Consider the following 106,072-nt stretch of genomic DNA (forward strand, 5'->3'; position numbering starts at 1 on the left):
ACCGGTGACGGCGGGGCGGGTGACGGTGGGACCAGCGACGGGACGGACGAGAGCGGAACCGCCGGCGGCGACACCGGGACGGGGGACGCCGACGGCGAGACCGGTGGCGACGACGCTGACGGGCCGGTCGGATCGGTCGACGGCGACTCCGACGCGGAATCCGGCGGCTCCGCCGACCAGGCCTCCGGCGCTGACGACGAGGGGCCGACGGCCGAGCCCGCCGGCATCCGGTTCAACGGGGTGCCCGTCGCGTGGTCGCTGTTCGCGGGCTTCCTCGCGGGGCTCACGAACTACCTCGTCCAGACCCGGATCAGGGACGTGCTCCCGGCGCTGAAGACGGAGCGGTCGAACCGCAGGGAGCGCGTGCGGAACGTCCTCGCCCGAGAGGCGGTGATCACGGTTGCCGTGATAGCGCTCACCGTGCTGGTGGCGGGCGTCCTGTCCAACGCCGGAATCACCGGGATCCCGCGGCTCGTCGCGACGCTGGCGTTCTCGGCGATCGTCGGCACCGTGTCCGGGGCACGCGGCCTTCCGGACCTCACAGAGCGCCGTTAATCGCCTCCGGCGACGGTTCTCACAGCGCTTCCAGCGTCGATCGCTCGACGTCCGTCGCCGGCATCGGCTCCCCGCCGTACTCATCGACGAACGCCGTCACGTCCGCCTCCTCGCTGAACGGGATCAGCTCCGGCCCCATCGCGCCGACGACCTCGCTACGCGCGACGACGGTGAGATCGGTCGTTCGCGAGAACGCCTCGCTCTCGACGTGCGAGGAGAACATGACGTCGGAGCCCTCCTCGAACACCTCTTGATCGACGAGCGAGTAGTCGGTGAGGAACGTCGCCAGCGGGGTCCGTCCGGCGTCCTCGGCGTCGAACCGGTAGGTGTACGTGCAGGTGCTGCTGCAGAACTGCCCCGGTCGCCCGCCCTCGGGCTCGTCGTCCTCGAAGTGGACCTGTCCGACCGGCCCGGGGTGGTCCTCGATTATCATTCCGCACTGGTCGCAGGCGCGCTCCCCGTCGAGCGAGATCGGCGTGATCGACGCGCTCTCTTCGCCGAGACAGCCGGCGGCCGCGAGCGCGATCCCCGCGCCGACTCCGGAGAGCAGTCGCCGACGCGACGTCGGCGGATGCTGGTGGTCTCCCATGCGTAACAGTTGCTGAACCATCGTCTTAGACCCTCTGGACCGATTCAATCCCCCGTTCGAGGAACGAACCAGATCGGATAAACCCCGGGAGAAATAAACGTCACCGTGACGAGATTCGACCCCTTCGGCGATCCGCCGCTCCCGGTCCGGCTGGCGCTCGCGGCGCTCGTCCTCGCCGCCGCGGCGGCGACGGCGGGGGCGTTCGTCGCCGATCCCGAGACAGCGGCGCCGTCGCCGGTCGCCTACGACGACGTCGTCGAGCTCGGCCTCTCCTCCGAGACGGACGCGCTGATGGCGGGATCGGCGACGATTCCGCGGACGCAGGTCTTCTACTCGCAGCTCCAGTACGTCGTCGGCTACAACGGCGTCGAGTCGTTCGCGGCGGCGCTCGAGGACGACCGGGCGGAGCGGCAGTTCGGCTACCCGGTCGTCGCCTACGTCGAGACGTTCGACGACGCGCGGCCGGGGACGACCGAGCGCGGCCTGTTCGACGCGGAGCTGGCCGGCGAGTGGACGCCGGCGCCGGAGGCGGTGTACGTGGTCGGGAGCGACGCCCGGAGCCCGGCGGGGGAGACGGTCGTCCCGTTCCGCGAGCGAGCCGCCGCCGAGGCGTTCACAGCCGACCACGGCGGGCGGGTGATCGACTGGGGCGCGGTCCGGGACCGGTCGTTCGACACGGACTCCGCGGCGGCGGTGCGCGGGATGGCCCCCGACCGCTGGACGGCGGCCGACCAGCGGATCGCGGCCGCCGACCGGCGCGCCGACCGACCCGTCTCCGTCGTCGTCGGCGAGGACGCGCCGACGATCGGGGCGGCGCTCGCGGCCGCGCCGGCGAACACGACCGTCGCCGTCCCGCCGGGCACCTACGAGGAGACCCTGACGGTGAACGAGTCGGTCACGATCGCCGGGGAGGACGCGCGCATACGCGGCGACGGGAACGGCTCGGTGATCACGGTGCGAGCGCCGGACGTGGCGATCACCGGGGTCGCGGTCGACGGCAGCGGGAACGAAACGCGCGACCCGGATGCGGCGCGATCGGGCCGCGACCCCGAGGGCGGGGCGTGGGACACCAACATCCAGCTCGGGTACGGCCACGGCGACGCGGGGATCCGCGCGATCGACGCGCCCGGGCTGTTCGTCGACGACGTGACGATCGAGGCGAGCGCCAGCGGCATCCTCCTCCGGGACGGCTCCGACGCCGCGGTCCGCGACCTCCGCGTCAACGGGACGGAGGAGTGGCAGGACGGGTTCATGGGAATTACTGGCATGCAGTCGCGGGTGACGGTGACGGACAGCGAGTTCGCGGGCGGCCGCGACGGGATCTACCTCCACCGCGCCGACGACTCCGTCGTCCGGAACTCCGAGTTCGCGGACAACCGCTACGGCGTCCACCTCATGTACACGAGCGACGCGCTGATCGCCGACAACGCCTTCCGAGACGAGCTCTTCGGCGGGGTCACGGTGATGACGCGTCCCTCGGGCAACGCGATCGTCGGCAACGACGTGCGGAACTCCAGCGCGGGGATCCAGGCCTCGGGGACCAGGGCGTACATCGGGTACAACACCCTCGTCGGCAACGAACTCGGCTTCTCGACCAGCTCGCGCGGGTCCCTGTACGAGCGCAACGTCGCCGCGAACAACGAGCTGGGGGCCCGCGCGACCACCGTCGTCCCGTCGAGTCGGGTCGTCGAGAACGACTTCGTCGCCAACGCGGACCACGCGGCCGCCGGGGCGGGCGCGCTCAGGGTCTGGGCCGACGGCGGCCGCGGGAACTACTGGGAGGGCGCGAACGTCGGGATCCACGACCCTGGCGAGCGCGCGTATCGACCCACCTCGCCCGTCGACGGCGCGCTCCACCGCGAGGTCTCCCTAGTCGCCGTGCGCGAGTCGCCCGCGGTCGCCCTCCTCGACCGCCTCCGCGGGACGGTCCCCGGCGCGCGTTCGGGGAGCATCATCGACCCCGCCCCGGCGACGGAGCCGTACGCGTCCGACCGGGTAGCGGCGGCGCTCGACCCGGACGCGGGACCGGTCCACGCCGACTGGCGCGCCCGGTCCGGCGGCGGAGAGGGAGATAGAAACGCGACCGGGTCGAACGCGATCGGGACGAACACGAACGCACCGAACGCGACGAGACGCGGGGCCGCGACGAGCGGGGTGGCGGATGTCTGACGGCCTCGTCGCGAGCCTCTCCGGGGCGGCGCGGACGTACGGCGGCGTCCGGGTGCTCGACGACGTTTCGCTCGACGTCGAGCCCGGCGTCACCGCCGTCGTCGGCCCGAACGGCTCCGGGAAGTCGACGCTGCTGCGAGTGCTCGTCGGCGCGACGGAGCCGACCGCGGGCGAGGTCCGGTACACCGGTGCGACCGGGCCGAAGCCGATCGGCTACCTCCCCCAGCGGGTCCCGTTCCGGGACGGGTTCACCGCCCGCGAGACGCTCGCGTTCTACGCGCGGCTCGTCGGCGACGACCCGGACGCGGCGCTGGAGCGCGTCGGCCTCGGCGACGCGGGTGACAGGCACGTCGAGGCGCTCTCGGGCGGCATGCGTCGGCTGTTGGGCATCGCGCAGGCGGTCCTCGGGGACCCCTCGCTCGTGGTCCTCGACGAGCCGGCGAGCGGGCTCGACCCCGGGATGCGCGAGCGCGCGTTCCGCGCGGCCGCGAACCGCGCCGACGGCGACACCGGGGTCGTCGTCTCGTCGCACGCCCTCGACCTCGTCGACGCCCACGCCGACCGGATCGTGATCCTGCGTCGGGGACGGGTCGCCGCCGCGGGCCCCCTCGATCCACTGCTCGACGAGCACGGCGCGGCCGACGCGAGCGAACTCTACCGCGCCGTGGTCGGCGAGTCCGGCGCGAGTCGGAGCGCCGCGGACGCCGGCGACGCGACGGAGGGAGACGGCGAGCGCGAGGGGAGCGACGGCGAGGGCGACGAGGACGCGGAGCCGGACGTTCACGTCACGGGGGTGTCGGACCGATGAGCGGCCGCCTCGCGGGAGTCTCGACCGTGTTCCGGCGCGAGATCGCGACGGTGGTCCGTACTCCCGGCTACGGCGTACTGGCGGTCGGCCTCCTCGCGGCCCTCGGCGGCCTCCTCGCGGCCGGTGGCGGCGGCGCGACCGGCTTCGTGCCGGCGGTCGTGGACCTGCTCCTCCCGACCGAGGCCCTGGTCCCGCTGGTCGCGGTGGTGTTGGGCTACCGGGCGCTGCTGACCGATGCCGCGAGCGGCGAGCTCGCGGTGATCCGGACGTACCCGGTCCGCGTCGGCGAGTACGTCGCGGGGGTGTTGCTCGCGCGGCTGGTCGCGCTCGTCGCCGTGGTCGGCGTCCCGTACGCAGCTATCGGCGCCGTCGTCTGGCTGACCGCCGCGCCGGACACGGGGATCTTCGCGACCCACACCGGCGTCGACTCGCCGCTGCTGTACCTGCGGTTCCTCGCGTTCGTCCTCCTCCTCGGCGCGGCGTACGTGTCGCTCGCGGCGGCCGTCTCCGCGCTCGCCGCGAGCCGCCGCAGCGCGATCGCGCTCGGGAGCCTCGCCTTGGTGGCGGGCGTGCTCGGCGGCGACCTCGTCCTGCTCCGATCGCTCGCCGCCGGGGCATCACCGACGACGGTCCCCGCGTCGATCGCGCTCGCTCCCAACGGGGCGTTCCGCGGGCTCGTCTTCGAGCACGTGATCGGCGTCGCCTTCGCGCCGGAGGGCGGGTTCGTCTCGACCGCCCGGGCGGTCGCGTCGCTGGTCGGATGGACGCTCCTCGGGGCCGTCGTCGCGGGCGTCACGCTCGCCTACGGGCGGCGCGTCGACGCGGCGGTCGAGCGCGTTCGCCGCGAGATCGGGGACTGAGCGGCCGCGTGAGGCGGCCCGCCGATCAGTCGGCGGTCGTGTCGTCCCCGACCGACCCCGGGGCGTACGCGTACACCGCGTAGAGGACGACCGCGGCGATGAGGAAGTCCAGGCTGTGTTCGACGTAGTGGTGCACCGGCATCGGGACGACGCCGAGGACGGTGCCCGCGCCCACGACCGAGCGGGCGAGGAGGGCGCCGACCGCGACGCTTATCAGGCCGTACTGGGCGCTCCGCCGGCGGCGGTAGGCGACGAGGCTCACGAGGAAGAGCAGCCCCGTTCCGAGGCCGGCGACGAACACGACGCCGAGCAGCGGCAGCGAACCCTCTACGCCCCATCCGCCGGCGGTCGCGCTCGCAGTCGCGGTCGCGCTCGCAATCTGGCTCGCGAGAATCGGACTCACGTTCTCGGTGTCTACTGCGGCGAGCGACAAGAATACTCCCCCGGCCGCTCCCACGCGGAGAGAACGCGCGGGCTCGTTTTAGGTGCCGATCCGGTAGCTCCAAGCGAGCACCAATGCCGGAGACCAGAGTCCGGGTTCGCCGACACGTCCGCGACACGCCGGGCGTCCACTTCAACCGGGTGAGCCGCGACCTCGACATCGCCACCGGGCAGGCGCAGTACCACCTGCGCCGGCTCGTCCGGGACGGCGAGGTCGCCGTGGAGCGGATCGGCGGCCGCGCCCACTACTTCGATCCGGCGTTCGACCCGTGGGAGCGACGGGCCGTCGCCTTCCTCCGCCGCGAGACCGCCCGCGAGATCCTCGTTCGGCTCCACGCCGAGGGGGCGACCCGCCCGGCGACGCTCGCGGCGGAGTTGGACCTCGCGCGGAGCACCGTCTCGTGGCACGTCTCGAACCTCACCGAGAGCGGGGTCGTCGAGAAGTCCGACGACCGGCCCGTGCGCGTCTCGCTCGCGCGTCCCGAGCGGACCGCGGCGCTCCTCGACGAGGTGTCGGCATCGCTCCCGGACCGGATCGTGGACCGGTTCGTCCGGACCGTCGACGACCTGTTCGAGTAGCCCGCCCTCGCGGTCGCGGTCCGACGCCGTGACCGCGCTCCCCGCCGCCGGTAGATCGCGGGCCCCCGTTCGCCGATCGCACCAGATCCGTTAGGGCCGCCGCGTGCGTGGGTTCGGACATGCGCGAACTCGGGGGCGGCGTCGGCTCGCTCGGGGCCTCGCTCGCCCCCGCGACGGCGACGTGCGAGCCCACCGGAACGATCCACTCGGCGGAGCCGCTGAGCCTCGGCGTCTTCCTGCTCGTCGGCCTCCTCGGCGGCGCGCACTGCCTCGGCATGTGCGGACCGCTCGTCTCCACGTACGCGGACCGGATGCGCGAGGGCGCCGCCGACGGGCGAGCCGGCGGCCGGGACGACCTCACCGTGCGACAGGTGCGCCAGCACGCGCTGTTCAACCTCGGACGGACCGCCAGCTACGCCGCGATCGGCGGGCTGTTCGGCCTCGCCAGGAGCCTCGCGTTCGTGACGGGCCGCACCGTGACGACGGTCGCCGGCGACGTCCACGCGCTCGCGGGGATCGCGGTCGGCGGGGTCGTCATCGCGATCGGGGCGCGGTACGCGCTCCGGCTGGAACTCCAGCGGATCCCGGTGCCCGGGCTCGACGCCGCCGCCGGAGCGGTGACCGGTCGGATCGTGCCCCGCGTGGACGCGTGGGTCGGCAGCTGGCGGATCGTCGGGCTCGGCGCCGCCCACGGCCTCCTGCCGTGCCCGCTGTTGTACCCCGCCTTCCTGTACGCGTTCGTCTAGGGGAGCGCGCTCGGCGGCGCGGCCGCGCTCGGCGCGCTCGGCCTCGGCACCGTCCCGGCGCTGTTCGTCTTCGGCACCGCGTTCGGCGCCGTGAGCGTCGAGACCCGCATGCGGATCCACCGGGCGCTGGGCGTCGCCTTCGTCGCGCTCGGGTACATCCCGCTCCAGCACGGGCTCGCGACGCTCGGCGTCCCGCTGCCGCACCCCCCGATCCCGTACTACTCGCCGTTATAAATCCCGCGAGCGACGAGCCGCGTTCGACGGGCGCACCAGACCGGTTATGCGAGCGCGGTCCGACGACTTCGGTATGCAACGGCGAGCGGTGCTCGGCGGGATCGCTGCGGCGACGACCGGCGCGGTCGCCGGCTGCGCCTCGGTGCTCGGCGACGAGCCGGAAGGGGTCGTGCTCGGCCCGCAGGAGGACCAACTCGCGGACAGCGAGGATCTCGCGTATCCCGCGTACGGCCAACCACTCCCCGCGTTCGAGCTTCGGGACCCGATCGCGGGGGTGACGATCGACAGCGAGGCGCTCGATCGGACCGCGATCGTGACCGGGGTGTTCACCACCTGTCCCGTCGAGTGCGGGATCCTCCTTCGACGGCTGGTGTCCGTCCAGCGGCGGGTCGCCGACGCGGGACTGACCGACGAGACGGCCTTCCTCCCGATCACCTTCGACCCCGAGCGCGACGACGCGGCGACGCTTCGGGAGAACGCCGAGACGATCGGCGTGAACCTCGACAGCGGCAACTGGCACTACCTCCGCCCGGAGACGCCGGAGCGGGCGAAGGCGGTCGTCGAGGACCGGCTCGGGATCGGCTTCGAGCGGACGACCGAGAGCGAGCGACTCCCCGGGTACGACTTCACCCACGTCGTCGTCACCATGCTCGTCAATCCCGACGGGATCGTCGAGCGCGCGTACCGCGGCGAGCGGATCGACCGCGACCGCGTCGCCGGCGACATCGAGGCGGTCGCCGACGCCTTCGCCGCGGAGTGACAGCGGGGGAACGCACAAGCCGTCCGCCCCCCTTCGAGTCGGTATGAACGTGGACGTGCTGTTGTACGACGGCTTCGACGAACTGGACGGGATCGGTCCGTACGAGGTGTTCGACTACGCGCTGGAGTACGCCGGAGAGGGGGACGACCCGGCCGGGCGCGTCCGGTACGTGACCCTCGGCGAGCGCGACTCGGTGACCGCGAGCCACGGGACGCGCGTCGGGGTCGACGGGACCCTTCCCGAGCCGGACGCGGACGACGTCCCCGACCTGTTGCTCGTTCCGGGCGGCGGCTGGAACGCGCGCGACGCGGAGGCGAGCGCGTGGGCGGAGGCGCGGAAGGGGGACGTTCCCCGCGCGCTCGCGGCCCACCACGCGGCCGGCACGCGGATCGCCTCGGTATGCACCGGGTCCATGCTGCTCGCGGAGGCCGGCGTCACCGACGGGCGGCGCGCGGTCACCCACGCCGGCGCGATCGACGAGCTGCGCGAGTCGGGCGCCGAGGTCGTGGACGCGCGCGTCGTCGACGACGGCGACCTGCTCTCCGCGGGCGGTGTGACCTCCGGGATCGACTTGGCCCTGTACCTCGTCGAGCGGGAGTTCGGCGGCGACGTCGCCGACCGGGTCGCGACGGTCATCGAGTACGAGCGCCGCTACGAGGTCGCGGGCGGGGGCGGGGGCGACTGAGTCTGTCAGTCGCCGCCGTCGTCCGGGATCGGGGCGTCCGCCTCGTTCTCCTCGCCCTCGTTGCTCGTGACCTCGCCGTCGGCCTCGACCGTGATCACGGTGCAGTCGAGTTCGCTCCGGAGGAACGAGTCGATGTCCGGGTCGGAGAGGAGCTTCTGGACCATCCGCCGCCAGCGACCCGCCTGCTTCGAGCCGATGACGACGACGTCGGCCTTCTCGGCGACGATCTCCTCTAAGATCGTCTCCTCGACGAGGAAGCCGCGTCGGACGACGTACCGCGCGCGGTCCACCGCCCCGATCCGCCGCTCGACGGCGCGCTTGAGGTCGCTGCGGGAGACGCCGCCCGAGTTCTGATACAGGTCAACGTGGAGGATCGTGAGGTCGGCGTCGCGCTCATCGGCGACGCGGACGGCCTCTCGCAGCGTCGCCGCCGAGTGCGACGACGGCGGGAACCGGACCGGGACCACGACGAGAGTCATGTCCGGAGAGTTGCAGTGGAGGGATAAATACGCTGTCGGTGCGAATACTCGCGCTGAGAATCGAATGGCCCCGCTCGCACGACGGGAGCGCCGGTCACACGGTGGGAGCGCAGGTCATACGACCGGAGCGCCGATCACGCGATAGGAGCGCCGGTCACGGCCGCGAACTGCTCCGGATCGAACCGAACGCCGCCGACGCTGTCGACCCACGGAAGCCGCCGCAGCCGCCGAGCGCGGTCGTGGGACACGCGGACGACCGCAAACCCCGATCGGTGATGGAGCACGAGCCGGCCGCCCGTCCCCACGAGCCCGAGCAGCCCGGTGACGAACGCGTCGTGGTCGACCGACTCCGGACGCTTCACGAAGAAGAACGCCTCCGCGTCGGGGTCGGGTCCCGCGACCTCGATCGACGCGCCGAACCGCTCCGCAAGGGTCACCGCTCCTCCGTCAGCCGGGTCGCCTGCTCGATCCAGTCGGCGGCTCGGCTCGTCGACGCCCGCGTGATCTCGGCGACCGTCTCCGGATCGAGCGTCGACAGCCGCGCGACGGATCCGATCCCCTTCTCGCGGAGTCGACTCGCGTACGTCGGACCGATACCGGAGACGGATTCGAGCTCGATCGGCTCCTCGCGGCCGCCGAGCTCCTCCTGTAACGCGCGGACCCGTTCGACCGGGATCGACAACAGCTCGGCGAGCTCCTCCGGGTCCCGCTCCACGAGCGCGTCGAGGTCGGTGACGCCGGCGCGGCGCAGTCGGTCCGCGACGGCCGAGCCGTTCTCCGGGTCGACCTCGACGATCGCGCGGCGGAACGCCTCCATGCGCGCCTTCTCCTCGTCGTCGGTCCGTTCTTCGGGCCTCTCCTCAGCGGTCTCGTCGGGGTTCTCCTCTCCGGTCTCGTCGGCGGGCGCGTCGTCCGCGGGTTCGTCCGCGTTCGAATCGCTCCCTCCCGTCGCGTCCGAGTCGGTCGAGGCGCCGGTATCCGCCTCCGCGCTCGACTCGTCGGCCGACTCCGAATCGTCGCCGGGCTCCTCGGCGAGGACGAGGTCGACGGGAGCACCGGGCTCGGCGACGGCGTAGGCGTCGGGGAACTGCTCGACGACGGCCCCGGGCGTCGTCGTCGGGTCGGGAGCGCGTTCGACCGTTCCGACCGCGAGGTCGGCGGCCGTCAGCCGGCTGACCGCGGCCTCGCGCGACAGCCCCCGTAGCTCCGGCACGTCGACGTACTCCGTCTCCGGTCGTTCCGGTTCGGTGCGGGGCGCCCGCAGCCGGAACGAGACCTCGCTGAGGTTCGCCGAGAGCGACGACTCGTCCAGCGAGGGGAGGTGCATCCGGACCCCCTCCTCGGTCTGGGTGACGTTCGCCTTGAGCGTGAAGTCGACGTCGTCGACGCGGTAGCGCTCGCTCGACAGGTCCTCGTCGGCCGCCTCCAGCGCCGCGCCGAGGTTCGAGAAGACGGTCTTCGGCTCCAGCGCCGGGCGCTCCATCTCCAGTTCCCGGACGCGCTCCTGAAGCCGCTCGCGGTCGTCCGTCAGCTTCGAGAGCTGGTGTTCGAGCGCGTCGCGTTCGGTCCGCACGTCGAGCACGTCGGTCTGGAGCCGGACGAGCGACTCCTGCTGCTCGGTGATCACCCGCTCGACCGCCGCCCGCTCGACGGTTTCGAACTTCTCGACGTCGACCTGGGGGATCTCCTCCAACTGAAACGTCTCAGCGATGCGATACGATTCGCTCTTGGCGTCGAACCGGTCGCTCATGGCCGACGCGACTCCGGCGGAACGGGCGCTATCTTGAGGCGTACCTCGCTCGCGATCTCGGCGTCCACCTCGTACTCGCCGACGACGCGGTGGTTGAGCGGCACCGCGCTCACGACGGGCTTGTACCCGCGGACCTCGTTGGTCTCCGGGTCTCGGATCTCCTTACCCTCGACGGAGAGCGTCAGCTCCAGGTCCGCCTCGACCTCGGAGAACCGGAGCCAGGAGGCGTCGAGGTCGTACGCGAGTTCGCCGCTCTCGATCTCCCGTTCGAGCGCGCGCTGGGCCGCCATCGATCGGCGGTCCAACTCCTCCTGGCCCTCCGCGACCGAGAACGCGACCGAGCGGACGAACTCCGAGAGCGGTCGCGCGAGCCACTCGTCAGTCGGCACGGTCGCCTCCGCGTTCCGCGTCCGCTTCCGCCGGGGGGCCGACCCGCCTCGGCAGCGGCGTCGGTTCGAGACGCGCGGCCAGTCGAGCGTTCGCGCCGCCCTCCCGGTCGAACCGCCGCCGGTCGATCACCGACTGCGTGCTCGCCGTGAGCCCGTCTACGGGTTCGTTTTCGTCGTCACTCAGTCGGTCGGTGTCGTCCGCTCCTTCATCGATCCCCCGAGCGTCGTCGCCCTCGCGCTCGGTCGCGCGCACGTCGACGGCGACCTCGATCGTCGCCTCGCTGAACCGGTACCAGGCGGGCGTGATCCCGAGTTCCAGCAGGGACCGACGCTCCGTCGCGGCCGGCGTCGCCGTGACCGAGCCGTCGGTGTCGATCGTCCGCGTGACCGACGGGACGACCTCGAGTTCGGTCTCCGCGAGCGACGCCCCCGTCGCCGCGCTGTGCGCGTCGAGCGCGGTCTGCGCGTCGGCGACGCCCGCGGCCAGCAGGGAGACGAGGTCGTCGAACGGGACGTCCGCGACCGGCTGAGTCGGTCGGCGGCGGGCTGTACTAGGCGGGGAAACGTGATGGGCTCGTAGTGGCATAGGTGTCGGTGTCGCGGGTGCGGATGCGGTCGCCGGCGAGAGCCGCGCTCTCGGGTGTCGGCGACCGGGACCCGATTCGATCACTCGTCGGTCGTGGTGCGGTTGTCGACCGTCTCGACCTCGGGGAAGAGGTACGGCGGCTCCGGCACCGGGACCATCGTGGTCTTCAGTTTGCTCGTCCCGTGCACCTCCTTCCCGAACTTGCGGTTGTGGCTCACGTCGGTCTGGATGCTGCCGCCCCACAGGCCGAACCCGGCGTGCGCCTCGGCGCTGACGTCGATGTTCGTCTCCCGTTCGGTGGTCGTCTTGATGTCCATCTCGACCTCGATGACGGCCTCCGAGAACCGGTAGAACGTCGGGAACAGCCCCGCCTGCAGCAGCGAGACGTCTATCGCGTCCGCCGAGGAGTAGGTGACGTCGCCGTTCGAGTCGATCGTCCGCGTGATCGCCGGGACGACCTCGATCTCGGTCTCCGCCAGCGTCTTGGCGACCTCGACCGAGTTCATGTCCAACTGGTTCTGTGCGTCCGCGATCCCCTGCCCCATGCTGGCCACCATCTCGGGGAACGGTACGTCGAGTAACTCCTGTCCTACGGACATTCTTAAGCAATAATCACAATAGATATTAAACTAGTATGTAATAAATTAGAGGAGTTGTCACCGGTTTTTGTCGGCGTAACCGCGCTCGCGCCGTCGGTCGACGGCCCTCGAGTGTCACGGATTCCGACTCGGCGGCGACCCGGGGGTCGCTCCCGTCGGCCCCACTCCTGCGGGAAGCAGGCCGATCATGTGGCCATCGCTAAGAACGTGATGAGAGTAAGACAGGCGTGCACTGCGACCCGGCCGGAAAGGGAGTCCGCCCTCCCCGAATTGAACTCGCCGAGACAGTCCGGGCGTGCGGCTCGCTCCGCTCGCCGTTCCGGGCTGTGACTCGTCTGCTCAATTCGGGTCGATCGTCCCTCACGTTCAGCAACCGATCGCTGTCGCTCACGGTTGCTGAGGTTCAGTCCGCCCTCCCCGAATTGAACGGGGGACAAGTCGATCTACAGTCGACTGCTCTACCAGGCTGAGCTAAGGGCGGTCACTGAAACATAGCCGCTGGATTCGACTTAAGGGTTCCCTTTCAGCGCAGGTGTGATCCGCCGTACCGCGGGCGCCTCGGGCACCGCCCGGCTCGCTCCGATCTCGCCCGCCGCGCGCGGTTTTTAAGTCGCTCGCGGCGGGAGCGGGCGTATGGCCGACGGCGACGACAGACAGGCGACGTTCGGGTCGGACGGGAGCTTGGAGACCGACACGACGCCGGACGCGACCGGCGACAACGACTTCGGCGAGCCGAAGGAGGCGAACGAGACCGACGGGGGGTACAACCGCTACGCCGTCTCCAGCCTGCTCCAGAAGGCCGTGCGGCGCTCCGACGAGGAGGTCGCCGCGTGGGCCGCCTGGGAGCTGGCGCGCTCCGGCTACTCGTGGAACCTCTGGGACCGCCTGAACCTCTACGTCGTCGAGGACCTCCGCGCCGGCAGCGACGTCGCGCTCGCGATCCAGCGCTACGAGGAGCTCGCTACCGAGCGCTGGGAGCCCGCCGAGTGGAAGGGCCGCCTCTGCGCGATCCACGCCGCGCTGGCGGCCGCCCGCGCGCGGTCGACCCGCGAGGGCCCCAACGCCGACGAGTACTTCCGCGCCGTCGCCGACCGCCGCGCCGAGGCCCGCGAGCGCGGCGAGGAGCCCGCCCACGACTTCCCGGTCGGCGACCTCGAACCCGGCGGCGAGTTCGACGCGATCTTCGACGGCCACACCGGCGAGGGGTCGAAGCTGGGGCGCGGCACGCGCTTCTTCAAGACGCGCGGCGCGCGGGTCGGACCGGAGGGGGAAGGCGAGCACAGCGCCCGCTGGCAGCGCCTCGCGATGCTGCTCGACGACGACCGCGACTACTCCGCCGCCGAGCTCGACCGCGCCGTCGAGCCCGTCGACCCGGACGACCCGTGGCGCGAGCCCGAGACGGTCGGCGGCGGGGACGACGAGAGCGCGGAGGGAGACCGGACCGGCGAGGGCGAGAGTCGGAACGGATCCGACGACGCCGACGGGTCACTCTCAGACTTCTCGTCGTAGTCGCCGGCTGACCCGCGGACCAGCGGACCGCCGACCGCCGTCCGTCGACCGCCGACCGCCAATCGCCAGTCGCCGACCGCCAATCGCCAATCGCCGACCGCCAATCGCCAATCGCCGACCGTCCGCTACCGCACCCGTGTCGCCGGTTCCGCCAACGCTTATCAGCCCGGCTTGGGAAGTGACGGCATGGCAGACGTAGCGATCGTCGGTGGCGGGCCGGCCGGACTCAGCGCGGGGCTGTTCGCGGGCAAGAACGGGCTCGACGCGGTCCTGTTCGACACCGACAAGACCTGGATGCACAAGGCGCACCTGTTCAACTACCCCGGGATCGGCTCGGTCGGTGGCGACGAGTTCCTCGCGACCCTCCGCCAGCAGGCGGACGACTTCGGCGTCGATCGGAAGCAGGGCGAGGAAGTCACCGACGTCGCCGAGTCGGACGCTGGGTTCGCGGTGACGACCGAGGCGGGCGAGTACGAGGCCGACTACCTCGTGCTCGCCACGGGCGCGAGCCGCGACCTCGCGGAGTCGCTCGGCTGCGCGCTCGGCGACGACGACACGGTCGACGTCGACGTCTCGATGGAGACCAGCGTCGACGGCGCCTACGCGACGGGCGGGATGGTCCGCGCCGAGGAGTGGCAGGCGGTCATCTCGGCCGGCGACGGCGCCGCCGCGGCCCTCAACATCCTCTCGAAGGAGAAGGGCGAGCACTACCACGACTTCGACGTCCCCGACACCGCGACCTCGGTGTTCGGCGACCTGATCGACGACGTCGAGTAGCCGGACTCGCCCCCGGCGCCCTCGCCGTCCGATCCCCGCCGTTTCAGTCGTCGTCAGCGGCGGCGCTCACGACGCCGGCGTCGGTCGGGTTCGCCCCGCCGTACCGTTCGACGAACTCGTCGAGCCGAGCGGGGTCGTCGGCGCCGGGGAGCGGCTCCGTCGCGGTGTCGCAGCCGGCGTCGACGCCGAGTCGCTCGCAGACGCGGTCGGCCGTCAGCTCGGCCATCTCCCGGTAGGTCGTCAGCTTCCCGCCGACGACCGTGTGGAGGTTCCCGACGCCCTCGTCGGCGTGGTCGATCACGGTGAATCCGCGCGAGATCCCGCGCCGGTTCGATCCCGTCTCGTCCGGCGCGTACAGGGGGCGGACGCCCCACCACCGTCTCACCTCCGGGGCCTCGGCGACCGCGGGGAGCATCGCCGCGCACTCCTCGATCGAGCGCTCGACCTCCCAGTCGGCCGTCTCGTACTCGTCCGGGTCGTCGACCGGGACGCTCGTCGTGCCGAGCACGGCCTCCCCCTCGTGGGGGACGACGATGTCGCCGTCGTCGGGGTCGCGACACCGGTTCAACACCGGATCGAGCCCGTCGTACTCGACGGATATCATCACGCCGCGGCTCGGCGCCATCCCCACATCGACGCCGGCCAGGTCGGCGATCCGGTCGGCCCACGCCCCCGTCGCGTTGACGACGTGGTCCGGTCGGAGCGCGGCGTCGACGTCGCCGCCGACGCGCACGGTCGAGACCGCGCCGTCGGCCGTCTCGACGGCCTCGACGGGCGCGTCGGTGTGGACGGTGGCGCCGTGTCGCTCGGCGTCGGCCGCGTTCGCGGCGACCAGCCGAGAGGGATAAATCACGCCGTCCGGCACGCGGAACGCCTCCGCGACGTCGTCGGAGAGCCCTGGAACGACCGCCTGCGCCTCGTCGGCGTCGAGCCGCTCGGTCTCGATCCCGATCTCCTCGCAGGCCGCCACCTTCTCTTCGAAGTAGTCCGGGTCGTCGCCGCCGAGGCGGACGAACAGCCCGTCGGTCTCGCGGAGGCACGCCCCGGCGATCTCGCGGAGCGTCCGGTTCTCGCGGAGGCACTCCTCGGCGCCTCGGGGGTCGTCCTCCGCGTAGCGGGCGCCGCTGTGAAGCAGGCCGTGCGAGCGCCCGGAGGTGCCGCCGGCGAGCCCGCCGCGGTCGACGAGCGTCACGTCGACGCCGCGGAGCGCCAGGTCGCGGGCGACTCCGGCCCCGGTCGCGCCGCCTCCGATCACGAGGACGGTCGGGGTGTCGCTCACGATCGGCCACCTCGGTCGGCGAAGCGGTTCGCGCGCACGTACACGACAGTCATCGGTCTGCGTCGCAGGCTCATGTCACACGTTACGACTAGCCACACTTGAGGCTACCGTCGCCGGTGGTTCGAAACCGTCGAGAAGAACCGTCTCAACCCTTCTGTACGTGAAAGCTCGGACCGGTCGAGGGTCTTACCGGGAGCCGCCGGCCGACGCCGGGCACGTGTCGACGCCGAGCAGGGAGTAGAGCGCGCACGTGCCGGTCGCGGCGGTCCCGAGCATGATCAGCGAGACGACGCCGAGGACGGGCGCGGCCAACGCCGGCACCGGAACCGCTCCCGCGAGCGTCGCGAGCGAGGCGATTCCGAACACCGCACCGAGGGCCGTTCTGACGCGCTTGTCCGTGGAACCGACATTCTGGTTCATGATTCACAATACGGTACACACATGTAAATACGTTCCCACGCCGGCTCGTCGGTCAGCCGTCGTCGTCGAAGGCGGACAGATCGGTCTGACGACCGCGCCGACGCCCGTCAGCGGTCGCCTCGCCGGCACCGCCGCTCGCTTCGGCCCCTCGTTCCGAGGCCTCGCTCCCGTGCTCCTCCGCGATCGCCCGTGCGGCGTCGAGTCCGCCCGAAAGGGAGGCGCGGCGGGCGATCCGCTCGTCCGCCAGCCTAGCGGCGGCCTCGGGATGCGCGTCGTAGTACCGCCGCTGGAACTCCTCGCGGGCCGCCTCGAAGTCGATGACGGGGTAGGGGTACTCCTCGCCGATCGAGACGCCGCACTCAGCCTGAACGGCGAGCGGGGCGTGCTCGGGGCGGTCGAGGTGCTCGACTGGGAGCGGCTCCAGTTCGGGAACCCACCGCGCGATGAACTCCCCGTCCGGGTCGTGGTCGCGGACCTGCTTGCGCGGGTTGTAGAGCCGGAGCCCGGGGCGACCCACGAGCCCGCACTGCGACTGCCACTGCGTGTAGTTGATCGCGGCGTCCGCGTCGATCAGGTGCTCGTGGAAGTGGTCCGCGCCGATCCGCCACGGCTGCTGGAGGACGTGGAAGTAGACGCTCGCGCAGAGCGCCCGCATCCGGAAGTTGAGCCAACCGGTCTCGCGGAGGCAACGCATGCTCGCGTCGACCATGGGAAACCCGGTCTCGCCGGCCTTCCACGCCGCGACGAGTTCCGGGTCGTGTCGGTCCCGGTTGAATCCGGCGTACACCGGGTTGACGGCCTCGTCGAGCCACCCCGGCCAGTCGACCAGCTTCTGCCGGTAGTGGCGGTTCCAGAACAGCCGGGAGACGAACATCGACTTCCCCCGGCCGTCCGGCGCGTGCTCGTCGACGTACCGGTGGACCTCCCGAAGCGAGAGACAGCCGAACCGCAGGTACGGCGAGAGGCCGCTCGTGCCCTCGCGGGCGTCGACCGGCGAGGAGATGTTCCCGGGGTAGTCGCCGAGCCGCCCGGCGAACGACGCCAACCGATCGCGGCCCACCGCCCGACCGCCGTCCGGCACCTTCGATTTCTCGGGGGTCACGTCGTAGGCGGCCGCGACGGCCTCGGGCGACGGAACGAACGAGTCGCCGGTGTCCGGGGACGAGTCGGAGCCCGATCCCGATCCCGGTCCGGTCGCTATCCGCTCCACGTCGACGCGTCGCGGGTCCCAGTCGTGCGCGTCGGCGGCCAGCCACGACTCGATCGCTCCCTTCCACTCCCGGCGCGAGCGATCGGCGTCGCGGACCAGTCCGTCGCCGTCGACGAACTCGACGCCGATCTCGTCGCGGGCGCGCTCGTCGCGCCGGAGTCCGTACCGACCGGTCACGCTCCGCGTCGCGACCACGTCCCAGCCGGCGTCGACGAAGCGACCGAGCACCTCGATCGGGTCGCCGTGGGCGTACGTCAGGCCCGGCGCGCCCACGTCGCGGTACTGTCGGTCGAGGTCGCGCAGGGAGTCGTGAAGGAACGCGATCCGGGCGTCGCACGCGAGGCCGCGGTCGCCGTAGAAGGCGGGATCGAAGACGAACAGCGGGAGAACGACGGGGTCGGCGTCCTCCGCGGCCGCCGTCCCATCAGCGTCCTCCGCGGTCGCCGCCTCGTCGGTATCGCGCTCCGTCGCCGCGGCCGCGGACGCGGACGCGGCCGTCGCGAGCGCGGGATTGTCCGCGATCCGGAGGTCCTCGCGGTGCCAGACCACGGTGCCGGCCTCGGTCGGCGACCCGGTGACCGACCGAATCGCCTCCGGATCCGGGACCGTCGGCGGCGTCGGGGCGTGGTCGTCCGCACCCATGTTCGATCCCGGATACGGGCTCTCGCCGCAAGGCCTTGTCGGCGGCGGCCCGGGTGGCCGGCAGACCCGGACGGCCGGCGGCCGACACCGCGGAGACCTTGCCGCCGAACGGGCGTGCGCGGCGTCCTCCTCGCTTAGTGACTTATTTAAATAGCGTCAGCGGGTCGACGGCGGCGACTGAGCGCCGCTTACTCGCCCGTCTCGATCGGCGCGCCGACGAGGTTGCCCCACTCGGTCCACGAGCCGTCGTAGTTACGGACGTCGTCGTAGCCGAGCAGTTCGTGCAGGAGGAACCACTCGATCGACGAGCGCTCGCCGACTCGGCAGTAGGTGATCGTCGACTCGTCGCCGTCGACGCCAGCCTCGCTGTACAGCTCGCGGAGCTCGTCGGCGCTCTTGAACGTGCCGTCCTCGTTCAGCGTGGTCCCGATCGGGACGCTGCTGGCGCCGGGGATGTGGCCGCCGCGCTGGGCGGTCTCGTTGAGCCCCTCGGGCGCGATGACCTCGCCGGAGAACTCTTCGGGCGAGCGGACGTCGACCATCGGGATCCCCTCCTCGATCGCCTTGTCGATGTCGTCCTTGTAGGCGCGGACGCTCTCGAAGGGGCCGCGGGCCTCGTAGTCGCGCGGCGTGAAGTCGGGCTCCTCGGTCGTGAGCGGGTAGTCGTTGGCGACCCAGTACCCCTTCCCGCCGTCGATAACGCGGACGTCATCGTGACCGTAGTACTTGTAGATCCAGTAGCCGAACAGCGCGAACCAGTTCGGGACGCGGCCGCCGCCGTAGACGACGACCGTCGTGTCGGCGTCGATGCCGGCCTCGCCGTTGCGGGCCGCGAAGTCCGCCTTCGAGACGATGTCGCGCTCCGTCTCGTCGGTGAACACCTCGTCCCACTCGAAGTTCAGCGCGCCGGGGATGTGCCCCTCTTCGTACGGCGTGTACTCCGACTCGTCTGTGACGGTCGGATTGTTGATCTCGACGAGCCGGTGATCGGAGTCGTCGTCCTGAAACGCGTCGAGGTTCGATTCCACCCAGTCCGCCGTGACGAGTACGTCCTCAGACATCACCTCATGTTACGCGGGCGACGGTTTTGAAGGCCCGGTACTGGTGGTCATTGCCGTCGTCTCTGACGCCGCGGCCGCCGCGGACGTCCTCGGTCGGCACTCCTCGCCCGTCGAGCGCGGCGATCGCGGCCGACGCTACCGGATCACAGTCACCGGCACGTCCGCCTTGTCGACGACGCTCTTCGCGACGCTGCCGACGACCTGCTCGCGCTCCTCGCTCAGCCCCCGGTGACCGACGTATATGGCGTTGACGTCCGCCTCGGCGGCGTAGTCGGCGATCGCGTCGGCCGGGCGACCGGTGAGCAGCTGCGTCTCCACGTCGATGGACTCGTCGCCGACCGCCTCCTCGGCGACCGTCTCGGCGTTGGCGAGGACGCTCTGGCCGGCCTCGACCGCGGCCTCCTCGCCCGGGAGGACGATCGTTCCGTCGACGAGCTCCGAGTCCGGCGTCAACACGTGGGCGATCTCGAGGGTCTCGTAGAACGCGACCGCCTGACGCGCGGCGTACCGGACCGCCTCATCGCTCTCAGTCGATCCGTCGGTGGCCACGAGATAGCTCATATCCGAAGGTCGCGGCGGCACGCATATAACTCCTGTCCGGCGTTCTCACGTCCTGCGGTTCCGGTCCGCCGTCAGCCGTCGAGGGCGACGCGGTCCCCGTCCGACGCGTGGATCGCTTCGAGCGCCGCCTGGACCCGGGTCGCCTCCCCGAAGGAGACGAGGTCGCCCCCGTCGCCGTCCATCGCCCGCGCGAACTCGGTCAGCAGCGCCGCGGTGGTGTCGCCGCGCTCGTCGACGAGGGTCCGCTCGCCCTCGCGGCCGCGGTCGCGAACGAGCCGGTGCCACTCAGTCAGCGAGAGCGACCCGTCGTCCCCGACGACTGTGACGACGTTCTCCTCCTCGCCCTCGTGGTCGCAGAGCAGGTCGATCGTCCCCCGAACGCCGTCGGCCCGGAACGTCCCGACGACGTCGTCCTCGTACGCGTCCGGCCCCGCGTAGCCGACGTCCGCGCTCACCGCGTCGACGGCGCCGAACAGCTCCCGGACGCCGAAGAGGAAGTGGGTCCCGACCTCCCGCAGCGGGCCGCCCTGTTCGCGCGACTCCAGCCACGCGACGTCCTGCCACTCGCGCGGCCACTGCGGGAAGCGGAACCGGAGTTCGACCCGGCGCGGGTCGCCGATCGCGCCCGCTTCGACCAGCTCTCGAAGCCGGACGAATCCGGGCGTGTACCGGAACGGGAGGTTCACCGCGGTCGCGAGGTCCCGGTCCGCGGCGAGGGAGCTCATCCGCCGGCCCGCCTCGGCGTCCGCCGCGATGGGCTTCTCGCAGATCACGTGGCGGCCGGCGTCGAGCGCGTCGGTGACCACCGCCTCGTGAGCGACCGGGGGGACGCCGACGTAGACGGCGTCGAGCCCCTCTCGCTCCGCGAGCGCCGCGTGATCGGTCATTGTCGCCGTCGACGCCGTGCCGTAGTCGGCCGCCAGGGAGGCGGCCCGGTCCGCGTCGAGGTCGCAGGCCGCGGCGAGCTCGTACCGATCGTGGGCGTCGACCGCGGCGGCGAGCCGGGTCCCGATCACGCCGCAGCCGACGATGCCGATGTCGTACATGGATCCGGGGAACGGGCAGGGAGGCTTGTACCTTCGGAAGGGGGTCGCGCGGCCGCGACTCAGTCGCGGTCGACCGGTCGCGCGACCATCTCGCCCCACGATTCGAAGCCGTGGCGGTCGTAGAACGCCCGGGCGCGCTCGTTCGCGGGGTCGACGTCGAGCACCACCCGGTCCAGCGGGAGCGACTGGTCGCCCGCGAGGTCGACGGCGGCGGCCATCAGGTCGTCGGCGACGCCCGTGCCGCGGTGTTCCGGGGCGACGTAGAGCTCGTTTATCACGGCCGCGTCCCAGATCATCGCCAGCCGCTCGGGAAGCACGAAGACGTAGCCGACGACCGACTCGCCCTCCCCCTCGTCGACCGCGACCGCCACGCACCGCTCGTCGTCGGCGACGCATCGCTCGACCCACGCCAGCCACTCCTTCCGGTACTCGTCGGTGAGCTTCCCCTCGTAGACGGCCGCCTTGTCGTCGCCACCGGTGTTCGCGCCGAGCCCGCGCTCGAAGGCGAGCTTACACTCGTACAGGTCGTCGGCGTCGCTCGCGGGATCGTACGGTCGAAGCGCGACATTCACGCCTCATCGCCCCCGTTCCCGGCCTCGATGTCGCCCCCGTTCCCGGCCTCGATGTCGCCCCCGTTCCCGGCATCGATGTCGTCCCCGTCCTCCAGCACGAACTCCGCGAGCGTCGGCACGAACGTCCCGATGTCGGTGACCATCCCCACTGCCTGCGCCGAGCCCCGGTCGAGCAGTTGGGTGACGGTCGCGGGGTTGATGTCGACGCAGACGGTCTTCGTCGTCGACGGGAGGCAGTTGCCGACGGCGACCGAGTGGAGCAGCGTCGCGAGCATGATCACGATGTCGGCCTCGTGGGCCTGCTCGCGGATCGCGTTCTGCGCCTCGACGGCGTCGGTGATCGTGTCCGGCAGGGGCCCGTCGTCGCGGATCGACCCCGCGAGGACGACGTCGACGTCGCGCTCGACGCACTCGTACATCACGCCCTCGGTGACGATCCCCTCCTCCACGGCGGGTTCGATCCCGCCCGCGCGGATGATCTCCGAGATGGTCCAGATGTGGTGTTTGTGCCCCTTCCGCGGGTGTTCGAGCGTCTCGACGTCCATCCCGAGCGACGTGCCGTACAGCGAGCGCTCCAGGTCGTGCGTCGCGAAGCCGTTCCCGGCCGAGAGCGCGTCGACGTACCCCGCGGCGACGAGGTCCGCGAGCGCGTCGCCCGCGCCCGAGTGGATCACGGCCGGCCCCGCGACGACCATCACGGTGCCGCCCGAGCGCTTCACCGCGCGGAGCTCCGCGGCGACCTCGCGGATGGTGGACTCGGAGGGCCGCTCCGCGGAGACCCCGCCCTGCATGAAGCCGAAGGCGCCGCCGCCGCTCCGCGGGCGCTCCGGCGGCCGCACTCGGATCCCCGACTGGTCGGTCGCGATCAGGTCACCCTCCTCGACCGCGTTGAGCACCTTCGTGTGCGCTCGCGGCTCGCCGTTCGGACCGCCGTCCGGCTCCACGACCAGCGCGCAGTCCATCTCGATCCGCTCGACCTCGGTCCACTCCCCGTCGTACAGCACCTCGGTCGGGTGGTTCGTGGTGGAGTAGAAGTCGGGCGGCACGACCCTGTCCGCGGGGGCCGCGACGAGGTCCACGTCGGTCGGACTCTCGAGCACCGCGCCGTTCTGGTGGAGCTCGTGGAGGATCGCCCGGAGCGTCTCCGCGTCGTCGGCCGAGACCGTCATCCGGCAGTAGGACTCCTCATCTTCGTGTTTTCCCACGTCGAACCGCTCGACGTCGAAGGAGCCGCCGAGGTCCATCACGGCGCCGAAGCAGCGCTGCATCGTCCCGCTGTCGATGATGTGCCCCTCTATCTCGACGGTGCGTTCGTGGCTCATACCGCACCGTTTCGGCCCGCGGAGAAACCCGTTTCCCCTTCGGCGGGGACACCGCGGGAACTCCGGCCCGGCCGGCGGTCCCGGAGCCTCAGATCAGCCCGAGCGCCGCGAGGATCTGGTTGCCGAACACCATCGCGATCAGCCCGGCGAGCATCACGAGCCCCGACGAGACGGTGATCGTCCGGACCGCGGCGTGCCGGTCGGAGAGCGGGATCCGACTGATCACCGCCTCGGCGACCATCCGGAGGATCCGCCCGCCGTCGAGCGGGAACGCCGGGAGGCAGTTGAACAGCGCGAGCTGGATGTTGATCCAGCCGGTCCAGAAGAGGAGGTTCGCGAGCAGGAAGACCCCGCCGGCGAGCGCGCCGGAGGCCCCGTCGACGACGAAGAAGTTCGTCACGTCGCCGGTGAACCCCGCGAAGTTGAACGGGAGCCCGAAGAGACTGCCGAGCGGGAGGATGAGCGAGACGAACACGAGCCCGAGCGGCGAGTCGGTCAGGCCGCCGAGCGCCATTCCGTCGCCCGCGGCCTCGCCGCCGTCGCCGCCGAGCAGTTCGAGGTACGCGCCGGCGGGGTACTCGGAGACGCCGAAGTCGTCGAGCGCGAGCCCGCTCGATCCGGGGAACACCGAGACGCCAACGAACCCGCCGTCGCGGTTCGGGTGCGGGGCCAGCTCGACGTCGTACGTCTGCCGCTCGTCCGCGGCGTCGTAGGCGATCACCTCGACCGTCGCGCCGGGGTCGCGCTCGCCGAGGACCGCCGAGAGGTCTCCGGCGTCGTGGATCCGCTCCCCGTCGATCGAGACGATCGTCAGCGGCTCGCCGGGCGCCGCCCCGGCGTCGTCGAGCGGGCCGTCCTCCTGCACGCCGAGCGCGTAGGCGCCGATCGGGATCTCCGCGGTCGTCGCGTTGCCCCCGTCGCCGCCGGCGCTCCTCACCGACACCGTGGCTCGCTCCGCGTCGCCGACGGCCTCGTAGAAGCCGCGCTCGGTCGCCACCGGGTCGCCGTTCACCGACTCGACGGTCAGCGGCGCCTCCGCGATCATCACGCCGAGGGGGTTCCCGCCGGCGGAGCCGACCGCCTGCAGCGAGCGCTCGACCTCGACGGTGCGCTCCCCGTCGCCGTCGTCGGCCGAGACCGTCACCGTGTCGCCCGCGTCCGCGAGCGCGGCCTCGAACTCGGCGGCCGTGTCGACCGGCGCGCCGCCGACCTCGACGATCCGGTCGCCCGCCGCGAGCCCAGCGGCCTCGGCCGGCGAACCGGGGTTCACCTCGCCGACGGCGTAGCCGGGCGCCGGCGAGATGGCGCCGGCGACGGGGCCGAACAGCAGCGCGAACACGAGCACCGTGAGCAGCGTGTTGGCGGTGACGCCGGCCGCGAACATCCGGGCGCGGGCGCCGCGGGAGGCCGCCTGCGTCGCCTCCTCGTCCGGTTCGACGAAGGCGCCGACGGGCAGGACCGCGAAGAAGACGAGTCCCATCGACTCGATGTCGATGTCCTCGACGCGGCACAGCAGGCCGTGCGCGCCCTCGTGGACGACCATCGCGACCGCGAGCCCGCCGACGATCTCGGGCGCGACCGACAGCGGCAGGAAATCGTTGACGCCGGGGATGATGAGGAAGTTCTGCGGCTGCCGGATCGCGGAGGGCTGAGCGGTGTTCAGCGCCGAGGCCGCCGACGAGAGGATCAGGAAGAACGACCCGATCATCGCGACGAGGGCCCCGCCGAGCCCGAGGTTCGCGAGCCCGCGCCAGAAGCGTCTCGGGGCCGCGAGCCGGTCGAGGAACTCCCGGCCCCGGAGCGTGCGGAGGGTCAGTATCGGACCGGAGACGCCGACCGACTCCGGCAGTATCCCGCGGTCCCGGAGCCACAGCGCGGCCGCGGAGTACGCGAGGACACCGGTGAGGACCCACAGGAGCGTGTTCTCGGCGAACAGGTCCGTCAACGCGTTCATTACCGTCACGTCCGTGTCCGTTCGGTGTAAGGCGTTCGGTTATCGGAACCGACTCGGCGGGGAGCAGCCGTCGCGTCGGCCCGCCTCCGAGCGGGGCGCCGTCCGTATTCCGAAGGGATAGCGGCCGAGAACTCAACACCCAAGTACCCCGCGGATCAACGCCCGTCCATGTTCGCGCTCATCGACTTCGTCGCGCGGGTCGTCGGCGACATCGGCCGCTTCCTCGACATCTTCCTGAACGACCTCATCCTCGGCGCCGGAGACCCGCTCTCGGCGCTGCTCGTCCTCGTCGGGCAGGTCCTGATCGTCGCCTCCGTGGCCGCGCTCGGCTACGCCGCGGTCGGCGCCCTGTTACAGGAGATCGGCGTGAAGATCCCCTCGCTCGGTGGTCGCGGTCGCTCCGAGCAGTAAGCGGGCGTCGACCTCACTCGCCGCGGCGACGTGGACCGCGGTCGCGACCGGATCCTCTGCGACGGCGTCGACCGCGGTCGCGACCGGGCTCAGTCGTCGGTCGAGGCCGGCCGCGTCCGGGCCGACGTCCCCGACTCCGACCCCGTCGGCCGCGGCGTCCCCGCGACCGGTTCCGCCGGCACCTCGAACTCGTCGAGCCTCGCGAGGAGTTCGTCGGACCGGTCGGAGAGCGCGTGCGCGCTGTCGGTCGCCTCGGAGACGCTCGCGGTCTGTTGCGCCGCCGCCGCGGCGACGGTCTCGGCCTCGCTCGCGGTCTGGCCGCTCACCGCCGCCACGTCCTCGACCATGTCGACGACCTCCTGGGTCGTCCGGGCCTGGTCGTCGGTCGCCTCGCTGATCTCCTGAACCGTCTCGTCGACCACGGTCACGTCCTCGACGACCTCCTCGAACTCTCGGAGGGTCGACTCGACCGCGCCGACGCTCTCGGACACCTGCGACTCCATCGCGTCGACGTCGGCCGCCGTGTCGGTCGACACCGACTGTATGCCGTCGATCCGGTCCGAGATCGCCGCCGCCTCGGCCCGGGTCTCCTCCGCGAGCGCCTTCACTTCGTCGGCGACGACCGCGAACCCGTCGCCGGAGCCGTCGGCCCGAGCGGCCTCGATCGAGGCGTTCAGCGCGAGCAGGTTCGTCTCCTCCGCGATCCCGTCGATCACGGCCGCGATCTCGTCGATCTCGTCGATCCGGTCGACGAGGCTTTCGACGGCGGTCGCCGTCTCCCCGATCCGCGCTTCGAGGGCCTCCAGTTCGGCGATCGCCTCGGCGGCCTCCTCCCGGCCGGCTCGACCGCGGTCCGCGGCGCTCCGGGCCGTCGTCGCCGCGTCGTCGGCGGAGGCGGCGATCTCCTCGACGGTCGCCGACAGCGTGCTCATCTCCGCCGAGACGGCGTCCAGGTCGTCCGTCTGCTCGCTCGCGCCGTCGGATATCTCCCGTACCGACCGCGCGACCTCCTCGGACGCGTCGTCGACCTCGTCCATGCTCGCCCGCACGTCGTCGCTCGACGCCGCGACGCCCTCGGTGAACGACCGGACCTCGCCGATCGTCTCGCCGACCGTCGCGACGAGTCGGTTGTAGTTCCCGACGAGCTCGGCGTACCGGTCGTCGTCGGTGCCGAGCGACTCGGCGTCGATCGTCGCGGTGAGGTCGCCCGCCTGCGCGCGCTCGGCGGCGTCTCCGAACGCGTCGACGACCGACTCCAGTTCTGTCGTGTACGCCGCCATGTTCGCGGCCATCTCGTCTAAGGCGTCGCCGAACTCCCCCGGGACCTCCTCGTCGAGGACCGGGTCGTCGAACTCCTGCGCGGCGAGCGCCTCGGCCTGCGCCGAGACGGTCCCCAAGTAGCGTTCGACCTCGACGAACGAGCGGACGAGGCCGCCGATCTCGTCGGGCTGGTCGCGGCCCACGGGTCCGTGAGAACGATCGCGGACAACCCGCTCGTCAGAACGATCGCGGCCCACCGGCTCGTCCGCCTGATCGCCGGACCCGTCACGACGGACGTCGCCCGCCGCGATCGAGTCGGCTCCGGCTTCGAGGCGTCGGAGCGGCGCGACGAAGTCCCGGCGCACGATGAGCAGCGTGTTGTAGATCGCCGCGATCGCCCCGAGGAACAGCGTGCCGGAGACCGCGGACGCGAGGGCCCCGGAGAGGACGAACGGGGTGAGGAAGATGCCGACGGTGACGAGGAACTGGATGCCGACGGCCGTCAGGATTTTGCGCTCTATCGACTCGGAGACGCCGAGGCGGTCCATCGTGGCCCAGAGGAGGGCCTCGTACCGCTCGCGAACTCCCCGGCGTCGCTCTCGGTCGCTCGACATGATCCGAACTGGGCCGAAGCGGCTTAAGAACCTCTGCCCCGAGTTCTCAGGAGCGATTCTCGATTCTCGGACCGCGGGAGCGCGGGGGTGGAGTTAAAAGAGGCCGTCGACGGTCTCGGCCGCGAGGTCGACCGCCGACTCCAGGTCCGGGCCGAGCGGCGAGCCGACGACGAGCCCGTCGGCGTGGTCGGCCACGGCCGCCGCGCGCTCGCGGACGGTCGCCGGCGAGCCGGCCATGCAGAACGCGTCGACCATCGCCGGCGTCACCAGGTCGAACGCCGCCGAGAACTCGCCCGCGGAGACGCGCTCGCCGATTTCGGACGCCGCGTCCGGGTCGATCCCGTGACGCTTCAACACCGGCGGCGCCGCGCCCGCAGTTATAAATGCGACCGGGGGTCGGGCGGCCTCGCGGGCCGCGTCCTCGTCCTCGTCGATCGAGACCGCGGCGTACGCGATCAGGTCGAAGTCGCCGCGGTGATCCGGCCGGTCGGCGAGCCCGTCGTCGACCTGCTCGCGGGCCCACTCGAGGTCCTTCGGGTGCGAGCCGTTGTACAGCAGGCCGTCCGCGTGCTTCGCCGCCATCCGGCACATGTGCGGGCCCTCGCCGCCGACGTGGATCGGGATGTCCGCGCCCTGCGGCGGCTCGTAGTTGAGCCCCGCCTCGCTGGCGTCGAAGGTGCCGTCGTGGTCGACGCGCTCGCCGGCCCACAGCTTCTGCGCGGTCTTGAACGCCTCCAGCACGGAGCGGAGCCCGCGCTCGTCGGCGAGCCCGAGGTTCGCCAGCGTGGAGGGGTCGCCGGGGCCGAGCCCGAAGACGGCGCGTCCTTCGGAGAGCTCGTCGACGGTGGCGACCCGGGAGGCGAGCGTCACGGGGTGGGTCTCGTAGGGGTTCGCGACGCCCGGGCCGATCCGGACCGACTCCGTGGCGGTCGCGAGCTGCGAGAGGAACGCCCACGGGTCGCGGTTGTTGTAGTGACACGTCGAGTAGACGGCGTCGTAGCCGGCCTCCTCGGCGCGGACGCCGAGGTCGACGAGGCGGTGCAGGTCGTGTTCGGGGGTGAGTTCGATACCGAGCATGTCAGTTGTCCTCGTAGCTCCGGTTCAGCTGTCCTCGTAGCTCCAGTCGCGCAGCGCCTGCCGGACGAAGTCGCCCGCGACCTCGCGGAAGTGGTTTTCAGAGCCCTCGTGGTCGCCGAACGTCCAGTCCCGGACGACGACGACCGGCGTCCCGCCGTCGCCCTCGCCGGCGACGAGGTTCGCCGCCGCGGCGAGCTCGTCGATGACGTTCTGGACGGTGACGCCCATCTCCCGGCCGTCGCGGTCCCGCTCGCCGCGCCAGTCGCGGCTCGCCGGCAGGCCGGCCCAGCCGATCGCGACCCCGCGCTGGCCGTGGCGGAACGGTCGCCCGCAGGTGTCGCTGACGACCACCCGGTCGGCCGCGAGCCCCTCGCGGATCCGCTCCGCGCTCTCGGAGGGGCGCTCCGGGAGCAGCAGCAGGTCGCCGTCGGGGACGTTCGACCGGTCGATCCCGGCGTTGACGCCGATGTGGCCGAAGCGCGTCGCCGTCAGGAGGAACGGCGCCTCCATGATGAGCTCCGTCGACTCCTCGATGACGGCCTGCGCGAAGCGCGGGTCCTTCTCCTCGCCCGAGAGCTCCGCGAGCCGGTCGGCGACCTCGTTCGCGCGCGGCCCGGCCGGAAAGTCGGAGAGGTCGAACGTCCGTCCCTCGGCCTTGGAGACGACGGTGCTGGCGACGACGACGACGTCGTCCTCGCGGAGGTCGACGCGCTCGTCGATCATGGCCGCGAGGTCGTCTCCCTCCCGGATCTCCGGGAGGTCCGGGACGGCGAACAGCTCCATACGGACTCCTGCGGGGCGACGAGGAAAAACCCCGCCGGTACCGGGCCGGTTTGACGGTATTCGGGACACCCCGCGGAGCGTGGAGACCGCGACGGCGAATCCGTCTCCCGTCATGCCTTTACAAACCAGCCTAACGTCCAGTTGAAAGCGTGTTTAGAAAACGTATAAGCAAAGTTAGAGATAGTAAGCAAACACATATTAGGAAATATGCGAAATAATGATTTTTTCAGCCGAACGCATTTACGTGGTCGGCCACGAGCACTGACCGCGATGAGTGAACCCACAACCGAAGGCGAATCGGAGCCGATCGGGACGCAAACGCGCGTCCCGCCGGAAAGCGACGACCGCGGCCCGTTCGTGACGCGGACTCGCGCCCCGTGATCGGGCGGGAACGACCGCCGCGACATTTTTTCGCCTCGTCCCGTCCGCACGGCTTATACGCGGCTCCCGCGAACGCCGGGTGTGGACCTGCACGTCCGGTACGAGGGCGACGACGACCCCGACAAGTGCACGGCCCGGAAGCTCGCGCGGTTCGACCTCGCCGAGCTGCACCGCTCGGACCGCGCGACTCCCTACGGGGTCGTGCTCAACCCGCACGCCGAGCGCGCCCTCTCACCCGCCGACGCCGAACTCGCCCGCGAGAACGCGCTCGTCGCGCTGGACTGCTCGTGGGAGTCGGCCGGCGAGAAGATGTTCAGCCTCCCCGGCGAGCACCGCGCGCTCCCGTACCTCGTCGCCGGCAACCCCGTGAACTTCGGCCGACCGATGCGGCTCACGACGGTGGAGGCGTTCGCGGCCGCGCTCGCGATCCTCGGTGAGCCCGACCACGCGGAGCGAGTCATGGCGAAGTTCACGTGGGGAGAGACGTTCCTCGACCTCAACGAGGAGCCGCTTCGGCGGTACGCCGACTGCGAGGACTCGGCCGAGATCGTCGCCGTTCAACAGGAGTACCTGGACCGGAAGTAGCGGGGGATCGGATGCCCGTTCCGGACTCGCGTGACGCGGCGCGAGCGGTACCGGATCCGAACGGGGGTGCGGCAAGCCTTTTGACCGAATCGCACGTATTGCGTGCCGATGGTTTCTACTGGTGACACCGCACCCGACATCTCAGCGAAGATCGGTACGAGCGACCACGAACCGTTCGAGCTTCACGACCACCTCGGCGACGGCGCGGTCGTGCTCGCGTTCTTCCCCGGGGCGTTCACGCCGCCCTGTACGAACGAGATGGTCGCGTTTCAGGAGCACGCCGACGCCTTCGACGAGGCCGGCGCGACGATCTTCGGGATCAGCGCGGACTCCCCGTTCTCGCAGGGCGCGTTCCGCGAGGAACACGGCATCGAGTTCGACCTCGTGAGCGACATGGGCGGCGACGCGATCCGGGCGTACGACCTGGAGATGGACATCGCCGAACTGGGGCTCCACGGCATCGCCAATCGCGCCGTCTTCGTGCTCGACGAGGCGGGCGAGGTCGTCTACGACTGGGTCGCCGAGGACCCGACGAACGAGCCCGACTACGAGGCCGTGCTCGACGCGGCGCAGTCCGCCTGAACGCCGGCGACCGCGTCGCCGTTCGCTCCGCTTCTATTTATCCGGTCAGTCGCCGAGCACGCCGCCGATCGCCCCCGCAAGCGCCGAGTCGATCGCGAACAGGAACGTCAGGAACAGGCCGACGACGAGGACCCCCGCGCCACCGAGGAGGCTCCCGACCGGCCCGCCGGCGAGCCCCACGAGCCCGCCGAACGCGGCCAGCAGGAGGGTGACGACGACCCCGCTCACGGAGCCGGCCAGCAGGCCGTGCCACGTCCCGGAGAGGAGCCCCCCGCCGGCGACGTAGCCGGCGACGAACCCGCCGATCAGTCCGGCACCGACGTGGCCGACTACTGGGGCGAACGTCGCGAGCAGCCCGGCGATCAGCATCACGACGAACCCGTAGCCGACGGCGTGCCAGTCTGTCATGCCCTCGGGTAGCCGTCCGCGGAATAAGTATTCGCCGGGACGGCCCGGGCGTCGGGATTTAACACATCAAGCGCGCTATACACACGGCGTGCCTTCCGATTCGCCCTCCTCGGCCGAGGAGACGGTCTCGGCAGCCGCCGGCTCCGCCGCCGAGAGTGACACCGCCGGCTCCGTCGCCGAGAGTGACACCCCCGACTCCGCCGCCGAGAGCGACGCGACCGACTCCGCCGCCGAATCGCATCGCGCCGTCGAATGGGGCCCGGTCCGCTTCGAGCGCCTGCGTTCGCTGGCGCTCGGCGCGACCGTGACCGCGGGCGGGCTCGTCCTCGCCGCGCTGCTGTTCGTCGGCGTCGGCGTCGCCGCCTCCCTGCTCGGCGGGGAGGGACCGCCGTCGTCGACGTGGGCGATGGCCGTCGTCCTCTTCGTCGGCGGCCCGATGTCGCTGCTCTACTGGGTCGTCGCGTACGACCGGACCTCGCCGGAGCGGCGCCGAGAGCTCCTCTCGCAGTTCGGCGACTACTCGTTCGACCCCGCTCGCTTCCGCGCCGGTTGGACGGTCGCCGGGGCCGGAGCCGTGCTCGCGGTGGCGGTGGCGGCTATCGGCCCCGGTCCGTTCTCGGCCTCGCCGTCGCTGTTCTCGGGGTTCGCCCCGATGCTCGTTTCGCTCTTCGTGTTCCTTCCGATGATCGCGGGCTCGCGCGGGACGGATCTGCGGCTCGACCCGACCGCCGGGACGATCGAGCGGACGGACAGGAGCCACGACCGAACGCGCTCGGACGACCTCGGTGCCGTGGTCCGAACGCGGCGGATCGACCTCCCGTGGGCGACCGTCTTCCTGCTCGCCTACCGCGGGAACGCGTGGTACCGGTCGACCCCGTGGCTGTTCGTCCCGACCGAGCTCGCGGACGACATCGAGCGGGGCATCGAGGAGGCGCTCGCACGGAGCGACGGTCCCGATCGGGCCAGCGTCCCGGAACGCGTCATCCTCGCGATCCTGGGCTCCGCCTCGCTCGTCGTGGGCGTCACGATGGCCGTCGCGACGGGCGAGGGCGCCGCCGGCGCGCTGTTGACGCTCCTGACGGCGCCGTTCAGTCTCCTCTTCCTCGCGCTCGCGGCGCGGCTGTAACCCCTGAAGGCGGCCTCGGGCATGCCCTCGTCGACACCGGACGTGTCACCCCCTACCACGCGACTCATATACCCGGCTCTCCTAGTCCCGGGTATGGACAGAACGCGTCTAGAGAGCGCGCTGGAGGAAGCGTTCGGCGGCACCGAGGCCGAGCGGCGGGCGGTCGCCCGGGCGGCCTGCGACCTCGCCGACTCCGGTCGACCCTCCGAGGACCGCGGGCACGCGCTCACCGTCGACGGCGTGGTCGATCACCTCGACGACGCGCCCGACGGCTCCTCGGTCGTCGAGCGCTGGAACTGGTGGCTCGGCGCGCTCGACGCCGCCTACGGCGGGTACGACTACTTCACCGTCCGGTTCGTCGAGGGGGACGAAGAGGCGGGGCTCCGTCGGTAAGTCCGCGCCGCCGGGATCGGCGGCGTTCGCCGCCGATGAGTTTACTTTCACTTTCACTCCGGGCATGGCTCGCTTATACGGGCGATCCCCCCGAACGCTGAGGTATGAGCGCGAGTACACACGATCGGCCCCGATACGCGACGCCGACGCGCGTGGACGTCACCGACTGTCGAACGGACCGGATCGCCGACCGCGTCCGTACGAACCGCGTGCGCGGGAGCGAGGTGGCACTGGAGCGCCGCGGCGGGAGAACGTTTCTCGTGACGCGGCCGTCGTCGGAGTGAGAGTCGTCGTCGGAGTGAGAGTTGCCGTCGCCGGCGCGGAGCGAGTCAGTCGTCGGCCGTGAGCGGGCTTCGCCCGGTACCGCCGTCGGAGAGCAGGCTTTCGAGGCCGATCCCGAGCGATTCGTCCGTCCGGGCGATCGACTCCGCGCGGGGCGTGTCCGTCGCCAGCGCCCGGATCGCGTCGACGTTCTCCGGCACGACGTCGGCCTCCTGGTGGACGTTCTGGAACAGGTAGAGGTCTCGGCCCTCGACGCTTATCGACTCCTCCCAGACGCAGTTCTCCCAGAGGTCGCCGCGCGGTCGCCCGACGTCGGCGGCGTAGTCCTTCAGCGCGCCGGCGCCGTCGATCCCGGCGCGCTCGGGGATCAGGAACAGGCGGCCCTCGCCGCCGAGGAGGGCCGCGACCGCGGCGGCGGTCGGCTCCGCCTCGAGGGTCACGTTGACGCTGTGTGTGTGCATCGCCGTGACCGACGCTTTCAGCGCGGCCGTGTCGACGTCCACGCCCGGGAGGATCGTGTTCACGTCGGGACCGTGGTGGGAGGGGACGGTCTTCGGATCGGGCACGACGTCGTTGATCGGCCCGCGGTCGGTCTCGCTCGGGTCGCCGCCGCGGCGGACGAGCGTCACGCGCGCCTTCTCGACGCCGTACGTCTCGTCGAGCGGCGCGAGGAGTCGGGAGAGCCCGGTGGTGTTACAGGAGACGACGCGGAGCGAGTCGGCGTCCCAGACGCCCTCGTGGCTCCCGCGGGCGTTGAACGAGGCGTCGGCGATCGCGGCGTCCTCGCCGCCCTGGTAGACCGCTGGCACGTCGTGGGCCTCGTACGTCGGTCGGTTGCGCTCGCCGATCCCGGAGGGACAGCAGTCGACGACGACGTCGACGGCGTCGAGCAGGTCGGCGAGCGTCCCGGTCACGCCGACGCCCGCGTCCTCGAACTCGCCGACCCGGTCTTCGATCGCCGCGTAGAGGTCGTAGCCGCGTCGGATCGCGGCCTCGGCGCCGTAGTTCGGGGTCGTCTTCGTCACGCCGACGAGGTCCATGTCGGGCTGGGCCGCGACCGCGTCCGCGACCCGCTTGCCGATCGTGCCGTAGCCGTTGACGCCCACGCGTATCATGGCGTTCACTCCATTCCGTAATGGCATAATCTTTTCGAGTATTCTGGCAAGAAATTAACTACGGCGTGAGTAACGGGTCGGTAAATTCGGACGACCCGACAATGTAACTGAGTTTCGTAAGAGAGTAAATAAAGCGGACCCGAAGGCCTAACGCCCGTGAGAACCGATCATCGCGTATGTCACCGACCCTCTCCGAGGCGGCGGAGACCGCCGTGAACCAGTGTCTGAACGTCGCGCAAGACGAGTCGGTCGTCGTCGTCACCGACGACGAACGCGAACCGATCGGCGCGGCCCTGTACGCGGCCGCGACCGCCGTCACCGACGACGCGACGGTCCTCCGGTACCCGCCGGCCGAGCAGCACGGGACCGAGCCGCCCGCGCCCGTGGCGGCCGCGATGGCCGAGAGCGACGTCTTCCTCGCGCCGACGACGAAGAGCCTCAGCCACACCCGCGCTCGGGGGGCCGCCTGCGACGCCGGCGCCCGCGGCGCGACGCTTCCGGGCATCACCGAAGACGTGTTCGCGACCGGGCTCAACGCCGACTACGCCGCCATCGAGGCCGCGTGCGACGACGTCCTCGCGCAGGTCGCCGGCGCCGACGAAGTGCGCGTGACCTCGCCCGAGGGCACCGATATCACGTTCGGGATCGGCGAGCGCGAGTGGCTCTCCGACACCGGGATGGTCCGCGACCCGGGCGACTTCTCGAACCTGCCGGCCGGCGAGGTGTTCGTCGCGCCCGAGACCGCGACCGGGACGTTCGTCGTCGACGGGACGATGATGCCCCACGGCCTGCTCGACGAGGACCAGACGCTCGCCTTCGAGGTCGACGACGGTCTCGTCACGAGCATCGACGACGACGCGATCCGCGCCGACGTCGAGGCGGCCGCGGAGTCGGTCGGCGACGCCGCGTACAACCTCGCCGAGCTCGGGATCGGAACCAACGTCGGCGTCGACGAACTGGTCGGCTCCGTCCTGCTCGACGAGAAGGCGGGCGGCACGGTCCACATCGCGATCGGCGACGACGCGGGGATCGGCGGGGAGACGGACGCCCCGATCCACCTCGACGGGATCCTCCGGAACCCCACCGTTTACGCCGACGGCGAGGAGATCCAGCTGCCGACCGCGTAGGGGGAGCCGGGTCAGAGACGGTCGCTCATTTATAAACGAACGTTGCGGTCGGCGCGTGCCTCCGAGCGCCCAGCGGGCGCGAGGAGCACGCGCGAGGGACGCGGCGACCGAAGGGAGCCGCGAGGCTGGGGAGGTGTGAGGCCGCGGTGCCGTGCGGGGCGGGACTCAAAGGGGCAGCCGTGAGGCGGTCACAGGCGATGTAAGCACTGGAAGGAGCGAGTGAAACGAGCGACTGAAGCGCGCAGCGAGCGTGTGACCGCCTCACTGCTGGGGCTTTGCAGGCAGACACCATCGATCCGCCACCAGCAGTTATTTATAAACGGACGGTCGGATCTTTTTAGATACTCACCGCGGCAGCAACCGTTTATAATCGATCGACACGCTATTCGACGACCGCGAGCGCGACGCCCGCGACGTCCCGCACGCCGACCACCTGGTGTCGCCAGCCGTCCCCCGCGTCGACGCAGAGCGTGCCGGCCGCGGTGACGGTTACGGAGATCCCGGGCCCGTAGCCGAGCGCGACGGCCTCTTCGTCCACGGGGAGGTCGGCGAGTCGCCACGTCTCGGCGTCCCACGCGACGGCCCCGGCCCCCGACGCGTCGCCGGCGTGGACCAGAAGCTCGCCGTCGACGACCGCCAGCGCGTGGCCGTCGCCGTCGGCCGCGACCGCCTCGGCGGTCCCTTCCAGCGCCGTCATCCAGCCGTTACCGAGCCAGTAGAGCCCCGACCCGGTCGCTGCGAGAGGCATCCCCGCGCCGGCGACGTCGCGGGCGTCGTCGAGGCCGACCGCGGTGAGGGCGAGGTCTTCACCCGCGCCCTCGCTCCCGGTGACCCGGTGCACCCCGTCCGCGGCCGCGACGAGGGGGCCGTCGACCGCGCGCGGCTCCGACACGGACCCGAGCCGGGTGACCCCCGCGGTCGGGCCGGCGTCCCCGCCACCGACCGCGACCCGATCGATCCCGCCGTCCTCTAGGGCGACGAGGAACGCGCCGTCGTGGGCGCCGACCGCGACCGCCGGGGCCGCGTCGCCCGCGCTCCGGCCGAACTCGGGGTCGTCGTCGACGCGGGCGACTCGCAGGCCGTCCGCCGTCGCGATCCCGACGAGGTCCGGGTCGCCGTCGCGGGGGAGCACGGCGACGTCGCGGGCCGGATCGCGGGCGACCATGTCGAACGCGCCGACCTTGTCCGCCGACAGCGCCACCCGGACGACCCCGTTCCCGGTGGCGACGTACGCGTCGGTGCGGTCCGCCGTCCCGGCGTACACGCGCTTCTCCTCGATCGAGATGTCGTCCTCCGCGGGTGCCATCGGCGAGGGGTTCGCGCGCTGGTCTCATAAGCCCCGCGAGCGCTCGGCGGTCCGGGACGGCCGTCGAATCGGGATCGCTCGGCGGTCCGAGGGGGCCGCCGGCCCGGATCGCTGGCCGTTCCGAAACCGCTCGCCCGTCCGCCCGTTTCGACGCCCATTAGGTTGGCGGTCGCGTACCGCCGGTCGTGCAATCGGTCGCCGCCGAGGTCGTCGCCCTGCTCGCCGAGGTCGCCCCGCGGCTCGCGCGGATCGCGGCGTTCATCGCGATCGGCGTCTTCGCCGCCAACGTCGCCGTCGCGTTCGGGCTGATCCGGTACGTCGCCGGGCTGGCCGGGTGGCTCACCCGGCCCGCGAACCTCCCCGACGAGGTCGGCACCGCGATCCTCACGACCGCGGCCTCGACGACCGCGGGCTACGCTACGCTCGCCGAGTACCGCGAGTCGGGCCTACTCGACGACCGAGCGACGCTCGTCGCCGTCACCATCAACACGTTCTTCGGCTTCGTCCAGCACGTGTTCACGTTTTACATCCCGGTGTTGATCCCGATCCTGGGCGCGGAGACGGGAGTCGTCTACGTCTCCGCCCGTGCCGGAATCGCCCTCGCGATCACGGTCACGGGCGTGCTCGCCGGCGGCGCCCTGCTCTCGGAGCGCAACGTGGACCGCGCCGCGCTCGCCGACGTCGACGCGAGCGGGCCCGACGACGACGAGCGCACGAGCCGCGAACGCGTCCGGGAGGCCGGCGAGAAGTCGTGGTCGACCCTCCGCCGGATCGTCCCGCGCCTCGCGGTCGTGTACACGCTCGTGATCGCGCTCGTCACCAACTACGACGTCGAGGCCCTGACGAGCGTCGCCGAGCCGATCACCGGGGTCCTCGGCCTGCCCGGCGCCGCGGTCCCCGTGATCGCCGTCTACACGCTCGACACGACGGCCGGGGCCGTGACTCTCACTGGGACCGAGGCCGGCGTGTTCACCACTCGGACCGCCGTCGCGAGCCTGCTCATCGGCGGTATCCTCTCGTTCGCCGTCTCCACCTTCCGGCGCTCGATCCCCTTCCAGTACGGGATCTGGGGCGCCGAGTTCGGCACGAAGGTGATCGCCGTCAACACCGCCCTGAAGCTCGTCTTCATCTCGGCGACGGTCGCGGTACTGCTCGCGCCGGTGTGGTGAGGCGAGCCGAACGCTTCCGGGCCCGCGCGCGTTCTCGCGGCCGGAGCCTCAGAGGCGCTCTCCCGCGCTATCAGGTCACCCGAAACGGCCATTGACACGCGCCCGGGTGTTGACGACCGAGACTCACGCCGGTTCATGCGGCGTTGCGGTAGCGACGCGAGCAAGCGGGCGTATCGCCTCCCGTGACACACCCCGGTCACGCGATCATCTGGCCGAACTGGAGGATCAGCGGAATCACCGACGAGACCAGGAGCGACGCCACGCCCGGTAGGTCGTACGCCCACGTTCGGATCTCCGTCGCGTTCCGCCGACGGGCCTCGAGGACGTCCAACCGTGTCGAGACCTCCTCGGACGAGTGTTCCGAATCGCCCGTACTGGAGAGGTCTTCGTACATGCGCTCGTACTTCGCGTCGATCTCGCCCAAGAGCGTCCGCTTCTCCGACTGAAGGGCGGTGTGGATCGAAAGCTGCGGGACCGCGAACAGGACGACGCCGAACAGGAACACGAGGAGGAACGTCGATAGAAACAGCGGATCCGTCCAAGGATCGTACTCGGTGGCGATCAAGATCACCATCCCGAAGGTCAGAGAGGCGAACCACCCCAACGAGATGACGACGTCGAACCGCGCGAGCGGCGTGAGTTCGACCGCGGCCGTTCGAACGTCTCGTATTCGCAGACGCATTACGTCGCTGACCAAGCGGACGTGGATTACCGCGACGTGAACGGCTATCAGGAGTCCCACCAGACTCACGATGCCGAACGCGTAGTTGATGACGCTCAGCGAGTAGGCGTACACGTCGAAGGGAAGACGCACCGTCGGAGCGGCGACGGAAACCAGGGGATCCGCGCTCCGTACGTAGATCACGTACGGGGCCCCGACCAACACCAAATCGTAGATCACGCCCGACAGCAGGACGACGGGAAACCACAGCAGGACTCGCCCGAGGTCGTACATCTCGGCGATCCGAGATCGAACGACGGCTCGATACTCGTTCTCAGGTACGTCGAAGACGGGTCTGAGTGTCACCCACAGTTCCGGGTATCGCTTGGCCCACCACCCGAACGTAAGTCCCCCGACGAACAGCCCGACGGTCCAAACGTAGACCGACCCGGTCCGCAGGAACCGGAGTCCGAACCCGCCTCGGAATGCGATGACCGCGCTCGCCGCAAACGGAACCCCCCCAACGAGCAGTGCGACGGTGAACAGGCCGCGACGGTCGAGCGACCGGAACGCGGCGATCAGCCGCGACGCCAACGGAGATCGAACGTCACTCAGCGCTACTTCGGCGTCTGGCTCGGAATTCTCGCCGGCGGACGAATCTCCCCCCGGCTCCCCGTCGCGGGGCGCCATTCTACAGTGATCGACGGTAATTGATAAAGTTCTTCGGACGATCGGGGCACCGCCGCCGCCGCTCCCGGTCCGTCGGTCCCGGGGCGGTTCTCGACGCCGGCGGGGGACTCACCGTAGAGTGCGAAACCGCCGACTGACGGAATCGGTTCGCTCACTGGACGACCGATCGTGCGGATGAAAACGGCATCCGCGACGAGCGCTGCGTCGCGACCTATTCGAGATCGAAGCGGTCGAGCCGCATGACCTTCGTCCACGCGTCGACGAAGTCGCGCACGAGCTTCTCCTCGGCGTCCTCGCTCCCGTAGACGTCCGCGATGGCGCGGAGCCGGGAGTTCGAGCCGAAGATCAGGTCGAGGCGGGTGGCCTCCCACTCGACCTCACCGGTCTGGCGGTCGATCCCCTCGTACACGTCGGCGTCCTCCGCGCCCGCCTCGACGGGCCGCCACTCGGTCCCCATGTCGAGCAGGTTCACGAAGAAGTCGTTCGTTAACGTGCCGGGACTGTCGGTGAAGACGCCGCGGTCGGTGTTCTCGTAGGTGGCGCCGAGCGCGCGCATGCCGCCGACGAGCGCCGTCATCTCGGTGGCGGTCAGGTCCAGGAGGTCGGCCTTGTCGACGAGCAGTTCCTCGGGCGGGTGGTCGACGCCGTCGCCGAGGTAGTTCCGGAACCCGTCGACGCGCGGCTCGAGCGCCTCGAACGAGTCGACGTCGGTCCGCTCCTGCGAGGCGTCGGTCCGCCCGGGCTCGAACGGGACCGTCACGTCGTGGCCGGCGTCCGCGGCCGCCTGCTCGACCGCCGCGGCGCCGCCGAGCACGATCAGGTCGGCGAGCGAGACGCGCACGTCGTCGGTGCGCGAGGCGTTGAACTCCGTCTGAATCTCTTCGAGCGTCGCCAGCACCGCGTCGAGCCGCTCCGGCTCGTTCACGTCCCAGCCGCGCTGGGGGTCGAGCCGGACGCGCGCGCCGTTCGCGCCGCCGCGCTTGTCGCTGTCGCGGTACGTGGACGCCGAGGCCCACGCGGTCTTGACGAGCTGTCGCGTCGTCAGGTCGGTGTCGAGGATCGCCCCTTTGAGATCACTCGCTTCCGCGTCCCCGATCAGGTCGTGGTCGACCTCGGGGAGCGGGTCCTGCCAGATCATCTCCTCGTCCGGGACCTCCGGACCGAGGAACCGCTCCGGCGGGCCCATGTCGCGGTGGGTCAGCTTGTACCAGGCCTTCGCGAAGTTCATGCCGAACTCCATCGGGTTCTCCTGGAACTCCTCGATGATCTCGCGGTAGTCGGGGTCGCGCTTCAGCGCGACGTCCGTCGTGAGCATCATCGGCGTGACCGCCTCGTCGGGGTCGTGCGCGTCCGGAGCGCTCTCGACGTCGTCCGCGTCGACCGGGAGCCACTGCCAGGCGCCGCCGGGGCCCTTCTCGGCGGCCCACTCGTGTTCCAGCAGGTTGTCGAGGTACCCCATGTCCCACTCTGTCGGCGAGCCGGTCCAGGGGCCCTCGATCCCGCTCGTGATCGTGTCGCCGCCCTTCCCGCTGCCGTAGTCGTTCTCCCAGCCGAGGCCCTGCGCCTCGATGGGGGCGGCCTCCGGCTCGGGGCCGAGGTGCTCGTCGGGGTCGTCGGCGCCGTGGACCTTCCCGAACGTGTGACCGCCGGCGATGAGCGCCGCCGTCTCCTTGTCGTTCATCGCCATGCGGTCGAACGTCTGGCGGATGTTCTTCGCCGACAGCTCGGGGTCGGGGTTGCCGTCCGGCCCCTCCGGGTTCACGTAGATGAGCCCCATCACGGACGCGCCGAGCCCCGGGTCGAGCTCACCGGGCTCGTCGAAGCGCTCCTGCGTGTCCATCTCGCTCTCCGGGCCCCAGTAGACGGAGTCGTCGGGCTCGAAGGCGTCCTCGCGGCCGCCGGCGAAGCCGAACGTCTTGAACCCCATCGACTCGATGGCGACGTTCCCGGCGAGGATCATCAGGTCGGCCCACGAGAGGTTGCGGCCGTACTTCTGTTTGATCGGGAGGAGCAGCCGACGCGCCTTGTCGAGGTTCGCGTTGTCCGGCCAGCTGTTGAGCGGGGCGAACCGCTGCCGACCGCCCGCCGCGCCGCCGCGGCCGTCGGCCGTCCGATACGTCCCGGCGCTGTGCCACGCCATCCGGATGAACAGCGGTCCGTAGTGGCCGTAGTCGGCCGGCCACCAGTCCTGCGAGCTCGTCATCAGCTCCTCGAGGTCCGCCTTCACCGCGTCGAGGTCGAGCGACCGGAACGCCTCCGCGTAGTCGAAGTCGTCGTCGTACGGCCCGACATCGCGGGCGTTCTTGTCGAGTATCTCTAGGTTCAACTGGCTCGGCCACCACTCGCGGTCTGTCTTCTGAATCATTCAGTGTCATCCGGGGCTTCCGTCACCTCGAATAAAAAGGTGTCCTCTTCAGAGGGAAAAACTCGGTAAAAACAACCCGCATTTTAAAAGTATGAAGAATAGTTTTTATATCACAAAAATACAGTGATTTTGTTACATATGCCCTCTATCGTACGCGTCGACGTGGACGTCGAGTGGCCGGTCGTCCCGGGTCGGTACCCCACCAACGCCTGCGTGACCCCCCGCCCCGTCTCCACGAAGTTTAGCGCCTAGACCGTCGGTGAGCGGGCGAACCGAACGATCGGGCGGACGCGACCGGCCCCGCTCTCCCACCGAGGGGTCTTACTCTGATTCCGTTCGCGGGTCGAACACGCCGCGTCGGATCCCCTCTCGGACCGGGTCGTGCTCCGCGTCGGTCGGCGGCGGCGCGGTGACGAGAACCGCTTCGAGGCGCGCGTCGTCGTCCGCCTTCACGCCGCGCTCGGTCTCCGCCTCGACGACGACGACGTCGCCGGAGGCGACAGGGTGCTCGGTGTCGCCCTCTCGGACCGTTCCCGTCCCGGACTGGACCGTAATCGTCACGTCGCTCTCGGGGGCGTGAACGGGGATGAACTGCCCCGGTTCGAAGTAGCCGCAGACGACCTTCGCCCGGTCGCTTCGGAACACGCCGCTCGTCGAGAACCGCTCCTCGTCGTAGGTTCGCTCCGCGTCGAGGCTCGTCGCGGGCACGTCACTCACCTCCGCGGAACGAGCCGCATCGGCCGTGCGAGCGGCGGGGGCTGTTCGCGTCCTGTTCGATCGGTTGCGTCGATGAACCCGTCACGTTCGGATCCACGGGTCTCGGCGGGGTGTGGCTGTGCCCGAACGTGTTCGTCTCAACACGGATGCGGAGGCGTCGCGAACGCTCGGACGCATGCCACGACTAGACGTTCGCGACATTCCGCCGGTGAACAGACACGACCGGATCCACGAGGAGTTCGACGGGATGGAACCCGGCGAGACGCTCACCATCGTCAACGACCACGAACCGAAGCCCCTGTACTACGAGATGGCCGCCGAGGTGCCCGCGTTCGACGAGGAGCGCTACGAGGTCCGGCAGGAGGCGGCGGACGAGTTCGTCGCCGAGTTCCCGAAGGTCGAGGCGTAGGGGCGGGGTCGCGGCTACTCGCTCTCGACGTCGAACAACCGCGCGACGGCCCGAACGGCCGCCGGTTCGTCCCGCGCGGTTCCCTCTAGGGCCGACTCGGGCGCCGCCGTCAGCTCCCGGGCTATCGCGGCTCCGAGGAGACGGACCGTCTCGCGTTGCTCGTCGGTGAGGCCGCCGCGCGCCTCGAGCGACGAGATCGCCTCCGCGACCTCGCGGCGCTCGATCCGCTCCGCTCGGCCCAGTATCTGCCGCCGGACGTGGTCCGGATCTTCGAAGTCGCCGTCGGCCGACTCCTCGTCGGCCGAACCGTCGTCGGGCTCTCGAACGGCCGATGTCCGTCGCGCGTCGAGCCGTTCGTGTCGCATATCGGATCGCCGGCCGCCACGCGGATCAGGATTCACCCGAACGTGTTCGACACGCACGCGTCGCCCGCCCGGCGGATCGCGGACGATATCACCGAACATGTTCTTTCGAACCAGTCTTATGCCGCAAGAAATGCGATCGAATTGATGACCGAGAGCCAATCGATCTATGCCGACATCGGCGGTCGCGAAGCCGTCGAGGCCGTCGTGTCCGACTTCTACGACCGCGTCTTCGACGATCCGCTCCTCGAACCGTACTTCGAGGGCGTCGATAGGGAGGCGCTGTACGCCCATCAGGTGCAGTTCGTCAGCGCCGTCGCCGGCGGCCCGGTCTCGTACGAGGGGGCCGACATGCGGGAGGCACACGAGGGGATGGGAGTCACGGCGGAGGCGTTCGGTCGCGTCGCGACCTACCTCGGCGAGGCGCTCCGGGAGAACGGCGTCGACGAGGGGGACGTCGAGACGATCCTCGAGGCGGTCGGCGCGCTCGAACCGGACGTCGTCGGACAGTAGCGCGGGACCGACACCCACACTCAAGTCCTCGCCGCGTGAGACCGCCGTATGGACCCCGCTCGCTTCCTGTTCGTCTCGGCCGAGGCCGCGCTGATCACCGACCTCGCCTGGCAGGTCCACCGCGAGGGCCACGAGGTGAAGTACTACATCGAGGCCGAGAGCGACCGGGAGATCGGCGACGGGTTCGTTCGGAAGACCGACGACTGGGAGGCCGAGGTCGACTGGGCCGACGTCGTCGTCTTCGACGACATCTGGGTCGGCTCCGACGTCGGCACCGGGGCGCTCGCCGCGGAGCTCCGCGAGGACGGGAACGCCGTCGTCGGCGGGACGCCGAACACCGACCGCCTCGAAGAGGACCGGGGGTACGCGATGGAGGTCCTCGAAGACCACGGCGTCAACACGATCGAACACCACGTCTTCCGCGATTTCGACGACGGCATCCGACACGTGGAGGAGAACCCCGCCCCGTACGTCATCAAACCGCTCGGCGAGGTCCAGAACGTCAAGCGGCTGCTGTACGTCGGGAACGAGGGCGACGGGAGCGACGTCGTAGACGTCCTGAACGCGTACAAGAAGGCGTGGGGCCACCGGATGAAGGGCTTCCAGCTGCAACGCAAAGTAGAGGGCGTTGAAATCGCTATCTGCGGCTTCTTCAACGGCGACGAGTTCATCGACCAGGTCAACTTCAATTTCGAGCACAAGAAGTTGTTCCCAGGGAACATCGGTCCCTCGACCGGCGAGATGGGGACTTCGATGTTTTGGGCGGGCCAGAACGAGTTATTCGAAGAAACCTTCGGCAAAATCGAAGGCTGGCTCGCCGACGAGGGGTACGTCGGCAGTATCGACATCAACTGCATCGTGAACGAGCACGGGATCTACCCGCTGGAGTTCACGCCGCGGTTCGGGTACCCGACGATCGCGTTACAGGAGGAGTCGATCGAGTCGTCCACCGGCGAGTTCTTCTACGACCTCGCGCACGGCAACGACCCCGAGGTGGAGGTCCACAACGGCTACCAGATCGCCGTGCGCATCGTGCTCCCGCCGTTCCCGTTCGACGACGAGAAGACGTACGACGAGAACTCGCGGAACGCCGCCGTGGTGTTCGAGACGGAGAGCAGGGAGGGAATCCACCTCGAAGACGCGAGGCGGGTCGACGGCCAGTGGCGGGCCGCCGGCGAGAGCGGGATGCCGATCGTCGTCACCGGAACGGGCGAGACGATGCAGGCCGCTCGCGAGCAGGCGTACGGTCGCATCGACGACGTCGTGATGCCGAACATGTACTACCGCGACGACATCGGCGAGCGGTGGGTCGACGGCGACGGCGACCGACTGCTCGCGTGGGGGTACCTCGGACCGGGCGGGGCGTGAGACAGTCGCCGTCGACCCGCCGCTCGCCCGATGGGCCGCCCCTCCACGACTTTTTAACCGTCCGGGTCTACCACTCGCGGTATGACGAAGTACTCAACGGGCGGTGGCGGCGGCGGCGACGACGGCGACGCCTGTGAGCTCTGCGGGCGGGAGACCACGAAGCTCCAGCGGGCCACGGTCGCCGGCGCGAAGCTGCTGGTGTGCTCGGACTGCCGGCCGCACGACGACGCGGGCAACGCGCCGCAGGGCGGGGGCGGCTCCGGCTCTGGCGGCAGTCGCGGCGGTAGCTCCGGGGGGAGCCCGGGCGGCGCCAGCGCCGAGTCGTCCGGATCTGAGAGCCGGAAGAAGGAGCTCGCGCGGAAGCAGGCAAAGATGTACGACTCCGTGACCGGCGACTCCAAGCACTGGGAGGAGGACGGCACGAGCTACGAGTCCGACCGCCTCCCGTACCTCGTCTCCGGCTACGGCGACGAGGTGGCGGCGGCCCGGCGAGACGCCGGGCTCACCGTCGAAGAGCTCGCGGACGAGCTCGACGTCGACGAGGACGACCTGTTCGCGGTGGAGGACGGTCGCGCCGCGACGGCCGGCGTCGGCGGCTCCGTCGTCCGGGCCTTAGAGGAGCGGTTCGACGTCGAGATCGTCGACGAGTGACCCGCCCCGGACGGTCGCCGCCCCGAGCCCGCGTCGTCCGCGGGCCGGCTCGCCCCCCGACCGACGCCGGCGCCGAGTCGAAACGACCAACCAGTCTGCGGCCGACGCCCGGACGATGAAGGCGATAAAGGACAGCGTCCACGGTCACGTCCGGCTCGGCGACCTCGCCGCCCAACTGATCGACACGCCCGCCTTCCAGCGACTGCGCCACATCAAACAGCTGTCCACCGTCAGGCTGGTGTACCCCTCAGCGAACCACACCCGCTTCGAGCACAGCCTCGGCGTCTACCACCTCGCGCGCGGCGCCGTCGAGGGGTTCGACCTCGACGACGACACCGCGGCTCACGTCCGCGCGGCGGCGCTCCTCCACGACGCCGGCCACGGCCCGTACGGGCACCAGACCGAGGGGATCATCCGGCGCGCGACCGGGCGCGACCACGACGACGTGGCGTGGCTGCTGACCGACGCGGACCGGGAGGTGTGCCAAGTCTTGGAGCGCAACGGGCTTGACCCCGAACGCGTCGCCTCGCTGATCGCGGGCGACGGCGGGCTCGGGGCGCTCGTCTCGGGCGAGCTCGACGTCGACCGCATGGACTACCTCGTGCGCGACGCCCACCACACGGGCGTCCCGTACGGCACGGTCGACACCGGACGGCTCGTCAACGAGCTCCGACTGGCGGGCGAGGGCGGCTCGGCCGGGAGCGACGGAGCCAGCGACTCCGGCTCTGTCGATCCCGAGCGGGCGGAGCTCGTGCTCGCGGAGGGAAACGTCCCGACCGCGGAGAGCCTGCTCGTCGCCCGCTCGCTGATGAACGCGGTCGTCTACCGCCACCACGTCTCGCGGGTCGCCGGCGCGATGCTGGAGCGCGCCTGCGAGCGCTACCTCGACCGCACCGACGCCGACGTTGCGACGTTCCGCCGCATGGCCGACCACGACCTGCTCGTCGAGCTCCGCGAGACCGTCCCCGAGCTCGGCCGGCGCATCGAGCGCCGCGACCTCTACAAGCGAGCGGTGTGGGTCGGGCTGGCCGACGTGCCGGCGGGAACCGTCGACGCGGGTCACGCCGAGGAGGTCGCCGCCGAGCGCGAGATCGCCGACGCCGTCGGACTGGACCGCGAGGCGGTGGTCGTCGACGTCCCCTCTCGGCCCGGGTTGAAGGAGTCCGGCTCCACCGTCGTCGTCGACGGCGTCCCGCAGCGGCTGGAGGACGCCTCCGAGCTCGTCGGCGGGCTGCGGAGCGCCGAGCGCCGCCGCTGGACGCTCGGCGTCTACTGTCCGCCGGAGCACGTCGACGCGGTCGGCGAGGCCGCGCGCGACGTGCTCGGGCTCCGGACCGTTGGCACGCGGACGTAACCCGTTCAGTCGTCCCCGATCAGTCGTCCCCGCTCACTCTTCCCGCGGCGCCGGCACCGCGAACACCGGTCGATCGCTCCCGAGGATCACGTCCTGCGTCACGCTCCCGAAGACGGCCTTCCCCGACGGTCGGCGCTTGCGACCGGAGACGCAGATCGCGTTCGCGTCGATGTCGGCGGCGGCCGAGAGCAATTCGTCGGACGGATCGCCGCTCGCCTCGTAGTGGACGCAGGTGACCCCCGCCGCTTCGAGCGTCTCCCGGGCGCGCCGCACCGCGGACAGCTGGTGGACAGAGGCTCCCTCGGGGTTGTCTTGGAACACGTGACACAGGGTCGCCTTCGTCTCGTCGGCCGCGTGCGGGAGGTCGGCGACGGCCTCCGCCTGCGCGACCGCGCGGCCGTCGGTCGCGTTATCGATCCCGATGAGCAACTCGTACATACACCGACCTTTGCGGACGACCCTTATAAATAATAGCCGCGGTTCCCGCCGACCGCCGCCGGCCCTCCCACTCCTTTTACCAGATGCCGACGAACCGCTCCCCATGATCACGGTCAAGGACACCGTCCACGACCACATCGAGATCGACGGTGTCGCCGCCGAGCTGATCGACACCCCCGCGGTCCAGCGCCTCCGCCACGTGAAACAGCTCGGGACGGTCCAGCTCGTCTACCCCTCCGCGAACCACACCCGCTTCGAGCACAGCCTCGGCGTCTACCACCTCGCCAGCCGGGCGCTCGACCACCTCGGCATCGCCGGGAAGCGGGCCGAGCGGATCGAGGCGGCGGCGATGCTCCACGACGTGGGACACGGGCCGTTCAGCCACAACTTGGAGTCGCTCACCCACCGCCGGACCGGGAAGTACCACGACGACGTCGGCGAGCTGCTCGCGACCGGCGCGGTCGGCGAGGTGCTCCGCGACCGCGACCTCGACCCGGACCGGATCGCCGGACTCGTCGCCGGCGAGGGGACGTACGCCGGGCTCGTCTCGGGCGAGCTCGACGTCGACCGCATGGACTACCTCGTGCGCGACGCCTACCACACCGGCGTCCCGTACGGCACCATCGACACGGAGCGGTTCGTCCGCGAGCTGACGTTCGTCGAGCGAGAGGGCGACGCGGCGGGCGTCGGCCCGGACGGAGACGGCCCGGAGCTCGTCCTCGACGAGGGGAACGTCCAGACCGCGGAGAGCCTCCTGCTCGCCCGCGCGCTGATGAATCCGGTCGTCTACACGCACCACGTCGCGCGCATCTCGAAGGCGATGCTGCGGCGGTCCGCGAGCGACCTGCTCGACGCGACAGCGACGACGGCGACCGATCTCCGGCGCATGGACGACCACGACTTCCTCGCCGCGATCCGCGACTGCCGGGCGACCGGCGAGCTCTCCCGCCGCTACGACGAGCGCGACCTCTACAAGCTGGCGGTGTGGGCCGAGTACGACGACGTCCCCGAGCGCGTTCACGAGGCGGACCGCGACGCCGAGGTCGGCCTGGAGCGCGAGATCGCCGAGGAGGCCGGCGTCGACCGCGAGCACGTGATCCTCGACGTGCCGCCGGAGCCGTCCATGCGGGAGTCGACCGCCCGCGTGACGGTCAGCGGCGAGATCCGCCGGCTGGAGCGACAGTCGCCGTTGGTCTCCGCGCTCCGGACCGCACAGCGCAACCAGTGGCGCCTCGGCGTGTACGCGCCCGAGCCGGCCACCGACCGCGTCGGACGCGCGGCCGCGGACGTGCTCGACCTCGACCCGGACGGGCTCGTGAGCGAGGTGCGCGGGGCGATGCCGACGACGCTCGACGAGTTCGAGTAGGGAGGCTGAGGCCCTCCACCGCCCCGTTCCCGTGACGTTTTAACCCCGGGCTGGCGACCGTGAGGTATGCATCTGGAGGGGACGATACTCGTCGGCGAGGCCTTCGAGCCCGTCGAGGGACGGGTGGTCGTCGACGGCGGCGAGATCGTCCGCATCGAAGAGGCGTCCGTCGAGAGCGACGACGTGATCCTCCCCGCCTTCGTCAACGCCCACACCCACATCGGCGACTCCATCGCCAAGGAGGCGGGCGAGGGGCTCTCGCTCGATGAGCTCGTCGCCCCGCCGGACGGACTCAAACACCGGCTCCTGCGGTCGGCGAGCCGCGAGGAGAAGGTGGCGGCGATGGCCCGGACGCTCCGGTACATGGAGTCGACCGGCACCGCCACCTTCCTGGAGTTCCGCGAGGGCGGCGTCGACGGCGTGGCCGCGCTTCGGGACGCGGTCGCCGGCGAGGGCGTCGCCTTCGGCGAGCGCGCGATCGACCCCGTCGTGTTCGGCCGCGACGACCCCGATGTCCTCTCGGTCGCCGACGGCTACGGCGCCTCCGGCGCCCGCGACGCCGACTTCGACGCGGTGCGGCGGGAGACCCGCGAGGCGGGGAAGCTGTTCGGGATCCACGCGGGCGAGCGCGACGCCGACGACGTCAACCCGGCGATGGACCTCGACCCGGACTTCCTCGTCCACATGGTCCACGCCGAACAGATTCATCTCGAACGCCTCGAAGACCGCGGCACGCCGGTCGTCGTCTGCCCGCGCTCGAACCTCGTGACGAACGTCGGCGTGCCGCCGGTCCGCGAGCTCGCGGAGCGGACGACCGTCGCGCTGGGCACCGATAACGTGATGCTCGACTCCCCCTCGATGTTCCGCGAGATGGAGTTCGCCGCCAAGCTGGCCGACCTGCCCGCGCGCGACGTCCTGCGGATGGCGACCGTCAACGGCGCCGAGATCGCGGGGCTAAACCGGGGAGTCGTCGAGCCCGGCGCCGACGCGGACCTGCTCGCCCTCGACGGCGACTCCGACAACCTCGCCGGCGCGCGCGACCTCGTCCGGGCGATCGTCCGGCGGGCGGGCGCCGCGGACGTCTCGCGGGTCGTGATCGGCGGCGAGAAGATCGACCCGTCGGGAGACTGAAGCCGGTCGCGGCCGTACCGATCGGCGATGGCCACGTTCTCGCTGCTCGCCGGCCTCGCACTCGGGCCGGTCGTCGGACTGCTCGCGACGCTCGCGATGGACCGCGTGATGCCTCGGCTCCCGGAGGGGACGACGGCTCCCAGGGTCGCCGCGAGCGTGCTCACAAACACGTCGGTCGACCGGGCCCCGGAGCGGCTGGCCACGTGGGTCCACTACGTCGCCGGCGGCGGCTCGGGGCTCCTCTTCGTCGGTCTCGTCTCCGCGGTTCAGGTCGGACTCGGCGTCGGCGCCCCGGTCGCGCTCGCCGTCGCGTCGCCGGTCATGCTCGCGTTGATGATCGGCTTCTTCGCGCTCGTCCCGCTCCCGCGCGCCCGGGGAATCCCCCGGCAGCGGCTCGCGACGATCCGGCGCGACTGGGCGGTCTCGGCCGCGGTGTACGTCGTCGCCGCCGCGGTGGTCGTCGCGCTCGCGAGCGGCGTCTGACCGCGATCCGACCGCCGTTCCGCCCCTGCGACGGGCCGGGAGAGAAACGGTTTAGTCGCTGGCACCAGCCCGATCGCTCATGCACGCCATCACTCGATCCGGGTGGATCGAGGTCATCTCGGGGTCGATGTTCTCGGGGAAGACCGAGGAGCTGTTGCGCCGCCTCCGCCGGTCCGAGATCGCCGGGCAGTCGGTCGCGGTGTACAAGCCCGCGGTCGACGACCGCTACGGGGAGACGACGATCGGCAGTCACACGGGTCGCCAGTGGGACGCGACCGTCGTCGATAACGAGGGCGACGGGCCGCTGGCGATCCTTGACGACGAGCCGTACCCGGAGGTCGTCGCGGTCGACGAGGCGAACTTCTTCTCGAACGCGCTCGTCGAGGTGTGTAACGGGCTCGCCGACGCCGGCACCCGCGTGATCGTCTCCGGCACCGATCAGACGTTCCGGGGCGAGCCGTTCGAGCCGCTCCCGCAGCTCATGGCGACCGCCGAGTACGTCGACAAGCTCCAGGCGATCTGCTCGGTGTGCGGCGAACCCGCCTCACGGAACCAGCGGCTCATCGAGGGCGAGCCCGCCCACACCGAGGACCCGACCATCCTCGTCGGCGCCGAGGAGTCGTACGAGGCGCGGTGCCGCGACTGCCACGTCTTGAGAACCGGTGAGCGTCCGGACGGCGGCCGGTCGTATCTGGCCGACGAGGAGGCGACGTCCGACGAAGCGGCCGCTCCCGACACGTCGACCGACGGCGAGACGTCGACCGAACTCCCAGAGGAACCGGTGGACCCGAGCGACGACTGAGCCCAGCGACGACTGAGCCCAGCGACGACTGAGCCCAGCGGCGGAAACCGCGGTCGCGGTCGCTCGCGGCGGGGCTCGCCCGAGCTACTCGTCCGTCGGCTCGTCGGGCGCCTGGATCGGCCCACTGTCGTCGGCTTCGGCCGTCGCGAGGCGGTACAGCCCCGCCATCGAGACGAGCGCGAGCACCGCTCCCTCGGCTCGCGCGGCGACGTAGGCCCACTCTCGGGGTTCCGCGTCGCCCGCGTCGCGGTAGACGACCTTCGTCCACGCCCGCACGACGGGGCGCGGGGCGAGCGTCTGAACCAGTCCCAGGAAACCGACGATGAGCAGGAGCGCTGCCTTCATACGAGTCGCTTCGCCGGGCGTATTTAAAAGCGGTGCGCCGCGTGCGCACGCGGTCGTCGACGCCGCGCTGCGGGCCGTCACACCGGCTCGGCGGCCGAGAGGAACCGGCGACAGGTCGCGGCCGCCCACTCGCGGACTGGCGGCGCGTCGGACCACAGGATCGCGGCAAGCCCGGCGTCGTCGAACAGCCCGACGACGGCGCGGTCGCCGACGAGGAGGATCCCGACCGGCGAGTCGCCCTCGTGGCGGTACGCCTCGACGCCGTGGCCCGAGAGGATCGAACGGACGGCGGCGCCCGAGGGCCCGTCGAACCGATCGCTTGCGCGTCCGGTGAAGACGAGTCGCACCGTCTCCTCGACCCCGTCCGCGACCGAGCGAGCGATCGACGCGTCGATCCGCGGGACCACGCCCGCGACGGAGTCGTCGCCGGCGACGAGCCCGGAGAGCCGCGCCGCGGGTCCGGGGTCGTCACCGCGCTCGACGACAGCAACCGGGTCGTCGGACCCCGAGAGGTCGTCGCCGACGGCAGACGCCACGAGCGCGCGGAGCGACTCCCCGTGCGATCCGCCCTCAGTCATCGGCCGGCTCCCCGCCGGGCCGCGGCGGATACGACTGTCGCCCGCCGGTCGACCGGCGGGCGAGCAGGCGGGCCGTCGCGCGGCGTCGGTCGTCGGGGCGCTCCTCCGTCGTCTCGTCGTAGTACAGCACTGTCAGGCCGAGCCCCGCCCGCAGGAGTTCGTTGGCGGCGAACCGGTACCGGTCGTCGCTCGGACCGGACGGCGTCGGCGACGCGGACCGGAGGTGTCCCTCGACGAAAAGGTAGCCGCCGGGGACGAGCGCCTCGGCGAGGTCGGCGAAGCGGTCGAGCACGTGGAAGAAGCTCATCGTGATCAGCTCGTACGCCTCGCTCGGGAAGGCGTACGTGGAGACGTCGCCCAGGACCGGTTCGATCCGGTCGCCGATCCCCCGGTCCGCGGCGCGCTCGCCGATGATGCGTAGCCCCTCGCGAGAGGCGTCGAGCGCGTCGACGTCGTAGCCGGCGTCGGCTAAGAACACCGCGTTCCGGCCGGTGCCCGCGGCGACGTCGAGCGCGCGTCCGTCGGAGATCGCGGGCTCGTACGAGCGCAACACGGGCGACGGCTCCGGCTCCCGGGGATACTCGCCGGACGCAAATCGCTCGTCCCAGTCCGTCATGGGAGCGCTTGCGTCCCCCCGAGCGTAAATCCCACGGGCGTGCGGGTCAGACGAAGGGCATGGACGAGACGGAGTCGACCGCGGAGGTCCTCGGCGAACTGCTGACCGACCGCGGCGAGTCGCTCGCGGTCGCGGAGTCGCTGACCGGCGGGCTGGTCGGGTCGCGCGTGACGGACGTCCCCGGCGCGAGCGCCTACTTCGACCGGGGGTTCGTCACCTACGCGTACGACGCGAAGCGGGAGGTGCTCGGCGTCTCCCGCGAGTCGCTCGACGCCGAGGGGGCAGTGAGCGCGGCGGTCGCGGAGGAGATGGCGGCCGGCGCGCGCGATCACGCCAACACGACGTGGGCGGTCGCCACCACCGGAATCGCCGGACCGGACGGCGGCACCGCGGAGAAGCCCGTCGGGCTCGTGTACGTCGGCGTCGCGTACGCAGCGCCGTGGGGGACCGAGGCGTCGTTCGTCCGGAGCGAGCGCGTCGCCCTCGACGGGGACCGCGACGCCGTGAAACGCGCCGCGGTCGACGCCGCGCTCGACGCTTTACTGCGGGCGGTCCGAGAGATCGACGACGGGGAGTAAGCAAAGGCCCGACGCCGGTCGAGTCGTCCGAGCCCGCAAGCGTTTACCCCCGTGGCGCGTGTACGTGTACCATGGTAGAGCGCGTACTGGTGGCCATGGACGACTCAGAGCTCGCCGAACGGGCGCTCCGCTACGCGCTCGACGTACATCGGGACGCCGACGTGACGGTGTTACACGTCGTCGGCGAGCCCTCCGGGATGATGGGTGCGGCGACGGGAATCGCGCTCGCGGACGACAGCGAGGAGCGGGTCCGAGAGCTCTCCGAGGACGTGTTCGAACGGGCGGGAAAGATCGCCACGGAGTACGGTGTCGAGGTGAAGGTGGAGTCCGAGGTCGGGTCGCCGGCGAGCCGGATCGTCGAGCGCGCTGACGACTTCGACGCGGTCGTGATCGGGACGCACAGCGGGTCGCTCGCCGACCGGCTCCTCGTCGGCAACGTGGCGAAGTCGGTGTTCCAGAACTCGCCGGTCCCCGTGACGGTCGTTCGCTGACGCGGGAGCGACGGCCCGGCCCCCCGTCCGCGTCGTCAGCCGTCGATGTACGCGTGACCGACGACCGCGACGAGCAGCGCCGCGACGACGATCCACGCGAACGGTTCGACGGCGAGCAGCCGGATCGGCCGAGTCACGGACTCGTCGAGGCCGAAGAGGACGCCCGCGGCGAAGACGATGGCGAGGACGAGAGCGGCGACGACCCCGGCGACGCCGAGCAGCGCGGTGTCGGTCCGGTCCATACCGCGGATCGGTGTGTGGCGTATATAAGTGACTCTCCGAGAAACGGACCCAGTTATCCCCGCGAGTCGTCGCTGACCGCGTCCCACAGCGCCGAGAGGGTCGCCTCGTCGCCGGCGGCGACGTACAGGGGGCCGCCCCGGCGCGTCGCCGCTCCGGCTTCCGACGCGAACAGCTCGGTGACGGCCTGCTCCTCTTCGTCCGGGTGAAACTGTGCGATCCCCCTGTATCCGCCCGCGGGCGAACAGCCCCGAGTGGACGGTGGGCGCCCAGCTCGGAATCGCTCGCTTCACCGTCCCGCGAAGCGATCGGCGCATCGACTCGGCCCGCCGAGCGAGGATCGGATCGCGCGGCACGTCCCGGCCGACGATCGTAGCGACCGTGGCGGCCGCGACGTCCACGTCGCTGTCCGCGGTCGCCGGTTCCCCCGATCGACTCCGGACCGCCGAGGACATCCCACGGAGCGACAGGCCAATGAGTCACGGTCGGTGCTCCGGGTGCACGACGATTCCCGCCGACGAACGCGTAATTATTTAGATTATGTGAGGTCCATAGATTTATACGAAAAATCGTGGTACAGTTACACATGGAGGCGGCGCTCGACGAGATCGCGTATCTGGCCAACTCCGCGAACCGCGTCGCGATCCTAGAGTTGCTCCAGGAGTCGCCCCGCGGCCGTCGCGAACTCGTCGAGTCGGTCGACGCCTCCCGCGTGACCGTCGCACGCATTCTCCGGGAACTCGAAGGCCGAGGCTGGATCGAGCGGTCGGAACGGGAGTACACGACGACGCCGCTCGGCTGCTGGGTCTGTGAACGGTTCAAAGACCTAGTGGGCGACTTCGAGGCCGAACGCCGTCTCCGGGAACCGCTCCAGTGGCTCTCAAGCGAGGTCGTGACGTTCGATGTCCGGCGACTGCGGAACGCGGAGGTCGTCTTGGTGGACGGGAGCGACGCGACCGTCCTGCTCCGGGAGCTCGCGGCCTTCCACCGCGCCGGCGAACGGATCCGAGCCGTTACCTGTGCGTCGGCCCCACGGATCGTCGAGAACCTTCGGGATGTCGTCGTTGACGGTACGCGACTGGAACTCGTCGTTACGCCGGCGGTCGTCGACGCCGCCAGAAGTCATCCCCCGACGGCCCAACGAGTCAACGAACTGCTCGCCCACGCGAACGCTGACTTGTACGTCTGCGAGGAGGTCCCGATCGCGGTCTGGATCGTCGACGACACGGTCAGGATCGATCTGACCGACGACCGGAACGTGCTCAGAGGTGCGCTGGTCACCGACGACGAAGCGGTCTATGCGTGGGCCATCGACATCTTCGAGACCTGCCTGCGGGAGGCGACGCCGCTGGCCCCGGAGGAGGTGTGCGCCTGACGTTCCACCGGGCGGGCCACTGACGAGGGACGCTCTGATCCGGAGCGCGCTCCCTCGTCGCCAGGCCCCGACCGGACCGGATCGGACCGGTCCCGAAAAGTCGATTCCATCAGTGGCGGGCGGGCGGTGTCTGCGCGTCTGCCTCCGCGAGGACCCGGGCGACAGTCTCGGTGATGGGCTGACCGGTACGCTCCTCCATGAACAGCCACTGTCCCGACGGGTTGATCTCGAGGAAGACGTGCTGCCCGTCCGGTCGCCGTCGCATGTCGATCGCCCCGTACACCAGCCCCAGCCGGTCGACGTACTCCCGGAGCCGGTCGCGGATGTCGTCGGGCAGGTCGGCGGGTTCGACCCGGGCCCGATCGACGTTCATGCGGTAGTCGACGGGGTAGGCCGTCTCCTGAGAGTGGATCTCCGCCGGAAACACCTCGCCGTCAACGACCGTGATCCGGAGGTCGACGCCCGCAGGGACGTACTCCTGGAAGATGACCGGCGCGTGCCGCACGGCGGCGATGACATCCGTCTCGCCGTCCCGGAGGACGCGTGTCTCCCGCCAGGCGGCTTCGGTTCCGGTGAACGCCTTGTACACGGTCTTCGAGGCGCCGTGTGCGTCGACGAACGCCTGAGCCCGGGCCGGGTCGTTGGTGATGCAGGTCTCGGGAATTTCGAACCCGATCTGCTGGGCGACCCGTAGCTGGTAGGGCTTGCGGGCGGCCTCCTCGTCGTGGGTCGGGTGGTTCATCCATTCCGCGTCGAGCGTCCGCCAGAGGCCGCCGATCGCGGCCTGACACTCCCGGTAGGCGAACGACCGGTCGACGTTGCCAGTGAGTTCCGGCGACAGGTCGAACGGTTGGGGACGGCGCCACCAGACCGCGCCACAGTCGGCCAACTCGAGGTCGCCCAGTCGGGCGTGCAGCGCCGGCTCGTCATCGCCGTCGGCCCCGGTCCCGTCCCCGTCCGTCCGGGCGTACGTCATCGACAGGGACAGTCGCTGCGGGAACGCCGACGTGTCCAGCAGCCTGGCGGCGACGCCGCGGCGCTCGAGCCGGTCCAGGACCGCCCGCGCGTGGTCATCGTCGGCCTCGGAGACGACCAGGATCACGGGAGAGCCCTCCGGATTGGCACTCCTCGATCGTCTCCGGTCGGGGCCGGGCCGTTCCGCCGCGCCCGCCCGGCGTCACCGACCGATGACGCGACCCGTCGGTCGGGGCGGTTGCGAGCGGGCGTCACCGCTGGGACCCCTGCGAGAGGAATTGCTGGTACTCGGCGGCCAACTGACGGTACTGGTCGTTGATGGCCTGCAGTTGCGTCTGTTGTTGCTGGAGAAACTGCTGCATGTCGCTCAGGAGCTGTTCGTAGGTTGACTGCAGCTCCCCACCTCCGCCGCCAGCCGTCCGGTCGGTCCCGCCGTGGCCGTGGGGTGGACCCTGACCCTGGCCCTGTCCCGTCCCCTGCAGGTCGGCGCCGGAACCTCGGCCCACGTGATGTGGCGTCTGGAGGACGAACGGACGCTCTCCGCCGCCGGCTTTGCTCCCTCCGGCGGGCCCGAAGCCGTATCCGTATCCCTGCGGTTGCCTCTGCCCCTGTTGCTGAATCGGGCTGAACGGCATCTGTCCCAGCCCCATGTCGTCGAACTGCTTGTCTAGCCCGGTCGCCTTTCGACGGTCGATGTACGGGGAGGTGCCGCCGTCGCCGCCGCCGATCGGCGTGTCGCGGAATGGGAGCGTACCGCCCGGTTCGTCGGTGAACTTGTTTTTTTCTGGGATGTACGGTCGCGTTGGGGTGTACTCAAGACCGCCACCAGCCCCGGGAACGTCGCCACCGACACCCCCACCTTGGCCGGCGGGGTCGCCGGGCGGTTTGTCCAGCCCGGTCGCCTTTCGGTCGTCGACGTGTTTGACCGTCCCTCGGCCGCCGGTCCCTACCGGCGGATCGTTGAGGAATTTGTTCCCGCCGACCCCCTCGTCGGTGAATTTCATCTTCTCGGATGGGAGGTTCTTTTCGCTGAGGGGAATCTTCCCCTCGATCGGGTTCTTCAATGAGAACGCGGTAAGAACGTCCGACTCGTTGAGAATCGGACCGATCTTCACTCCGTGGTTGTGACCCCCGCGTCCGGCGCGGCAGCCGCCGTTGGTGTGGACGCCGACGATGGCGCCGTCGGATTCCCGGAGGACCCCCGACCCGGAACTGCCGCGGAGCGTGTCGATGTCACCGTACCCGAAGTAGTCCTCCCCAAGCTGTCCCGAGGTCGAACTCGTATGGACGTGCGTCGCCGTCCCGGCTTCGATCTTCTTCGGGCGACCCCTTGGATGCTGGATAATGCAGAGGGAATCGCCCTGCTGGACGGGCGAGGTAGCAAGCGTCGCCGACCCGAACCGGTTGCCGGGCGTCCCCGAGAGCCTGACCACTGCGTAGTCGAGTCCGCCCCTGTCGCGTTCGACGAGCTCGACGATGTCGAACTGCTGTTCCTGCCGGAGGTTCCCCGACGGGTCGACTTGGTAATTGAAGTCGACGTGCATGTTCGTCGCGATTTCGTGGGGACGGATCCGCTGGCCACCTTTCATCGGCACGCCCGGGGCGGAGTCGAAACAGTGCCCCGCCGTCAGAAACAGATCGTCGGCGACCAGCGTCCCGGTGCACCAACGATCGCCCGCGAACCTGCCGGGGTCCGAATACCGCTGGTCGAGGTCGTCGTTCCATTGGATGAGGCCGACGGGTGACTCGTGGTTGCCGACGAACGACTTCGAGACGCCCAGCGTCCCGTCGTACTGTTCGACGGGTTGTTTATCGTTCGTCGTGTCACACTGGCTCTCGACCCAGTCCATGAACGCCTCGTGATCCGTTGGATCCTCGGGGAGCCCCTCGTCCGGGATTTCCCCAACTGGCGGTTCCTCAACGGGGAACGGGTAGAGCGGCGGGAAGTCCCAACGGCCTGTGCCATCGTTGTCGTGTTCGTGGTCGTGATCTGACGGTGTTGCCATTGTCAGGTATCGACGGATCGCTGGTTCGGGCTCGGTCGGGCGCCGGTCGGGACGAACCGAGCGACTGTTCGGTCGGTGCCCCCACCCGACCGTCCCCCACGGTCTCCCCGTCAGATGAGGGTGTCTACGGATTTTTGTTGGGCCAGTATCATGTTTCGGGAGCTACACCGTTCACGACGTCTTCAGTGTACACGGCGTGATACAAGTGTCAAGAGCAGGCACGGTGTCGCGGGCCGACCCGACGTGACGCCCCACCCCATGCCTCGCGGGCCGCTTCGCGGGTGTCGCACGCGCCCGTCGCGACCGACTCCTCGACCAGCCGGTCGATCCGCCCGGTCACGAAGTGATCGGGCGCGACGGCGTTGGCGCAGACTTCATGCTTCATGCCTCGGGAGGCCGGCAGTCCGTCGGTCCGGACCTCTCCCAGCAGTTGAGAGAAGTCGTCGACCTCCTCAATAACTGGCCCGAGATCGCCCTCGTGGTCGCTTCCCTCCTGAGCTGACACCACCCGAAGCACGTCGCGGCCTGCCGCGACGAGCGTCAGTCCTCTCCCTGATCCTCTGTCCAGCGGGTGCGTCCGCCCTCTGACGACCCGCCGCGGCATGGACTCGACCGCGGCTGGTCTTTGTATTCAAATCCGGCACACACCTGGTGTGTTTCTTTGACCTGTGTTGGCCCATCGACTGTCTGGGAGCGCATTTCCCAGACAGTCGGAAATCCCCGACAGAACGCGTTTCGAACTCGCTGAGTTGGTCGTGAAGTGTCGTGTAACACGGTGAGAGGAGGGCCGCCCGGGTTATGTTTAGCGGTGTGTTAGCGTGGAGAATGAAGGCGTTGAGGAGCTCACCGAGGATGAGTTCCGAATCGTAGAATGATCGTCAGGCGGGTGGACGTGGCTTTCCAGTCACAGCGGCCACACCAGATACGGTCGGAGCCGTCGCGGGCGTGGAGGCTCTCTGCGCCGCAGGTGAAAAAGAGCGTTCTCACCAGATCTTCTTGAGACGCCGCTCGATAATAGCGTCGAGCCTCTCAGGCCGAAATTCTATTACGCCATGTTCCGCGAGTTCCGCTGGCCTCTGGCCGAAAGCGGGGCGGTTCGTTTGTATATCCGATTCTGCCCGAATAGAGGCACTAATTTTTCTGGTAACACCAGTTTACGGAAGAGCGAGCAAGCCAGGGCAGGGATTTGAACCCCGGAAGTCTCGATTACAAGTCGAGTGCATGAACCGCCCATGCTCCCCTGGCGCGGATTGGCGTACTCGGGCCTCCTATGAGTGCGTGTCGCTTTCGGCGAGCCTGACGTTCGTCCGCGGTCACTCGGTTCCGCCCGCGGACCCCCCGGTGTCGGACTCGTCGCCGACCCGCTCCGACAGCGACTTCGTCAGCTCGACGCGGTGGAGGTCGTACCCGCGACTGTCGTAAAACGCGCGGGCCCGGTCGTTGTCGGCGAGCGCCTCCAGCGCGACCGTTTCGGCGCCCGCCGCCGCCAGCGCGCGCTCGGCGGCGTCGAGGAGGTCGGCGCCGATACCCTCGCCGCGGCGTTCGGAGACCACGAACAGGTTGCTTACCGTTCCGCGGACGCGGTCGCGCTCGTAGCCCTCGCGGTCGATCGAGAAGCCGACGAAGCCGACCGGGGCGCCGTCGAGGTCGCCGTCGCGAGCGACGAGCAGTTCACCGGTGACGACGGAACGCGCGACCCACTCGCGCACCGCTGTGCGGTTCGGCTCGGCGAGCAGCGTGGAGCCGTGGCTTCGCTGGTCCTCCGCCAGCGCGACCCACAGGTCGGTGACGTCGTCGACGTCGTCGACCGTCGCCGGCGCGACCGTCGGGCGCTCGTCGTCTGACATTCGTTCGCTCGTTCGGCGCGCCGCGGGATGAGGGTACCGACGCGATCCGGTCGCGGCCGCCGGTCGGGACGACGGGAAGAGAGCCGGTCGGACGGCTCACACCTCGCGGCACTCCGGACAGACGGCCTGCCCGTTGGCGGTCACCAGGTCCGGGACGAGCGCCCCGCAGCTCTCGCAGACGCCCTGCGTCGCCGATCCCGACGCGTCCGTCGCGGCGGCATCGCTCGTCGAGTCGACGCCGCCGTCCGAGCCGAGCATCCCCTCGTCGCCGCGCCGCGTTCCGTGGAGCGACTCGTCGGCGACTGCGGCCTCGCGAGCCCCGTCGCCGGTCCGCGGTGCGCCCGCGGCGAGCGCGTCGCCGGCGGTGACGACGCCGACCGCCTCGCCGCCCTCGACCGCCACGACGCGGTCGGCCCCCTCGGAGACGAGGCGCTCCTCGACTGCCGCGAGCGAGTCGTCCGGCGTCACCGTCGGAAGGGGCGGTCCCATCACCGACCCGACCGTGGGACCGCCTGCGTCTCCTTCGCTCTGGACGTCGGCGTCGAGGAGCGCACCGAGCGCGTCCCGAGAGCCGAGCCGTCCGACTGGCTCGCCGCCGCGAACGACGACGAGGCAGTCGGTCTCCTCCTCGACCATCAGCGCCGCCGCGTCGGTCAGGCCGTCGGACTCGCTCACGCCGAGGAACTCGCGATGCATCACGTCACGAACCGTGGTGTCTGTTCGCATGGACCGTGGATCCCACGCAAACGGCTAAAAGCTGCCCCCGGTATCGTTATATCCGTTCCGACCGTAGCCAGCCGATCGGCACTGAAAACGACGGTTCCCTCGTCCCGTCGCCGCGACGCGCTCGACTCCGGATCGCGACGCACCTGGCGCCAGTTCGCGACGCGCTTGACGCCTCGCTCGGCTCGTGGCCGCGAACCGAAGAGGAGGGTTCAAACCCTCCGGCGTTCGAGCCAGCACATGACCATTCCCTCGTTCGTGATCGGGATCGCGGGAGGGACCGGCGCGGGGAAGACGACCGTCTCCCGGCTCGTCACTCGCGACCTCGGCGACAGCGTCACCCGCATCCCGTTGGACAACTACTACGAGGACCTCTCGCACCTCGACTTCGAGGAGCGACAGTCCGTCAACTACGACCACCCGTCGGCGTTCGAGTGGGAGCTCCTCCGCGAGCACCTCGAAGCGCTGCTGGAGGGCCAGTCCGTGCAGATGCCGCAGTACGACTTCGAGATCCACAACCGGAAGGCGGAGCGCGTGACGGTCGAACCCACCGACGTCATCGTGCTGGAGGGGATCCTCGCGTTGTACGACGAGGAAATAAACGACATGATGGACCTGCGGCTGTTCGTCGAGACCGACGCCGACGTCCGGATCCTGCGCCGGATCCGCCGGGACGTCATCGATCGCGGCCGCGACCTGGAGGGCGTCATCGACCAGTACCTCTCGACGGTGAAGCCGATGCACGAGCAGTTCATCGAGCCGTCGAAGAAGCACGCCGACGTGATCATCCCGGAGGGGGCCAACAGCGTCGCCGTGAACCTCTTAGAGGAGAAGCTCCGCGCCGAGGTCGAGGGCGACGCGGTCCGGAGCTGGGAGCGCGGGAGCTTGGAGGAGGAGCTCGGCGAGAAGCGCTCGCTCGACATGAACGGCGACGACTGAATCGACGGGAGCCGTCGGATCCCGGTAGCTCGTCATTTTTGAGTGGTCGCCGGAGCCGAAACGCGTCAGGACGAGAGCCAGGCGTACGTCTGGATGGCGCCGAACAACAGCGCGAGCGCTCCGTTTTCGACGATCAGCAAGACGTTGTCCGCCAGTATTGTCCGGGCGCCCACGGCGAGAATACCGAACGCCGTTGCCAGCAACAGATTGTACTTCGCGAACGCAATCCAACACTCCTGATCGAGCTCGATGAGACCGTCGCTGCCCATGCGTGCCGTTTTTTCTCGACAGTGACAAACGACAGGGTCGACGGGGCGGTAGCGCCGAGCGACTCGCAATCACGATAGTGGACGGGCTTCGATGAGTGGGCCGCCTACGAAAGCCGAAGAATGGCTCGTGAAAGGGACACGCGTCGTGGCTCGCAGGGGCGACCTCGCGCGTGCCACTCGGCCGCGAGGCGGCCTCGCAGGCACGCGCCACCGACCGTTTATAAGCAACCGCCGCGGTCGCTCGGGTCGATGCAAATATGCTCTCTCGGACGTTCGCCGTTCAGCGCCGCCGGCTCGCCACCCGTTCCTCCGCGGTCTCCGCGCTGACGACCTCGTAGAGTATCGCCCGCCCGCCGTCCTCTTTGGGCCGCAACACCCGCCCGAGCCGCTGGGTGAACTCCCGTTCGCTGCCCGACCCGGAGAGGACGACCGCGACGTTCGCGTCCGGCACGTCGACCCCCTCGTCGAGCACGTTCGCGGCGACGACGCGGCCGTAGGTCCCCTCGCGGAAGCGCTCCAAGATCTCCCGTCGCTCCTTCGCCCCCGTCTCCGCGGTGATCGCCGGAAGTAGGAACCGCTCCGAGAGCCGGTAGACGAGGTCGGTGTGGGCGGTGAAGACGATCACGCGGTCGTCGCGGTGCCGGTCGAGGATCGACTCCAACCGGTCGACCTTCCGGTCGGCGTTCATCATGATCTCGCGGGCGTCCTGTTTCGCGAGGAGGGCCTCGCGGGCCGCGGGGTCGTTGCCGGAACGCTTGACCAGTTCCCGGTAGTCGCTCCCGCTGGAGAAGGTGATCCCCGCCTCGCGGACGTACTCGACGAACGCGCCCTGCTTCTCGTCGTAGCGCTCGCGCTCCTCGGGCGTCAGCTCCACCTCGATCCGGCGGATGTCGTACGGCGCGAGGTGGTCGCCAGCGAGGTCGTCGACGTCGAGCGCGTAGACGCGGTCGCCGATCAGCTCCGCGACCGTCTCGTGGGCGCCGTCCGGGCGCTCGAAGGTCGCCGTCAACCCGAGGCGCGCGGGCGCCGCGAGCAGCCGGGCGACGTCGCGGTACCCCTCGCCGCCGAGGTGGTGGACCTCGTCGAAGACGACCAGCTCGAAGGCGTCGCCGACGCCGCCGGCCTTCAGGTACGCCGAGTCGTACGTCGACACCGTGATCGCCTCCCGACGCTGCTCGCCGCCGCCGAACCGCCCGATCGGCACGTCGAACTCGCGCTCGAGCTCGCGCTGCCACTGGTCGAGGAGGTCGACCGTGGGAACGACGACGAGCGTCGGGACGCCGAGTTCGACCGTCGCGCGGATCGCGATCACGGTTTTGCCCGCCCCGGTCGGGAGCTCGAGCACGCCGCGGTCGCCCGCGTCGCGCCACGCGTCGAGCGCCTCGCGCTGGTACTCCCGCAGGTCGTAGTCGGTCGCGAGCGCGTCCGGGAGCCCCGCCTCCCGCGCGGCCCGGTCGCTCGCGTCCAGCACGTGGTCCTCGACGCTGGCGCCGGCGACCTCCAGCGCGCGGCGGATCGCGGCGTAGCGGTAGGCCGGTGCGCGGCCGGTCCCCGAGCGCGGGTCGGCCTCGACGCCCGGGAGCGGCGGGAGCGACGCGAGGGGCTCGCAGTCGGTCGATCCGGCTTCGTCGTCCGTCGACTCCTCCGTAGCGCCCCCGGCCGAGTCTCCGGCGTCGACCCGAATCGTCCCGTCCTCGTAGGTCAGCCGGACGTTCATCGCCTGACGTTGCCGACCGACTTACAAAGGGGCACCGCCTCCGTCCGCCATGCGCGCGGACGAACTCGACCCCGAACTGGCGGCCGTCGTCGACGAGATCGAGGCGCTCGGGCTCCCCGAGTGGCACGCCCTCTCCGTCGGCGCCGCGAGGCGCGTCGAGGACGAGGTGTTCTCCGGCGACCCGGAGCCCGCCGTCGCCGACGTCAGGGACCTCGCGTTCGACGGTCCCCACGGCGAACTGCCGGTGCGGGTGTACCGACCCGAGGCGGCCCTCGACGGATCGACGCCGCCCGCCCGCACCCTCGTCCACTTCCACGGCGGGGGCTGGACGCTCGGCACCCTCGACTCCATCGACGGTCCGTGTCGCGAGCTGGCGACTCGCACGGGGGCGGTCGTCGTCTCCGTCGACTACCGGCTCGCGCCCGAACACCCCTTCCCCGTCGCCGTCGACGAGGCGGCCGCGGCCGTGGAGTGGGTCGCGGACAACGCGGCGGCGGTCGGCGGCGACCCCGACCGGCTCGGCGTCTCCGGCACCAGCGCCGGGGCGACGCTCGCGCTCGCGGCCTGTCTGCACCGTCGGGAACTGGGCGACAGCGCCGTCGACGTCGCCGGCCAGTTCCTCCTCTACCCGATCGCGGGCGACGACTTCGAGACCGACTCGTACCGCGAGAACGCCGACGGCCCCTTGCTCACCCGCGCGGACATGCGGTGGTTCTACGACCGGTACCTCCGGAGCCCCGTGGACGCGCACAACCCGTTCGCGGTGCCCCTCCGCGCGGGCGACCTCGGCGGGCTTCCGCCCGCGACCGTCGTCACCGCCGGGTTCGATCCCCTCCGGGACGACGGGGCGGCGCTCGCGGAGCGGTTCGACGGTGAGGGGACGCCGGTCGAGCACCGCCACTACCCGGCGATGGTCCACGGGTTCTGCAGTCTCTCGGACCGCGTCGCCGTCGCGGAGGAAGCGCTGTCGGCCGTCGCCGGCGACGTCGAAGCGAGACTGTGACGTACGCGGTCGCTGGGAGACCGAGGACGCCCGGGGACCCGGGAGAGGCCGTCGGCCGGTCGGTGGCCGCCGGGGTCAGACGAGGGGGATCAGCAGTTCCCAAGCCGCCGGCAGTGTCATCTGGAGGAGTCCACCGCCGGCCCCCAACGCGACGAGACCCAACGCGATCGACGCGGCCGACCCGTCTTCGTCCCCGACGTAGAACCGATACAAGAGCAGCGAGCCGGCGGCTTGCACGGTGAAAGCGCCGACCAACGCCCCGAGAGAGAGGAGTACCGGGTCGGACTGGATCGAGAACAGGGGGTACGGTGTCCTCGGTCGTATCGCGTTCGTTAGGAGTCCCCCGACGACGAAGTACAGCAGGAGACCGCCGCCGAACACCGCGGCCCCTTCGACGCCGACCTCCACGGACAGCCGGAGTGCCTCTTCCACGAGCGTCGTCCGTTCGTCCGCTCTCAGATGATTGATGAACATGTGAACACCGCCGTCCGACCGCGAGGCCCGTAGCGTCTCGTCTCGCTCGGGGCGCGGGCGCGGCGTCCGGGGAGCGAGCGAAACGATCCACAGGTGTCGAATCGTCGCCGAAACCACAAAAATATTACTGTATTGCTTTTTACCGAAAAAACCGTCTCTCTGTTAAGGATACCGAAGAAATAACCCTTTGCAAAATGGAGATAGCGTAATGAGCGAAGGAGACCTGAAACGGGACCTCGGCCTGTACTCGGCGGTGACGCTGAGCATGGGCGCGATGATCGGTGGCGGGATCTTCGTGCTCCCCGCGGTCGGATTTAAGAAGGCGGGGCCGGCGGTCATCGTCGCTTACCTGTTGGCCGGGCTGATCGTCCTTCCGAACGCACTCTCGAAGGCGGAGATGGCGACGGCGATGCCGGAAGACGGCGGTACGTATCTCTACATCGATCGCGCCATGGGCCCGCTGTTCGGCACGGTCGCGGGTATCGGTGTCTGGTTTTCGCTCGTGTTCAAGAGCGCGTTCGCGCTTGTCGGCCTCGGTGCGTACCTGCTGCTACTCGTGAACGTCCCGGCGACCCTCGTGAAGGCGGTCGCGCTCGGCCTCGGTGGAGTCGTTATTCTACTCAACATGTTCGGGACAGAAAAGAGCGGTCAGGTGCAGGGCGTCCTCGTGAGCCTCGTCGTCCTCGTGCTCGGCGCATACGTCGTCGGCGGAGTCGGGCTCTCGAACCCGGTTCAGTATTCGCCGTTCGTCAGCCACGGACTCGGTGGGATCGCCACTGCCACCGCCTTCGTCTTCGTCTCGTACGCCGGGATCGGGGAAGTCGCCTCCGTCGCGGAGGAGATCAGCGACCCCGGACGGAACATCCCGCGCGCGATGCTCATCTCTATCGGGGTGATGTTGGCCGTTTACACCGCCGTCGTGGGCGTAATCGTCGGCGTCGTCCCGGCCGATACCCTCGTTCACGGTGGTCCGACCGGCGGCACCTCCCTGACCCCGATGGCCGACGGCGCCGAGCGAGTGTTCGGAGGTGCGGGCGTGACGGTCGTCGCCGTCACCGCCGTGCTTGCACTCACCAGCATGGCGAACGCGGGCGTCTTGGGGACGTCGCGGTTCCTCCTCGCGATGAGCCGTGATTCGCTACTGCCCGAGCGGATCGGGCGGATCAGTCCACGGTTTCTGACGCCGGTGAACGCCGTGCTCGTGACCGGTGGGGTGTTGCTCACGCTCATCGCCTTCGTCCCGGTCGTGGACCTCGCGAAGCTGGCTAGCGCCTTTCTCATCCTCGTGTTCTCCTTGGAGAACGTCTCCGTGATCGTCTTCCGGGAGGTCGGCGGCGATTTCTACGACCCGGAGTTCCGCTCTCCCGGCTACCCCGTGGTACAGGTCCTCGGCGTGATCGGCGGCGTTCTGTTGATCGCCCAGATGGGGCTGATTTCCGTCGTCGGCGCCGTCGGGATCAGCGCGGGAAGCGCCGTCTGGTATCTCGCGTACGCACGCTCGCGAACCGACCGTACCGGCGCGCTGGGGACGTACTTCGACCGCGAACCGGACGCGTCGGAACCGTTGGACGAGGCCGCGGCCGTCTCGAAACGGGAAGAGGAGTGAGGGGTCGCGACGAGCGGGGCGCTCGCCGTTTCCCAGCCCGAACCCGTCGAAATGGGAATCGTTAGTAGACCGTCCGAGCGAGTGACATGGCGGGACGCTACGGTGAGTTGGACTACTCGAAAGCCACCAAGCGGAGTGTGCTGCTCGGAGTCTGTCTGTTCCTGACCGGCGCGGTCGGGAAGGCGATCATCCACGCGGGCGGGCTGCAGGTACCCGGATGGGAGGAGACCCTGCTGCTCGACCTGGAGTTCCTCGGGACGGCGGTCGCGCTTCTCTCACCGTTCGTGTTCGGGATCCTCCTCCCGCTTACCGGGTAGCGTGACGGCCGCGTCGGAGGGGCCGCGGCGTCGCCGGCTCGAGACTCGTCGCCTTCCGCCGGTGTCGTCGGGGTCGCCTCACTCCTCGACCGTCGTCTTCACGATGCTGACCGGGGCGGTCGACCGACGCGAGACGCGCTCGGTGACGGAGCCGAGCATCCGCCGGTAGTCGCCGGAGCGCGTCTTCGAGCCCATCACCGTCAGGTCGATGTCCTCCCTGTCGGCGTACCGGAGGATCTCCTCGTGGGGGACGCCGTACACCAAGTCGGTGACGACGTCGACGCCGGCGTCGCCGGCGTGGGCCGCCACCTCGTCGAGCGCCTGGCGACCGCGCTCCTCTAGCGTCTCCTCGGCGCCTTCCGAGCCGTCGACGAACTCGTCGCCGGAGTAGGCGTTGATCACGTCGCTGTCGACGACGTACAGCACGTGCAAGGTCGCGTCGTATCGGTCAGCGGCGTCGACGGCGTGGTCGATCGCGCGGTCGACGCCCTCGCTGCCGTCCGTGGGGAGTAGGATGCGGTCGTACATACGCGGCGATTCGCGGCGTCATCGAATAAATTGGTCGCCGTTTCCCGAACGGTTAACACGCTGCCACCCGCCGAACTCTCCATGACAGCGGCCGCGGATCGACTGTTCGTGAACGGAGAGGTCCACACGCTCGCGGCGCCCGACGAGACCCACGAGGCGGTCGCGGTCCGCGACGGGGCGATCGTTCGCCTCGGCAGCACCCGCGAGGTCGAGTTCCTCGAAGGGGTCGACACCGACGTCGTCGACCTCGGCGGGCGCGTCCTCCTCCCGGGCTTCGTCGACGCGCACACCCACCTGACGACGGTCGGGCGCTACCTCGTCCACGCGGACCTCTCGGCCGCCGACTCCCCGGACGAGGCGGTCGACCTGCTGGCGGAACGGGCGGCCGAGGTGGAGGCGGAGTCCGGCTCCGACGCCCCCGCCGACCCCGTCCTCGGCTACGGCTACGACGAGTCGACGTGGGCGGAGGACCGCTACCTGACGCGGGCGGACCTCGACCGCGTCTCGACGGAGCGACCCGTGGCCGCGTTCCGCGAGGACATGCACGTCGCCGCGGTCAACGGGGTCGCCCTCGACCGGTTCGCCGACGCGCTCGCCGCGGCCCCCGACGAGACGGTGCCGACCGACGCGGACGGAGAGCCGACCGGCGTCCTGTTAGAGAGCGCTATCGACCCGATCTACGAGGCGATCGAGCCCGGACCGGCCGAGACCCGGGAGATCGTCGAGGCCGCGCTCGCCGACTGCGCCGCGAAGGGGATCACCGGCTTCCACGACATGGTGCGGAACTCCCACGCGCCGCGGGCCTACCGCGATCTGGAGGCCGAGGACGAACTGACCGCGCGCGTCCGGATCAACTACTGGAGCGACCACCTCGACGCGCTCCGCGAGGTCGGCCTCGGAACGAACGACGGGAGCGACACGGTCCGGGCGGGCGCGATCAAGTCGTACACGGACGGGAGCTTCGGCGGCCGGACCGCCCGAATCTCGGAGCCGTACGCGGACGCCCCGGACGAGACCGGGCAGTGGGTCGTCGACCCCCCGGAGCTGTCCGAGACGGTGGCCGCGGCGACCGCAGCCGGCTACCAGTTCACCGCCCACGCCATCGGCGACGAGGCGGTCGACGCCGTCCTCGACGCCTACGAGGGGGCCTCCGAGACCGACCCCGGCGAGGCGCGCCACCGGATCGAGCACGTCGAACTCGCCGACGACGAGGCGATCGACCGGCTCGCGGCGTCGGGTGTCGTCGCCAGCGTCCAGCCGAACTTCCTCAAGTGGGCGGGCGAGGACGGGCTCTACGAGACCCGACTCGGGCCGGAACGGACCGCCGAGACGAACCGCTACCGCGACATGCTCGACGCCGGCGTGGCCCTCGCGTTCGGTTCGGACGGGATGCCGATGGACCCCCTCCTCGGCGTCCACCACGCGGTCAACGCCCCCGCGGAGGCGCAGCGGCTGACGGTGACCGAGGCGCTGCGCGCGTACACCCGCGGCGCGGCCTACGCTGGCTTCGACGAGGACCGGCTCGGCACGGTCGCGGTCGGCAAGCGCGCCGACCTCGTCGCGCTCGACGCGTCGCCGTGGGAGGCGTCGGACGCGATCCGAGACGTCGGCGTCGCGATGACGGTCGTCGACGGCGAGGTCGTGTACGACGGGCGCTGAACTGACGACCGGCCCGACGCCAGACGGCGGTCGCGGCGCGGTCCCCGGTCCGATCTCGTTCTGCTCCGCGGTGACTGCTGAGCGCGCGGGACGCGACGGGCGGACTCGTCGTCGCGGACGGCGGCCCGTTCGTGAGCGACGCCGCTCCGCCCGCGAGCGGCGACGCCCTCGTTCGAAGGTTGTTCCTCACGAAACCCCAGACGAAGGAATCGAAACCGTTGACGGCCAATTTGAAGAAAAAATTTATACAAAAGGAGCCATTGAATCTGATACTTCCCAGAGAGAACGATCGAATGCCAACACTCGAATCAACAGACATCGATACGGAGCTGAGTCTCTTCAAATACGACGGGCTCGAACCGCTTCCGGCGGAGTACCGGAAACTCGGGCCCGACGAGCGGGCGTCCAGGCTCGACGCCGCGCGCGACGCGCTCGGCGATGACGTCGTCGTCCTCGGCCACAACTACCAGCGCGAGGAAATCGTCGAGAACGCGGACTTCGTCGGCGACTCGTATCAGCTCTCGACGCGAGCGGCCGAGACGGACGCGAGTAACGTCGTCTTCGGCGGCGTGACGTTCATGGCCGAGTCGGCCGATATCGTCACCGACGAGGATCAGACGGTCCACCTGCCGTCGATGGAGGCCTCCTGCCCGATGGCCGGCATGGCCGAGGCGTTACAGGTCGACGCCGCGTGGAAGGAGCTGACCGCGGCGGCGGGCGACAGGGAAGTCGTCCCCGTGACGTACATGAACTCGTACGCCGACCTGAAGGCGTTCTGCGCGGACCACGGGGGTCTCGTTTGCACCTCTTCGAACGCCGCGGACGCCTTCGAGTGGGCCCTCGACCGGGGCGACGCGGTGCTGTTCCTCCCGGACAAGCACCTCGGGTTCAACACCGCCGTCGACCTCGGGCTCGACGACTCGACGACCGTCTGGGACCCGTGGGACCCGGCGGGACAGGACGCCGACGCCGTCGCCGACAGCGACGTGATCCTCTGGGAGGGGTACTGCCAGGTCCACGAGCGCTTCCGGCCGCGCCACGTCGACGAGGTCCGCGAGGCGCACCCCGACGCCGAGGTCGTCGTCCACCCGGAGTGCCGCCACGAGGTCGTCGAGGCCGCGGACACCGTCGGCTCGACGGCGACGATCCGAGAGACCGTCGCGTCCGCCGACCCGGGCGAGACGGTCGCCATCGGGACGGAGATCCACCTCGCGAAGCACCTCGACCGGTGGCACCCGGAAGTCGAAGTGGTTCCGCTCTGCGGCGACGCCTGCATGGACTGCAACGCGATGCGCCAGATCGACCCGAACTATCTGCTCTGGATCCTCGAAGAGCTCGTCGCGGGACGCGAGCGGAACGTGATCGAGGTCGCGTCGGCCGAGCGGGAGTCGGCAGCGACCGCGCTCGACCGCATGCTGGAGCTATGACCGGGACGGCGACCGCGCCGCCGAACGGCGCACGGACGGACGTCCTGGTGGTCGGCGCCGGCGTCGCCGGGTGCGCGGCGGCGCTGGCCGCGGCCCGGACCGGCGCCGAGGTGACGGTGGTGACCAAGGCGAGCCGCCCGGCCGACGCCAACACGTACTGGGCGCAGGGCGGCGTGGCGGTCGCCACCGAGGACTCGGCGTCGTTCCGACGCGATGTCCTCGCGGCCGCAGACGGCGAGGCGGACCCGGAAGCGGTCGAGGCGCTCGTGAGCGAGAGTCGGGACGCGGTCGCCGACGTGCTCGTTGACACGCTCGGCGTCCCGTTCGACCGCGCGGAGGACCGGACCGGGACCGCGGACCCCGCCGACGCGCGTCTCGACGCGCTCGCCCGCTGTCGCGAGGGGGGTCACTCCGCGGACCGGATCGTTCACGTCGACGCCTCGACCGGAGCGCACCTCCTCCCGCCGTTTCTCGACTACCTCGACGGGCTCGCCGGGGTCCGTCTGCTGCAGGACACGGCGGTCCTCGACCTGCTCGGCAACGGCGCGGGCGTCGACGGCACGCTGCTCGAACGCGGCGGTGAAACGGGAACGGTCGCGGCCGGCTCGACGGTCCTCGCCACCGGTGGTATCGGCGCCTGCTACGGCACGTCGACGAACCCGGACGGAGCGACCGGCGACGGGATCGCCATGGCGGCGCTCGCGGGCGCGACGGTCGCGGACGCGGCGTACGTCCAGTTCCACCCCACGGCGTTTCCCGGGGGCGAGGCCGCCGAGGCCGCTGACGTCGACGGCGACGCCGATCCGTTCCTCGTGAGCGAGGCCGTCAGAGGGGCCGGCGCCGTCCTCCGCAACGCGGACGGCGAGCGGTTCATGCCGGCGGTCCACGAGGACGCCGAACTCGCGCCGCGCGACGTCGTCGCACGCGCGGTCGCGGACGAACGCCGAGAGACCGGATCCGTCGTCCTCGACGTCGACGGGATCGGCTTCGCGGACCGGTTCCCGGACTTGGCGTCGATGTGCGCCGAGCGCGGCATCGACCCGTCTACCGGGATCCCCGTCGCGCCGGCGCAACACTTCCTCTGTGGCGGCGTGGCGGTCGACGAGCGCGGACGGGCCTCGATCGACCGGCTGTTCGCCGTCGGCGAGTGTTCGCGGACCGGCGTCCACGGCGCCAACCGGTTGGCCTCCACGGGCCTGCTGGAGGGGCTCGTCTGGGGACTTCGTGCCGGCGAGACGGCCGCGGCCGAGAGCGACCCACCGGGAGCGGCTCTCTCAGTCCCCGACCTGCCGTCCGACGACCCGGAGTTGCCGACGTCGTTCGAGGCGGCGAAATTCGATCGGCTCCGCCGAACGATGGACGAGCGATTGGGCGTCGAGCGGACCCGCTCGGGCGTCCGGAGCGCGGCGGCCTCGCTGCGTCGACTGAAGGGCGAGGTCGACGCGTACGCGCGAACGCGCCGTAGCCGAGAGCTCTCGGAGCTGCGAAACGCCGTGGTCTGCGGACTGCTCATCGCGCGCGACGCCGCCGAGTCGCCCTCGGCGGGGTGTCACCGTCTGGTCGACGGCGGCGTCGCCGAAACCGATGGGGCCCCGAGATCCGACGGCGGTCGGTCGGGGTCGACCGGGGTCCGCGGTCCGCGAGGGGGTGACGAAGGGTGTTGACCGAGGCGACGATCGAGTCGTGGCTGCGGGAGGACCTCGGCCACCACGACGTGACGAACGACGTGCCGGGGGAGGCGGCCGGTCGTCTCGTCGCCACGGAAGCCGGCGTGGCGGCGGGGATCGAGGCGGCCGCGTCCGTGTTTGAGACCTCGGGCGTCGACGCCGAGCCGCTCGTCGAGTCAGGCGCCGGCGTGGCGGCAGGCGAGGCCGTCTTGTCGGTCTCCGGGCCGGCTCGGGGAGTTCTCCGCGCGGAGCGGGTCGCGGTCAACGTCGCCGGTCACGCCTCGGGCGTCGCCACGCGAACCAGCGAGGCGGTTCGCCTCGCGAGAGCGGCGACCGACGACCCGCCGACGGTGGCGGCGACCCGAAAGACCACGCCCGGGCTCCGCGGCGTCGAGAAGCGAGCGGTCGCGGCCGGCGGCGGCGACACCCACCGACTCGATCTGTCGCATATGGTCATGGTGAAGGACAATCACATCGCCGAGCTGGGCTTGGAAACCGCGGTAGAGCGGTTCCGCGAACGGTCCTCGTTCGCCACGAACGTGGAAGTCGAGGCCGAGTCGCCTCAGACGGCGGCTCGCGCCGCCGACGCGGGGGCCGACGTCGTTCTCCTCGACAACATGAGCCCGGCGACGACGCGGCGGGCCGTCGATCGCGTCTCGGAGGGCGTCCTCACTGAGGCGAGCGGCGGGATCGGACTCGACGACATCGGGGAATACGCGACGACCGGTGTCGACGTCGTGTCGCTCGGAGCGCTCACCCACAGCGCGCCCGCGCTGGACTACTCGTTTCGAACCGACGGGGACGCGAGTCCGACGTAGCCGCAAGCCCTGCCAGAAAACAGTAGTTATTAATCATGTAGTTCCTAGACGAGGGTATGGCAGAGATAGCCATCGAGTACGCGGCCGGCAGCCGCCTCCAGCCGGAGGCGGAGACGGCGCGACGACTGATCGACTCCTACCTCGGCGACCGCCCCGACGTCGACGGGGTCACCCTCTCGCCCTCCACCGATTCGGTATTCTGCGTCAGCGTCGAGGGCGATCGGATCTGGTGTACGGATCCGCGCGAGTGGATCGACGCGATGGCGGCCGTCACGGCGGCCCGCCGCCGGCTCTCCGAGCTGTCGTAGGCGGTCGGCGCCCGCGGCCGCTCGGAGCGGTCAGTCGCCGCCCGCCGCGTGGGCCCGGACGAACTCCCGGAGGAGCTTGCCGCCGACCGCCGCGGCCTGTCCGTCGTCGCGGTCGTTCACTTCGACGACGTCGAAGCCGTCGGCGCGAGCCGCGACGGCCCGGACGAGGTCGCGGGCCTCGCGGGGGACGAGCCCGAACGGCTCCATCGTCCCCGTCCCCGGCGCGAAGCCGGGGTCGAGCCCGTCGACGTCCACCGAACAGTACACCGACTCCCCCGCGAAGGGGTCGGAAGCGCCATCGCGGTCGTCTCCGGTGACCCCGTCGAGCCACGCGCGCGCTTCCTCGGGCGGCACGACCTCGACGTCGGTGTCGGCCGCGCGGTCCCACTCGGCCTCCGAGCCCGTGCGAGCACCGACGATCACCGCCCGGTCGACGCCGAGGTCGTCGAGACACCGACGGGTGACGCAGGCGTGGCTCCAGGGGTTCCCGTCGTACGCGTCTCGAAGGTCGAGGTGTGCGTCGCAGACGACGAGGACGTCTGGATCGACCGCCTGGACGCCGGCGTAGGTGACGGTGTGTTCGCCGCCGACGAGGAGGGGGACGGCGTCGTCGAGCGCGACGCTCCGGAGCTCGGCGGCGAGGTGATCGAGGTACGCCTCGACGTCGTCCCACGTGGGGACGTCGCCGGCGTCGTGGACGTCGAGCGCGGAGAAGTAGCTGTCCGTCCTGCGGTCGTAGTCGTCGTACGTCTCTGCGAATCGCCGGACCCGGTCCGGTCCGAACCGGGCACCGGGCTGAAACGTGGTCGTGGCGTCGAGGGGAGCGCCGACAACCACGTAGGAAGCAGCCTCGCGGTCGGTCGTCGCTCCGGGGAACATGCCTCGACTACCCGACGACCTTGCGCTGACCCTCGTACTCGAGGTACTCGATGTTGTCGTCCGAGGAGAAGTCCTCGCCCTCGGGGATGCGCATCGTGAACGTCTCGTAGGTGTCGAGGTCCATGACCTGCGCGTCGTTCCCGGAGACGGAGACGACCTGTCCCTGCTTCCGCTGGATGATCGGGACCCAGACCTTCGCGTCGACCGGCTGAGAGAGCGAGCGCTTCCTGTCGTCGAAGACCCCCTTGCCCTCGACGCGCGCCTTGGCGCTCCCGTGTTTTCCGGGCTTTGCTGTGCTGTAGTGGTTGATCTTGCAGGGCGCACTGTCCATCATCACGTAGCTGCCCTCCTGGAGTTCGCGAACCTGCTTCTGCTCTCGCGGCATGCCCGCTACTTTTTTCGGGGCGGGTATAAACGGTTTGGAACGGCGCCGACGCCGGCGTTCGCCGCGGGTTCGCACCCCAGAACGAAGGGGTGCCGACCGCGGCTGCGAGCCGAGTTACGGATCCATCTCGTCGACGTACTCCTCCCGCTCGTCCTCGTCGTCCGCGTCCCCGTCCGGCGGGACGAACTGTCCGGTGAGAAGGTAGCTGGCGACGAAGAGACCGATGAACCCGACTCCGACCGCCGCGGTCGTCCGCACGACGAACGGGAAGTCGATCCACCAGAACGCGCGGTCGGCGATCGCCATGACGACGACGGCGACGAACAGCACCTTCTGCTCGTCGGTCGGGTCGCGGACGAAGCCGACCACGTCGTCTTTGATGTCGCTGAAAAAGCCCATCTCAGGCACCTCCCGCCGCGTCGACGTCCCCGCCTTCGGCGGTCGCCGTCTCGATCACGCGGCCCACCCGTTCCAACCCCTCCTCCAACTCCGACGTCGGCAGCCCGAACCCGATCCGGAAGCGGTCCGGGAAGCCGAACAGCCCGCCGGGCGCCAGCACGACGCTCTCCGTCTCGACGACGGTCCGGCAGAACGACTCGGCGTCGTCGAAGCCGTCGGGAACGGTGACGAACCCGTTGACGCCGACCGGGTCGTACCAGTCGAGGCCGTGGCGGTCCAGCCACTCCGCGACGATCGCGCGGTGCGTCTCCGCCAGTTCGCGGTTCTCCGCTAAAATCTTTGTCTCGCGCCGGCCGAGCGCCTGCTTCGCGACGTACTGGCCGAACAGCGACGGCGAGATGGTGGTGTAATCCTTCCACCGCCACGCGCGCTCGACGACCGCCTCGGGACCGGCGATCCAGCCGAACCGGAGCCCCGCGAGCCCGTACGCTTTCGTGAGGCTCGTCGTCGAGATTCCGTGGCGTCCGAAGCTCGCGACCGGGGGGTGCGGCTCCGCCACGAGCAGTCGGTACACCTCGTCGCAGAGGAGGTACGCGTCGTGCTCGACGGCGACGTCGTAGACCGCCCGCATCGCCGCCTCGTCGTGGTACCGGCCGGTGGGGTTGTTGGGGTTGTTCACGACGATCACGGCGGTGTCGTCGCGGGCCGCGTCGGCGATCGCGTCCGGGTCGAGCCCCCACTCCGGCGGCTCCAGCTCGACGCGGGTCACGTCGCCGAACGCGTCCGGAACGGCGTGAAGCGCCTGATACGTGGGGGTGACGACGACCGCGTGGCACCCCGATCCGACGGCGGCGGAGTCGCCCGCCCCGTCGCTGCTCGGCGTCCCGTCGCCCACGCCCGCCTTGTCCCCGAGCAGCGAGAGGAACGTGAGGAAGTTCGCCTCCTGCGTCCCGCAGGTGAACAGCACCTCGTCGGCGCTCCGGCCGTACCGGTCGCCGACCGACGCGCGGAACTCCGGATCGCCGTTCGTCGGGATCACGTAGTCGAGTTTCCCCGGGTCCAGATCGAAGCGGCTCGCGTCGAGTGAGCGGATCCCGCTCTCGGCCAACATGATGTCGGCCTCGTGCTCGTACTCCGCGAACCAGCGTTCGAGGCCGAACGGGTCGATGCGCATACCCGACGTGGGAGTGGCGTGAGGTTAGTTGCTACGGTCCCTGACGGGGTGTCCGTCCCGGCCGGCGCCGCTCGAGCCGCAATCGTCGCCGTCGCCGCGTCCCCGCCCCCGCACCGTCGGAATGACTTTCAGCCGTCGCCGCGACGGGAAGCCATGATACTCTCTCGCTCTCGGGTCCTCGGCGCGCTCCTCGTCGCGACGGCCGTGATCGCGGCGTTCGTGCTGGCGGAGGTGCTCCGGACCGTCGTCTTCGCGATCACGTTCGCGTACGTCCTCTACCCCCTTCGGAAGCGACTCGTCGGTCGAGGGCTGTCGCGCCGGGTCGCCTGCGCCGCGTCCACCGTCCTCGCCTTCCTCGCCGCCGCGCTCCTCGTGGTCCCGCTGCTGTACGTCCTGTACCGGCAGCGGTCCCGACTGATCGACCTGCTGGGACAGATCCCCGACGTCCTCGTCGTAGAGGCGCTGGGTCTCCGGTTCCCCATCGAGGCGGCGCCGGTGGTGTCGGCCGTCCGGATCGCGCTCCGAGACCTCGCGCTCGCGATCACCGCCGCGGCGCCGCGGCTCGCGCTCGAACTCATCGTGTTCACCATCCTCGTGTACGGGCTCCTCCTCCGGCCGGACGCGGTCGGCACTGCCGTGTTCAAGATAGTACCCCCCGAGTACCGCGACATCCCGATGCGGCTGCACCGCCGGACGCGCACGACGCTGTACTCCATCTACATCCTCCAGGCGGCCACGGCCGCCGCGACATTCGTCCTCGCGCTCGCGCTGTTCGCGCTCCTCGGGTACCGCTCGCCGGTCCTGTTGGCCGTCATCGCCGGCGTCCTCCAGTTCGTTCCCGTCGTCGGGCCCAGCGTGCTCGTCGTCGCGCTGGGCACTGGCGACCTCCTGATCGGGGAGACGACGCGAGCGATCCTCGTGGTTGTCTTCGGGCTCGGCGTCGTCTCCTTCGTCCCGGACGCGGTGATCCGGACGCAGCTCGCCGACTGGACGGGGAAGATATCGCCCGGGCTCTACCTCGTCGGCTTCGTGGGGGGCATCCTCACCGTCGGCGCGGTCGGGATCATCGTCGGGCCGCTCGTCGTGTCGCTCCTGCTGGAGATCATCGAGATGCTCTCCGAAAACGAGGGCACGTCGACCCCGGTCGAGCCGGCGACTGGCGCGCCGAAGTGACCGGCGAGTGGCTTGCCCCCGGTCCCGACCGGACCGGTCGGCGGCCGGGCCACCGGCACGGCTTTCCCGCTCCCGACCCTCCTTTTGACAACCGATGTCCTCGACGGACCCGCCGTCCCAGACGGCCGCGCCCGCCGCGCTCGCGGACGCGCCTCACCTCTCGACGCGACGGCTCGACGACCTCGCGGATCGCGCGCGTCGCGCGGCGCCCGCGGATTCGCCAGCATCGACTGACTCGTCCGGCGACGGCGAACCGCCCGCGGACGGCGACACGTCCGGCGAGAGCGACGCGCTCGACGTGTTCGCGCCGGCGACGACCGAGCGACTCGGCTCGGTCCCGGCCTGCGACGCGGCCGACGTCGCCGCCGCGGTCGAGCGCGCCCGGTCGGCGCAGGCAGAGTGGGAGGCAGTCCCCGCGACCGAGCGCGCGGCCCTCATCGACCGGTTCGGCGACCTCGTCTTGGAGCACCGCGAGGAGCTCCTCGACCTCCTCCAGCTGGAGACCGGGAAGTCCCGGCGGACCGCGGTCGAGGAGCTGTTCGACGTGCCGACCGGCTGCGACTACCTCGCGGACGAGGCGCCCGGCGCGCTCGCCGAGGAACGCCGGCGCGGGGTCATGCCCGGGTTCGCGACCGCGACGGTCACCTACGACCCGGTCGGCGTCGTCGGCGTCGTCTCGCCGTGGAACTACCCGCTGACGCTGTCGATGGCCGACGCGCTCCCGGCGCTCGCCGCGGGCAACGCGGTCGTGGTGAAACCCGACGAGAAGACGCCGTACGGGGCCCTCGCGCTCTCAGAGCTCCTGGAGGTCGCCGGGCTTCCCGACGACCTCTTCCAAGTCGTCACCGGCGAGGGGCCGACGGTCGGGCCCGCGCTGATCGACGCGGTCGACTACGTGGCGTTCACCGGGAGCACCGAGACGGGTCGGACCGTCGCCGAGCGCGCGGGCCGGAACCTGATCGACTGCTCGCTGGAGCTCGGCGGCAACAACCCGCTCGTCGTGCTCGACGACGCCGACGTCGACGAGGCGGCCCGCGGTGCGATCGACGCCTGCTTCTCGAACGCCGGGCAGCTCTGCCTCTCGGCCGAGCGGATCTACGTCGAGGAGTCGGCCTACCGGCCGTTCCGCGACGCGTTCGTCCGCGAGACGGAGGCGCTCACGCTCGGCACGGGCTACGACTACGACGCGGACCTCGGCTCGCTGATCGACGCCGACCAGTTGGACCGCGTCCGGAGTCACGTGGACGAGGCCCGCGAGGCGGGCGCGACCGTCGAAACGGGCGGGGCCCACCGGCCGGACGTGGCGCCGTACTGCTACGAGCCGACCGTCTTGACGGGCGTCGAGCCGGACGCGACGGTCGCCTGCGAGGAGACGTTCGGACCGGTCGTCGTCGTGACGCCCGTCCCGGACGCGGCCGCCGCGGTCGCCGCCGCCAACGACTCGCCGTTCGGCCTCAACGCGAGCGTGTGGACCGGGGACCGCGAGCGCGGCGCGGCGGTCGCCCGCGAGATCGACTGCGGCACCGTCAACGTCAACGACGGCTTCCTCGCGACGTGGGGCGCGGCCGACGCGCCGATGGGCGGGTTCGGCGACTCGGGGCTCGGCCGCCGCCACGGTCCGGAGGGGATCCGGCGGTACACGGAGTCGCGGACGGTGGGGGTGTCCCGCGTCGGCCCGCTCGGCTTCCCAGACCGGATCCCGACCGACTGGTTCGTCCGCGGCGCGTTCGCCGCGACCGCGCTCGGCCGGAAGGCGAGTCGGGGCGTGCGACGGCTGAAAGCGCGGATCGGGCTGCGATAACCGGAGGGTATCGGGTCGGCGACGGCGCGGCGACCTGCGGATTCAAGACCGTCGCCCGCCACGTGAAAGCATGGCAGGACCGGACCCCGCCGAACTGCGGCGGGTCGTCGACGCGTTCCCCGCGGCGGCCGACGGCGACGCGAGCGGCCGAATCGACGACCTCCTCGACGGGACGTACGGCAGGCTGAGACGCGACTGGTACCCCGAACTGGAGCGGCTGACCGAGACGTACGCCGACGGCGACGTCCTCCGCGAGGACGTGCTCGAACACGTCGAGGCGGTGCCGTCGTTCCGCCTCTCGGACGGCGCCGCGCCCCTCCCGGAGAAGCGCCGGGCGCTCGCGGCGGCCGACGAAGCGGCCGACGAGGTGGCCGAGATCGCCGGATGGTACGCGACGCTGCGGTCGATGCTCGACGACGACCCCGACGACCTGACCCGCTTCGAGCGGCTGCTCCACGGCTTCGGCTACGTCCTCGCGCACGGGCTCTTCCTCGGCGCGTCGTCGCCGAAGCGCGTCGTCCGGCGGCTCCGGCTGGCGTACCGGTCCGTGGGCGTGAGCATCGACGGGACCGACAGCGAGGCCGGCGCGGAGCGGACCGAGTTCACCTGTCCCTACCGCGGCGTGGGCGCGCGGGTCTACGGCGAGAAGTGGGTCTGCCACGAGAAGCTCGACCGCGTCGACGACGGCTACGTGACGTACCTCGGAGAGCGGGGGATCGACTACCAGCGGCCGCGGGACTGCGACGGGAGCGAGCGGTGTTACTCCACGGTCGCGCGCGACGGGCCGGAGCTGTGGTGGCCGAAGACCGCGCCCGCGGCGGTCCGCGCTCGGTCGTGACCCGGGACCGTCGACGGTCGCGACCGCGGGCCCGAGCGGGTGAGGGGAGCGGGGCGAGCGGAGCGCGCTCGGGCGACGGCTCACCCGAGGCGGCCGACGACGAGCGCGTCGCGCGGCGGATCCAACGCGGCTACGGTGCGTGGGCGCGGGTGTACGACTGGTTCGCGCGAGCGACCGCGTCGGTCGGGGGCGTGCGGACGGGGTGCGTCCGCGCGCTCGACCTCGACCCCGGAGACACCGTCGTCGAGTTCGGCTGCGGCCCCGGCGTCAACGTCCCGGCGCTCCGGGAGGCCGTGGGCCCGACCGGGCGCGTCGTCGGCGTCGACATCACCGGCGCGATGCTCGGCCGGGCCCGCGGACTGGCGGAGCGGCGGGGGTGGGAGAACGTCGAGTTCGTGCGGGGCGACGCGACCGACCCGCCGGTCCGGTCGGCCGACGCGGTGCTCGCGACGTTCGTCACGTCCCTGTTCCCCGACCCGTACGCGGTCGTGAGCGACTGGTGCGGGCTGGCCGACGCGGTCGTCGTCGCGGCGTTCGCGCCGCGGGGGAACCGACCCGCGAACGCCGCTCTCGCCGGCTTCGCGCGGGTGAACGGGCGGCTGTTCGACCTGGACTCGGACGACCCGCTCGACCGACTGGACGCGCGGACGACGGCCGCGCGGCGGGCGCTCGCGGACAACGCGGAGACGGTGACCGAGGAGCGGTACCTCTTCGGGACGATCACGGCGTACGCCGGGCACGGTCGTGCGGTCGCTCCGGGTGAGTGACGGACGACCGAAGGGAGCCCGAGCGGAACGCAACGTTTAGCGCGCCCCCGGCCGCAGTGGCGGGCATGAGCTTCTTCGAGACGCTCGCGGCCCGGATCGAGTCGACGGACAGCGTCGTCTCGGTCGGCCTCGACCCGGACCCGAGCCGGCTCCCCGACTCCGTCGCCGACGCCGACCTGCCGCGGTGGGCGTTCAACCGCCGGATCATCGACGCGACCCACGAGCACGCCGCGTGCTACAAGCCCAACGCCGCGTTCTACGAGGACGCCGACGGCTGGCGCGCGCTCCGGGAGACGATCGCCTACGCCCACGGCAGGGACGTCCCGGTCCTGCTCGACGCCAAGCGCGCCGACATCGGTAACACCACGCGGCGGTACGCCGCGGCGCTCGACGACGCCGACGCGATCACGGTGAACCCGTACCTCGGTCGCGACTCCCTCCAGCCGTTCCTCGACCGCGCGGAGAAGGGCGTCTTCGTCCTCTGTCGCACCTCGAACCCCGGCGGGAGCGACCTCCAGGACCTCGAACTCGCCTCGGGCGAGCCGCTCTACGAACGGGTCGCGGCGCTCGCGGACGTGTGGAACGCGAACGACAACGTCGGCCTCGTGGTCGGCGCGACCGCCCCCGAGGAGCTGGCCGAGGTCCGCGAGATCGTCCCAGAGATCCCCTTCCTCGTCCCCGGCGTGGGAGCGCAGGGCGGCGACGCTGAGGCCGCGGTCGAACACGGGCTCGCCGACCGCCCGGACGCCGCCGTCGACGTGGGGCTCGTCAACTCCTCGCGCGGGATCGTCTTCGCCGGCGAGGAGTCGAGCCGCCCGGACGACGAGGCGACGTACTTCGGCGCCGCGGGCGACGCGGCCAAGCGGCTCAAAAAGCGGCTGAACCGACACCGGTAGGCGGTCCGTCGACGACCGGCCGGCTTCGGGGCCGAGTCACTGCCGGCGGCCCTGCGTACACGCCGTGCAGAGGCCGGCGTCGTCGCTCCAGTGGTCCTCGCAGACGGCCCGCCCGCACTGCGGACAGCCGTGGCGCGCCGGCGCGGCCTCGCAGATCTGACAGAGCCCCGTAACGCTCATACGGATCGTCGGGTCGGGTCGCTTATGAGTGTCGGGGGCGACCCCCGCGTATGCGCCAGTTCGTCGCCATCGGTCACGAGGTCCCGACCGACCCGGACGAGGTCTCGCTGTCGGACCTGCCCGGCGCGGGCCGGCTGGACCTGCTCTGTCGGTGCGTCGCGAGCGGCGTCTTCCTCTCGCACGGGATCCGCGAGTCCGTGCGGGTCCACCTCGTCGTCGCCGACGAGCTGACGGTCAGCTTCGACTCGGACAGCCTCCGCCACCTCCACCCGGACGAGCGCAACGTCGCCGCGCGGATCCGAGACGCGCTCGCCGCGAAGGCGGACGCGATCGGCCACATGCCCGCGGACGTCTCGCCGGGCGTCGAACTCCGCCGGATGGGACTGGAGGCGACGCTGGACCGGCTGCTCGACGCGGGCGGCACCGGCGCGTCCGTCGACCCGACGCTCGTCCAACTCCACGAGGACGGCGACCCCCTCGTCGACGCCGCCCCGCCGACCGATCCCGTGTTCGCTCTCTCCGACCACCGCGACTTCACCGACGGGGAGGAGGAACTGCTCGCGGAGCGCGCGGAGCGCCGCGTCCGCGTCGGTCCCGAACTGCTCCACGCCGACCACGCGGTCTCGGTCGTCCACAACTGGCTCGACACCGATGGGTACGAGTCCTACTGATCGCCGGACGACGACCGCGCCGGCGACCGACGACCGGTTCGCGGTCCCGCTGCGAGGCGTCGCCGTCGACTCGGAGACGCGGTGCGCGCACTGGGACGACCCCGTGGACGTGATCGCGCTCCGCTTCGGCTGCTGTGCGACGTACTACCCCTGCGACGCCTGCCACGACGCCGCGGCGGACCACCCGGCCGAGCCCTGGCCCCGCGACCGCTTCGACGAGCCGGCGGTGCTCTGCGGCGTCTGCGGCGCGACCCTCTCGGCCCGCGAATACCTCGACTGTGACGACGACGCCTGTCCGCGGTGCGGCGCCGATTTCAACCCCGGCTGTCGCGAGCACCGGGACCGGTACTTCGAGGCGTGACCCGGCCGTTCGTCGGGAGCCGACCGGTCGGCGACCCGGAGCCCGCTTCCGACATTCGGAAAGGTTAAAAGAACGAACGGCCTTCTGTCGCATGCGGGCCGGTGGGGTAGCTTGGTATCCTTCGGCCTTCGGGTGGCCGTAACCACGATTCAAATTCGTGCCGGCCCATTTTCACCCCACTTCGCAACGACGAGCGCTAGCGAGGAGTCCGTAGTGGGGTGAAGCTGCCGCCGGGCGAATTTGAATCAGGGAGCAACTCTCCGATTTGCGACCGTGATTCAATATTCGTGCCGGCCCACTTCTCCCGCATTTCACCCAGCTAGCGACCGCGTTCGGGTGGCCGTAACCACGCCCTCGCGAGCGAAGCGAGCGAGGGACGACGAGTCGCACGCCCGGGAAGCGACCGACGGGAGCGACCCGGACCGTCTCGTCCGTATTCGAATTCGCGCCGGCCCACGTCTCCCGCATCCGTCTGTCGACCCCGCAGCGACGCCTCGCCGACCCTGGGCGGCTCGGTCCGCCCGTTTCGAACGCGGTCTCACGCTCCGCTGTCCGAACTCCGGTTTTAACAACCTTCAAGTCCACCGCTAGCCGGATACAACACGAATGAGACTCTTCGCCTCGGCGTCGGACAGACGGCGGGGGATCCTCGCGGTCGTCGCCGTCCTGCTCGCGTTCGTGGGCCTCTACCTCCTCGTCCGGGAGTACTTGGGGTTCATCACGAACGCCGAGGCCCTGCGGGTGTGGCTCCGGCAGTTCGGCGTGCTCGCTCCGCTCGTGTTCATCGCCATCCAAGCCCTCCAAGTGATCGTCGCGCCCATCCCGGGGCAGGTCGTCGCACTCGTCGCCGGCTACCTCTTCGGCCCCTTCTGGGGCACGGTCTACAGCGTCACCGGCGTCCTCATCGGGAGCGCCATCGCCTTCTCGCTCGCGAAGCGGTACGGCCGGTCGTTCGTCGAGGACGTGCTTCACCCGGACGTGGTCGCCCGCTTCGACGAGTTCGTCGACACGGTCGGCGTCCCGGGGCTGTTCGCGTTCGTCATCATCCCCGGCCTCCCCGACGACGCGATCTGCTTTTTAAGCGGTCTCACGAAGTGGAAGCTCCCCACGTTCATCGCCGTGATCAGCGTGGGTCGCCTTCCAGCGTACGTGTTCACCGTCTACGCCGGCGGCCAGCTCGCGAGCGGGCGGTTCCTCTCCGGGTTCGGGCTCATCCTCACGGTCGTCCTCGCTTCCGTGGTCGGTTACTACAAGCAGGAGGCGATCCGCGACGTCCTCGCCCGGGTCGAACCGCGGCTTCCTTTTTAAGAGGTCCCCTGACTGGTCCCGGGTCAACCCCAAGTCCACCGCCGGTCGAGGACGAACCGGTAGACCCCGCTGAGCAAGATGGCGACCGCGTTCGCGATGAGATACAGGATTCCGCCCCACTCCACGAGCGCGTAGAGGACGCCGAGCTGGATCGGGATGGCGGTCCCGCGGACGAGGTTCGTCTTCGCCAGCCCGGAGAGGTACTCGATCGTGCCCGTGTTCTGGCTCGCTTCGAACGTCCACGCGTTGTTGAACACGTACGAGAGAATGATCGTGATCTCGATGGCGACCGCCGCGCCGATCAGGTAGTTGATCCCGGCGGCGTCGACGAACAGCCAGAGCAGCCCCATCTGAATCCCCGCTGTGAACGCGCCGACGGTGACGAACCGGCGCATTTGGACGGCGATCGGTCCGCTGACGAGGTTGCGGAGGATCGCCCGGACCATCACCGATAGCCGAGCGCCTCGAGCCGGGCCTCGAGGTCCTCGTCGACCTCGTCGTCCCCGGCGGCGTCCCCCTCCCGGTCGCGGAGCTCGGCGACGTGGTCCGCGGCGATCGGCGCGAAGCGCTCGACGACGGCCAGCTCCTCGTCGGTCGGGTCCGCGGACAGGTCCTCCTGCTGGGTCGGGTCCGAGGGACGGTGGTACAGCTCCGTCTCGCCCGTGTCCGCGTTCTCGACGTACGTCCACTCGGCGTCACGGACGCTCACGAGGAGGTCGCCGTCGGCCATCGACCGCGGGATCGGCTGCTCGGTCACCTCCTCGCCGCGGACGGTCACGGAGACGACGGGCTCCTGATCGGGGTCGGCGTCCCCTCGGACCGCGGGCGTCACCGACTCCCCGCGCCACTCCGGCGGCGACTCGATGCCGAGCAGGTCGGCCACGGTCGGCGGGATCGCGTCGAGGCCGACGTGTTCGGAGACGCGCCCGCCGTCCTCGCCGGGGACGTTGACGATGAACGGGACGCGGATCAGCTCGTCGTACAGCTTCGGGTAATGCGCGAGGTGGCCGTGTTCCTGGAACTCCTCGCCGTGGTCGCCCGCGACGACGATCGCGGTCTCGTCGGCGACGCCGGCCGCCTCCAGGGCGTCGAGCAGCCGGCCCACGCTGGCGTCCACCTGTCGCACGGTCGCCTGGTACAGCGTCCGGAGGTCGCGGAGGGTCCGCTCGCCAACCTCGAGTCCGAGGCTCGTGCGGGTGTGCGCGTGGAGCATCCGGTGGGTCCCGACGAGCCCGTCGGACACCTCGCGGATGTACCGCGGCGCCGGGACGTACGGCGTGTGCGTGTCCATGTAGTGGGTCCACAGGAAAAACGGTCCGTCGGCGTCGTCGATGAACTCCGTCGCGGCGTCCTCGACGTCGAACATGCGCGAGGCATCGAGGAAGGGGCGGTCGTCGCTCTGGCCGCTGACCTTGGACTTGAGTCGGCGGAACGGCGAGGCGAGCAGCTGGATCCACGCTTCGACCGTCGGGTGGGCCGCGAGATACCGGCTGTACCGGCTCGACCCGACGCTGGTGACGAACGGCTCGAACTCGTCGAACCCCTCGGGGTACCCCCAGTGAGACGTGAGGAAGCCGTTGGCGGCGTTGAAGCCGCCGGTTTCGATCCGCGCCTCCGAGAGCACCGAAGCCAGCGTCCGCGCGCCGGTCACGCCGATGTCGTCGTTCCGGGCGAAAACGGGTTCGGACGCGAGGATCGACGGGAACGAAAAGGGCGTCCAGTTTCCGGTCGCGAACGCCCGGTCGAACGTCGTTCCGTCGTCGGCGAGGTCGTCGAGTACCGGCGAGATCCGATCGGTGTCGTACGGTGCTATCGCGTCGGCTCGCAGCGAATCTATCGTGACGAGAACGACGTTCGATACGGTCTCGTCCGCGTGTGAGGTGTCCGGTGCCATGTTATGCGGTGGGTGTCTCCGTCGTCGCGACGCCGCGGGACGGCCCGACCGGTCGGACCGCGAATTTTCGGCGGCCCGACTGGGGCGCGGATCTCCGTTGACGCGGTGAGCCGGCGGCCGGCCCGCGTCTCGTCGAGCCGCGCGTCAGCAACACGAGTATACCCCAGAGAGCGCTTGCCAACGGCTTGAGGATTTCGATCTCGGAGACGGCGGGAGCGTAGCTATTTGCCGCGGGCCCGCGAAGGGGCAGATATGAGCGATGCGACGACCGAGGCGGTCCGCGGCGTCGACGCCCTCGACGCCGACGTCCCGGGCGACGAGATTCCCGAGTCGGTGCCGGCCGAGTCGCGGGCCGTGGAGACGAACGGCGTCCGGCTCCACGTCGTCGAGGCGGGGCCGGAAGACGGGAAGCTGCTCGTCCTACTCCACGGATTCCCGGAGTTCTGGTACGGCTGGCACGAGGCGATCGCGACGCTCGCCAGCGCCGGGTACCGCGTCGTGGTCCCGGACCAGCGCGGGTACAACCTCTCGGAGAAACCGCCGGCCGTGAGCGACTACCGGATCGACGAGCTCGCCCGCGACGTCGTCGGCATCGTCGACGCGTACGGGCGGGACACCGCCGCCGTCGCCGGCCACGACTGGGGGGCGGCGGTGGGGTGGTGGCTCGCGCTCCACCACGCCGACCGCGTCTCCGAATTCGTCGCCGCGAACGTCCCGCATCCGACCGTCTTCGAGGAGACGCTCCGGAGCTCGTGGGACCAGCGGCTCAAGAGCTGGTACGTGCTCGCGTTCCAGCTCCCGAAGCTCCCCGAGGCGGTCGCCAGCGCGGGCGACTGGCGGCTGGCCGTCCGCGGGCTCCGCGACTCCAGCAACCCCGGCACGTTCGGCGACGAGGACGTTCGTCGCTACCGCCGCGCGTGGAACCGCGAGGGCGCCTTCGAGGCGATGGTGAACTGGTACCGGGCGATCGTTCGAGACCGGCCAACTCCGGAGCACACCCGCGTCGAGGTCCCGACGCTGGTGATCTGGGGCGCGAAGGACCGCTTCCTCACCAAGCGAATGGCCGGCCGGAGCGTGGAGCACTGCACCGACGGTCGGCTGTTGACCCTTGACGCCGCGACGCACTGGGTCGTCCACGAGGAGCCGCACCGGGTCGCGGAGGCGATCGCCGAGCACGCGGACCCGCTCCCGCCCGGCGCGCGCGAGTGACCTCGCCACGGACCTTTTATACCGACGGCCACCACCGTGAGGCATGACGCTCGACAGATACGCGGACGCCGTCGCCGACCTCGACCCCGCGCCGGGCGAGGTGGAGACCGCCGAGCTCGTCGTCACCGACGACGTGCTCGTCAAGGCGTTCGTCCTCGGCCCGGACGCCGCCGTCGACCCGCACGAACACGCCGACTCGACCAACGTCTTCCACGTTATCGAGGGGGAGCCGACGGTCGTCAGAGACGACGCCGAGGAGGCGCTCTCGGCGCCCGCGGTGGTCCCGAACGAGCGCGGCGAGGTCCACGGCGCGCGCAACGAGACCGACGAGCGAGCCGTGCTCACGGCGAGCCTCTGCCCGCTCCCCTGATGGACGGTGAGGTCGACCCCGAGGAGCTCGCGGCGCTTCTCGACGAAGAGGACGGAGCCGACGGCGACGCGGACGGGAGCGAGGACGACGAGGGCGGTCTCCGGATCGTCGACATCCGCGACCGGCGGGCGTTCGACCGCGGCCACCTCCCCGGCAGCGAGTGCGTTCCGTTCCCCGAGCTGACGACCCGCGTCGAGGGCCTGACCGGCGCCTCGCGGATCGTCACCGTCTGCCCGCACGGGATCGCCAGCCGGCAGGCCGCACAGCTGATCGGGAGCTACGCCGGGATCGGGGACGCGCGCGTCGAGAGCCTCCGCGGGGGCGTCGAAGCGTGGCAGCGCGACGTCGGCGAGTTAGAGACGACGGACGGGGAGAGCGGCGAGGCCGGCGAGGCCGACGAGCGCGACGGCGGGACCGACGAAGGGCCCGACGCCCCATTCTGATCAGGGGCGGCGCCGGCCGAACGTCACGGCGGCGACGATCAGCGCGAGCACGGCGGCGACGGGACCGAACCCGGGGACGCCGTCGTCGGTCGCGCCGGCGACGGGGCCGTTCCGCTCGACGGTGACGGTCGTCGACGCCCCGTCGACCGGGCCGACGACGCTCACGTTCGCTTCCCGATCGCCGCCGATCACGCGGGTGCCTCCCGACTCCCCGAGCGTGACGTTCCGAGCGACGGTCGTTTGGTCGCCGGAATCGAGTCTGACGGGCGCGGTGGCGACCGTCTCCCCGTCGACGCGGAACTCGACGTCGGCGCCCGCGGGGAGCCTCGCGTCGTTTCCGACGGTCGCGGTGACGCGGACCGGGTCGCCGGCGGTCACGCGCTCTGCGGCGGTCGAGACGCCGCGAACCGACGGCGGCGCGGGCTCCGAGACGACGACCGTCAGCCGCTCGCCGGCGACCCGGACCGCGTGTTCGCCGGGCTCCGCGAAGGCGCGCTCGAAGCGCACCGTGGTCTCCGCGCCCGCGTCGACCGTGCCGGTCCGCGTCGCGACCGCGTCGCCGTCGACGGTCAGCGCGAGGTCGTACTCGCCCGCGACGCCGCCGGTGTTGGCGACGTCGACCGCCGCCGCGAGCGTCTCGCCCGCGACGAGTTCCACGGGGCCGCGGGCGACGGGACGGTCGCGGTACTCGCCGGTCGCCCGGACGCCGTCGTCGGCGAGGGCGTAGCCGACCTGCGCCGGCGTCTCGCCGAACGCCTCGGCGTGGGCCCCGCGGTCCCACGTCTCCGCCGTCGCCCGCGTGGTCGTCAGGCGCTCGGCCTCGGCGCGGACCGCCGCCGCGGTCTCAGCGTCGGCCCCCTCGGCCGCGGCCGCCTCGATCGCGTCGAGGATATCCTCGTTGGTGACCGGTCCGTCAGCGGCGTTCAGCTCGCGGAGGACCGTCGCCAGCGAGGCGCTCCCGTTCGTCGCGACGCGGAGCCGACGGTCGATCTCGCCCGCGACGAGCGCCCCCTTCGTGTAGTCCGGGTTCCGCTCCCACGTTCCGGGGTCAGCGAGCACCGCGGAAGCGTCGGGGTCGCGCTCGCCGCGCGCCAGCGTCCGCTCGAACTCCTCGAAGTCGGCGGCGCCGCGGTCGAGCGCGAACAGCGCGGCGTAGTAGGTCGCGCTCGCCTCGGTGATCCACCGGCCGCTCGCGTCGGTCCGGTACGCTTGCCCGGTGTGGACGTACTCGTGGGTCCAGACGTCGGTCGCGGTACCCGCCGGCTCCGCGTCCCGGACCCACAAGTCGGCGTCGCCGACCTGGAGCCCGCGGACGCCCCACCCGACGTCGCCGGTGGGCGCCGCCACCGCGAACACCGTTTCGTCTCGCGCGCCGACCTGCAGCGCGGTCGACGCCGACTCGAAGACGCCGAACACCTCCTCGGGAGGCGCTTCGAGGTCGGCCGCCGCGGGGACGATCAGCCGGTAGCGCTGGCCGCCGGCCTCGCGGACGTGCTCCTCGTAGGGGCCGAGGAACGCCATCGCCTGCGATGCGACTCCCTCGCCGTCGACGGCGTTCTCGCGCGTCAGCCGGACCTGTCCGTCGTACCGGCCGGTGTACGACCAGCTCGCTCTCGTCCGCGGCGTCCGGACCAGCGCCCACTCGCCCGCGTCGACGAACCGGTAGGAGCCGCGGGCGCCGAGCGGGCCCGCCTCCTCGACGGTGTCGTTCGCGTCCATCGCGTAGGTGAGCGAGGGGGTCGCCGTCTCCCCGTCCCACGCCCACGTCGATCCGTCGGCGCCGGCGTCGTCGGCCGGCTCGAAGCCGTCGGGCTCGACCGCGGCGTCGTTCGCGCTGAGGAGTGTCACTCGAAGCTCCGTGACGCGGTCGGGGATCTCCGCCCGCGTCGTGACCCCGACCGTTCCGCGTTCGTCGGTCGCGAACAGCTCGTTTCGCAGGCGGATCGCGTCGGAGTCGTCGGCCTGAGCCGTCCGAGCGGCTCGGTCGGCGGCGGACGAGACGCTCTCGCCCCCGTCGAGCGACGCGGGACCGACCGATCCGTGGGAGACGTGCTCGGCAGCGCCCGCACGCTCCCCGACCGCCGCGCTCCCGGCGGCCGGCAGCGCGGCCGCGAGCGGCATCGCGACGAGGAGGACGGCGAGAACAGACCGAACCGCGGGATCCGACCCCGACCGTGTCATGGATCCACCACCGTGCGACGCCGACAAATGCCTGTTCCTCTCGGCGGGAACACGCGTCGCTCCCGAGCCCGGACGCGAGACATAAAAAAGCCGATCGACGAGGGGGGGAGAGGGAGCGTGTGTTGTCCCTCCACGCCATAATTCGCCTTCGAGAGACATAGTTATAATCCGCATACCACCGGTCGCGGCGGACTCGCGTCCGCGTCCACGGACCGCGTCAGATCCCGTGGATCCGGGCGGTCCAGAAGTCGCGGAAGGCGTCTTCGAGGGCGGCCTTCGGCTTCCCGGTCGCGTCCGAGACGTCGGTGACGTCGGCGTGGTCGCGCACCTCGCCGAGCACGCTCCGCTCGCCGACGAGGATCACGCGGTCGACGTCGTCCGCGTCGGCGACGGCGGCCAGCTCGCGGCTCGCCTTCTTCAGGTGGTCGGCGATCTGTCCCTCGCGGCGGCGCTCGAAGCGCCCCTGCGAGAAGCCGCCCTTCGAGTGGGCCTCCTTCACGTCGGAGGTGAACCCCTCGAAGGCGACGCGCTCGGTCCCCTCGTACGTGCCCATCGCGAACGTGTCGGAGCGGACCACGGCGAAGGCGAACCGGCCGGTCGGGCGGAACCACGTCTCCTCCAGTCGGAAGGCGTCGTCCCACCGGTCGAAGGGCTCGGGCGCGATCGGGGGCGCGATCGCCGCGCTCACGGCGCCCGAGTCGTCGGCGAGGACGACCGCGGGCGCGGCCCGTCGGACGAGTCGGGCTCGGTCACCGAACCAGTCGGAGACGCTCGTCGGCACCGCGTCGTCGCTCGGGACGAAGGCCGTGAGCAGCCCCTCCGGGTCGTCGCTCTCGACCGCCCGAAACCGGTCGAGGATGTCGGTCAGGCGGTCGCCGCGGGCGTCGCTCACGCGCCGGAACTCGACGGACGCCTCCGCGCCCTCCGTCCGACTCAGTCGCTCCTCCAGCGACTCGATCCGGTGTTCGAGCTCGTTGACGCGCTCCTCGGCGCGCTGGCGGTCGGCGACCGCGTCCGAGCGGCGCTCTTCCTCGGCCTCGGCCCGGCGTTCGAGGTGGCGCTTCTCCTCCTCCAACTCCGCGATCTTCTCCTTCAGCTCGGCGCGCCCGAGCAGCCTGTCGATCATACCCGAACGGCGACCCCCGGCGACCTAAAAGGTGCGTCTGTGGCGGGGTAGTCGCGGAATGACTTATAAATAACGGCGGTGGCGCGCCCCGGTGAGCGGCCCGGGGGGCCGCGAACCGCCGGTGCGAGGGAGTCGGTCGCCCGGAGGGCGACCGACGAGGCTGGGGAGGCGTGAGGTGCGGTCGCTGTGCGGTCGGGTGGGACTCAAAGGGGCAGTCGCGAAGACGGCGCACGCTCGTTGCGCTCCTCAGTCGCTCGTTTCACTCGCTCCCTGCGGTGCTTACGTCGCCTGCGCCGTCTTCGCGACTGGGGCTTCGGAGTTGTTTCCCGCCGATCCGCGGTCGATTATTTATAAACCACTAACTGGAGCGCAGACGCCACAGAAAACGGAATCGACAGAACCGTTCTCGTATCACGCGTTCACGTGTGGCTCCCAGCCCTCCCAGCGCAACAGCGCCTCCGCCCGATCCGCGTCCGCCAGCAGGACGTTCTTCCGGTCCGGGAGGGTCTCGTCCGCGAGCTCGTGGGGGAGCGCGAGCGTCCCGCTCGGCACGTCGTCGTCGCCGGCGACCGGGATGTGACCGGCGCCGACCTTCATCACGAGCGGCGCGTCGAGTCGCTCTACCCCCTCGCCGTCCGCGTAGAGCTGCTCGTTGACCTGCTCGTGGTCGGCCCGCCGGATGACGGCGCGGTCGCCGTCGTGGGGCTCGACGTACAGTTCCCCCAGGTAGTAGCCGCTGGAAAATCGCTCGAACATGCTATGCGTGATAACCTCTGGCACGGTAGTATATAAGCGTTACCCGGCGCGTGAGTGACGTTGATAATCGACCGCCCCGCGACGGCCGCTAAAAAATCGGAGCCGGCCGGCCGTTACGCGCCGTCCGACCGCCGCGCGACCTCGTGACGGCCGAAGCCGTACCGGAGCCGGTTGGCGAGCCGTCGAGAGAAGCGACCCTCGTTCCGCGAGTCGAACCGCTCGGCGAGCGCCTGGTAGATGAGCGGGACGGGGACCTCCTGTTCGAGCGCCTCCTCGACCGTCCACGTGCCGGTCGATCCGCCGGCGACGCGGTCGGCGACGTCGCCCAAGTCGGACCCCTCCTCGCGGAACGCCTCCTCGCACAGCTCCAGGAGCCACGACCGGATGACGGCGCCGTTGTTCCACGTCCGAGCGACCGACTCCATGTCGAGGTCGTACCGCCCCTCGGCGAGCAGCTCGAACCCCTCGCCGTACGCCTGCATCAGCGCGTACTCCACGCCGTTGTGGACCATCTTCACGTAGTGGCCCGACCCCGACTCGCCCATCCGGTCGTGGCCGTCCGGCCCGGTCGCGACCGCGTCGAAGACGGGGACGAGCGCCTCGTAGGCCCACTCGGGGCCGCCGATCATCAGGGAGAAGCCCGCCTCGGCGCTGGCGGGGCCGCCGGACGTGCCGCAGTCGAGGTAGGCGGCGTCCGTCTCCTCGGCGCGCCTGACGGATTCGTGGAACCGAGAGTTCCCCCCGTCGACGACCACGTCGTCGCCGTCGAGGTGCGGCTCCAAGTCCGCGAGGGTGGCGTCGACCGCGTCGCCGGCGGGCACCATGAGCCAGATCCGCTTCTCCTCGCCGAGCCGGTCGCAGAGGTCGTCGAGCGAGTCCGCGGGCGTCGCGCCCGCCTCCGCCGCCGTCGCGGTCGCCTCCGCCGAGAGGTCGAACGCGACCACGTCGTGACCCGCCGCCAGCGACCGGTTCACGACGATCTGCCCCATCCGCCCGAGTCCGATGACGCCGAGTTCCATGCGCGAGGGGTGGCGACCGCCCGACGTAGTGGTTCCGGTTCGGCGGCCGCCCGGCGCCGCGAGCCGACCCGCGCGACCCCCCAAACCGTTTTGCTCGCCGGCCGAGAGCCGCGCACATGGGACGCGTTACCGAGAACGAGCTCGACTGGACGGAGACGGACCGCGGCGAGACCCGGTTCCGGCGGAAACAGCTCGCCGAGGCGGCCGGCGGCGAGGGGATCGGCTGTAGCCTCTACGAGCTCCCCGCCGGGGCGAAGTCGTGGCCGTACCACTACCACGCCGCCAACGAGGAGGCGCTCTACGTCCTCGCGGGGGAGGCGACCCTCCGGCACGGCGGCGAGACGGAAGCGATCGAGGCGGGCGACTACGTCGCGTTCGCGGCCGACGAGTCCGGCGCGCACCGCGTCGTCAACGATGGCGACGAGCCGGTGCGGTACCTCGCGCTGTCGACGATGACCGAGCCCGACGTGACGGTGTATCCCGATTCCGGTACATTCGGGGTCTACGTCGGCTCGCCCCCGGGCGGCCGCGAGGAGCGCTCGTTGGAGGGGTACTACGAGACCGACGGCGACGTCGACTACTGGGAGATGTGAGCGGTGCTCGACCGACGAAGCGGCGTCGCCGCCGGTCGCTCGGGCGATCAGACGTCCTCCGCTCCGCTCTCGGCGGCCGCCTCGCGCTCGCCGAGGTGCGCTCGGAGCGCGTCGACGTCCTTGTTGCCCGCGCCGGTGTTCAGCAGGACGACGGTGTCGTCGGGGCCGAACTCCCCGGACTCCGCGAGCGCGAACGCCCCCGAGACGGCGGCCGCGCAGGTCGCGCCGACCTCCAGCCCCTCCGTCCGGGCGACATCGACCGCGGCGTCGAGGATCTCCCGGTCCGTCGTCGCTACCGCCCCGCCGTCGGACTCCCTGACCGCGTCCAGGATCAGGTGACTCGCGCCCGGGTCCGGGATCGCGATCCCGTTACAGACCGTGTCGACCTCGTCGTCGGGGACGGGCTCGTGGCTGTCGGCGCCCGCCTCGTAGGCGTCGACGACGGGCGCACAGCCGGCCGCCTGCGCGGCGTACATCGGGACGAGCCCGTCGGTCCACCCCAGATCGCTGACCTCGCGGGCCGCCTTGTGCATCCCGACCAGCCCGACGCCCCCGCCGGTGGGGTAGACGACGCCGTCGGGCGCCTCCCAGTCGAGCTGCTCGAGGAGCTCTAACGCCATCGTCTTCTTCCCCTCGTGGCGGTACGGCGTGACGAACGTCTTCGTCGAGTACCAGTCGGGGTGGTCGTCCATCGCCTCGGCGTACGCGGCCCCGGCGTCGCCGATCTGAGAGTTCCCGTCCATCGGGCCGGCCACGGTGAGCTCCGCTCCGTGGACCTCCGTCATCGCCTTCTGCGTGAATCCCGCCCGCGACGGGAGGAACACGTGCGCGTCCAGGTCCGCCCGCGCGGCGTACGCGGCCGCCGCCTGCCCCGCGTTGCCGGCGCTGTTCAGCGCGACCGCCTCGGCGCCGTGCTGGTGCGCGGCCGTCATCGCGAGCGACTGCCCGCGGTCCTTGAACGTCCCCGTCGGGTTCGCGCCCTCGTCTTTCAGCAGGACCCGCCCGACGCCCATCGCGTCGGCGAGCGCGGGACACTCGACGAGCGGCGTCGCGCCCTCCCCGAGCGACACCGCGGTCTCCGGCGCGAACGGGAGCAGGTCCGCGTACCGCCACATCGACTCGAAGGGCCGCTCCGCGAGCGCCGCGGGCGTCAGGTCGATCCGGTCGTAGTCGTACGCGGGGTCCAAGATCCCGTCGCAGTCGGGACAGCGGTGGGTCGCCGTCGCCGCGTCGAACGTCTCCCCGCAGTCGACACACGAGAGTCCGGTGAACGCGTCCGTCGTCTCCATGTGGGGCCGGTCGGCCGCGCTCGACTTCGATGCACCGATCTCGACGATCTCGGGCCGCCGACCGACTACTTAAGATCGAAACGAATGAAGGGACACCGGGAGGGAGCGAGGCGCCGTACCGTCAGACGAATGTCAAGAAACGACGGCACGAAGGCCGCCGCGAGGGGGAACCGATGAGCCGGACGCGACTGCGGCTCGACCTCCCCGCCGACTCCTGGCTCGGCGAGGCCTCCCGCTCCGCCCCCGACGCGTCGCTCCGGGTCACGGGGACCGTGGCGGGGGACGAGGGCGACGTCACCGGGCTGGCGGCGACGGGGATCGGCCGCGTCGAGGCCGTCGAGGCCCTCCGCGGTCACGACCGCGTGGACGACGTCGATATCGTCGGAGAGAGCGAGGCGGAGACGGTCGCCCGCGTGGCCGCCCCGCCCCCGTCGTACGTCGCCGCCGCCCGCCGGGCCGGCGTCCCGATCGAGTCGCCGGTCGAGGTCGCCGACGGCCGCGCGACCCTCGCGGTGATCGACGATCGCGAGCGGCTCTCGGCGTTCGGGCGCCGGCTCGCGACCGCGGGCGCGACCGTCGAGTCGACCGGCGATGACGAGCCGACCCCGGTCCTCACCGAGACGCAGCGCGACCTCGTCCGCGCCGCCGTCGAGGCGGGGTACTACGACACGCCGCGGGAGTGCACGCTCACCGAGCTCGCCGCCGACCGCGACATCGCCAAGTCGACCTGTAGCGAGACGCTCCATCGCGCCGAGGGGCAGGTGTTACGACGGTTCGTGGAGAAGGGGCCGCCGTTCGACGCCGACGGTCCCGGCTCCGGATCGGCGCTCCGGGCCCCCGGCTCGTCGATCGACGGGCTCGACGACGGGGGCGACGGCGACGCGGCCCGCGGCTCCGAGCGGACCGGCGTCCCGGTGACGGATCCGTAATCGGTCGACCCCCCGCCGCTCCCTCTCACTCGTCGTCGAGCGCCTGCCACGAGAGCCGCGGGTTCCGCGCGGCCGAGACCTGATCGATGCGGCTCGCGGCCGTCCGGTTCGGAGCCGCGTCGAGCGCCTCGTCGGTGTCGGCGTACGCGAGGTTGAACGCCTCGGCGAGGTCGTCGAGCGAGGACTGCCCCTCGATCTCGGTCGGCTCCGTCAGCATCGCCTCCGGGACCATCTCCGGCCACTTCGTCGTCGGCGGGTGGACGCCGAAGTCGAGCATGCGCTTGGCGACGTCGGCGGCGTCGCGCTCGCCGGCCGTCGCCGCGAACTCGTGGTGGAAGGGGCCGTGCGGCACGTCCAGGTCGATCCGCTCGGCGAGGTAGTTCGCGTTCAACACGGCCTTCGCGGACGCGTCCGAGAGCCCCTCGTCGCCGAGTCGGGCGACGTACGCGTACGCCTTGATCAGGACGAGCCAGTTGCCGGTGAAGCCGTGGACCTTCCCGATGGTGTTGGCGGGTTCGAAGCGCTCGTACCTGCTGGCGTTCTCGTTCTCGCGGACCTGCGGCGTGGGGAGGAACTCGGCCAACTCGTCGACGACGCCGACCGGGCCGGCGCCCGGGCCGCCGCCGCCGTGGGGGGTCGCGAACGTCTTGTGGACGTTGTAATGCATCACGTCGAACCCCATGTCGCCGGGTCGACCGCGGCCGAGCAGGGCGTTGAGGTTCGCGCCGTCGTAGTAGAGCAGCCCGCCCGCGTCGTGGACGATCTCGGCGATCTCCGTGATGTCGCGCTCGAAGAGCCCCACCGTGTTCGGGTTGGTCAACATGAGCGCCGCCGTGTCGTCGCCGACGGCCGCATCCAGCGCCTCGACGTCGACCCGCCCGTCGTCGCCGGAGGGAAGCTCGACCACGTCGTAGCCGGCGGTCGCGGCGGTCGCGAAGTTCGTCCCGTGCGCCGAGGCCGGGATCACGACCTCTGAGCGGTCGTTGCCGTGGTGCTCGTGGTACGCCTTCGCGACGAGGATACCGGTGAGCTCGCCGGCCGCGCCCGCCGGCGGCTGGAGCGTCACGGCGTCCATCCCGCCGATCTCGGCGAGGAGCTCCTGGAGCCGGTACTGGAGCTCGAGGTTCCCCTGCGTCGACCGCTCGGAGCGGTCCGGGTGGACCGCCGCGTTCGGGTCGGCCGCGACGTCCTCGGTGAACTTCGGGTTGTACTTCATCGTGCAGCTCCCGAGCGGGTACGGGCCGGAGTCGATCGCCCAGTTCATCTGCGACAGGCGGGTGTAGTGGCGGGCGATCTCCGGCTCGGAGGGCGCGGGGAGCGTGAGCTCGTCCCGCGTCAGGTCGTCCGGGAGCGGCGAATCCGCGGTCACGTCGACGGTCGCCTCTCCCTTCTCCGAGAGCAGCGGTTCCCGGACGTCCTCGTCGTCCCGGTCGTAGCTGGCCTGGTCGTGGATCACTCAGATCACCTCCTCGAACGCCGCGACGAGGTCGTCCGTCCGGGCCGCGTTCAGGTCGGTCACGCACACCTGCAGGAGATGCTCGTCGACGACGTGGACCGCGAAGCCCTCGGCCTCCAGGTCCTCGGCGATCGCCGCGGCCGGCTGGTCGACGCGCACGGCGAACTCCCGGACGTGGTGGCGGTCGTGGACCGGCGCGACGGCGCCGTTCAGCCCGTCGATCCGGTCGGCGAGCGCCGCCGACTCGCGGACGCAGTCGTTCGCGAGGTCGACGAGGCCGTCCGGCCCGAGCACCGCCGCGTGGATCGCCGCCCGGAGCGCGACCCACGCCTGGTTCGTGCAGATGTTGGAGGTCGCCCGCTCCTTCCGGATGTGCTGTTCGCGGGTCTGGAGCGTGAGCGTGAACGCGCGGTCGCCGCCGGCGTCCTCGCTCGCGCCGACGAGCCGCCCCGGCACCTGCCGGAGGAACTCGTCGCTGCAGGCGAAGATCCCGAGCCCCATCCCGTAGGCGGTCGGGAGCCCGAGCGCGTCCGCTTCGCCGACGACGACGTCCGCGCCGACGCTCGCCGGCTCCTCGAGGACCGCGAACGAGACGACGTCCGAGCCGAGGACGAACAGCGCGTCGGCGTCGGCCGCGAGGTCGCCGACCGCCGCGAGCCGTTCCTCGATACAACCGCGGACCGTCGGGTTCTCGGCGTACACCATGACGACGTCGTCGCCGACGCGCTCGGCGAGGGCGTCGACGTCGGCGTTGCCGTCGGCCATCGGGTACGGCTCGATAGCGAGGTCGGCGCCGGCGCAGTAGTTCGCGAGCACCTCGCGTTTCCCCTCGCGGAGCTGCTCCGGGACGAGGACGGTGTCGCCCGAGGTCGACCGGACCCGGTCCGCGAGCGTCGCCGCCTCGCCGAGCGCGGTCGCGGCGTCGTACATCGAGCAGTTCGCGACCGGGAGCCCGGTGAGCTCCACCAGCATCGACTGGTACTCGAACAGTGCCTGGAGGAACCCCTGCGAGATCTCGGGCTGGTACTGGGTGTAGCTCGTGAGGAACTCCGCGCGGTCCGAGAGGTGGTCGACGACGCTCGGGACGTAGTGGCCGTAGTGGCCGCGCCCGAGGAACTCCGTCAGGTCGTCGTTCCGACCGAAGATCCGCGAACACTCCGCGCGGATCTCCCGCTCCGTGCGCGGCTCGATCCCGAGATCGCCGTCGAAGGCGACGTCGTCCGGGATGTCGAACAGCGCCTCCTCGTCTTCGGCGCCGATCGCCGAGAGCATCGCCGCCGTCTCCTCGTCGGTGTGCGGCGCGTACGGAGTGCCGCTCGTTCCGCTCATCGGTCCGATCCCCCGCGTCGGCCCGCCGCGCGTCGGCTCGCTCCCGTACGTCGGTCCGCTCCCGCGCGCCCGCCGTCGCTCTGTCGTCCGGTACCGGATCGTCCGTCGAAGGGTGAGGTTCTCATTGTCGTGTGTCCGCTGGCGAGTCCCGCTCTGTCCGTTCCGCCGTCCGGTTCGCTACGCGATCTGCGCGTCGTACTCGTCGGCGTCGAGGAGCCCCTCGGCGTCGCCGCCGTCGACCGCGTCGATCTCGATCATCCACCCGTCGCCGTACGGGTCCTCGTTGACGAGCTCCGGGCGGTCGAACAGGTCCTCGTTGACGGCGACGACCTCGCCCGAGACGGGGGCGTACAGGTCCGAGACGGCCTTGATCGACTCGACGACGCCGAACGGCTCGCCCCCGGTGACCTCGTCGCCGACCTCCGGCAGTTCGACGAAGACGACGTCGCCGAGCTCGTCCTGCGCGAAGTCGGAGACGCCGACGCGGACGCTGTCGCCGCCGGTCGTGGTCCACTCGTGCGATTCCAGATACCGTAACTCGTCGGGAACTTCGAAGCTCATTGGTGAAAGGGGTCGTCGTGGGACACTCGGTCCGACCCGCACGTCCGCGCCGTGCGGTCGCGGCTGGCCCGCCCCCGGGAGACGCCGACCGGCGGGATCCGCGGTCGAGAAGTGGTCCACGACACGTGTGGTTCTCCCTTCCCGCGAGGGGAAATAAAAGGTATGTTCGCGGCCACCGCGCCGGCTTCTCGCCGCTCCGCTCGTCCGCAACGCGGGGAGGCGCGGCGGATCGCGACCGCCGAGGCCCCGCCGTTCACGACCACCGGTCGAGTCCGGTCTGGACCTGCGACTCCCTGATGCGTTCGAACCCGCGCTCGACCTCGTCGGCCGCGACGCCCCACTCGTCGACGACGTAGGTGCGGGCGGCCTCCACGTCGGGGTTCACGTCGGCGTCGACGGCGACGTCGGCCGCCGGCGGGTCCATGAACAGCTCGCGGATCTCCGCGGCGTTCGGGATCTCGGCGCCGCGCGCGTCGAGGACGCCCCAGAGGTCGCCGTGCTCCTTCACCGCCGTCACGGCGGTCTTCGGCCCCACGCCGTGAACGCCCTCGTTGAAGTCGGTGCCGCACAGCATGGCGACGTCGATCAGCCCCTGCCGGTCCAGTTCGAGTTCGTCGAGCGTCGCCGCGAGCTCCATCAGTTCCGGATCGCCCTTGCTCGTGAGCTGTCGGAGCGTCGTCGGGGCGCCGAACAGCAGCGTGTCGTAATCCTCGCTTCCGGCGTGGTCGACGGCCCCGGCCGCCGCCATGCGCGCGCACTGGGCCTCCCCCTCGGCCGGGGCCTCGACGACCGGCACGTCGAGCAGGCGTAACAGCTCGCGCGTCGTCTCCTGAATCGTGTCCGTAAGCCGCTGGGTGCGGGCCTCCAGTCGGGCGGCCTCCACGGCGTCGCCGCGCTCCTCGGCCGCCGCTCGCCGGTCCTCGGCCCGCTCGCGCTTCTCGCGTCGGTCCGCGACCTCGTCGGCCTTCAGGTCGGTGACGGCGCCGTCGAACACCATCACCGGGATCAGGTCGTGTTCGAAGAACTTCGGGAGCCCCTGGACGACGCCGATGAGGTTCGCGACCTCGACGCCGTCGGCGGTGGTGTACTTCTCGTCGGCCGTCCACTTCACCGTCGTCGTGAGGTACCGGTACAGCCAGTTGTGCGCGTCGACCGCGACGACGCTCCCCTCGATGTCGTCGAAGGCGACGTCCCGGATCGCCGCGAGGTCGCGTAAGTCCGCGTTTCCCATTACGCGATCCCTCGGCGCCGCGGCTCTTAAACCATCGACTCGCGGACCGACCCCCGGCCGGTTCGCCTCCCCGCGCTGCCGCCTTGTGGGGCGTTTATGTGCGTCACTCGACTACGTCTCGGTAGGGAATGGTCTCGCCGTTCGAGGTGTTGGGAATCGACGAGGACGCCGACGAGGCCGCGATCGAGCGCGCCTACCGCGACCGGGTGAAGGAGGCGCACCCGGACCGAGGCGGGACGCTCGAGGAGTTCCAACTCGTCAGGCGCGCCTATCGGGAGCTCGACGAGCGGGAGCGGAACGGAAACGGGGACGACGGTGCGGTCGCCGCCGCCGACGTCGACCTGACCGACGAGGAGGGCGACGCCGCCGAGGTGGAGCCGGCCCGCGTCGAGTTCCTCGATTACGACGCGCTCGCCGACTACGGCTGGTCGCTCGACGACGACGACCTCTTCCGGCGGGCGTCGCACGCCGACCTCGGCGCGGCCGAGCACGGGCGCCTGCTCGTCCAGCCGGACGAGAGCCTGTTAGAGGCGGCGGAGAACCGCGGGTTCGAGTGGCCGTTCTCCTGTCGCGGCGGCGCCTGCGCGAACTGCGCGGTGTACCTCGTCGAGGGGGAGCTCTCGCAGCCGGCGAACCACATCATGCCCGACGAGCTCGCCGAGCGGGGGTTCCGGCTCTCGTGTAACGGCTACCCGCTGAGCGACGAGCTGAAGGTCGTTTTCAACGTGAAACACCTCTCCGAGCTCGACGATCTCATCCTCCCGCCGGGACCGTTCACGCGGCGGTGAGTGCGCTCGCCGAGCGCGACCGGGGCGGTGCCCCGCTCAGAACGCCTCGGCCACGGCGGCGACGACGGCATCTTCGACCGCGTCGCGCTCGCCCGAGAGGAACTCGATCTTGCCCTCGCGGAGCCCAGCGGTGGTGACGTCGGCGGCGGGCGCGAGCTCGGCCGCGCGCTCGGCCACGTCGCGGACGGAGACGCCCTCGCTCGTTCGGATGTACAGCTCGTCGGTGCCGATGCCGACGGTCGCGTGCGCCTCGCCGTTCGCGCGCCGGCGGTGGAGGTCGTCGAGGAGGAGCGGCGTCGGCGGGAAGTCGTACCGGTGGGTGTAGCCGTCGGTGTCGAGCACGTCGAACTCGACGCCGTCGACCGCCTCGGTGACGACGTTGGCGGTCGCGGTCTCGACCTCCGTCTCCAGCTTCTCGCGGAACTGCTCGGAGACGTGCGCCGCGAGGTTGCCGCCGTCCTCGAAGAGGAGGTCGGCGACGAGCTCGCGCTTGTCCTGGTACGACTGGTAGTACGCCTCAAGGGCGACCGCCTCGCGGAGCTCCGCGACGCGCTCGACGTCGTAGCCCGCGTCGCGGGCGAGGTCGACGTAGCGGTCGGGCGTCTCGGCCCAGTAGCTCACGGCCGGGAGGTGCCGCAGGTCCGCGCGGATCTCGTCGTTGATCGCGGACGCCAGCGAGGCGACCAGCGCGCCCGTCGAGAGGTCGCCCTCGACCGACTCGATCTCCGGCGAGACGAGCGTGTCGACGGCCTCGCGGGTCTCGGGGTCGGCGACCTCCGCGTCGACGACGACCGCGTCGACGCCGTAGACGGAGAGCAGGTCGATGCCGTCGGCGGACTCGACCGTCGAACCGGTGCCGACGAGGAGGAACAGCGGGAGCTTCTCGTCGTGGCGGTCGCGGTCCTGCAGCATGCGGGTCGCGTCGTTCGTCGCCGCGTCCATCCCGTACACCGGGTCGTCGAGCGGGCGGCGCGTGAAGTAGTGGTACTCGGCGTCGCTCTTGGCGTGCTCGTCGCGGATCAGCGGGAGCACGGCGCGCTCGATAGCCGCGCCGGCGACGTAGCCGTCGGCGGTGGCGGGGTGGCGCACGACGATCGGGCGCGATTCGAGGACCGCGCGGCGGACCGCCTCCGCGGCGTCGAGCAGTCCGTCGGCGAGTTGGGCGACCGTCTCGTCGCCCGCGAGCGGCTGGAGCCCCTCGGGACGCGCCTCGTCGGTCAGCGCCTCCGCGAGCCGGCGGCGGACGGACTCCGCGTCTTCGCCCTCGAGGAGGACGAGCGCCTCGGACTCGACCTGCACGTCGCCCCGGTGGCTCTCGACCTCGCCGTCGATCCGCACCGCGTCGCCGACCTCGACGTCCGGGTACGCCCGGACGCCCGGCTCGACGAACGCCGCCACGTCGACGACGCCGGTCTCGTCGCGCACCTCGAAGACGGTGGGGCCGCCGGTCTGTCGGACGCCGACGACCTCGCCGTCGATCCGCACCGCGTCGCCGACGGCCTCGGAGAGAGTCCCGATCTCGACGCGTTCGCGGTCGCCGTCGAGCTCGTCGGGCTCGTCGTCGTCCGTCGCGTCGGGTGACTCGGATTCGCTCGACGCTGACTCCTCGGCGTCGGTCGCGTCCTCGACCGGCTCGGCGTCGACGCTCTCGCCCTCGTCAGCGTCGCCCGTCTCGTCAGGCCCGGTCGCGTCGTCGGCCGCGTCTCCCTCCGTCTCGTCGGCGGCATCTTCGGTCGTCTCGTCGACGGCGCCTTCGTTTTCGATCGTCTCGTCAGCGACGTCTTCGGTCGTTTCGTCGACGGCGCCTTCGTTTTCGGTCGTCTCGTCGACGACATCTTCGGTCGTTTCGTCGGCGGCGCGGTCGTCCTCGGTCGCCTCCTCGCCCGCGTCGTCGCCGTCCTCCTCGGGGAGGAACTCCGTGTCGCCGTCCTGAACGAGCACGCCGCGGAACTCGCGGTCGGCCTGTCGGATCGACCACGCGAGGTCGATGTTCCCGTTGTCGCGGACGCCCTTCACCTGGACGAACACCTCGTCACCGGGCTCCCAGTCGAGGCTGTCGAGCCGGCGGTCCAGCTCGGACCGGTGGAGCAGGCCGGTCACGCCCGGGGCGAGGTCGACGAACACGCCGAACTCGGCGTAGCCGTCGACGACGCCGCGGTAGAATCGGTCGGACACGAGCTGGTCGGGGGAGTTTCCGCGGTAGTCGAACACGACGTCTTCCTGGTGCGGGTCGCAGATACGCCCGCCGCCGTCGACGTCGACGCCACAGATGATGCAAGATCCCATTTGAGTACACCGAGAGCCTCGTGCCTAAAACGGTTGTCGAAAGCCTCGCGGGAGCCTCTCGGCGGAAACGGTCGCCGCGGCGACTCTCGGCCCGGCCCTGCCGCGACCGGTTCGGCCGCCTCGGCGACCGCCGGGCGGCTCACGCGAAGAGGGTTCGAGCCGACGCGATCACGCGGTAGCCGACGCCGTAGCCGAGCAGCGCCGGCGGAATCCCGGCGACGAGCGTGCGCGGCCACGAGGTCCCGTGAACGACGCGGAACCCGATCAGCAGGAGAGCGGCCGCGTACGCGCCGCAGGCGATCCGCAGCGCCGGGACCGGCGGCCCGGCGAGCGCCATCGGCGAGCTGGCGTACGCGACGACCTGTACGGTCTCGCTGACCCCGCCGCGGTCGCGGAGCGAGAGCCCGTCGCGCACCTCGACGCTGGCGAGGATCACGCTCACCGTCGCGACCGCCGCGGTCAGGTGAAGCCCGACCGGGGCCGCGAGCGCGACCACGACGAGGAAGGCGACGAGCGCGGAGACGGGCACCGAGACGACGATTCCGGGGACTGCGGTGGGGTCAGCGACGACCCACCCGAGCGTGAACGCGCCGGCGACGGCGACCGCGAACGTCAGCGCTGGCGCCTGATCGCCGGGCGACACGCCGTTGGCGAAGAGGCGGCGCGGCCGGCCGAGCGCCTCGACCCAAGCGCGAGCGAGCCCGCCCGGTCCCCGCGCCCGCCCCCCGGCCGGATCGTCGATCCACGAAGTCACGTGCGCCTTTCGGCCGGGTGGAATAACGGGGTTCCGGTTCGGGAGCGACGCCCGCCCGGACCGACGACGGGAGAGTCGGCCTCGCCGGGTCGGCGTCGGCGTCAGCTCGTTCTCCTGTCTGATAAGCGGCGGGTAAACACTTATACCGGGCCGGGCGGAGCGGTAGTCGAATGCGCGCCTTTCGGAACGACGAGCGGGGGTTCACCCCGATAGCCGGCACGGGGCTGCTCGTCGGCGTCGTCGTCCTGCTGCTGGCGATCGTCGGGGCCGCGATGTTCGGCCTGATCGACGGGGTCGCGCCGCCGGACGCGGAGTTCCAGGTCGAACGCGAGGGCGGCGACATCGTCGTCGTCGCCGCCGGGCCAGACCCCGTCGCCGCCGAGGAGCTGTACGTGCGCGGCGAGGACCCCGACGGCGAGGTCGAGTTCGGGGCCTGGCCCGGCGACGGCGTCGTCGAGCCCGGCGATCGCGTGGTCGTGCCGAACGCGACCGGGAACGAGCAGTTCGACGTGGTCTGGGAGCCGGTCGCGTTCGACACCCGCGAGACCCTCGGCACCTACGACGGCGAGGACTCGGCGATAAGCGAGTGGGCCGAGGAGGAGCCGGGAGCGGACCCGCTCGGCGGCGGCGGTGGGTTCTGACGAGCGCGAGGACGAATCGAACCGAGCCGCGACCTACTCCACCGACACCCACTCGCCGCGCTCGTCGGAGCGCTCGATCGCGTCGAGCGTCTTCTGAACCTCGTACCCCTCCGCGAACGACGGCGAGAACTCGCCGCCCTCGGCGACCGCCGAGAGGAACTTATGGTTCATACGTATATGGTCTTGGATAAATTACAAGATGTTCGCATGAGACGGTGGAGTATGGGACGAGCAACGGATCCGCGACACCGATACGAATCCGAAAAAGAGCGCGTGTCCAAACTTCCGGACGGCGACGCCGACGCTATCACCGAGTTCCTCCGCGCGCTTGATCCGGAGGATTTGGGGTATCAACACACCAAGAACGGGAAGATCGACACGAAAGCGGCGTCGACGCTTGTGTCCTACGGGCGCGCGCTGCGGTTGCTCACGGACGAACTCGACGACGATCTACTCGACGTGTCGACCGGCACGTTCAACGAACAGTTCGCGACGTGGAAGGACGACGGGTTCGCGGACAAGACGATCAAACAGCGACAGTCGGCGCTCATCAAATTCCTTCGCTACCACGGCGACGCCGCCCGCGCGGACCCGGACGGGATCGTGTTCGTCAAAGTCGAGAACCCGAACGGGACGATCGAGCCGGAGGACGTGCTCACTGGCGACGACGTGGAGGCGATGCGAAGCGCGTGTTCCAACTGGCGCGACCAGTGCCTCATCGATATGCTGGCGTACACGGGCCAACGTGTCCGAGCGATCCAAACCCTTCGGCTGAAAGACGTGGATCCCAAAGAGGGGGAAAGCGGCCGGTACCGGCTGAACACCGATGATTTAGGACTCAAGGGAGCCGACAAGATCGGCGAGAAACGACCGCTACTAGGCGCACAGAAAGCCGTCTGTGAATGGACACGCTCACACCCGACCGGTGATCCCGACGACTACCTCATCACCGGGCTGCCGGGATCGAACCGGCCGAATGGTGTGTCTGCGGGCGACTATCTCGGTCGCACATCACTCATGACCCGGCTGAAAGTACTCGCCGATCGAGCGGACGTTGAGAAGGACGTGAACCCTCACGCGTTCCGGCACTTCTTCGTGACGACATGTAAACGCGACTACGATATGGACGACTCGAAGGTGAAGTTCCTCATCGGTCACAATCAGGATTCGCGAGTGATGGAAACGACCTACCAACACCTGTCGGACCAAGAGTTCAATCTCGCTGTGGAGGAATCGCACGGGTACGAAGTGGAGAAAGACGACTCGGCGCTGACCCCAGCGACGTGTATCACCTGTGACGAACCACTGCCGGGGTCGGCGAAGGCGTGCCCGGGCTGTGGGACGGTATACCCTCGTGTTCAGATAAGC

Annotated in this window: 111 protein-coding genes, 3 tRNA genes and 4 pseudogenes; 56 read left to right on the forward strand and 62 right to left on the reverse strand. The window is 70.8% G+C overall.

From position 1 onward, the window contains the following. Positions 1-555: pseudogene (locus DJ75_RS03180) on the forward strand (hypothetical protein); the annotation flags it as partial. Between the two features lie 19 nt (positions 556-574). On the opposite strand, the gene DJ75_RS03185 reads toward DJ75_RS03180, so the two are convergent. After that, positions 575-1,144, reverse strand: coding sequence for a nitrous oxide reductase accessory protein NosL (locus DJ75_RS03185; RefSeq protein WP_094522467.1), 570 nt, complete (start codon positions 1,142-1,144; stop codon positions 575-577). 105 nt (positions 1,145-1,249) lie between these two features. On the opposite strand from DJ75_RS03185, the gene DJ75_RS03190 reads away from it, so the two are divergent. The 3 genes from DJ75_RS03190 to DJ75_RS03200 are packed head-to-tail and all read left to right on the forward strand — an operon-like array spanning position 1,250 to position 4,981. Next, positions 1,250-3,313, forward strand: coding sequence for a NosD domain-containing protein (locus DJ75_RS03190; protein WP_094522469.1), 2,064 nt, complete (start codon positions 1,250-1,252; stop codon positions 3,311-3,313). Then, positions 3,306-4,121 carry an ABC transporter ATP-binding protein gene (locus tag DJ75_RS03195; protein ID WP_094522471.1) on the forward strand — a complete coding sequence of 272 codons (816 nt, stop codon included), beginning with the start codon at positions 3,306-3,308 and terminating at the stop codon, positions 4,119-4,121. Before DJ75_RS03190 ends, DJ75_RS03195 begins: the two co-directional genes overlap by 8 nt. Beyond that, positions 4,118-4,981 (forward strand): ABC transporter permease subunit, encoded by an 864-nt coding sequence (locus DJ75_RS03200; RefSeq protein WP_094522473.1) that lies wholly within the window; start codon positions 4,118-4,120, stop codon positions 4,979-4,981. Before DJ75_RS03195 ends, DJ75_RS03200 begins: the two co-directional genes overlap by 4 nt. 25 nt (positions 4,982-5,006) lie before the next feature. Here DJ75_RS03200 and DJ75_RS03205 read toward each other — a convergent pair whose 3' ends face one another. Then, entirely contained in the window at positions 5,007-5,375 is a 369-nt protein-coding gene (locus tag DJ75_RS03205; protein WP_241881518.1) for a hypothetical protein, read from the reverse strand. A gap of 122 nt (positions 5,376-5,497) precedes the next feature. On the opposite strand from DJ75_RS03205, the gene DJ75_RS03210 reads away from it, so the two are divergent. From DJ75_RS03210 to DJ75_RS03225, 4 genes and pseudogenes are all read left to right on the forward strand, one after another. Beyond that, a complete protein-coding gene (locus tag DJ75_RS03210) occupies positions 5,498-6,001 on the forward strand; it encodes a winged helix-turn-helix transcriptional regulator (RefSeq protein WP_094522475.1) in 504 nt (167 codons plus the stop codon). Positions 6,002-6,120: 119 nt separating this feature from the next. Next, positions 6,121-6,981, forward strand: a pseudogene (locus tag DJ75_RS03215) (sulfite exporter TauE/SafE family protein). A gap of 73 nt (positions 6,982-7,054) precedes the next feature. Further along, positions 7,055-7,741, forward strand: coding sequence for an SCO family protein (locus DJ75_RS03220; RefSeq protein WP_094522477.1), 687 nt, complete (start codon positions 7,055-7,057; stop codon positions 7,739-7,741). A 43-nt stretch (positions 7,742-7,784) separates the two neighbouring features. Next, a complete protein-coding gene (locus tag DJ75_RS03225) occupies positions 7,785-8,426 on the forward strand; it encodes a DJ-1/PfpI family protein (protein WP_094522479.1) in 642 nt (213 codons plus the stop codon). A 5-nt stretch (positions 8,427-8,431) separates the two neighbouring features. Here DJ75_RS03225 and DJ75_RS03230 read toward each other — a convergent pair whose 3' ends face one another. The 7 genes from DJ75_RS03230 to DJ75_RS03260 all read right to left on the reverse strand — a co-directional run bounded on the left by DJ75_RS03230 (position 8,432) and on the right by DJ75_RS03260 (position 12,710). Then, positions 8,432-8,905: a universal stress protein gene (locus DJ75_RS03230; protein WP_094522481.1), complete on the reverse strand. Its 474-nt coding sequence runs from the start codon at positions 8,903-8,905 to the stop codon at positions 8,432-8,434. Positions 8,906-9,039: 134 nt separating this feature from the next. Next, entirely contained in the window at positions 9,040-9,342 is a 303-nt protein-coding gene (locus tag DJ75_RS03235; RefSeq protein WP_094522482.1) for a hypothetical protein, read from the reverse strand. Then, complete coding sequence (locus tag DJ75_RS03240) at positions 9,339-10,655, reverse strand: helix-hairpin-helix domain-containing protein (RefSeq protein ID WP_094522484.1); 1,317 nt, start codon at positions 10,653-10,655, stop codon at positions 9,339-9,341. Before DJ75_RS03240 ends, DJ75_RS03235 begins: the two co-directional genes overlap by 4 nt. After that, positions 10,652-11,044 (reverse strand): hypothetical protein, encoded by a 393-nt coding sequence (locus DJ75_RS03245; RefSeq protein ID WP_094522486.1) that lies wholly within the window; start codon positions 11,042-11,044, stop codon positions 10,652-10,654. The genes DJ75_RS03240 and DJ75_RS03245 overlap by 4 nt, the downstream gene beginning before the upstream one ends. Next, a complete protein-coding gene (locus tag DJ75_RS03250) occupies positions 11,034-11,630 on the reverse strand; it encodes a hypothetical protein (protein WP_094522488.1) in 597 nt (198 codons plus the stop codon). Before DJ75_RS03250 ends, DJ75_RS03245 begins: the two co-directional genes overlap by 11 nt. 80 nt (positions 11,631-11,710) lie before the next feature. After that, positions 11,711-12,229, reverse strand: coding sequence for a hypothetical protein (locus DJ75_RS03255; protein WP_094522490.1), 519 nt, complete (start codon positions 12,227-12,229; stop codon positions 11,711-11,713). Positions 12,230-12,636: 407 nt separating this feature from the next. Beyond that, a tRNA-Tyr gene (locus DJ75_RS03260) sits at positions 12,637-12,710 on the reverse strand. A gap of 152 nt (positions 12,711-12,862) precedes the next feature. On the opposite strand from DJ75_RS03260, the gene DJ75_RS03265 reads away from it, so the two are divergent. Further along, positions 12,863-13,738 (forward strand): hypothetical protein, encoded by an 876-nt coding sequence (locus DJ75_RS03265; protein WP_094522492.1) that lies wholly within the window; start codon positions 12,863-12,865, stop codon positions 13,736-13,738. Positions 13,739-13,924: 186 nt separating this feature from the next. Continuing rightward, a complete protein-coding gene (locus DJ75_RS03270; protein ID WP_094522494.1) occupies positions 13,925-14,515 on the forward strand; it encodes an NAD(P)/FAD-dependent oxidoreductase in 591 nt (196 codons plus the stop codon). 43 nt (positions 14,516-14,558) lie between these two features. On the opposite strand, the gene DJ75_RS03275 is transcribed toward DJ75_RS03270, so the two are convergent. The 9 genes from DJ75_RS03275 to DJ75_RS03315 form a co-directional block, all read right to left on the reverse strand. Next, positions 14,559-15,794 carry an FAD-dependent oxidoreductase gene (locus DJ75_RS03275; RefSeq protein ID WP_094522496.1) on the reverse strand — a complete coding sequence of 412 codons (1,236 nt, stop codon included), beginning with the start codon at positions 15,792-15,794 and terminating at the stop codon, positions 14,559-14,561. A 186-nt stretch (positions 15,795-15,980) separates the two neighbouring features. Further along, positions 15,981-16,214 carry a DUF2892 domain-containing protein gene (locus DJ75_RS03280; protein ID WP_094522498.1) on the reverse strand — a complete coding sequence of 78 codons (234 nt, stop codon included), beginning with the start codon at positions 16,212-16,214 and terminating at the stop codon, positions 15,981-15,983. A 52-nt stretch (positions 16,215-16,266) separates the two neighbouring features. Next, positions 16,267-18,066 carry an FAD-binding domain-containing protein gene (locus DJ75_RS03285; RefSeq protein ID WP_094522500.1) on the reverse strand — a complete coding sequence of 600 codons (1,800 nt, stop codon included), beginning with the start codon at positions 18,064-18,066 and terminating at the stop codon, positions 16,267-16,269. A gap of 188 nt (positions 18,067-18,254) precedes the next feature. Further along, positions 18,255-19,127, reverse strand: coding sequence for a sulfurtransferase (locus DJ75_RS03290; RefSeq protein ID WP_094522502.1), 873 nt, complete (start codon positions 19,125-19,127; stop codon positions 18,255-18,257). Between the two features lie 135 nt (positions 19,128-19,262). Then, the gene (locus DJ75_RS03295) at positions 19,263-19,688 is read right to left on the reverse strand and encodes a universal stress protein (protein ID WP_094522504.1); all 426 of its coding nucleotides are present in this window, start codon (positions 19,686-19,688) and stop codon (positions 19,263-19,265) included. Positions 19,689-19,759: 71 nt separating this feature from the next. After that, on the reverse strand, positions 19,760-20,734 hold the full coding sequence (locus DJ75_RS03300; RefSeq protein WP_094522506.1) for a Gfo/Idh/MocA family protein: 975 nt from the start codon (positions 20,732-20,734) through the stop codon (positions 19,760-19,762). Positions 20,735-20,793: 59 nt separating this feature from the next. Then, positions 20,794-21,306, reverse strand: coding sequence for a GNAT family N-acetyltransferase (locus DJ75_RS03305; RefSeq protein ID WP_094522508.1), 513 nt, complete (start codon positions 21,304-21,306; stop codon positions 20,794-20,796). Further along, positions 21,303-22,628, reverse strand: a complete 1,326-nt coding sequence (locus DJ75_RS03310; RefSeq protein ID WP_254921872.1) for a TIGR00300 family protein — start codon at positions 22,626-22,628, stop codon at positions 21,303-21,305. Before DJ75_RS03310 ends, DJ75_RS03305 begins: the two co-directional genes overlap by 4 nt. A gap of 88 nt (positions 22,629-22,716) precedes the next feature. Beyond that, positions 22,717-24,582, reverse strand: a complete 1,866-nt coding sequence (locus DJ75_RS03315) for a site-2 protease family protein (protein ID WP_094522510.1) — start codon at positions 24,580-24,582, stop codon at positions 22,717-22,719. A gap of 168 nt (positions 24,583-24,750) precedes the next feature. Here DJ75_RS03315 and DJ75_RS03320 point away from each other — a divergent pair, with 168 nt between their 5' ends. Continuing rightward, positions 24,751-24,993 carry a hypothetical protein gene (locus tag DJ75_RS03320; protein ID WP_094522512.1) on the forward strand — a complete coding sequence of 81 codons (243 nt, stop codon included), beginning with the start codon at positions 24,751-24,753 and terminating at the stop codon, positions 24,991-24,993. Positions 24,994-25,082: 89 nt separating this feature from the next. Here the strand turns inward: DJ75_RS03320 and DJ75_RS03325 are convergent, their stop codons facing one another. The 3 genes from DJ75_RS03325 to DJ75_RS03335 all read right to left on the reverse strand — a co-directional run bounded on the left by DJ75_RS03325 (position 25,083) and on the right by DJ75_RS03335 (position 28,727). Then, complete coding sequence (locus DJ75_RS03325) at positions 25,083-26,801, reverse strand: methyl-accepting chemotaxis protein (RefSeq protein WP_094522677.1); 1,719 nt, start codon at positions 26,799-26,801, stop codon at positions 25,083-25,085. Positions 26,802-26,960: 159 nt separating this feature from the next. After that, the gene (locus DJ75_RS03330) at positions 26,961-27,944 is read right to left on the reverse strand and encodes a 5,10-methylenetetrahydromethanopterin reductase (protein ID WP_094522514.1); all 984 of its coding nucleotides are present in this window, start codon (positions 27,942-27,944) and stop codon (positions 26,961-26,963) included. 24 nt (positions 27,945-27,968) lie between these two features. Beyond that, the gene (locus tag DJ75_RS03335; RefSeq protein ID WP_094522515.1) at positions 27,969-28,727 is read right to left on the reverse strand and encodes a coenzyme F420-0:L-glutamate ligase; all 759 of its coding nucleotides are present in this window, start codon (positions 28,725-28,727) and stop codon (positions 27,969-27,971) included. Positions 28,728-29,189: 462 nt separating this feature from the next. Here DJ75_RS03335 and DJ75_RS03340 point away from each other — a divergent pair, with 462 nt between their 5' ends. Both DJ75_RS03340 and DJ75_RS03345 read left to right on the forward strand, forming a co-directional pair. Beyond that, the gene (locus DJ75_RS03340) at positions 29,190-29,693 is read left to right on the forward strand and encodes a DUF367 family protein (RefSeq protein ID WP_094522517.1); all 504 of its coding nucleotides are present in this window, start codon (positions 29,190-29,192) and stop codon (positions 29,691-29,693) included. Positions 29,694-29,801: 108 nt separating this feature from the next. Beyond that, positions 29,802-30,275 carry a redoxin domain-containing protein gene (locus tag DJ75_RS03345; RefSeq protein ID WP_094522519.1) on the forward strand — a complete coding sequence of 158 codons (474 nt, stop codon included), beginning with the start codon at positions 29,802-29,804 and terminating at the stop codon, positions 30,273-30,275. A gap of 45 nt (positions 30,276-30,320) precedes the next feature. Here DJ75_RS03345 and DJ75_RS03350 read toward each other — a convergent pair whose 3' ends face one another. After that, complete coding sequence (locus tag DJ75_RS03350) at positions 30,321-30,683, reverse strand: DUF5518 domain-containing protein (RefSeq protein WP_094522521.1); 363 nt, start codon at positions 30,681-30,683, stop codon at positions 30,321-30,323. Positions 30,684-30,771: 88 nt separating this feature from the next. On the opposite strand from DJ75_RS03350, the gene DJ75_RS03355 reads away from it, so the two are divergent. The 3 genes from DJ75_RS03355 (at position 30,772) to DJ75_RS03365 (ending at position 32,486) form a co-directional block, all read left to right on the forward strand. Beyond that, positions 30,772-31,809: a hypothetical protein gene (locus DJ75_RS03355; RefSeq protein WP_094522523.1), complete on the forward strand. Its 1,038-nt coding sequence runs from the start codon at positions 30,772-30,774 to the stop codon at positions 31,807-31,809. 93 nt (positions 31,810-31,902) lie between these two features. Further along, positions 31,903-32,202 (forward strand): hypothetical protein, encoded by a 300-nt coding sequence (locus tag DJ75_RS03360; protein WP_094522525.1) that lies wholly within the window; start codon positions 31,903-31,905, stop codon positions 32,200-32,202. Positions 32,203-32,306: 104 nt separating this feature from the next. Beyond that, positions 32,307-32,486: a hypothetical protein gene (locus tag DJ75_RS03365; RefSeq protein WP_094522527.1), complete on the forward strand. Its 180-nt coding sequence runs from the start codon at positions 32,307-32,309 to the stop codon at positions 32,484-32,486. 45 nt (positions 32,487-32,531) lie between these two features. Here DJ75_RS03365 and DJ75_RS03370 read toward each other — a convergent pair whose 3' ends face one another. Next, complete coding sequence (locus DJ75_RS03370; RefSeq protein WP_094522529.1) at positions 32,532-33,599, reverse strand: type II glyceraldehyde-3-phosphate dehydrogenase; 1,068 nt, start codon at positions 33,597-33,599, stop codon at positions 32,532-32,534. Positions 33,600-33,775: 176 nt separating this feature from the next. On the opposite strand from DJ75_RS03370, the gene DJ75_RS03375 reads away from it, so the two are divergent. Then, entirely contained in the window at positions 33,776-34,726 is a 951-nt protein-coding gene (locus tag DJ75_RS03375; RefSeq protein ID WP_094522531.1) for an aminopeptidase, read from the forward strand. Positions 34,727-35,108: 382 nt separating this feature from the next. Here the strand turns inward: DJ75_RS03375 and DJ75_RS03380 are convergent, their stop codons facing one another. Beyond that, positions 35,109-36,032 (reverse strand): hypothetical protein, encoded by a 924-nt coding sequence (locus DJ75_RS03380; RefSeq protein WP_094522533.1) that lies wholly within the window; start codon positions 36,030-36,032, stop codon positions 35,109-35,111. A gap of 185 nt (positions 36,033-36,217) precedes the next feature. Here DJ75_RS03380 and DJ75_RS03385 point away from each other — a divergent pair, with 185 nt between their 5' ends. Then, positions 36,218-37,201 (forward strand): nucleoside recognition protein, encoded by a 984-nt coding sequence (locus tag DJ75_RS03385; protein ID WP_094522535.1) that lies wholly within the window; start codon positions 36,218-36,220, stop codon positions 37,199-37,201. 196 nt (positions 37,202-37,397) lie between these two features. Here the strand turns inward: DJ75_RS03385 and DJ75_RS03390 are convergent, their stop codons facing one another. From DJ75_RS03390 to DJ75_RS03400, 3 genes are all read right to left on the reverse strand, one after another. After that, positions 37,398-38,552, reverse strand: a complete 1,155-nt coding sequence (locus DJ75_RS03390) for a hypothetical protein (RefSeq protein WP_094522537.1) — start codon at positions 38,550-38,552, stop codon at positions 37,398-37,400. 211 nt (positions 38,553-38,763) lie between these two features. Further along, complete coding sequence (katG, locus tag DJ75_RS03395; protein ID WP_094522539.1) at positions 38,764-40,917, reverse strand: catalase/peroxidase HPI; 2,154 nt, start codon at positions 40,915-40,917, stop codon at positions 38,764-38,766. 321 nt (positions 40,918-41,238) lie between these two features. Then, positions 41,239-41,625 (reverse strand): cupin domain-containing protein, encoded by a 387-nt coding sequence (locus DJ75_RS03400; protein WP_094522541.1) that lies wholly within the window; start codon positions 41,623-41,625, stop codon positions 41,239-41,241. 184 nt (positions 41,626-41,809) lie between these two features. Between DJ75_RS03400 and DJ75_RS03405 the strand changes: the two genes are divergently transcribed. Further along, positions 41,810-42,043 carry a DUF2249 domain-containing protein gene (locus tag DJ75_RS03405; protein WP_094522543.1) on the forward strand — a complete coding sequence of 78 codons (234 nt, stop codon included), beginning with the start codon at positions 41,810-41,812 and terminating at the stop codon, positions 42,041-42,043. 14 nt (positions 42,044-42,057) lie between these two features. Here the strand turns inward: DJ75_RS03405 and DJ75_RS18470 are convergent, their stop codons facing one another. After that, on the reverse strand, positions 42,058-42,408 hold the full coding sequence (locus tag DJ75_RS18470) for a glutamyl-tRNA reductase (RefSeq protein ID WP_176451409.1): 351 nt from the start codon (positions 42,406-42,408) through the stop codon (positions 42,058-42,060). Positions 42,409-42,552: 144 nt separating this feature from the next. Here DJ75_RS18470 and DJ75_RS03415 point away from each other — a divergent pair, with 144 nt between their 5' ends. The 4 genes from DJ75_RS03415 (at position 42,553) to DJ75_RS03430 (ending at position 46,291) form a co-directional block, all read left to right on the forward strand. Then, positions 42,553-42,918 carry a group 1 truncated hemoglobin gene (locus DJ75_RS03415; RefSeq protein WP_094522545.1) on the forward strand — a complete coding sequence of 122 codons (366 nt, stop codon included), beginning with the start codon at positions 42,553-42,555 and terminating at the stop codon, positions 42,916-42,918. Positions 42,919-42,966: 48 nt separating this feature from the next. Further along, positions 42,967-44,286: a hypothetical protein gene (locus tag DJ75_RS03420; RefSeq protein WP_094522547.1), complete on the forward strand. Its 1,320-nt coding sequence runs from the start codon at positions 42,967-42,969 to the stop codon at positions 44,284-44,286. 81 nt (positions 44,287-44,367) lie between these two features. Then, positions 44,368-44,937: a transcriptional regulator gene (locus DJ75_RS03425; RefSeq protein WP_094522549.1), complete on the forward strand. Its 570-nt coding sequence runs from the start codon at positions 44,368-44,370 to the stop codon at positions 44,935-44,937. 115 nt (positions 44,938-45,052) lie between these two features. Beyond that, positions 45,053-46,291, forward strand: a complete 1,239-nt coding sequence (locus DJ75_RS03430; RefSeq protein ID WP_094522551.1) for an HD domain-containing protein — start codon at positions 45,053-45,055, stop codon at positions 46,289-46,291. A 33-nt stretch (positions 46,292-46,324) separates the two neighbouring features. On the opposite strand, the gene DJ75_RS03435 is transcribed toward DJ75_RS03430, so the two are convergent. Further along, positions 46,325-46,729: a universal stress protein gene (locus DJ75_RS03435; protein WP_094522553.1), complete on the reverse strand. Its 405-nt coding sequence runs from the start codon at positions 46,727-46,729 to the stop codon at positions 46,325-46,327. 103 nt (positions 46,730-46,832) lie between these two features. Here DJ75_RS03435 and DJ75_RS03440 point away from each other — a divergent pair, with 103 nt between their 5' ends. From DJ75_RS03440 to DJ75_RS03455, 4 genes are all read left to right on the forward strand, one after another. Further along, positions 46,833-48,095, forward strand: coding sequence for an HD domain-containing protein (locus DJ75_RS03440; protein WP_094522555.1), 1,263 nt, complete (start codon positions 46,833-46,835; stop codon positions 48,093-48,095). Between the two features lie 66 nt (positions 48,096-48,161). Continuing rightward, positions 48,162-49,226, forward strand: coding sequence for an amidohydrolase family protein (locus DJ75_RS03445; RefSeq protein ID WP_094522557.1), 1,065 nt, complete (start codon positions 48,162-48,164; stop codon positions 49,224-49,226). Positions 49,227-49,253: 27 nt separating this feature from the next. Continuing rightward, positions 49,254-49,709: a hypothetical protein gene (locus DJ75_RS03450; RefSeq protein ID WP_094522559.1), complete on the forward strand. Its 456-nt coding sequence runs from the start codon at positions 49,254-49,256 to the stop codon at positions 49,707-49,709. Between the two features lie 79 nt (positions 49,710-49,788). Continuing rightward, on the forward strand, positions 49,789-50,511 hold the full coding sequence (locus tag DJ75_RS03455) for a thymidine kinase (RefSeq protein WP_094522561.1): 723 nt from the start codon (positions 49,789-49,791) through the stop codon (positions 50,509-50,511). Between the two features lie 84 nt (positions 50,512-50,595). Here DJ75_RS03455 and DJ75_RS03460 read toward each other — a convergent pair whose 3' ends face one another. The 3 genes from DJ75_RS03460 to DJ75_RS03470 form a co-directional block, all read right to left on the reverse strand. After that, complete coding sequence (locus tag DJ75_RS03460) at positions 50,596-50,856, reverse strand: hypothetical protein (RefSeq protein WP_094522563.1); 261 nt, start codon at positions 50,854-50,856, stop codon at positions 50,596-50,598. A 77-nt stretch (positions 50,857-50,933) separates the two neighbouring features. Continuing rightward, positions 50,934-51,434, reverse strand: a complete 501-nt coding sequence (locus DJ75_RS03465; RefSeq protein ID WP_094522565.1) for a hypothetical protein — start codon at positions 51,432-51,434, stop codon at positions 50,934-50,936. Then, positions 51,427-52,050, reverse strand: coding sequence for a bifunctional 2-polyprenyl-6-hydroxyphenol methylase/3-demethylubiquinol 3-O-methyltransferase UbiG (locus tag DJ75_RS03470; RefSeq protein ID WP_094522567.1), 624 nt, complete (start codon positions 52,048-52,050; stop codon positions 51,427-51,429). The genes DJ75_RS03465 and DJ75_RS03470 overlap by 8 nt, the downstream gene beginning before the upstream one ends. Positions 52,051-52,109: 59 nt before the next feature. Between DJ75_RS03470 and DJ75_RS03475 the strand changes: the two genes are divergently transcribed. Next, positions 52,110-52,628, forward strand: a complete 519-nt coding sequence (locus DJ75_RS03475; RefSeq protein ID WP_094522569.1) for a CinA family protein — start codon at positions 52,110-52,112, stop codon at positions 52,626-52,628. A gap of 71 nt (positions 52,629-52,699) precedes the next feature. Next, a complete protein-coding gene (locus DJ75_RS03480) occupies positions 52,700-53,119 on the forward strand; it encodes a universal stress protein (RefSeq protein WP_094522571.1) in 420 nt (139 codons plus the stop codon). 35 nt (positions 53,120-53,154) lie between these two features. Here the strand turns inward: DJ75_RS03480 and DJ75_RS03485 are convergent, their stop codons facing one another. Beyond that, entirely contained in the window at positions 53,155-53,361 is a 207-nt protein-coding gene (locus DJ75_RS03485; RefSeq protein ID WP_094522573.1) for a hypothetical protein, read from the reverse strand. A 584-nt stretch (positions 53,362-53,945) separates the two neighbouring features. Here DJ75_RS03485 and DJ75_RS03495 point away from each other — a divergent pair. Then, positions 53,946-54,734: a winged helix-turn-helix domain-containing protein gene (locus tag DJ75_RS03495; RefSeq protein ID WP_094522575.1), complete on the forward strand. Its 789-nt coding sequence runs from the start codon at positions 53,946-53,948 to the stop codon at positions 54,732-54,734. Positions 54,735-54,843: 109 nt separating this feature from the next. Here the strand turns inward: DJ75_RS03495 and DJ75_RS03500 are convergent, their stop codons facing one another. The 6 genes and pseudogenes from DJ75_RS03500 to DJ75_RS03525 all read right to left on the reverse strand — a co-directional run bounded on the left by DJ75_RS03500 (position 54,844) and on the right by DJ75_RS03525 (position 60,288). Then, positions 54,844-55,836, reverse strand: coding sequence for an MvdC/MvdD family ATP grasp protein (locus DJ75_RS03500; protein WP_094522577.1), 993 nt, complete (start codon positions 55,834-55,836; stop codon positions 54,844-54,846). Between the two features lie 124 nt (positions 55,837-55,960). Then, complete coding sequence (locus DJ75_RS03505; RefSeq protein WP_094522579.1) at positions 55,961-57,715, reverse strand: serine protease; 1,755 nt, start codon at positions 57,713-57,715, stop codon at positions 55,961-55,963. Positions 57,716-58,088: 373 nt separating this feature from the next. Further along, positions 58,089-58,821 (reverse strand): annotated as a pseudogene (locus DJ75_RS03510) (IS1595 family transposase); the annotation flags it as partial. A gap of 65 nt (positions 58,822-58,886) precedes the next feature. Beyond that, a tRNA-Thr gene (locus tag DJ75_RS03515) sits at positions 58,887-58,960 on the reverse strand. Positions 58,961-59,028: 68 nt separating this feature from the next. Beyond that, positions 59,029-59,562, reverse strand: coding sequence for a GNAT family N-acetyltransferase (locus DJ75_RS03520; RefSeq protein ID WP_094522581.1), 534 nt, complete (start codon positions 59,560-59,562; stop codon positions 59,029-59,031). A gap of 96 nt (positions 59,563-59,658) precedes the next feature. Next, on the reverse strand, positions 59,659-60,288 hold the full coding sequence (locus DJ75_RS03525) for a cyclic nucleotide-binding/CBS domain-containing protein (RefSeq protein ID WP_094522583.1): 630 nt from the start codon (positions 60,286-60,288) through the stop codon (positions 59,659-59,661). A 237-nt stretch (positions 60,289-60,525) separates the two neighbouring features. Here DJ75_RS03525 and udk point away from each other — a divergent pair, with 237 nt between their 5' ends. Beyond that, entirely contained in the window at positions 60,526-61,224 is a 699-nt protein-coding gene (udk, locus tag DJ75_RS03530) for a uridine kinase (RefSeq protein WP_094522585.1), read from the forward strand. 65 nt (positions 61,225-61,289) lie between these two features. Here the strand turns inward: udk and DJ75_RS03535 are convergent, their stop codons facing one another. Both DJ75_RS03535 and DJ75_RS03540 read right to left on the reverse strand, forming a co-directional pair. Then, a complete protein-coding gene (locus tag DJ75_RS03535; protein WP_094522587.1) occupies positions 61,290-61,493 on the reverse strand; it encodes a hypothetical protein in 204 nt (67 codons plus the stop codon). A gap of 280 nt (positions 61,494-61,773) precedes the next feature. Further along, entirely contained in the window at positions 61,774-63,210 is a 1,437-nt protein-coding gene (locus tag DJ75_RS03540; RefSeq protein ID WP_094522589.1) for a DEAD/DEAH box helicase family protein, read from the reverse strand. Between the two features lie 49 nt (positions 63,211-63,259). On the opposite strand from DJ75_RS03540, the gene DJ75_RS03545 reads away from it, so the two are divergent. After that, complete coding sequence (locus DJ75_RS03545) at positions 63,260-64,213, forward strand: alpha/beta hydrolase (protein ID WP_094522591.1); 954 nt, start codon at positions 63,260-63,262, stop codon at positions 64,211-64,213. A gap of 75 nt (positions 64,214-64,288) precedes the next feature. On the opposite strand, the gene DJ75_RS03550 is transcribed toward DJ75_RS03545, so the two are convergent. After that, positions 64,289-64,804: a hypothetical protein gene (locus DJ75_RS03550; RefSeq protein ID WP_094522593.1), complete on the reverse strand. Its 516-nt coding sequence runs from the start codon at positions 64,802-64,804 to the stop codon at positions 64,289-64,291. A 91-nt stretch (positions 64,805-64,895) separates the two neighbouring features. Here DJ75_RS03550 and DJ75_RS03555 point away from each other — a divergent pair, with 91 nt between their 5' ends. Next, entirely contained in the window at positions 64,896-66,293 is a 1,398-nt protein-coding gene (locus DJ75_RS03555) for an APC family permease (protein WP_094522595.1), read from the forward strand. 86 nt (positions 66,294-66,379) lie between these two features. Further along, on the forward strand, positions 66,380-66,610 hold the full coding sequence (locus tag DJ75_RS03560) for a hypothetical protein (protein WP_094522597.1): 231 nt from the start codon (positions 66,380-66,382) through the stop codon (positions 66,608-66,610). Between the two features lie 78 nt (positions 66,611-66,688). Here DJ75_RS03560 and DJ75_RS03565 read toward each other — a convergent pair whose 3' ends face one another. After that, positions 66,689-67,138 carry a universal stress protein gene (locus DJ75_RS03565; protein WP_094522599.1) on the reverse strand — a complete coding sequence of 150 codons (450 nt, stop codon included), beginning with the start codon at positions 67,136-67,138 and terminating at the stop codon, positions 66,689-66,691. A gap of 81 nt (positions 67,139-67,219) precedes the next feature. On the opposite strand from DJ75_RS03565, the gene DJ75_RS03570 reads away from it, so the two are divergent. From DJ75_RS03570 to DJ75_RS03590, 5 genes are all read left to right on the forward strand, one after another. Next, a complete protein-coding gene (locus DJ75_RS03570; RefSeq protein WP_094522601.1) occupies positions 67,220-68,797 on the forward strand; it encodes an amidohydrolase in 1,578 nt (525 codons plus the stop codon). 293 nt (positions 68,798-69,090) lie between these two features. Continuing rightward, positions 69,091-70,224 (forward strand): quinolinate synthase NadA, encoded by a 1,134-nt coding sequence (gene nadA / locus DJ75_RS03575; RefSeq protein WP_094522603.1) that lies wholly within the window; start codon positions 69,091-69,093, stop codon positions 70,222-70,224. Next, the gene (locus tag DJ75_RS03580; protein ID WP_094522605.1) at positions 70,221-71,888 is read left to right on the forward strand and encodes an L-aspartate oxidase; all 1,668 of its coding nucleotides are present in this window, start codon (positions 70,221-70,223) and stop codon (positions 71,886-71,888) included. Before nadA ends, DJ75_RS03580 begins: the two co-directional genes overlap by 4 nt. Then, complete coding sequence (gene nadC, locus DJ75_RS03585; RefSeq protein WP_094522607.1) at positions 71,882-72,709, forward strand: carboxylating nicotinate-nucleotide diphosphorylase; 828 nt, start codon at positions 71,882-71,884, stop codon at positions 72,707-72,709. The genes DJ75_RS03580 and nadC overlap by 7 nt, the downstream gene beginning before the upstream one ends. A gap of 56 nt (positions 72,710-72,765) precedes the next feature. Further along, the gene (locus DJ75_RS03590; RefSeq protein WP_094522609.1) at positions 72,766-73,017 is read left to right on the forward strand and encodes a hypothetical protein; all 252 of its coding nucleotides are present in this window, start codon (positions 72,766-72,768) and stop codon (positions 73,015-73,017) included. 30 nt (positions 73,018-73,047) lie between these two features. On the opposite strand, the gene DJ75_RS03595 is transcribed toward DJ75_RS03590, so the two are convergent. From DJ75_RS03595 to DJ75_RS03610, 4 genes are all read right to left on the reverse strand, one after another. Continuing rightward, positions 73,048-73,896, reverse strand: coding sequence for an agmatinase family protein (locus DJ75_RS03595; RefSeq protein ID WP_094522611.1), 849 nt, complete (start codon positions 73,894-73,896; stop codon positions 73,048-73,050). Positions 73,897-73,903: 7 nt separating this feature from the next. Beyond that, positions 73,904-74,281 carry a translation initiation factor IF-5A gene (locus DJ75_RS03600; RefSeq protein ID WP_094522613.1) on the reverse strand — a complete coding sequence of 126 codons (378 nt, stop codon included), beginning with the start codon at positions 74,279-74,281 and terminating at the stop codon, positions 73,904-73,906. Positions 74,282-74,395: 114 nt separating this feature from the next. Beyond that, on the reverse strand, positions 74,396-74,680 hold the full coding sequence (locus DJ75_RS03605; RefSeq protein ID WP_094522615.1) for a hypothetical protein: 285 nt from the start codon (positions 74,678-74,680) through the stop codon (positions 74,396-74,398). A 1-nt stretch (position 74,681) separates the two neighbouring features. Beyond that, a complete protein-coding gene (locus DJ75_RS03610; RefSeq protein WP_094522617.1) occupies positions 74,682-75,854 on the reverse strand; it encodes an aminotransferase class I/II-fold pyridoxal phosphate-dependent enzyme in 1,173 nt (390 codons plus the stop codon). Positions 75,855-76,007: 153 nt separating this feature from the next. On the opposite strand from DJ75_RS03610, the gene DJ75_RS03615 reads away from it, so the two are divergent. From DJ75_RS03615 to pyrF, 5 genes are all read left to right on the forward strand, one after another. After that, the gene (locus DJ75_RS03615) at positions 76,008-77,027 is read left to right on the forward strand and encodes an AI-2E family transporter (RefSeq protein WP_094522619.1); all 1,020 of its coding nucleotides are present in this window, start codon (positions 76,008-76,010) and stop codon (positions 77,025-77,027) included. A 94-nt stretch (positions 77,028-77,121) separates the two neighbouring features. Beyond that, complete coding sequence (locus DJ75_RS03620) at positions 77,122-78,828, forward strand: succinic semialdehyde dehydrogenase (protein ID WP_094522621.1); 1,707 nt, start codon at positions 77,122-77,124, stop codon at positions 78,826-78,828. Between the two features lie 70 nt (positions 78,829-78,898). Continuing rightward, the gene (locus DJ75_RS03625) at positions 78,899-79,666 is read left to right on the forward strand and encodes a hypothetical protein (RefSeq protein WP_094522623.1); all 768 of its coding nucleotides are present in this window, start codon (positions 78,899-78,901) and stop codon (positions 79,664-79,666) included. After that, on the forward strand, positions 79,624-80,433 hold the full coding sequence (locus tag DJ75_RS03630) for a class I SAM-dependent methyltransferase (RefSeq protein WP_094522679.1): 810 nt from the start codon (positions 79,624-79,626) through the stop codon (positions 80,431-80,433). The genes DJ75_RS03625 and DJ75_RS03630 overlap by 43 nt, the downstream gene beginning before the upstream one ends. A 65-nt stretch (positions 80,434-80,498) precedes the next feature. Beyond that, complete coding sequence (gene pyrF / locus DJ75_RS03635) at positions 80,499-81,329, forward strand: orotidine-5'-phosphate decarboxylase (RefSeq protein ID WP_094522625.1); 831 nt, start codon at positions 80,499-80,501, stop codon at positions 81,327-81,329. Between the two features lie 36 nt (positions 81,330-81,365). Here the strand turns inward: pyrF and DJ75_RS18475 are convergent, their stop codons facing one another. Then, on the reverse strand, positions 81,366-81,509 hold the full coding sequence (locus DJ75_RS18475; protein WP_176451410.1) for a hypothetical protein: 144 nt from the start codon (positions 81,507-81,509) through the stop codon (positions 81,366-81,368). Between the two features lie 50 nt (positions 81,510-81,559). Between DJ75_RS18475 and trmY the strand changes: the two genes are divergently transcribed. The 4 genes from trmY (at position 81,560) to DJ75_RS03655 (ending at position 83,849) form a co-directional block, all read left to right on the forward strand. Then, positions 81,560-82,180 (forward strand): tRNA (pseudouridine(54)-N(1))-methyltransferase TrmY, encoded by a 621-nt coding sequence (trmY, locus tag DJ75_RS03640; RefSeq protein ID WP_094522627.1) that lies wholly within the window; start codon positions 81,560-81,562, stop codon positions 82,178-82,180. Further along, a complete protein-coding gene (locus tag DJ75_RS03645; protein ID WP_094522629.1) occupies positions 82,161-82,541 on the forward strand; it encodes a CHY zinc finger protein in 381 nt (126 codons plus the stop codon). Before trmY ends, DJ75_RS03645 begins: the two co-directional genes overlap by 20 nt. A 95-nt stretch (positions 82,542-82,636) precedes the next feature. Further along, positions 82,637-82,709, forward strand: a tRNA-Pro gene (locus tag DJ75_RS03650). Positions 82,710-83,147: 438 nt separating this feature from the next. Further along, positions 83,148-83,849: a TVP38/TMEM64 family protein gene (locus tag DJ75_RS03655; protein ID WP_094522631.1), complete on the forward strand. Its 702-nt coding sequence runs from the start codon at positions 83,148-83,150 to the stop codon at positions 83,847-83,849. 23 nt (positions 83,850-83,872) lie between these two features. On the opposite strand, the gene DJ75_RS03660 is transcribed toward DJ75_RS03655, so the two are convergent. Together DJ75_RS03660 and DJ75_RS03665 are read right to left on the reverse strand one after the other, a co-directional pair. Further along, the gene (locus DJ75_RS03660; protein WP_094522633.1) at positions 83,873-84,295 is read right to left on the reverse strand and encodes a GtrA family protein; all 423 of its coding nucleotides are present in this window, start codon (positions 84,293-84,295) and stop codon (positions 83,873-83,875) included. Next, complete coding sequence (locus DJ75_RS03665) at positions 84,295-85,743, reverse strand: sulfatase (RefSeq protein WP_094522635.1); 1,449 nt, start codon at positions 85,741-85,743, stop codon at positions 84,295-84,297. Before DJ75_RS03665 ends, DJ75_RS03660 begins: the two co-directional genes overlap by 1 nt. 252 nt (positions 85,744-85,995) lie before the next feature. Here DJ75_RS03665 and DJ75_RS03670 point away from each other — a divergent pair, with 252 nt between their 5' ends. Genes DJ75_RS03670 through DJ75_RS03680 form a run of 3 tightly spaced genes read left to right on the forward strand, consistent with a single transcriptional unit; the run spans position 85,996 to position 87,765 of the window. Next, positions 85,996-86,952 carry an alpha/beta fold hydrolase gene (locus DJ75_RS03670; protein WP_094522637.1) on the forward strand — a complete coding sequence of 319 codons (957 nt, stop codon included), beginning with the start codon at positions 85,996-85,998 and terminating at the stop codon, positions 86,950-86,952. Positions 86,953-86,995: 43 nt separating this feature from the next. Beyond that, positions 86,996-87,322 (forward strand): cupin domain-containing protein, encoded by a 327-nt coding sequence (locus DJ75_RS03675; RefSeq protein WP_094522639.1) that lies wholly within the window; start codon positions 86,996-86,998, stop codon positions 87,320-87,322. Then, positions 87,322-87,765, forward strand: coding sequence for a rhodanese-like domain-containing protein (locus tag DJ75_RS03680; protein ID WP_094522641.1), 444 nt, complete (start codon positions 87,322-87,324; stop codon positions 87,763-87,765). Before DJ75_RS03675 ends, DJ75_RS03680 begins: the two co-directional genes overlap by 1 nt. Here the strand turns inward: DJ75_RS03680 and DJ75_RS03685 are convergent, their stop codons facing one another. The 4 genes from DJ75_RS03685 to gnd form a co-directional block, all read right to left on the reverse strand. After that, entirely contained in the window at positions 87,766-89,946 is a 2,181-nt protein-coding gene (locus DJ75_RS03685; RefSeq protein ID WP_094522643.1) for a PGF-CTERM sorting domain-containing protein, read from the reverse strand. 217 nt (positions 89,947-90,163) lie between these two features. Then, complete coding sequence (locus DJ75_RS03690; RefSeq protein WP_094522645.1) at positions 90,164-91,072, reverse strand: Vms1/Ankzf1 family peptidyl-tRNA hydrolase; 909 nt, start codon at positions 91,070-91,072, stop codon at positions 90,164-90,166. 411 nt (positions 91,073-91,483) lie between these two features. Next, positions 91,484-91,828, reverse strand: coding sequence for a DUF5802 family protein (locus DJ75_RS03695; RefSeq protein ID WP_094522647.1), 345 nt, complete (start codon positions 91,826-91,828; stop codon positions 91,484-91,486). 113 nt (positions 91,829-91,941) lie between these two features. Beyond that, complete coding sequence (gnd, locus tag DJ75_RS03700; protein ID WP_343124404.1) at positions 91,942-92,931, reverse strand: phosphogluconate dehydrogenase (NAD(+)-dependent, decarboxylating); 990 nt, start codon at positions 92,929-92,931, stop codon at positions 91,942-91,944. Between the two features lie 32 nt (positions 92,932-92,963). On the opposite strand from gnd, the gene DJ75_RS03705 reads away from it, so the two are divergent. Beyond that, on the forward strand, positions 92,964-93,440 hold the full coding sequence (locus tag DJ75_RS03705) for a cupin domain-containing protein (protein ID WP_094522651.1): 477 nt from the start codon (positions 92,964-92,966) through the stop codon (positions 93,438-93,440). A 47-nt stretch (positions 93,441-93,487) separates the two neighbouring features. Here the strand turns inward: DJ75_RS03705 and DJ75_RS03710 are convergent, their stop codons facing one another. Further along, positions 93,488-94,729 carry a threonine synthase gene (locus DJ75_RS03710; RefSeq protein WP_094522653.1) on the reverse strand — a complete coding sequence of 414 codons (1,242 nt, stop codon included), beginning with the start codon at positions 94,727-94,729 and terminating at the stop codon, positions 93,488-93,490. A 173-nt stretch (positions 94,730-94,902) separates the two neighbouring features. On the opposite strand from DJ75_RS03710, the gene DJ75_RS03715 reads away from it, so the two are divergent. Then, positions 94,903-95,658, forward strand: a complete 756-nt coding sequence (locus DJ75_RS03715) for a helix-turn-helix domain-containing protein (protein ID WP_094522655.1) — start codon at positions 94,903-94,905, stop codon at positions 95,656-95,658. 25 nt (positions 95,659-95,683) lie between these two features. Here the strand turns inward: DJ75_RS03715 and gcvPB are convergent, their stop codons facing one another. From gcvPB to fen, 4 genes are all read right to left on the reverse strand, one after another. Further along, the gene (gene gcvPB / locus DJ75_RS03720; protein ID WP_094522657.1) at positions 95,684-97,114 is read right to left on the reverse strand and encodes an aminomethyl-transferring glycine dehydrogenase subunit GcvPB; all 1,431 of its coding nucleotides are present in this window, start codon (positions 97,112-97,114) and stop codon (positions 95,684-95,686) included. Further along, complete coding sequence (gcvPA, locus tag DJ75_RS03725) at positions 97,115-98,443, reverse strand: aminomethyl-transferring glycine dehydrogenase subunit GcvPA (protein WP_094522659.1); 1,329 nt, start codon at positions 98,441-98,443, stop codon at positions 97,115-97,117. It abuts the gene before it with no gap. Positions 98,444-98,620: 177 nt separating this feature from the next. After that, positions 98,621-99,004, reverse strand: a complete 384-nt coding sequence (gene gcvH / locus DJ75_RS03730; RefSeq protein ID WP_094522661.1) for a glycine cleavage system protein GcvH — start codon at positions 99,002-99,004, stop codon at positions 98,621-98,623. A gap of 253 nt (positions 99,005-99,257) precedes the next feature. Further along, positions 99,258-100,235, reverse strand: coding sequence for a flap endonuclease-1 (fen, locus tag DJ75_RS03735; RefSeq protein ID WP_094522663.1), 978 nt, complete (start codon positions 100,233-100,235; stop codon positions 99,258-99,260). Positions 100,236-100,363: 128 nt separating this feature from the next. Between fen and fer the strand changes: the two genes are divergently transcribed. Continuing rightward, positions 100,364-101,023 carry a ferredoxin Fer gene (gene fer / locus DJ75_RS03740; RefSeq protein ID WP_094522665.1) on the forward strand — a complete coding sequence of 220 codons (660 nt, stop codon included), beginning with the start codon at positions 100,364-100,366 and terminating at the stop codon, positions 101,021-101,023. A 36-nt stretch (positions 101,024-101,059) separates the two neighbouring features. Here fer and DJ75_RS03745 read toward each other — a convergent pair whose 3' ends face one another. Both DJ75_RS03745 and DJ75_RS03750 read right to left on the reverse strand, forming a co-directional pair. Next, positions 101,060-103,309, reverse strand: a complete 2,250-nt coding sequence (locus DJ75_RS03745; protein ID WP_094522667.1) for an OB-fold nucleic acid binding domain-containing protein — start codon at positions 103,307-103,309, stop codon at positions 101,060-101,062. A gap of 139 nt (positions 103,310-103,448) precedes the next feature. Continuing rightward, positions 103,449-104,063, reverse strand: coding sequence for a YIP1 family protein (locus DJ75_RS03750; protein ID WP_094522669.1), 615 nt, complete (start codon positions 104,061-104,063; stop codon positions 103,449-103,451). 170 nt (positions 104,064-104,233) lie between these two features. On the opposite strand from DJ75_RS03750, the gene DJ75_RS03755 reads away from it, so the two are divergent. Next, a complete protein-coding gene (locus DJ75_RS03755) occupies positions 104,234-104,704 on the forward strand; it encodes a type IV pilin (RefSeq protein ID WP_094522671.1) in 471 nt (156 codons plus the stop codon). Positions 104,705-104,737: 33 nt separating this feature from the next. Here DJ75_RS03755 and DJ75_RS03760 read toward each other — a convergent pair. Then, a pseudogene (locus DJ75_RS03760) lies at positions 104,738-104,872 on the reverse strand (gfo/Idh/MocA family oxidoreductase); the annotation flags it as partial. Positions 104,873-104,926: 54 nt separating this feature from the next. Between DJ75_RS03760 and DJ75_RS03765 the strand changes: the two are divergent. Beyond that, positions 104,927-106,072, forward strand: a 1,146-nt coding sequence (locus DJ75_RS03765) for a tyrosine-type recombinase/integrase (RefSeq protein WP_094522673.1), incomplete at its 3' end; no start/stop codon positions are given.

The sequence above is a fragment of the Halorubrum sp. Eb13 genome, assembly GCF_002252895.1.
In the GTDB taxonomy this organism is placed as follows: Archaea; Halobacteriota; Halobacteria; order Halobacteriales; family Haloferacaceae; genus Halorubrum.

Bases quoted from the DNA above. Each gene is read 5' to 3' on its own strand.
- gcvH (WP_094522661.1), bottom strand. From the start codon at position 99,004: ATGAGCTTCGAAGTTCCCGACGAGTTACGGTATCTGGAATCGCACGAG.
- DJ75_RS03755 (WP_094522671.1), top strand. From the start codon at position 104,234: ATGCGCGCCTTTCGGAACGACGAGCGGGGGTTCACCCCGATAGCCGGC.
- DJ75_RS03505 (WP_094522579.1), bottom strand. From the start codon at position 57,715: ATGGCAACACCGTCAGATCACGACCACGAACACGACAACGATGGCACA.
- DJ75_RS03695 (WP_094522647.1), bottom strand. From the start codon at position 91,828: ATGTTCGAGCGATTTTCCAGCGGCTACTACCTGGGGGAACTGTACGTC.
- DJ75_RS03525 (WP_094522583.1), bottom strand. From the start codon at position 60,288: ATGCGAACAGACACCACGGTTCGTGACGTGATGCATCGCGAGTTCCTC.
- DJ75_RS03710 (WP_094522653.1), bottom strand. From the start codon at position 94,729: ATGGAGACGACGGACGCGTTCACCGGACTCTCGTGTGTCGACTGCGGG.
- pyrF (WP_094522625.1), top strand. From the start codon at position 80,499: ATGAGCTTCTTCGAGACGCTCGCGGCCCGGATCGAGTCGACGGACAGC.
- DJ75_RS03540 (WP_094522589.1), bottom strand. From the start codon at position 63,210: ATGAACGTCCGGCTGACCTACGAGGACGGGACGATTCGGGTCGACGCC.
- DJ75_RS03470 (WP_094522567.1), bottom strand. From the start codon at position 52,050: ATGACGGACTGGGACGAGCGATTTGCGTCCGGCGAGTATCCCCGGGAG.
- DJ75_RS03680 (WP_094522641.1), top strand. From the start codon at position 87,322: ATGGACGGTGAGGTCGACCCCGAGGAGCTCGCGGCGCTTCTCGACGAA.
- DJ75_RS03495 (WP_094522575.1), top strand. From the start codon at position 53,946: ATGGAGGCGGCGCTCGACGAGATCGCGTATCTGGCCAACTCCGCGAAC.
- DJ75_RS03475 (WP_094522569.1), top strand. From the start codon at position 52,110: ATGGACGAGACGGAGTCGACCGCGGAGGTCCTCGGCGAACTGCTGACC.
- DJ75_RS03445 (WP_094522557.1), top strand. From the start codon at position 48,162: ATGCATCTGGAGGGGACGATACTCGTCGGCGAGGCCTTCGAGCCCGTC.
- DJ75_RS03485 (WP_094522573.1), bottom strand. From the start codon at position 53,361: ATGGACCGGACCGACACCGCGCTGCTCGGCGTCGCCGGGGTCGTCGCC.
- DJ75_RS03345 (WP_094522519.1), top strand. From the start codon at position 29,802: ATGGTTTCTACTGGTGACACCGCACCCGACATCTCAGCGAAGATCGGT.
- DJ75_RS03365 (WP_094522527.1), top strand. From the start codon at position 32,307: ATGAGCGCGAGTACACACGATCGGCCCCGATACGCGACGCCGACGCGC.
- DJ75_RS03390 (WP_094522537.1), bottom strand. From the start codon at position 38,552: ATGGCGCCCCGCGACGGGGAGCCGGGGGGAGATTCGTCCGCCGGCGAG.
- DJ75_RS03240 (WP_094522484.1), bottom strand. From the start codon at position 10,655: ATGAGCGACCGGTTCGACGCCAAGAGCGAATCGTATCGCATCGCTGAG.
- DJ75_RS03290 (WP_094522502.1), bottom strand. From the start codon at position 19,127: ATGTCTGAGGACGTACTCGTCACGGCGGACTGGGTGGAATCGAACCTC.
- DJ75_RS03555 (WP_094522595.1), top strand. From the start codon at position 64,896: ATGAGCGAAGGAGACCTGAAACGGGACCTCGGCCTGTACTCGGCGGTG.
- DJ75_RS03480 (WP_094522571.1), top strand. From the start codon at position 52,700: ATGGTAGAGCGCGTACTGGTGGCCATGGACGACTCAGAGCTCGCCGAA.
- DJ75_RS03380 (WP_094522533.1), bottom strand. From the start codon at position 36,032: ATGGCACCCGCGGAGGACGACATCTCGATCGAGGAGAAGCGCGTGTAC.
- nadA (WP_094522603.1), top strand. From the start codon at position 69,091: ATGCCAACACTCGAATCAACAGACATCGATACGGAGCTGAGTCTCTTC.
- DJ75_RS03320 (WP_094522512.1), top strand. From the start codon at position 24,751: ATGTTCGCGCTCATCGACTTCGTCGCGCGGGTCGTCGGCGACATCGGC.
- DJ75_RS03450 (WP_094522559.1), top strand. From the start codon at position 49,254: ATGGCCACGTTCTCGCTGCTCGCCGGCCTCGCACTCGGGCCGGTCGTC.
- trmY (WP_094522627.1), top strand. From the start codon at position 81,560: ATGCGCCAGTTCGTCGCCATCGGTCACGAGGTCCCGACCGACCCGGAC.
- DJ75_RS03685 (WP_094522643.1), bottom strand. From the start codon at position 89,946: ATGACACGGTCGGGGTCGGATCCCGCGGTTCGGTCTGTTCTCGCCGTC.
- DJ75_RS03285 (WP_094522500.1), bottom strand. From the start codon at position 18,066: ATGGGTGCGGACGACCACGCCCCGACGCCGCCGACGGTCCCGGATCCG.
- DJ75_RS03660 (WP_094522633.1), bottom strand. From the start codon at position 84,295: ATGGTCCGGGCGATCCTCCGCAACCTCGTCAGCGGACCGATCGCCGTC.
- DJ75_RS03715 (WP_094522655.1), top strand. From the start codon at position 94,903: ATGAGCCGGACGCGACTGCGGCTCGACCTCCCCGCCGACTCCTGGCTC.
- DJ75_RS03335 (WP_094522515.1), bottom strand. From the start codon at position 28,727: ATGGAGCTGTTCGCCGTCCCGGACCTCCCGGAGATCCGGGAGGGAGAC.
- DJ75_RS03545 (WP_094522591.1), top strand. From the start codon at position 63,260: ATGCGCGCGGACGAACTCGACCCCGAACTGGCGGCCGTCGTCGACGAG.
- DJ75_RS03425 (WP_094522549.1), top strand. From the start codon at position 44,368: ATGACGAAGTACTCAACGGGCGGTGGCGGCGGCGGCGACGACGGCGAC.
- DJ75_RS03295 (WP_094522504.1), bottom strand. From the start codon at position 19,688: ATGAGCTATCTCGTGGCCACCGACGGATCGACTGAGAGCGATGAGGCG.
- DJ75_RS03265 (WP_094522492.1), top strand. From the start codon at position 12,863: ATGGCCGACGGCGACGACAGACAGGCGACGTTCGGGTCGGACGGGAGC.
- DJ75_RS18470 (WP_176451409.1), bottom strand. From the start codon at position 42,408: ATGCGACACGAACGGCTCGACGCGCGACGGACATCGGCCGTTCGAGAG.
- DJ75_RS03200 (WP_094522473.1), top strand. From the start codon at position 4,118: ATGAGCGGCCGCCTCGCGGGAGTCTCGACCGTGTTCCGGCGCGAGATC.
- DJ75_RS03270 (WP_094522494.1), top strand. From the start codon at position 13,925: ATGGCAGACGTAGCGATCGTCGGTGGCGGGCCGGCCGGACTCAGCGCG.
- DJ75_RS03370 (WP_094522529.1), bottom strand. From the start codon at position 33,599: ATGATACGCGTGGGCGTCAACGGCTACGGCACGATCGGCAAGCGGGTC.
- DJ75_RS03250 (WP_094522488.1), bottom strand. From the start codon at position 11,630: ATGCCACTACGAGCCCATCACGTTTCCCCGCCTAGTACAGCCCGCCGC.
- DJ75_RS03615 (WP_094522619.1), top strand. From the start codon at position 76,008: ATGATACTCTCTCGCTCTCGGGTCCTCGGCGCGCTCCTCGTCGCGACG.
- DJ75_RS03330 (WP_094522514.1), bottom strand. From the start codon at position 27,944: ATGCTCGGTATCGAACTCACCCCCGAACACGACCTGCACCGCCTCGTC.
- DJ75_RS03655 (WP_094522631.1), top strand. From the start codon at position 83,148: ATGAGACTCTTCGCCTCGGCGTCGGACAGACGGCGGGGGATCCTCGCG.
- DJ75_RS03255 (WP_094522490.1), bottom strand. From the start codon at position 12,229: ATGTCCGTAGGACAGGAGTTACTCGACGTACCGTTCCCCGAGATGGTG.
- DJ75_RS03225 (WP_094522479.1), top strand. From the start codon at position 7,785: ATGAACGTGGACGTGCTGTTGTACGACGGCTTCGACGAACTGGACGGG.
- DJ75_RS03580 (WP_094522605.1), top strand. From the start codon at position 70,221: ATGACCGGGACGGCGACCGCGCCGCCGAACGGCGCACGGACGGACGTC.
- DJ75_RS03405 (WP_094522543.1), top strand. From the start codon at position 41,810: ATGCCACGACTAGACGTTCGCGACATTCCGCCGGTGAACAGACACGAC.
- DJ75_RS03415 (WP_094522545.1), top strand. From the start codon at position 42,553: ATGACCGAGAGCCAATCGATCTATGCCGACATCGGCGGTCGCGAAGCC.
- DJ75_RS03565 (WP_094522599.1), bottom strand. From the start codon at position 67,138: ATGTACGACCGCATCCTACTCCCCACGGACGGCAGCGAGGGCGTCGAC.
- DJ75_RS03535 (WP_094522587.1), bottom strand. From the start codon at position 61,493: ATGGGCAGCGACGGTCTCATCGAGCTCGATCAGGAGTGTTGGATTGCG.
- fen (WP_094522663.1), bottom strand. From the start codon at position 100,235: ATGGGAAACGCGGACTTACGCGACCTCGCGGCGATCCGGGACGTCGCC.
- DJ75_RS03435 (WP_094522553.1), bottom strand. From the start codon at position 46,729: ATGTACGAGTTGCTCATCGGGATCGATAACGCGACCGACGGCCGCGCG.
- katG (WP_094522539.1), bottom strand. From the start codon at position 40,917: ATGATTCAGAAGACAGACCGCGAGTGGTGGCCGAGCCAGTTGAACCTA.
- DJ75_RS03195 (WP_094522471.1), top strand. From the start codon at position 3,306: ATGTCTGACGGCCTCGTCGCGAGCCTCTCCGGGGCGGCGCGGACGTAC.
- DJ75_RS03600 (WP_094522613.1), bottom strand. From the start codon at position 74,281: ATGCCGCGAGAGCAGAAGCAGGTTCGCGAACTCCAGGAGGGCAGCTAC.
- DJ75_RS03620 (WP_094522621.1), top strand. From the start codon at position 77,122: ATGTCCTCGACGGACCCGCCGTCCCAGACGGCCGCGCCCGCCGCGCTC.
- DJ75_RS03325 (WP_094522677.1), bottom strand. From the start codon at position 26,801: ATGGACCGCCTCGGCGTCTCCGAGTCGATAGAGCGCAAAATCCTGACG.
- DJ75_RS03670 (WP_094522637.1), top strand. From the start codon at position 85,996: ATGAGCGATGCGACGACCGAGGCGGTCCGCGGCGTCGACGCCCTCGAC.
- DJ75_RS03705 (WP_094522651.1), top strand. From the start codon at position 92,964: ATGGGACGCGTTACCGAGAACGAGCTCGACTGGACGGAGACGGACCGC.
- gcvPA (WP_094522659.1), bottom strand. From the start codon at position 98,443: ATGAGCGGAACGAGCGGCACTCCGTACGCGCCGCACACCGACGAGGAG.
- DJ75_RS03185 (WP_094522467.1), bottom strand. From the start codon at position 1,144: ATGGGAGACCACCAGCATCCGCCGACGTCGCGTCGGCGACTGCTCTCC.
- DJ75_RS03645 (WP_094522629.1), top strand. From the start codon at position 82,161: ATGGGTACGAGTCCTACTGATCGCCGGACGACGACCGCGCCGGCGACC.
- DJ75_RS03595 (WP_094522611.1), bottom strand. From the start codon at position 73,896: ATGTTCCCCGGAGCGACGACCGACCGCGAGGCTGCTTCCTACGTGGTT.
- DJ75_RS03590 (WP_094522609.1), top strand. From the start codon at position 72,766: ATGGCAGAGATAGCCATCGAGTACGCGGCCGGCAGCCGCCTCCAGCCG.
- DJ75_RS03570 (WP_094522601.1), top strand. From the start codon at position 67,220: ATGACAGCGGCCGCGGATCGACTGTTCGTGAACGGAGAGGTCCACACG.
- DJ75_RS03360 (WP_094522525.1), top strand. From the start codon at position 31,903: ATGGACAGAACGCGTCTAGAGAGCGCGCTGGAGGAAGCGTTCGGCGGC.
- DJ75_RS03210 (WP_094522475.1), top strand. From the start codon at position 5,498: ATGCCGGAGACCAGAGTCCGGGTTCGCCGACACGTCCGCGACACGCCG.
- DJ75_RS03230 (WP_094522481.1), bottom strand. From the start codon at position 8,905: ATGACTCTCGTCGTGGTCCCGGTCCGGTTCCCGCCGTCGTCGCACTCG.
- DJ75_RS03605 (WP_094522615.1), bottom strand. From the start codon at position 74,680: ATGGGCTTTTTCAGCGACATCAAAGACGACGTGGTCGGCTTCGTCCGC.
- fer (WP_094522665.1), top strand. From the start codon at position 100,364: ATGGTCTCGCCGTTCGAGGTGTTGGGAATCGACGAGGACGCCGACGAG.
- DJ75_RS03690 (WP_094522645.1), bottom strand. From the start codon at position 91,072: ATGATCGACAGGCTGCTCGGGCGCGCCGAGCTGAAGGAGAAGATCGCG.
- DJ75_RS03350 (WP_094522521.1), bottom strand. From the start codon at position 30,683: ATGACAGACTGGCACGCCGTCGGCTACGGGTTCGTCGTGATGCTGATC.
- DJ75_RS03420 (WP_094522547.1), top strand. From the start codon at position 42,967: ATGGACCCCGCTCGCTTCCTGTTCGTCTCGGCCGAGGCCGCGCTGATC.
- DJ75_RS03455 (WP_094522561.1), top strand. From the start codon at position 49,789: ATGCACGCCATCACTCGATCCGGGTGGATCGAGGTCATCTCGGGGTCG.
- DJ75_RS03440 (WP_094522555.1), top strand. From the start codon at position 46,833: ATGATCACGGTCAAGGACACCGTCCACGACCACATCGAGATCGACGGT.
- udk (WP_094522585.1), top strand. From the start codon at position 60,526: ATGACCATTCCCTCGTTCGTGATCGGGATCGCGGGAGGGACCGGCGCG.
- DJ75_RS03315 (WP_094522510.1), bottom strand. From the start codon at position 24,582: ATGAACGCGTTGACGGACCTGTTCGCCGAGAACACGCTCCTGTGGGTC.
- DJ75_RS03675 (WP_094522639.1), top strand. From the start codon at position 86,996: ATGACGCTCGACAGATACGCGGACGCCGTCGCCGACCTCGACCCCGCG.
- DJ75_RS03220 (WP_094522477.1), top strand. From the start codon at position 7,055: ATGCAACGGCGAGCGGTGCTCGGCGGGATCGCTGCGGCGACGACCGGC.
- DJ75_RS03520 (WP_094522581.1), bottom strand. From the start codon at position 59,562: ATGTCAGACGACGAGCGCCCGACGGTCGCGCCGGCGACGGTCGACGAC.
- DJ75_RS03465 (WP_094522565.1), bottom strand. From the start codon at position 51,434: ATGACTGAGGGCGGATCGCACGGGGAGTCGCTCCGCGCGCTCGTGGCG.
- DJ75_RS03610 (WP_094522617.1), bottom strand. From the start codon at position 75,854: ATGCGCATCGACCCGTTCGGCCTCGAACGCTGGTTCGCGGAGTACGAG.
- DJ75_RS03745 (WP_094522667.1), bottom strand. From the start codon at position 103,309: ATGGGATCTTGCATCATCTGTGGCGTCGACGTCGACGGCGGCGGGCGT.
- DJ75_RS03310 (WP_254921872.1), bottom strand. From the start codon at position 22,628: ATGAGCCACGAACGCACCGTCGAGATAGAGGGGCACATCATCGACAGC.
- DJ75_RS03430 (WP_094522551.1), top strand. From the start codon at position 45,053: ATGAAGGCGATAAAGGACAGCGTCCACGGTCACGTCCGGCTCGGCGAC.
- DJ75_RS03280 (WP_094522498.1), bottom strand. From the start codon at position 16,214: ATGAACCAGAATGTCGGTTCCACGGACAAGCGCGTCAGAACGGCCCTC.
- DJ75_RS03460 (WP_094522563.1), bottom strand. From the start codon at position 50,856: ATGAAGGCAGCGCTCCTGCTCATCGTCGGTTTCCTGGGACTGGTTCAG.
- DJ75_RS03560 (WP_094522597.1), top strand. From the start codon at position 66,380: ATGGCGGGACGCTACGGTGAGTTGGACTACTCGAAAGCCACCAAGCGG.
- DJ75_RS18475 (WP_176451410.1), bottom strand. From the start codon at position 81,509: ATGAGCGTTACGGGGCTCTGTCAGATCTGCGAGGCCGCGCCGGCGCGC.
- DJ75_RS03375 (WP_094522531.1), top strand. From the start codon at position 33,776: ATGTCACCGACCCTCTCCGAGGCGGCGGAGACCGCCGTGAACCAGTGT.
- DJ75_RS03665 (WP_094522635.1), bottom strand. From the start codon at position 85,743: ATGGCACCGGACACCTCACACGCGGACGAGACCGTATCGAACGTCGTT.
- DJ75_RS03300 (WP_094522506.1), bottom strand. From the start codon at position 20,734: ATGTACGACATCGGCATCGTCGGCTGCGGCGTGATCGGGACCCGGCTC.
- DJ75_RS03625 (WP_094522623.1), top strand. From the start codon at position 78,899: ATGGCAGGACCGGACCCCGCCGAACTGCGGCGGGTCGTCGACGCGTTC.